This window comes from Colwellia sp. D2M02 (assembly GCF_018860755.1).
Lineage (GTDB): Bacteria > Pseudomonadota > Gammaproteobacteria > Enterobacterales > Alteromonadaceae > Colwellia > Colwellia asteriadis.
Genome location: NZ_JAHKPW010000032.1, coordinates 1 through 115,343, shown reverse-complemented (window position 1 = coordinate 115,343; position 115,343 = coordinate 1). Strand labels below are relative to the sequence as shown.

Here is a 115,343-nt window from a genome sequence, read left to right as displayed (position 1 = left end):
TGAAGGGGTTGCTCGATTAGTACATAAACGCTCTAAATCCATATTTACCGCTAATGTATTAACTTCACTGGTTGGATTTTTCTTTAAATCTAGCTTTAAAAAGCTGTTTAAGTCGATGAACCCCGACCAGTATAATGGCGCAAGTTTGATAGGATTACGGGGAATTGTGGTTAAAAGCCATGGTAATGCCAATTCAGCTGCTTTTTTAGCCGCGATTAGAGAAGCCATGAAAGAAGTTGAACGACAAGTTCCTGATAAAATTAAAGCGACTTTAGAGCAAGGTTTATCTGTTAACGAACAGTAAGAAACAAGTCATGCCTAAAGCGTTATCTACACGTTAATTAGATAATAAATAAGAGAATAACTTAATATGCAAAATACATTAGCATTCGTGTTTCCAGGTCAAGGCTCTCAAACTGTAGCTATGCTCAGTGATTTTGCTGAGCATGATATTGTACAAGCAACATTTCAAGAAGCATCACAAGCACTTGGTTACGACTTATGGCAGTTAGTGTCACAAGGTCCAGTAGAGAAACTTAATCAAACGAATTTTACACAACCTGCTTTATTAACAGCGAGTGTTGCTTTATGGCGCGTATGGCAAGCAGAAACTGCTATTCAACCTGATATTATGGCTGGACATAGTTTAGGCGAATATTCAGCACTGGTTTGTGCAGGAGTGCTTTCTTTAACTGATGCAGTTGTATTGGTTGAAAAACGTGGCGAATTTATGCAAACAAGTGTGCCAGAAGGTGTTGGCGCTATGGCAGCTGTCATTGGGTTAGAAGATGACGTTATTATTAATGCATGTCAGCAAGCACAAGAAAGTGAAGTGGTATCAGCCGTAAACTTTAACTCTCCGGGTCAAGTGGTGATTGCAGGTCATAAAGCTGCTGTAGAAAGAGCTGGTGTTTTATGTAAGGCAGCGGGTGCTAAACGCGTTTTACCTTTACCTGTGAGCGTACCATCACATTGCGCATTAATGAAAGATGCCGCCGATAAACTTGCATTAGAGTTAGAAAAAGTGACGTTCAATGCACCTGCTATTGCAGTGGTTAACAATGTTGATGTTGCCACTGAAACCTCAGCACAAGCGATTAAAGCAGCCTTAGTTAAACAGTTATATTCACCAGTACGTTGGAGCGAAACAATTACATTGCTTGCAAACAACGGGGTAACAAAAGTCGCAGAGATTGGTCCAGGTAAAGTATTACAAGGATTAAATAAACGAATTGTTAAGTCAATTAGCTCAGTAAGCTTTAATGATAATGCGTCATTAGCACAGCTAAAAGAGTTAGCGGACAGTTAATTAGTAAAACCATTAAATTGAGAAAACTCAATTTATTTTAGAATAAATACAATAGGTATAATTTATGTTTTCATTAACAGGTAAAGTTGCATTAGTTACAGGTGCTAGTCGTGGTATTGGTAAAGCTATTGCTATGCAATTACAAGCATTAGGTGCAACCGTTGTAGGTACAGCAACATCAGAAAATGGCGCTGAAAAAATTTCAGAATATTTAGCGCAAGGTACAGTGCCGGGTACAGGCTTAGTACTTAATGTAACAAGTGATGAATCAATAAGCGCTATGTTTGATGCGATAAAAACAGCACATGGTAGCATCGATATTCTTGTTAACAATGCCGGTATTACTCGCGATAATTTGTTTATGCGAATGAAAGATGAAGAGTGGAGTGATATTATCGAAACCAACTTAACGTCAGTATACAAAGTCAGTAAAGCGGCTATTCGCCCTATGATGAAAAAACGTACTGGCCGTATCATTAATATTGGTTCAGTTGTTGGTACTATGGGTAATGCGGGACAAGTTAACTACGCTACTGCAAAAGCAGGCTTATTAGGCTTTACTAAAGCATTAGCCCGTGAAGTGGCTTCTCGTGGTATTACCGTTAATACAGTCGCACCAGGTTTTATTGATACCGACATGACACAAACACTCACAGATGAGCAAAAAGAAGGCATATTTTCACAAGTTCCAGCTAATAGACTAGGAAAACCTGATGAAATTGCGAGCACTGTTGCCTTTTTAGCGTCAGATGCTGCTGCTTATATTACTGGCGAAACTATTCATGTGAACGGTGGTATGTATATGGTTTAACCCTTTAAAAATAAAGGGTTGAAAGATGGTCTGACAGGTTGGTTTTATCTTTATTTAATACCTCAACAGGTTAGACCAGAGAAAAAATTAATATTAGATGCTTGCATGGCAAGCTTTTGACGAATACACTACACGCAATTTGAAAAAATGCACTTTCAGTAAAGGAAAAAAAATGAGTACTATCGAAGAACGCGTTAAAAAAATTACTATCGAACAATTAGGTGTTAGCGAAGCAGAAGTTAAAACTGAATCATCATTCGTTGACGATTTAGGTGCTGATTCACTAGACACTGTTGAATTAGTTATGGCGTTAGAAGAAGAATTTGATACTGAAATTCCTGACGAAGAAGCTGAAAAAATTACTACAGTTCAAGCAGCTATCGATTACGTTACTGCAAACCAGTAATAGCTGAGTTAGTTCATTTTATTGAACTTAACTAAAATAAAAAGCGGTATACTTATTTTAAAGTGACCGCTTTTTTTGTATCTACTCATATATTTCGGAGGCACCAACGATGAGACGCGTTGTAGTTACCGGTATTGGTGCACTTAGCCCGCTAGCCAATACAGCAGAAGAAACCTTTCAAAAATTGCTATTGGGGCAAAGTGGTATTAGCAATATTGAACATTTTGATACGACTAATTACACCACTAAATTTGCAGGTTTAGTTAAAGGCTTTGATGTTCAACAGTATATGGAGAAAAAAGAAGCCAAAAAAATGGATCTTTTTATTCAGTATGGTGTTGCTGCAGGTGTACAGGCTTTTAATGATTCAGGTCTAGCGATCACAGAACAAAATGCGCCACGTGTTGGTGTTGCTGTTGGTTCGGGTATTGGTGGTTTAGGTTTAATTGAAGACAATCATACTAAATTGATTAAAGCTGAAGGTAACCCTCGTAAGCTTTCGCCATTTTTTGTGCCATCTACCATTATCAATATGATTTCAGGTCACTTATCGATTATGTTCGGTTTGCAAGGTCCTAATATCTCTATTACTACAGCTTGTACTAGTGGTGTTCATAATATTGGCCATGCAGCACGAATGATTGCTTATGGTGATGCAGATGCTATGGTTGCTGGTGGCGCAGAAAAAGCGTCTACTACATTAGGTATGGGCGGCTTTGGCGCTGCTCGAGCGTTATCTCGTCGTAATGATGATCCACAAGCAGCATCTCGCCCTTGGGATAAAGACCGTGACGGTTTTGTTTTAGGTGATGGTGCAGGTGTTATTGTACTTGAAGAGTATGAACACGCTAAAGCTCGCGGTGCTAAAATATACGCTGAATTAGCTGGTTTTGGCATGAGCGGTGATGCTTACCACATGACTTCACCTCCTGAAAATGGCGATGGTGCGGCGCGTGCTATGCAAAATGCCATTAATGATGCCAAAGTAGATATTACTAAAATTGGCTATATTAATGCTCATGGTACCTCAACACCAGCGGGTGATATTGCAGAAACTAATGCAGTTAAAACTATTTTTGGATCGCAAGCTAAGCAAGTTATGATGGGATCGACTAAATCGATGACAGGTCATTTACTTGGTGCGGCTGGTTCAATTGAAGCGATTTTTAGTATTCAAGCATTGATGCAAAATAAAGTACCAGCAACGATTAATTTAGATAACCCAGGTGAAGGTTGTGATCTAGATTATATTGCGGGCAGTGCGCGTGATGTGAACCTTGAGTATGTTTTATGTAACTCATTTGGATTTGGTGGCACAAACGGATCACTTGTTTTCAAAAAAATATAATCTTAATATAAAGTTAAGATAATTATCTTGAACTCTTATCTAAAAGCCTGAATACTTCTTTATGCGTTATCATAAAAGTCTTCAGGCTTTTTTATTTCCGACTTTACAGTAAAAGGTGTTATGAAATACTGCTCAATTAACGGTGAAAAAATTAATCATATTGCGATTACTGATCGTGGCTTAGCCTATGGCGATGGTATTTTTACAACGGCTAAAATAGTTGCAGGACAAGTGTTATTGTTGTCAGAACATATTGAGCGGCTAATTTTAGGCTGTAAGCACCTTAATATTTCTTCTCCAATTAAAACTGAGCTAGAACATGAATTAGTAAGTGCTGCTAGCGGGTTTTCATCAGGAGTACTTAAAGTCATTATTAGTGCTGGTAGTGGGGGAAGAGGCTATTCTAGACAAGGTTTAATTGCCGGTTCAACACAATTTATTGTGATGGTATTTGATTTCCCTTCACATTACCCTCAACAAGCTCAAGAAGGGTTATCCTTAGGCATTAGCCAACAACAAATATCTATTAGTCCTATGCTTGGCGGCATTAAACATTTAAACCGTTTAGAGCAAGTGCTTTTACGTACAGAGCTAGACCAGCGTGTAGAAGATGATTTAGTCGTACTTAATACGCTTAGCGAGGTTGTTGAAGCGACAAGTGCTAATCTTTTCTATTGGCTTGATAATAAATTACACACACCGGCTTTAGGTTATTCAGGAGTTAATGGTTTAATACGTCAGACATTATTGAAGCATAATACTGATGTTGTGATCAAAAAAACCTCTTTGGATGATCTTAAAAAAGCAGAAGCAATGTTCATTTGTAATTGTGTTATGGGTATTATGCCAATTAACCAATTTAATAATAGAGCACTACCATTAAACCCGGTACAAGCTTTTATATCAACAACAAATGATTTGAATATTTACTAACTTAGTTTAACTCAGCCAGTTTACTAACCTGGCATATATAAAGGTAATAGTGTGCTTAGAAAAATAATTTTGGTGGTATTGTTACTTGGTTTAAGTGCGTTAGTCATTGTTAGTTTTAATATCAAGCAAGCGATGCAACAATCACTACCTTTATCGACGCCGCAACTATTAACGGTTGTTAAAGGCAGCTCGGTTAATAGCTTTAGCAAACAGTTAATATCACTAGGTTGGTTAAATAACAGCTTTTATTTGAAAAGCTACGTTAAAATCTTTCCGCAATATGCTCATATCAAAGCGGGTACTTACCAAGTTACGCCACAAACCAATTTACAAGAGTTATTGGCTTTATTAGTCTCGGGTAAAGAGCATCAGTTTACTATTACGTTTATTGAAGGCAGTACATTTAAAGAGAATTTAGCATTGTTAAAAGCTGATGCGCATATCACTCAAACATTAAATGGACAAGCTATAACCGATATAGCACAACTACTCAATATAGAACATGAAAACCCTGAAGGCTGGATATTTCCAGATACTTATGCTTTTACCTCAGGTACAACTGATGTTGCATTGTTAACCCGCGCTTATAAAAAAATGGTAAAGCAATTAAACCGATTATGGCAAACGCGTGCTCAAGGGTTACCATATCAATCAGCTTATGAAGTGCTTATTATGGCCTCCATCATTGAAAAAGAGACCAGCCATATACCAGAGCAGCCGATTATATCGGGGGTGTTTCTGAATCGCTTGCGTAAAAATATGCGTTTACAAACAGACCCTACAGTCATTTATGGTTTAGGGGATCGTTATCAAGGCGATATTACCTATGCTCACCTTCGTGAAAAAACCGCCTATAATACCTATAGAATAAATGGCTTGCCGCCAACACCAATAGCTCTGCCTGGCTTGACTGCATTACAAGCAACAGTAAACCCAGCAGCAACAGATTATTATTATTTTGTTAGTCAAGGTAATGGACAGCATACTTTTAGTCGTACGTTAAGTGAGCACAATAAGGCGGTGAAACGTTATATTGAACAACAAGCGTTAAAAAATAAAAATTAATATTAAAATATAGTATGCTGTTATTTAAATAAAAAAATACGCTTTTTGTTATTTATGCCTCCAAGCTATTAATTATTGCCTATTTATAATTGTATTGTTATTTAGTTGGAATATAATTGCGCACACCTTGATTTTGCTCACATTAAAATAAAGTGCCTGCTTTACTTATCGTTAAAGTGTATTTATTACCTCAAATACAACTCTCGGGTAAGGTTAATACTGAGCAATGAAATAGAGTTATTAAGACACTCGCCCCAAATTAGAGAATAATTTTGAAAAAATTTATATTAACCATAATGCTTTTAATGGTTTCAATGCCATCATGGGCCTCAGCTGCAGGTGAGCTAAATTTAACTACCAGCTTAGCTGGGTTTACTGCACTTTCTTTATTTTTCATCGCTTACTTATTAGTTATTGGTGAAGAGTTTATTCACTTACGCAAGTCAAAACCCGTGTTGGTCGCCGCAGGTATTATTTGGCTTATTATTGGCTGGGTTTATACACAGCATGGCATTCCAACTCACGCAGAAGAAGCATTCAATGAAAATCTTCTTGAATATGCACAGCTATTACTCTTCTTATTGGTGGCAATGACTTATATCAATGCCATGGAGGAGCGTGGTGTTTTTGATAGTCTACGTGTTTGGATGACCTCTAAAGGGTTGAGTTTACGCAGCTTATTTTGGGTAACGGGTATCTTAGCTTTTTCTATTTCATCTTTTGCGAACAACTTAACTACCGCGATGTTGATGTGCGCTATAGTGCTTAAAGTTGCGCCTAATGATAATAAGTTTATTAACATTGCATGTATTAATATTGTTATCGCCTCAAATGCCGGTGGGGTATTTAGTCCTTTTGGTGACATTACAACGCTAATGATTTGGCAGGCAGGTTTAGTTAAATTTGAGCAGTTCTTTGTGCTATTCATTCCCTCATTAGTAAACTTCTTAATTCCTGCTTTGATTATGAGTTTCTTTATTTCTAATGAAAAATCTGCCCCTATCCTTGATGAAGAGTTCATCATTAAGCGTGGGGCTAAACGTATCATCTTTTTGTTTGTTTTAACCATAGCTACAGCGGTTATGTGTCATAGCTTTGTTAACATGCCACCAGTATTAGGCATGATGATGGGGTTAGGTTATTTGAAATTTTTAGGCTTTTATTTACGTCGCAGTTTACCGCGCTCATTAAATAAAAAGCGTACCTTAGCTGAAATAAATAACGATGAAAAAGCGTTAAAAAGACTAGGTAATATTGTTCCATTTGATATCTTTGACAAAATAGCGCGTGCTGAGTGGGATACGCTACTATTTTTCTATGGTGTGGTCATGTGTGTCGGTGGGTTAGGTTTTATGGGCTATTTAAGCTTAGTCTCTGAGCTACTTTACAGTAATTGGAGTCCAACCTATGCAAACATTGCAGTAGGCGTATTATCAGCGATTGTTGATAACATACCGGTAGTCTTTGCGGTATTAACAATGAACCCAGCGATGGATTTACAACAATGGCTACTGGTTACTATGACCGCAGGTGTTGGTGGGAGTTTATTATCGGTTGGCTCAGCTTCAGGTGTTGCACTAATGGGACAAACTAAAGGCAAATATTCTTTTATTGGTCACTTAAAGTGGAGCTGGGTTATTGCTCTGGGCTATGCCGCGAGTATTTATGTTCACTTTTTAATAAATGGCTAAGGGACATTGTTCATTAAGCCTTTAGCTTATTGAACAGGCTACCCACTAAAGCTCCGTTGAGGTATATTCAGCGGAGCTTTTTTATTGGCTATTTAGCCCCGTTATCAAAATTATATAGATATTTGGTTTGTTAGACTTATTTATATGAATAATAAACTAAATAACGGTAATATATAGCTCGCTAATATATATAGCGAATTAGCCGCTTAAATATGCAATAAAAAATACCCAGTTCACACAAAAAAGAAGACGTTATGAAAAAAGGTTTTATGTTAGTTTGCGACGGAAGTAACGGCGCAGGTAAAACAACAGTAATTAAAAAAATTGAAACGTATTTAACTAATAAAGGTTTTGACGTTCTCCTAACGCGTGAGCCTGGTGGAACTCCTATTGGAGAAAGAATTAGAAGTATTATTCTTGACCCCGACTCATCTGAAATGCTTGATATAACCGAACTGATGTTATTTGGTGCTGCTAGAGCACAGCATATACAAGAAAAAATTGTTCCAGCGTTAAACCAAGGTAAAGTGGTTGTTTGTGATAGATTTGATGCTGCTACTATTAGCTTTCAACATTACGCACGGGGGATTGATATCAATATTATTAACCAAGTTAATAATTTAGCTTTAGCGGGCTTTTCTCCTGATATGAATATTATTTTAGACTTAGACCCTATCATTGGGCTTGAGCGAGTAAAGTCACGTGGTGATGGTTTAGATAGAATGGAAGATGAAAAACTCGACTTTTTAAATAGAGCGCGAGATGGCTACTTGCAACAAGCTAAGGCTTGTCCTGAAAAATTTACTGTTATTGACGCTTCACAAAGCCAAGAATCTGTAGCGAACGAGGTGATTTCGGTACTTGAACAATTAATCAAGCAGCATTCAAGGTAACGTTGAAAGTTACTGATAATTTTTAGTCGTGTTTCTACAAGGTTTAGCTATGATCTCGAATAAAGTAATTCTAACTCAGCAGTTCATTCAGCAGCGGTTACCTCACGCAATATTAATTACAGGGGCGCAAGGAGCAGGTAAAAAAGAGTTAGGGGAATGGTTGAGTCAGCTATTATTATGTCAGTCTCCTCAAAAAGTGTTTGTAAATGATGATCAGGATTATTATTTACAAGCGTGTCGTACATGCAAACATTGTCAGCTGAAACACAGCCATAGTTATCCTGATCACTTAATGTTAACGGCGCAAAATACCAGTATCGGTGTGGATGATGTCCGTCAAGCCAATTATTTTTTAGAAAAAACGGCACATATAGGTCATTATAAAACCTTATTAATCCCTCATGCTGAAATTATGACGGTGGCAGCGGCTAATGCTTTGTTAAAAACGTTAGAGGAGCCAACCAAACATAGTATTATTATGCTGTTAACACATGACAGTGATATGTTACTACCTACTATTATTAGTCGTTGTCGCTTAGTACATATTCAGCCGTTAGTTGGCGATAAGCTGCTCAGTAAAGTTAATTATCCTCTTAATGACGAAAATGCTAACTTTGTAAACCTAACGCACCTTCCTGAATTATCTAATGAAAGTACTCATCAGGCATATAAATTGTTTAAGCATGAATACTTAGCGCTACTTAATCACGAAAAAAGCGAGTCGACATTATTGACACTATTACAAGATAATAGTGAAGCATTACGATGGTTAGAAAAAATTACAACCAACTTACAACGTGACCTCTCAGTAAATGCAGATACATTGTTTTTAACAAATAAAGGTATTTCAATACAGTCACTGTATGATATTTATCAGTTAACCATTAAAGCGAGTAAAACTATAAAGTTATACCCTCAAGGGAATAAAGCCTTTATACTTGAGGAACTATTAATGTCGATTACGCAAATTGTTACTTCGTCACTTATAACTGAACAAGCGAAAGACTAGGGGGTCTTTGTGGTACCATTATCTATTGAGTTTCACTCGGAACGTGACTTATATTTAGCTTTTATGCCATTTTTAAAAGAAGGTGGTATCTTTGTGAGAACACCACGACAGTACGAGTTAGGTGCTGAAGTTGAACTACATGTTTTATTACCAGATGCTTTAGAGCCTTCTACCGTTAAAGGGGAAGTTTGCTGGTTAACGCCTATTGGCGCACAAAATGGCACACCTCCAGGTGTTGGCGTTAGCTTTCTCGATGATCCTGAAAAAGTGCGTCATCAAATCGAACAAATAATTGCACGACAACTAAATTCATCTGAAGCGACGTTAACCATGTAACGGCCCTTCCATTAAAAATTTTTACTAGCACTATTTTTGTTTAATCATTTACGATTAAATTTAAACCGACCATATACAGGGTACTTCGTTGTTTATTGATTCTCACTGTCACTTAGATCGCCTTGATCTTTCGCTTTATAATAATAATCTTGATAATGTGTTACTTAATGCAACTCAAGCAGGTGTTTCTAAACTGCTTTGTGTAAGCGTTACTTTAAGTAGCTTTTCCGATATGGCTGAAAAAACAGCACATTATGACAATGTATTGTTAACCTGTGGGGCACACCCTTTAAATCAAGAAGATGCAATAGATACCGAGCAACTACTTTCCTTATCAACCAATGACAGAGTAATTGCCATTGGTGAAACTGGTTTAGATTATCACTATGCACCTGAAACCAAAGCATTGCAGATTGACTCATTTAGAAAACATATTCAAGTTGCTAAAAAGTTAGGTAAACCCTTAATTATTCATACCCGTGCAGCCCAAGAAGATACACTTGCTATTATGCGAGAAGAGGGCGCTGATGAAGTTGGCGGAATTCTACATTGCTTTACTGAAAGTTGGGATATGGCAGAGCAAGCTTTAGCATTAGGGTTTTATATTTCGTTCTCCGGTATCGTTACTTTCAAAAATGCAACCGAGTTACGTGAAGTTGCCGCTTTAGTACCCGATGATAAATTTCTTATTGAAACAGATTCTCCTTATCTTGCGCCAGTGCCTTATCGGGGGAAAGAGAATCAGCCAGCTTTTGTTGTTGAGGTGGCCAACCACCTTGCGAGTATTCGTGGTCAATCAGTTAAAACTATTGCTAAACTCTCGTCTGATAATTTTAATCGCTTGTTTTCCTTAACAGTTTCCAGTTAATTGCGCGCGTAGCGTTTATGCTACTTGACTGATGAAAATATAAAAAAAGCCCATAATCTTCATTATGGGCTAAACAATGGCTCAAGGGGTTCGAGCCGTGCGCTAATTAAGGTAACTTAGCAATAAAAACATGTGCGAGCATCCATCTATTGATAAGGCAAGTCTAACGTTACATAACTGTAACACTTCCTCACCTCATGTAGTTAAGTGTAGTGTAACTATGAGAGAACGCTAATTTTTTTACAATAAATACCCTAGTGTTTAACATGTTGATTTTATTTTAAAATATTTATTGTATTATCTGAGGGGGTAATGAAACTAGAATCTTGTACACAAGCTTGTATGAATATATAAACGGCTTATGTACAAGATATTCACAAGGGGTTCTCGTTAATCTTTCGTGGTAGTTAACAAAGATAAACTATCTAATAAAGCTAAGCTTTCTTCGGCAAAACCAACACCAGCTTCAGTGTAAAAATTGAATACTTTATCAATACCGTACTCTTGTAGTTCAATACGCTCATCTTCATAACGCGCAACCGCTGCAATTTTTCCTTGGTACTTAGCCCCTTTGAGCTGGGTGGTGATGTTCATTGCATCTTGTACGGCAGGTAATGCTAACAATACTAATTCAATTTGTGATAAGTCGATACTCTCCCAAAAATGTATATCTTCAGCATCGCCATAATAAGCTTCTATGTTTTGCTCATTCAACCAAGTGATTTTTTCTTTGTCAGCATCTAGACCCCAAGCGTGGCTTTCGCTATGGTTATTAATAGCGCGATAAGCCCCCATGCCGACTCGACCCATGCCTATAATTACGATGGGCCTTTTACAAGGTTGGGTGAAAATATCTTCTTCAAGTTTAGTGTCTCTTTCAAACTGAGCAAGCAAAGGACGGTACTTTGAAAATATCACGTGTGAGAAGCTGTAAATAACGGTTGTAAGAATAAATGACAATGATACAGCTAGTGCTAATATAACTAACCAATCATTACTTAACCAGCCAGCGCTAACACTTAGCGCACCAACAATTAAGCCAAATTCACTAAAGTTACTTAATGATAGCGCACTTAAAAATGCACTTCTGCATCGCATTTTTAATAATGTAAAAATGCCATAAAACAAGGCAAATTTTATTGGAATTAATAGCATTAGCATACTGGCTAAGCCTAGCATTTCAAGTGTTGGTACCGCAGTGAAACCAATAGATAGGAAGAAACCAATTAAAAATAAATCTTTAAAACTCATTAATGCTTTGTTAATTTCAGTGGCTTTTTGATGAGAAGCGAGAAACATGCCGATAATGAGCGCACCTAAGTCGCCTTTAATATTAACCAATTCAAATAACTCATAGCTGCCTAGCGCAATGAAAAAACCCGCTAATGGAATTAATTCACCATGACCGACATAGTTAATCATTCTATTAATGAGCGGCTTAATTAAAAATAAGCCAAGTAGTGAAAATGCCCATATAGAAGGGGTTTTACCTGTAGCTACTACTAAAAATGCAACAGCAACAATGTCTTGTATAACAAGAATACTAACGGCTAGCTTGCCATGGCGAGTACGCATTTCACCATTTTCTTCTAATAACTTAATAACACATACTGTACTACTAAAGCTTAGGGCAAAGGCGATTAAGGTCGCAGTAATAATATCTAATTCACTAAAGTAACTAATTGAAAATAATGCAAAGAGTTTAAAAATACTAATACAAGCGATGATCCACGTAAGCGTGTGTAGTGAGCTGCCTAACCATACTTCGGTTTTAAATAGGTTTTTAACATCAAGCTTTAAACCAATAGTAAACAGCATTAAGGTAATACCTAAGTCACTGAGTAAGGTTAGGCTGTCATCAGATTGGTAGCCCATCATGTTTAATGCAAAGCCAGCAGCAAGATAACCTATTGATGGAGGTAAAGAGGTGCCTTTGGCAATTAAACCGCAAATGAAAGCAAAAGAGATCCAAATAAAATCCATAAAACCTGTATATCCTCAAATAGAGTTAGTGAAAAGATGCGTTAAAGCATGATAGATATAGTAGCCGTTTAACAAGTCACTATGATGTTATTACATTATATAAATTTAATGATTTTCAACTCATAAATAATTACTTGTAATGAATGAATTGTACCTTAAAAAAGTGCTTTTAGGGTAATTAAAAATGAATAACAACAAGGTGATAGCGATACCTGACACCATAGTGAACTTAGTGGGGTGAGCGGGATTATTACTACTTTAAGTAAATAATCGATATAGTTAACTACCTGTTTTTCATGTATATTGACAGTATAGTATTTTAAGGAAAATAACCTCATGGTTTTACTCTCAAATAACAATTCGCTGGTAAAAGGCTTTGTTACCGTCGCTGCTATTTTTATTATTTTTGCGGGTATTAAAACCGCCGCTAATATTTTAGTTCCTTTTCTTTTATCAATTTTTATTGCCATTATTTGCAATCCCCTGATTAAAAAAGCAAGTGACTATAATATCCCTAAGGCGATTTCAGTCATTACCGTTATTGCTATTTTTGTTGTGTTAGCACTATCACTCACGGGGCTTGTCGGGCAATCATTGAATGAGTTGTCGCAGCATATTCCACATTATCGAGAGCAGCTAAAACAGCAGTTTGTTTGGCTAACCGAGTTTTTTAGCCGTTATGATATTCATCTATCTATTGATATTTTTACTGAATATTTTGATCCCGCTGCAGCAATGGGGTTAGCAGCAGATATGTTGAGTGGTTTTGGCTCAGTTATGGCTAATTTATTTCTCATTATTTTAACGGTGGTGTTTATGTTGTTTGAGGCCTCATCGTTTCCTAATAAAATTCATTTTGCGTTAGATGACCCGCAAATGCGTTTAAAGCAAATAGAGCGTTTTTTATCTTCAGTGAATAATTATATTGCGATAAAAACCTTAGTAAGTATTGCTACGGGTTGTATCGTTTCCTCAATGTTATGGGCGTTTGGTTTAGATTTCTTCTTGCTTTGGGGGGTGCTAGCTTTTTTATTAAACTACATACCTAATATTGGCTCAATCATTGCTGCGGTGCCCGCGGTAACATTAGCTATATTACAACTTGGCATTCCTGAAGCTGGTTTAATTGGCCTTGGCTACATTATGATAAATATGGTGATGGGCAATATTATAGAGCCACGTTATTTAGGTAAAGGGTTAGGTTTATCAACATTAGTGGTTTTTCTTTCGTTAATATTCTGGGGCTGGTTACTGGGAACTGTGGGTATGTTATTGAGTGTACCATTGACTATGATCTTAAAAATAGGGTTAGAAAACTCACCTGAAGGGCGTTGGTTAGCGGTATTATTAAGTGATGAGCAAGAAGTTGATGAAAAGGCTAAACAAGCAGAAGCATTACTTATTGGCTCTGAGAGTAGTTAAGATAGTGTGATGCTAAATGTTCACATAGAGCTTGATTTTTAGCTACTTTGAGTGAACAACGCAGTAGCGAAAAGCTTTATATTGCGTTGTTCAGAACATTCGGACTTTACAGTATTTAGTTGACGAGGCTATTACGTTAATTAATACTTATTGTACGGTTGTTGAGTCGGCAAGGCGCGATAATTCGTTAATACGTTGCTGACTGAGCAAAATATAACATTCTTTATATGCTAACCCAGCGCTGATATCCGGTGAAATAGCTAAATACTGCCAACGACAATTGTTTTCTCGATAGGTGGTAAAGTTATTTTGCGAGCGTTTAAACATGTTTAGCGCAGAGTTTCTACCTTGAACTAACGCTTGCTCTTCTAAGTTAAATTGATGCAAATTTAGCCATGTTTGCATCTCTTTATCAATAACGTGAGTGGCTTTATCTAAACACTGTGATATTGCTTTTGTTGTAGCGTTTTCTTTGAGGTTGTTACGGCACTCTTCTACAGGGCTGGCGGCATAAATCAACGGACTTGCTAATAGGCTTAACAGCAAACTACTTGTGGTTAATGCTTTCATAGTAGCGTTATTAAAAAACATGGTTATTTTACCTAAAATTAATAAGAATAAAAACGACGTAACCTAGATAGGTGCTCGTATGGAAAGTACTACCGAATACTTAAGCAGGTAATACTTTCTTATAAGGTTTTACGGTAACTTTTTCATATACCCCAGCTGCAATATAAGGATCTTCATCTGCCCATATTTGTGCAGCTTGTAGATTGTCAAACTCTGCAACAATTAATGATCCTGTAAACCCTGCGCTGCCTGGATCTTCACTATCAATAGCAGGGCATGGGCCAGCTATTAACAATTTACCTTGAGATTGTAGCGCACTTAACCTCGCTAAATGCTGTTCTCTTACTGATAATCGTAATGGCAGTGAGTTTTTAACGTCTTCACTATATATTAAATAAAACATGGTAGCTCCTAAAGGGATTATTGTTCTTTGTTAAAGCGTTCTGGCTATTTCTGGTGATTCTTCTGACATATATTTATTAAATAAATAGTATTGAAACTATGGCAGACCTAAATATCATAGCGGTTAATCCTAGCCTCTAAATCATAGCTATAAGCAATATAAAGGGTTAAATCGGCAAAAAGTAGACCTGACTCAGTAAATTTGTTCCAAATATAGTCAGATAACCTCATTGATTCATTGGGTAATAGTTTAATGATATTATGCTTGAAAATAAAGTTACTGATAATTTACGCTAGAGAAAAATAAATTAACAATAATTATCCTCGGTTTAATCAAAGTATCGTCTTGTAAATAAATGGTTAAACAGCCAAAAAACGACCAAGCTAAATACAATCTAATGTTGAGTAGGTATTTGCTCTTTTCTTTATACGATAATAAATCATTTTCAGGGCCTTTACGCCAATAAGAAAGGTTGTTGCCCAGTAAAGATCATCAGTGGAAACACTCAAAAAAAATAAGTGCATATAATGTCATGGTTACAGTGTTTTTTCGCTAATTTTAACGAATGACGTCTTAATAACCAAGAGTATAGTTTTTAACTTTATAGTTAATAAAAAGTAGAGGGGGTTATTTAATTTAAAACTTTTAAATCCGGACAACTTGCATTCAAAAAAATCTGTCATATGCTTAAAACTAATAGATAAAATAACAAATATATGGATATACCCTGCAAATGATAAAACTCCCTAGTGATTTAACGATTGCTCAAGTCAATGAGTATCAAGCTCAAATATTGCCCATAATTGAAAAAGAAAACGCTATTACTATTGATGATAGTGATCTTACGCGTATTGATACCATAGGAGTGCAATTTATCTTAGCGGTGGTCACTTACATTATTGCTCAAGGTAAAGAAATTATTTGGCAATCTAAATCACCTATATTACGCGACAGTATCAAACAGTTAGGTATTAGTGATGCTATTTTATTGCAATACATAATGGATTAAATAGCAACATTAAAAGTTAGCATGATGTTTATTTATAGTAATAATAATGAGGAAGACTAAATGACTACAGTTTTAGTTGTCGACGACTCTAATTCAATTAGAGATATGGTAAGTTTTACCTTAAAAAGCGCAGGGTACCAAACTGTAGAAGCTAAAGATGGCCGAGATGGCTTAACTAAGGCTCAAACAGGACGTTTTGATTTGGTTATTTCAGATGTCAATATGCCTAATATGGACGGTATATCTCTTTGCGGAGAATTACGCAAGCTGCCTAACTTTCAATTTACACCAATATTAATGCTTACAACGGAAAGCTCTACCGATATGAAAATGCGTGGTAAATCTGCAGGTGCTACCGGTTGGTTGGTAAAACCATTTAATCCGGAAAAGTTATTAGCGACCATTAAACGTGTCGTTAGATAAATAAACTGAGCAAGCACCTGATGAGGAATTTGTTATGAGCGTTGATTTATCACAATTTATCCCTAGCTTTTTAGAAGAAAGCTTTGAGGGGTTAGCGTTAATGGAAGCAGGTTTGTTAAACCTTCATCCAGGTGATAATGAAACCATTCACTCTATTTTTAGAGCCGCACACTCAATTAAAGGCGGAGCAGGTACTTTTGGTTTTAATAATGTTACCGAGTTTACTCATTTAGTTGAAACCTTACTTGATGAAATGCGAGACGGACGCCGAGAAGTTAGTTCAAGCGATATTGAAATACTCTTAGAGTCAGTAGATTGTATACGCTTGTTAATTGAAGCTGCTCGAGATGAGCAAAGCTATGATAAAGAAAAAGTAGCTAAAACATCAACTCGGTTAAGTGAAACTCTGGCAAATCATCCAAGTACCTCAAATGCTACCTTAAGAAATGATGAGTCAGTAAACAACCATTCACCTGGAGTTGACTCAACCATAAGTGATGCTCCTAAAGATGAAGGTGCTTTGAGCGAAGCTCCTGTGAAGAACCAATATAATATTAACTTTATTCCTGAATTAAGCTTAGCTAAAACAGGTAACGACCCACTATTTTTATTTAGTGCCCTTGCAGAGTTAGGTGAGTTAACCGTTTTTGCATCTACGGCTGAATTACCAGCCTTAACCGATATTGATGCACAAGAGCTTTATCTTCATTGGAATATTTTGCTTAACTCTACCGCTAGTATTGCAGATATTGCTGAAATATTTGAGTGGGTGGAAGATGAATGTGTTTTAGACATTACATTGATCGAAGAAGCGCAAATTAAGACTGAAAGCCATCAAGACCTAATATTAGGCAATAACCCTGAAGTTAGTTTATCTAATAACGAGAGCCCAGCAGAAAAAATAGTAGAAGTATCTTCTGAAACTACGTTATCCCTCGCCAGTGAAAACCAAATAGAAGTACCAGCGGTAAATAATAGCACTATAGAAAAAGAAGCCATAACGAGCAAACCTAAGAGTAAAGCAGATGCTGGCTCTATACGTGTAGGAGTTGATAAAGTTGATAGCTTAATCAACCTCGTTGGTGAGCTTGTTATTACGCAATCAATGCTTTCTGAGTTGGGTAATGATTTTGATATCAGTAAAGTTGAGCGTCTTACTAATGGCTTAGAACAGCTACTACAAAATACGAAAGAGCTACAAGAAAGCGTAATGCGTATTCGTATGTTACCTATCAGCTTTGCTTTTAATCGTTTTCCTCGTTTAGTTCATGATTTAGCGATTAAAACAGGCAAAGAAATTGAGTTAATAATCAAGGGAGAGCAAACGGAGCTAGACAAAACGGTCATGGAGCAAATAGGCGATCCGTTAACTCACTTAGTACGCAACGCTGCTGATCATGGTATTGAATCTCAAGAAGTCAGACTTGAAAACGGAAAGGCAGTCAAAGGAGTCATTAGTTTAGATGCTTATCATCAAGGTGGAAATATTGTTATTGAGATAAGCGATGATGGCGCGGGCATTAATCCTGAAGTTATTTTCAAAAAAGCCGTTGAAAAAGGGTTAATTGATAGCTCAGTTACGTTAACTGACGCACAAACTTATGACTTGCTCTTTGAGCCCGGCTTTTCAACAGCGGCAGCTATTACCGATATTTCTGGTCGCGGAGTAGGTATGGATGTTGTTAAGCGCAATATTCAAGCACTTGGCGGTCGTATTCAAGTTGACTCTGTGATTGGAAAAGGAAGTACATTTAAAGTTAATTTACCGCTAACTTTAGCCATTCTAGATGGGCAGCTAGTGAGGGTTGGTACCGAGGTTTATATTATTCCTCTCATTGCCATTGTTGAATCTTTACAGATCGATGACAAGCTTATCAATAGGGTTTCAGGCGACATGGTTCTTTATCGACTAAGAGAAGATAATGTTCCAATAATTCCTTTATATCAAATATTTAACCTAAAAGCAGAGAAAAAAGATTTGCATAACGCGTTACTTGTGGTGGTGGAAGCTGATGGGCAAAAAGTAGGCTTGCTAGTTGATGATTTATTAGCACAACAGCAAGTGGTTATTAAAAGTTTAAAAGATAATTACCAGCAAGTTGATGGTGTGTCTGGCGCTACTATTTTAGGCGATGGCTCTGTGGCAATGATATTAGATATCTCAGGTATTATCCATATGGCACTGGAGCGTGCGCAACAAACACAAACCCTTTCTAGTTATAGCGTTGCATAGGAGCGTTACTGTGAATATTCAAGCAATGGCTCAAGAAATTCCTCCTGAAGGAGAACATAGCCTTGAAGGAATTGATTTTATTATTAGCGGTGATCAATACCTAACTTTTTTACTAGCAGACGAACAATATGCAGTTGATATTTTATGTGTAGAAGAAATTCGTAGCTGGGAAAAGCCAACAATCATTCCTAATGCCCCTTTATGCATTAAAGGTGTTATTAACATGCGTGGCGTTATTGTTCCTATTGTTGACTTACGTATTAAGTTTCATGTTGGTGAAGCAGTGTATTTAGATACAACAGTAGTAATCGTACTAACATATCAGTCGGAAGATAAATCACGCACCATAGGGTTTGTTGTTGATGCAGTTTCCGATGTGCTTAATGTAGAAGAACAAGAGATTAAACCCGCACCTGCCTTTGGTGGTAGTGTAGCACAACAATTTATTGAAGGGTTAATTAATAACGATACTAATATTGTTACGTTATTAAATGTTGCGCAATTACAACAAATAGAGCGACATGCTTCGTAGTACTCATGGATATTAAACTTTTTATTTAACGCATTGAATAGGACTGACCATGGTTGATCAAGAGCAAGAGTATTTAACTTTTATGCTTCAAGGTGAAGAGTATGGAGTTGATATTCTGTGTGTTCAAGAAATCAGAGTATGGAGCTCAGTAACACAACTTCCTAATAAGCCAGATTATATTAAAGGTGTCATTAATTTACGTGGCGTAATCATCCCCATTCTTGATTTGAGATTACGCTTTGGGCAACCCCCGTTAGATTACAACGAACAAACTGTCACTATTATCCTTAGACAACACAGTCATCAAAAAACAAGTGTTGTTGGTATTGTGGTTGATGCTGTTTCAGAAGTATATAAATTTTCTAATTCAACAATCCGTAATGCACCCGACTTTGGTAATAACATTGATCGTTGTTTCTTAAAAGGGCTAGCGGCAGTCGACGATAAACTAATTATTTTACTCGATAGTGAAACGCTACTCAATGAAGACGATTTATACTGCATAGAACATCAAAAGCCAGAAAGTCTAGAAGAGGTTACATTACTGCTTGATAGTAATGACTGTACCGATAAGCAAATAATAAAAGTATAACGATCACTAAGTAAACAAGACTAATTTAATAAAGAGAGCACAGTGTAGAGTGGAGAAGTATCTACACCTTAATGATGACATCATAGCCCCGAGGAACGTAGCTTATGACACCCAAGCAAATCAATTTAATACAGCAAAGTTGGCAAAAAGTATTACCCATTTCGGAGCAGGCAGCAGATATATTCTACAATACACTATTTAAAATGGATCCGTCATTAAAAGCGCTATTTCCAGACGATATAACAGAGCAAGGGAAAAAACTCATTACCATGCTCGACAGCGCAGTTAAGTTACTTAATAACCCAGAAAAACTCATTCCAACAGTACAAAAACTTGGTGTAAGACACCTTAATTATGGTACTAAACGTGAGCATTACGACACCGTAGGTGCAGCTTTATTAAAAACCCTAGCTGAAGGGCTAGGGAATGAGTTTACACCATCAGTTAAAAAAGCATGGTCAGAAGTTTATAACCTGTTGTCTTCTACTATGGTAGAAGCGGCAGAAAAAACAAAAGTAAGTAATAGCGTAAAAGGGGTTACTATGAATATGGCTACTGAAAAAAGTGACTTATCGATACAAATGCAAGGTGCATTAGATCAATCAGCGACAGCCTTTATGATGATTGATAGAGACTTTGTTGTCACTTATGCCAATCTTGCTACGCTTAATTTACTTAAAAAGCATGAAAGTACTTTTGCTGAAAATTGGCCTGGTTTTGTCGCGGATCCTGAGGTTATTATTGGTACCAATATAGATAGTTTTCATAAAAAACCAAGCCATCAGCGCAAGCTATTAGATGATCCAGACAACCTACCTTATAAAACTGATATTAAAATTAAACACTTAACTTTTGAGCTTAATGTCAGTGCTATTCGTGACTCAGCAGGTGAGTACATAGGTAATGCACTTGAATGGCAAGATGTTACCGAAGCGAGAGTTCAAGAAAATAAAGCGGCACAATTGCAAGGTGCTATTGATCAATCCGCTACGGCGAACATTATGATCGATAGAGACTTTACTATTACCTATGCTAATGAGGCAACCTTAGCATTATTAAAACAGCATGAAAGTGTTTTTGCGGATAACTGGCCCGGATTTAAAGCAGACCCTGATATTATTATTGGAACCAATATAGATAGTTTTCATAAAAATCCCGCCCGCCAACGTAAGTTACTTGAAGACCCTAGTAACTTACCTTACAAAACTGATATTCAGATTAAACACCTTACTTTTGAACTTAATGTTACCGCAATTATGGATGCTAACGGTGAATACATAGGCAACTCACTGGAATGGCAAGATGTTACTACGGCAAGAGAAAAATCAATTGAAGTGGGACGTTTAACTTCCGCAGTTGAGGGTATGACCACTAACTTAATGATGGCTGATTGTGATGGAAATATTGTTTATGCCAACCCTGCAGTTATTACTATGCTGCGCCGTCGTGAAGCACAACTTAAAACAGTATTACCATCATTTAATATAGATACTATGATTGGTACTAATTTTGACTCGTTTCATCAAAACCCATCCCATCAACAGAACTTATTAGGCAATCCCGCTAATTTACCTTATACCGCTGAAATATCAGTAGCGGGTCTATCGTTTCAATTAATTGCAATGGCGTTACGTGATGAAGAAGAAAATCATGTTGGTACTGCTGTTCAGTGGGTTGATTTAACAGAGGAAAAGGATGCGCAAAATCAAATAGACAGTCTTATTAATGATGCAATTTCCGGTAAGTTAGATAGCCGTATAGATACACAAGAATATCAAGGTTTTATGAAAGTACTAGGTAGTAATATCAACAACCTAATGGATGCTATTGTTGAGCCTATTAATGATGCTATTAACATTGCGCAATCGCTAGCAGATGGCGATCTAACGCAAACAATGAGTAATAATTATGGTGGTGAATTTTTAGCCCTAGCCAATGCGATGAATGGCTCTATCGATAATTTAAGTAACATGGTTGAGGAAATACGCAGTGCATCAACGAATGTCTTTGATTCTGCAAGAGAGATAGCAGAAGGCAATAATGAACTTAGTCACAGAACAGAGTCACAAGCATCAAGTTTAGAAGAAACAGCATCTGCTATGGAGGAGTTAACCAGTACCGTACAACAAAATGCAGAGAACTCAACTGAAGCAAGTAAGTTAGCTAACTCCGTAATGGATAAAGCCAGTAATGGTGGAGAAGTCGTTCGTAACGCCATTACTGCAATGAGTGATATTAATAAATCGAGTAAAAAAATAGCCGATATTATTAGTGTTATTGATGAGATAGCATTTCAAACAAACCTATTAGCGTTAAATGCTGCCGTAGAAGCGGCAAGAGCTGGTGAGCAAGGTCGCGGCTTTGCCGTTGTAGCCGCAGAGGTGAGAAACTTAGCGCAACGTTCTGCTGGCGCAGCCAAAGAAATTAAAGGGTTAATTAATGACAGTGTTGAAGCTGTTGGGCAAGGAACTAAGTTGGTTGATGAAACGGGGCAAACCTTTACAGAGTTAGTTTCCTCAATAGAAGAAGTCAGTAAAATGATCAGTGATATTGATAGTGCAGGTAAAGAACAATCAGCGGGAATAGGGGAAGTCAGTGCAGCAGTAAGTCAAATGGATGAAATGACACAACAAAATGCTGCCTTAGTTGAAGAAGCTGCAGCATCGAGTAAGTCAATGGAAGAGCAATCTCAGGCGCTGCTGGAGCAAGTCGCATTCTTTAATAATGGTAATCAAGAAGAAGACGTTGAACCAGCACCTCGAACTATAAGAAATAACCGAAATAATAGACCCGCACCTAGCAGTAACCAAAGACCTGTATCAAGAGGTAATCGTGTCAATAAAGTTGAGCGCAATCGAGCTAAAACAGTGAATGATCAAGAATGGGAAGAGTTTTAACATTTCTTTTGTCTCAACAGTAAATTAGATGCCTTGCAACGAGCAAGGCGAAATTATAACTACATTGAGAGCAATGTATGAGCGATCGACAAACTGATAATACAAGTAATGTTAACCGCAATATGGCGTGCCAATTATCAGACAAAGATTTTGCGTTTATTTGTCAGTTTGTTTATCAATCAACAGGTATTGTACTCAACGAGAGTAAACGAGAAATGCTGTATCGTCGCCTTACTCGTATTATTAGAGAGAGAAAAATAAATAGCTTCACCGATTACTGTCAACGCTTAAAAGATAGCCCAGCTCAAGAGAAAGACTACTTTATTAATGCGATAACGACAAATTTAACGAGTTTTTTTCGAGAAAAGCATCATTTTGATTTTATTACTGAACACGAGCTACCCTTGTGGCTTAGTAATAAAGTTGCACAAGCGAATGGGAAAAAACGCTTAAGAATATGGTCATCAGCGAGCTCTACGGGTGAGGAGCCTTACAGTATCGCCATGACATTAATGGAGGCAATGAAACCTCAACTATCACAATGGGATGTAAAGATACTTGCAACAGATATTGATAGTAATGTCGTAGCTACAGGAAAGCAGGGAATATATGACATTAAGCGTATAGAAGATATCGATGAAAACCTGAAAAAAAAGTATTTTTATCAGGGCTGCGGTCAGAGTAAAAACAGTGTAAAAGTGCATGAAAGCTTAAAGAACTTAATAACCTTTAAACAGCTTAATTTATTGGATGACTGGCCAATGAAGGGGCCGTTTGATGCTATATTTTGTCGAAATGTCATTATTTATTTTGACAAAAAAACACAGCTAGAACTCTTTTCTCGTTATTACGAAATGTTAGCACCAGGAGGCGTTTTCTTTTTAGGGCACAGTGAAAACCTAGGAAACTATCAACAATATTTTGAGAATGTCGGTAGAACTATTTTTAGAAAGTCACTGTGAGTTTTACTCATGGTTAAATTAAGGAGGCATAAATGCGGCGTTGTGATTACCCCGAAGTTAGCCAATGCATAGCGCAGTGTTTACCTGAGTTCTCCCAAATAAATCATTACTGGGATAAAGAAAGATCTCGGGTGGTCGCTAAAATATTGCCAGGAGAATTTTATATGACCTCTGACAATGTCGCTATAGCAACAACGTTAGGCTCATGCATTTCTGCCTGTATATGGGATGATAGAGCGCATATTGGTGGAATGAACCACTTTATGTTGCCGTTAACAAGTAAACAAGCGCATGAAGTAAACTGGGGGCAGAGAGATAAAAACGCTGATGCCACCCGTTATGGTAATTTTGCAATGGAGCATTTAATTAATACGATTTTAAAAGCTGGCGGTAGAAAAGTTAACCTTAGAGCTAAGATTTTTGGTGGCGCTAGAGTCATCAACCAATTATCAGACGTGGGTCAAAAAAATATTAACTTTGCTTATGAATACCTTGAACAAGAAGGCATAGATATTGACGGGGTTGATGTAGGTGATATTTACCCTCGTAAAGTGGTATTTGAACCTTATAGTGGGCGGGCTTTTGTAAAGAGACTGAATACGCTGCACAACGATACTATTATTCAGCGTGAAAACGATTATAGCAGTCAAATTGACCATGATGATGTTAGTGGTGATGTTGAGTTATTTTAAATGAAGCTGGAGAATGGTCATATGGAAATGATAAAAGTGTTAATTATCGATGATTCATCAGTTATTAGACAAATTATAAAAGCTTCATTAGCTGATTGTTCGCAAATAAAAGTCGTTGGCGAGGCTGAAAACCCTTTTGTGGCTAGAGATCTTATTAAGAAGCTTAATCCAGATGTATTAACCCTAGATGTAGAAATGCCCAAAATGGATGGGATCACCTTCTTGACTAACTTGATGCGTTTACGACCTATGCCGGTGATAATGTTATCAACATTAACAACTAAAGGAGCCGATATAACCTTACAAGCTCTTGAGTTAGGGGCAATAGATTTTATTGCAAAGCCTAGTGTTGAAGAATTGATAGCAACCCGGTCAAGCTTTGGCGAAGTATTGATTAATAAGATAATCCAAGCGGCGCAAATTGATCAAAAAAATTTCAAACTATCTGATGCTATCCATAATAGCGCAGATATGCAAAGTAGTGATATTCATCGTGAGAGCTCTTCAACTGGCAACTTTCAAGAGCAAAGTATGTCATCTCCTATTTTACCTTTTTCAGGTGTCAAAGAGTCAAAACATATTGTTGCTATTGGCGCCTCTACGGGAGGGACCGATGCGATAAAGAAAATACTTATAACGTTACCTAAAAACGCCCCTGCGGTTGTTATTGCCCTTCATATCCCTAAAACATTCAGTTTACGTTTTGCTGAACGTCTTAATCGCTGTTGCCAAGTTGAAGTACATGAGGCAATGCATGGGCAAAAAATTAAACAGGGGCATGTGTATATTGCCCCAGGTGATAGGCACTTAGAAATAGTCACTAAAGGTGATGCATTATTTTGTACCTTAACAGACACCCCAGAGGTGAATAGGCATAAACCTGCTGTGGATGTTTTATTTAACTCTCTTGAAAGGAATGCTAAAAATACTCAGGCTATTCTTTTAACGGGGATGGGGCAAGATGGCGCTCAAGGAATGCTGCATTTAAAAAAATTGGGTGCCCGTACCATAATACAAGATAAGGCAAGTAGTTTAATTTGGGGGATGCCAGGCAAAGCTTATGCAATATCAGCGCATAGTCAGCAGGCTCCCTTATTAAACATAGCCCACGAAATTCTCAGCTATGCAAGCTTGAGTCAGTTAGCTATGCAACAGACATTAGCCAAATATATAATGGAGAAAGAGGTATGAGAGAAAACAAGTTACTGTTACCTATCGCGATTTCTATTTCAGCCATGATATTAGCTAACCATGTCTTTTTAAGTAGCGCTAGTTTTTTTTATTTACTTTTGTTCGCACTTCTATCGTTACTTATTTTTTTAACTTACAAAGAATATACTGCCATTGCATTAACTAGCCCCTCAAATGAGTCAAAACACTCAGCGGTAGAAAGTAAACTTATTCATAATGTTATTTTTGAGTTACAGCAGTTTCTCCATCAAGAAGTTAACATTATTGAAAATGAACTCTTAAGAACGAATACCCTTGTTAATGATGCAGTGGTAGGGATTTCTAATAGCTTTAAATCGTTACAAACGCTAAACGAAGAACAACAACAGATGATTAAGGTGTTGTTATCCTACTCAACGAATAAAGATAACGATAATGGTATTAATTTAGAAAAATTTGCTTCTGATTCAAATAATACGCTAGAAGATTTCGTAAATACTATTATTAATACGAGTAAGCAAAGCCTTAAAACGATGAATTATACTGATGATATGATTCAACAATTCGACGGTATCTTTCAATTGTTAGCCCAAGTCGAGGGTATAGCAAGTCAAACAAATCTTTTAGCCTTAAATGCAGCCATAGAAGCAGCACGGGCTGGTGATGCAGGACGCGGTTTTGCTGTGGTAGCAAATGAGGTACGTGCATTGTCCGTTGGCTCTACAGAGCTTAATGAGGATATTCGAAATAAAATTAATGAAGCTAAAGATATTATCGAAAAACTGCGAATGTCTGTTGAAGTAATGGCATCTGCAGATATGACACCCACGCTTGAAGCAAAAGATAAAATGAGTGTCATGATGGAACATGTTGAAACCGCTAATAAAAAAACAAATGAGCGAGTTGATGAGCTTAGTGCTATTTCACCTCAAATTGTCGAGGCCGTTGGTTTAGGTATTCGTTCTTTACAATTTGAAGACTTAACACGCCAGTCATTAGAATCATTACAAATGAATGTATCAAGCATTCATTCTATTAGTGATGTACTTGAGGGGTTTAATCGTGATTCTAATAACGATATTCAATTGCAATTAATGAAGCTAAAAGAAAAATGTCAGCAAGTGTATCAGGAGACAAAAGAGGCAGAAGATAGTCGTAGCGTAAAGCAGTTATGTATGGATGAAGGGGACGTTGATCTTTTTTAAAAGCATGTAATAAGGAATATATATGACAGTTTATAGTAAAATCTCAGAAGATGGCAAGCAGCTAACAATTTCAATCGAAGAACGTTTTGATTTTTCGTTACATCAACAATTTAGGGCGGCATATCACGATAATGTTACACCAGACTTAACCTATATATTAGATTTAAGTAAAACAGATTATATGGATAGTTCGGCACTTGGCATGATCTTGCTATTAAAAGATCATGTGCAATTACATACAGGTACACTAATTATTGATAAGCCTAATGATACGGTTAATAAAATTTTAGAAATAGCACAGTTTCATCGACTAATGACAATCACATAGCAGTATATAAAACACGAAAATATAGAGGAAAGTGTTTATGCCAAGCAGTAAAAACCTTGTGTTAATTGTTGATGATTCAAAAGTCCAGTGTAAAGTGTTATCAGCTTTACTAGAAGAAGATAACTATCGTGTTATTGTTGCAAATGATGGTGCAACAGGTGTAGAGATGTTTATCACGCATCAACCTGATTTGGTGTTAATGGATGTTAATATGCCAATAATGAATGGTTATGAAGCAACTCGGCGCATAAAAGCAATGTCGGGGGTCGGTAATTTGGCTCCTTTAATGTTTATTACTAGTATGGGTAGTGATGAAAGCTTTATTAATTGTGTTGAGGCAGGTGGTGATAGTATTTTAGTTCGACCCTTTTCGTCGGCAGTATTTAAAGCCAAAATAAAGGCGCTGCAACGTATTAGTGACTTAGTTGAACAAGTAAAAAGTTTACAGCATGAACAAAAAAATGATGCTGAACTCGCAGAAAAAATGATGTCAGAAGTCATTGAATCTAGAAATTATGGTCTCGATAGAATAGGAATTATCAAAAAGCCCGCAGCACTATTTAGTGGTGACATACAATTAAGTGCTTTATGTCCTAATGGCAATATTCATGTATTACTAGGTGACTTTACCGGACATGGTTTACGTTCATCTATCGGCGCAATTCCAATCACAGAAACCTTTAGAGTGATGACTAAAAAAGGATTTTCAATTTCAGATATTATTATGCAAATCAATAGCCAGTTATATACCTTATTGCCTGGCGACCTTTTTTTTGCTGCAGGTTTTGCGTGTATCTCAGAGCATGAGAAATCAGCCTATGTACTCAATGCAGGCCTTCCTGATGCATACTTGTTTAATGAACAAGCTGATATTAAGCATCAATTTAGCTCTAAACACCCCCCGTTAGGAATATTACCCGAAATATTGTCAGATGTTCAGCTGGATATTATTAATATTCACCCACATGATCGACTTGTTTTTCTAACAGATGGCATTATTGAAGCACGTAACCAAGAAGGGGAATATTTTGGCTCACAGCGTTTTGAAACGGCTGTAAAAGAGGGGGTTATAGAAGGCGATATAGCAAAAAACATACAAAAAAAATTAGCTGATTTTTGTAAGAATACAGAACAAGAAGATGATATATCACTTGTCGATATTCCTTGTTGTAGTTGGGTAAATAATAACGATATTACGGTTATATCATCAAATTTATCTGACGAATTGAGTGAACTCGATAATAGCTTATCGATACCATTAGCATGGTCTTATCATTTACACCTTACAGGTAAGCTACTCAAAAATACTAACCCGATCCCACTTGTGATGAATCAGATTAATGATCTAGAGGGGGCTGGTGAACATTGGCAAAGTTTATACACCATTTTGACAGAACTATTCGTTAATGCATTGGATCATGGTGTATTAAAGTTAGACTCAGCATTAAAAAACTCTCCCGAAGGGTTTAGTTCTTATTTTAATGAGCGTACACAACGGTTAAATTTATTACAAGAGAATAAGCAAGGTAACGCGCATGAAGACTTTGTAAGAATCAGTTTGCAATATTACCCGTTATTTCAAGGGGGAAAAATGCTCATTAAAATTAAAGATAGTGGGGTGGGTTTTAATGTTTTAAAGGTGATTAAAACCAATAGCCAACTATTAAATACAGGCATGAGCTTAAGTGGGCGAGGAATAAATATCGTTGATCAGCTTTGTGACACTTTAGAGTATCAAGAAGATGGCACCTTAGTGATAGCAAGTTATATTTGGCGTAATAAACAAGTATTAGATTAAACAATGATTTATTTTAAGAGTTCTATACTCAATTACAGGAATTAAGTGATAAGGATATAACTATGCACAGTGTATTAATTATTGATGATGATATCGAGTACTTAAGGACGTTAACGCAACGGTTATCGAGTAGTTTCGATGTGAAGTATGCCAATAGTCTTGACGTTGCGGATGATTTATTAAAAGAAAACATTCAATTTGATGTGGCAGTTGTTAATGAAAATGTTGGAGGGCAACATGGCTCCGATTGGATTGCAAGAACGAAAATAAATGGAATGCTCTTAATGTCATTTGTTTTATATTCAAACAGTGCTTCAGAAGAGGTTATATTAAAAGGTTTAGAATGCGGTGCGGATGATTTTTTATCGCAGCCTTTTTCATTGTTAGCATTGCACTCGAAATTAGAAAAACTAGTCAATTATCAAGATAAAATTCATCATTTTGAAGACGAAATAAAATCAAAAGATAGTATTATCCATATTTCAATGGCCCAAGCCTCTAAATACGGCAGCTGTATGCAGTTAACCTCTAAGTTGAATCATTGCTTTACCTTAGAGCAGATTCGCGATGAAGTTTTTACGTATTTTCATAATATGGGGTTACATGGCTGTATAGCGTTTTACCCTTTAAACGAAAAACCTAGCTTTTATAGTGCTCAAAAAGCACTGTGTTCCCCGGTTGAAATAGATGTTATGAAGCTTTTAAAGGTCAAGCCACGATTATACCAATTTGGCTCCCGTACTATCTTCAACCACCAGTTGGTGTCGCTGTTAATTTTAAACTTAGAGGAGGGGACTGTTGATACTGATATTTATATTGATGCGTTGGCATCAGTTATTGAGTGTATTGGTGCAAGAATGGCCTTTATTACTTATAAAAACTCGCTTATTGAAGTACAAGAGCAAATTAAACAAGCGGTGAAATCAACTAAAAAAATGGTTGGGGTTTCTAAACACCATCAACAAGAGGTTATGAACGATATTGTTCAAAGAATGGGAACAAGTTTTCATATTTTAGATATGACACAAGTTCAAGAAGACTATTTAACAGACTTAGTGCACGGCGCTTTAAAAAAGCATAGCCAAGATGATATGAATTTTTTAGAGGTCTCAGCATTACTTGACCAAGCATTAGTGAGTGTAGATCAATTACAGCAATTAAATGTTGAACAAACGGCAACGGCTTGTGACAGTGAAATAGATGATGAAGATGAATTATTTTGATTACTTGAGTACTGCTCAGATGAACGTCTTTGTACAAATTGATATTGTTCATTAACTTATATGCTAAAAAAGTCCATCTATTTTATAATAAAGACTGATTTTTTTACTCGTAGAACGCCATTTATATGGTACCTTTAATTATAAAATATGATAAATAGGAAAGTTAGCGTGAGTAATATTGAGCACACTATTCTCGTTGTCGATGATGCTAAAGATACTCAACTTATTTTAGAGTTTGATTTAGCTGCTGCCGGTTATCAAGTTATTGCTTGTGATAACGGTCAAGCGGCTATCGATATGTTAGAAAGTGAGGAAGTTGATTTAGTTCTATTGGATATGTATATGCCAGGTTTATCTGGTTTAGAAACACTTAAAAAAATTAAGCAACAAGATAAATATATAAACCTTTCTATCATTATGCTATCAGCATCAAACGATGAAGATGAGGTTGTTGCAGCATTAGAATTAGGCGCTGCTGATTATGTTGTAAAGCCTTATGTCACTAAAATACTGTTAGCACGCATAAGAACAGCTATCAAACTAAAAGAAAAAACAGAACAACTTGAGTATTTAGCTAAAACAGACTTTTTGACAGGTATTCATAATCGAGGGAGTTTCTTTGAGTTAAGTACAAATGCACTGAGTGCTACCGACCGAGCTACACAGCCTTTAGTGATAGTTATGTTAGATATTGATCACTTTAAGCGGGTTAATGATAACTATGGGCATGATGTGGGTGATAAAGTCTTAGTGAGCTTTGTGGAGTGTTTAACAAAGCACTTTCGTGACTATGATATTTTAGGGCGTATTGGTGGAGAAGAGTTTGCTGTTTGTTTAACAAATATAACAACAGAGAAAGCACATCTTGTGTGTGAACGATTACGCAAAGCTGTAGAAAAACTTACAATAATTGCTGATGATATAACAATTAATATTACCGTGAGTATAGGCATAACGGCTGCGCAAGGGAAAATTTTATCAATTGATGCGCTATTAAAACAAGCTGACGATGCCTTATACTCTGCAAAAGAGAGTGGCAGAAACCAAGTTATAGACTTCACTGAGCTTGATGAAAAGGTGATTAATAAACTGAATAGCGATGAAGGTGAGGTGAACATCAATGCAAGCCACACGATAGAGTTAGCTCAACATCACTTAGACTCTCATGAAGAAGGCGAAATTATGTCACAAGAATCTATCACCATCGATGGAGTAGATAGCCAGGTTGGATTAAGTAATGTGCTCGAAGATGAAGCACTATTTAAAGAAATACTGGTAATGTTTTATCAAGATCATGTAGATGACGTGAATAAGTTACAAAGTGCTATTGATAACCAAGACAAGAATACGCAAAAGCTACTTGCTCATACGCTCAAAGGTGTATCGAGTTCGGTAGGAGCAATGGTGCTATTTGAGAAAGCAAAAGCGTTAGACTCAGCAGTCGATAACAATAATAATGATGATATATTAGCTACTTTACTCCATGAATTATCATTAGAATTTACAAAGGTTATGACAAGTATTAAAAAGAGTTTAATATGAGAAGGTTAAGTTAAACGAATACTTATTAACCCGAACTCGGGTTAAGAGATTTAATAACGTACTAATATTAAAATAATAATTCAGATATTCTACTTTAGCTATAAATTTCAGCACTAGCGAGGTGGGTGGGTTTGTGCATCAATAGCGAGCCTATTGCAAGTGAACCTATTATCCTGAGCTTAGGTTTATTCGTTACTCATCAATAGTAATACTAATATTCGTGATAGGAATACAACAACAAGGCAATATTTCATTTTCCCCAATAAAGGCGAGAGGCTCACCTTGGGGATAACATATTTCACCTGAGTTAAGCTTTACTCGACATGCTCCACAAAAGCCATCTCGACAATGAAAATGTACTTCCACATTGGCTTGCTCGAGTGATTCAAGTAAGGTTTGCTCTTGTTGATAGCAAACCTTTTTTTCTTGAACCGATATTTCAAGTGGTGAATTAGGAGCAGATGTACTTACAGTCTTTGAGGAAGCTTCGCTCATTATTGACATAGAAAAAAGTGATTACAAATCAAAATTGTTAAAGTCATCAGCATGTACAGAGGAGTCAACCTGACCAACCAAATAACTTGATATTTCAGTCTCTTGAGGAGCAACTTGTACATTATCACTGACCAGGTACGAGTTCATCCATGGTAACGGGTTACTTTTTATATTGAATTGAGTCTCAAAACCTATCGCCATTAAGCGCTGATTAGAAATGTACTCAATGTATTGATTAAGTATTTCTGCATTTAGGCCAATCATTGAGCCATCTTTAAATAAGTATTGCGCCCATTCTTTTTCTTGTTCAACCACATCCAAGAATATTTGCAAACCTTCACTACGTAGCTCTTGACTAATGACTTGCATTTCAGGGTCATCTTTACCTGACAGCCAGTTATTTAATATATGTTGCGTACCGGTTAAATGTAAGGCTTCATCGCGTGCAATTAGCTTTATTATTTTAGCATTGCCTTCGAGTAACTCTCTTTCTGCAAAAGCAAACGAGCAAGCAAAACTTACGTAAAAACGAATTGCTTCAAGCGCATTCACAGAACATACCGCTAAATATAAACGCTCTTTTAACTTACGTGTGTTTACTTCAATAGTTCTACCTTCAACCTCGTAACTACCTTCACCTTGTGACTGAAGTAATTGTGTTGTGAGGATCACATCATCAAAGTATTTAGCAATACTACTTGCACGCTTTAAAATAGCTGGATTGACAATAATATCGTCAAAAACTTCACCCGGGTTAGTAAATAAGTTACGCAGTATGTGCGTATAAGAGCGAGAGTGAATAGTTTCACTAAATGCCCATGTTTCAACCCAAGTTTCTATTTCAGGTAAAGAAACTAGTGGCAATAATACCGCATTTACTGAGCGTGCAGCCATAGAGTCGAGTAAGGTTTGATACTTAAGATTAGAGATGAAAATGTGCTTTTCAGACTCTGTTAAGCTCTGCCAATCAGCTCTATCTTTAGAAACATCAACTTCTTCTGGACGCCAAAAAAATGAAAGTTGTTTCTCTATTAACTTTTCAAAAGCACTATAACGTTGTTGATCATAGCGAGATACATTGACACTATTACCAAGAAACATTGGCTCAAGTAGGGCGTTATTGGGTGTTTGATTAAACGTTGTATACGTCATTTTTCATTCCTTGCGGTACTACAGTTGTAGTCACTAAGGCCTAACGATTAGGTTAGGCCTTATTTTTATTAGTATAAAGTAATTAGCTTGCTATATCTTACAAGCGCCGCCAGCACAGTCATCATCTTCAGCTTCTACGTCATCATTAGCACCGTCTCGAGTGTTATGATAATACATGGTTTTTACACCAAATTTATAAGCGGTTAAAATGTCTTGTAGTATTTGTTTAACAGGGACTTTTCCTCCTTCAAATTTTGAAGGATCGTAATTAGTGTTAGCAGAAATAGTTTGATCGACAAACTTTTGCATAATACCAATAAGTTCAATGTAACCTTGATTATTTGGAATGTTCCACAGTAATTCGTAGTTATCTTTTAACTTTTCGTATTCAGGAACAACTTGTTTCAGGACACCATCTTTACTTGCTTTAATGCTAATAAGCCCGCGTGGTGGCTCAATACCATTGGTAGCATTAGATATTTGTGATGAGGTTTCTGATGGCATTAATGCCGATACTGTTGAGTTACGTACACCGTATTTTTTAATGCTCTCTCGCAGCGTTTCCCAATCAAGATGAAGTGGCTCACCAGTAATAGTGTCAATGCTACGTTTATAAGTATCAATAGGTAAAATACCTTGAGATAAACGTGTTTCATCAAACTTAGGGCAAGGACCTTGCTCTTTAGCTAATTCATTACTTGCTTTAAGTAAGTAATATTGAATCGCTTCAAAAGTTCGGTGAGTTAAGTTGTTGGCACTACCATTTGAGTAATAAAGACCATTTTTAGCTAAGTAATAGGCGTAGTTAATAACACCTATACCTAAAGTTCTACGTGCCATGCTCGCGCTTTGTGCTGCTGCAATAGGGTAGTCTTGATAGTCAAGTAAACAATCAAGTGCTCTAACAGCTAAGTCAGCTAAATCTTCTAGCTCATCAAGAGAGTCAATAGCGCCTAAATTAAAGGCTGACAATGTACATAGGGCGATTTCACCTTCTGCATCATTAATGTCATTCATTGGCTTAGTCGGCAGAGCAATTTCTAAACATAAATTACTTTGACGAATAGCGGCTTTAGTTGGCTCAAATGGGCTATGCGTATTACAGTGATCTACGTTTTGTAAATAAATACGGCCTGTACTTGCACGTTCTTGTGCAAAAAGAGTGAATAGCTCTATGGCTTTAATACGCTTTTTACGAATAGAGTCGTCATTTTCATATTGAACATATAATGCTTCAAACTTATCTTGATCTTCGAAAAACGCGTCATATAAACCAGGTACATCACTTGGGCTGAAAAGGGTAATCGAGCCGCCTTGAATTAAACGTTGATACATCAGTTTGTTAAACTGAACACCATAATCTAAATGGCGAACACGGTTTTCTTCAACTCCGCGGTTGTTTTTAAGTACCAGTAAACTTTCAACTTCTAAATGCCATAACGGGTAAAATAACGTTGCTGCTCCACCACGAACACCACCTTGAGAGCAACTTTTCACGGCAGTTTGGAATAATTTGTAAAATGGAATACAGCCAGTATGGAAAGCTTCACCATTACGAATAGAACTACCCAACGCGCGAATTCTACCTGCGTTTACACCAATACCAGCACGTTGAGAAACATACTTAACAATAGCGCTTGATGTGGCATTAATTGAATCTAAGCTATCACCACATTCAATAAGCACACAAGATGAAAATTGACGAGTAGGGGTTCTTACACCCGCCATAATTGGCGTAGGTAATGATATTTTAAATTGTGATATTGCGTGATAAAAGTTTTCAACGTAAGTTAATCTTTTTTCTGCTGGGTACTTTGCAAATAAACAAGCAGAAACCAGTAGATATAAAAACTGTGCGCTTTCATATATTTTGCCATTTACACGGTTTTGTACTAAATACTTACCTTCTAGCTGTTTTACGGCAGCATAACTAAAAGTCAGATCACGACTATGATCTAAAAAGGCTTCCATTTTTTCAAAGTCAGCTTGGTTATAATCATTCAGTAAGTGCGCATCATATTTCCCTAGTTCAACCAAGTTCACCACATGGTCGTAAAGCTTTGGCGGCTCAAACTGACCGTAGGCTTTTTTACGAAGGTGGAAAACGGCCAATCGGGCAGATAAATATTGGTAATCTGGAGACTCTTCAGAAATTAAATCAGCAGCAGCTTTAATAATAGTTTCATGAATATCTTCGGTTTTTATACCGTCGTAAAACTGAATGTGTGATTTTAATTCAACTTGTGATACTGAAACTTGTTCAAGCCCTTCAGCTGCCCAAGCAATAACACGGTGAATTTTTTCTAGGTCAATAGGCTCTTTTTCGCCATTGCGTTTGGTTACAAAAATTTTATTTGTCATGAAGTACCTGTAAAGCGATTATTGTTATTATCTGCCAAGTTGTTTTAGCTAGTAAGATGAATGTTGAAGTGAACAACTTATCGTTAGCAGCTCCCGAATAAAAAAACCTACGCGTTGTCCTTATAAATCATGCTTGAAAAATCATGCATGAGAAGAGGAGTACAAAATAACAGCTGAGCAGAGAATGCACAATATCTAGGGTTTTTTATAATTACAAACACAAGATAATGAGGTTTGGCTGTTTTTGCAAGAGATAAAAACTGTTGATTTTGACATAGGTTTTTGCTGTTAAAAACCGTGTTAGTGTTAACTAACCTAGTACCGCAATTTGATTTAGTTATTTAGTAAAAGCAACGATTATTTTTAAAAAAATTATTACTTTTATTTGCAAAAAAATATTTTTATCTTGAATTGCAATTATTCAATTGAAAAATAAAATAGTCTTATAATTCAATCTAATATAATTTATTGCGATAGGCGGTTATTGTTTAGACAAGTTGCCTGTAAATAGAACATTTATATAATTTCACTGTCTATCGCATTTTATTTTTATGTAGTAAGCGATTAAAGCTTTTTACAACACAATATATAGTTCACATCTAAAGACGGTATTAGCTTATGGTTTTGAGTTATGGGATTGTAATGAATACCTGCGGCATCTATACATTGTAATTCAAATGACTCTGCCCAAGTTATTAATTGAGAAGGTCGAATAAACTTATCGTGGTCATGGGTACCATCAGGCACTAATTTGAATAGCTTTTCTGCGGCCACAATAGCAAGTAGGTAAGCTTTAATGCTTTTATTAAGCGTCGAGAAAAAAACTAAACCACCAGGTTTAACTAAAGCAGCACAAGCATTTATGATCGAGGCTGGGTCTGGAACATGTTCAAGCATCTCCATACAGGTGACAACATCATAACTTTGTGGGCTTTGTTGTGCTTTTTCTTCGGCTGTTATTTTTTGGTAGTCAATTGATAAGCCTGCTTCTAACGCATGAAGTTTTGCAACATTAAGAGGCTCGGCCCCCATATCTATTCCCATTACATTAGCGCCAAGTTTAGCAAGAGACTCTGTTAAGATCCCGCCACCGCAACCGACATCGATGGCTGTTTTATCAAATAAGCCGTTAGTAGATACTTCAGCGATATGTTGATTAATAAATTGCACTCTTAACGGGTTAATTTGATGTAAGGGCTTAAAGTCGCCATTTACATCCCACCATTGGCTGGCGACTTTTTCAAATTTTGCTATTTCTTCGTGATTTACATTTAAGTGCGGAGTAGTTTCAGTCATGATGGAAAAAGTATTAAGATAATTTATCTTAAGTCTAAACGAAACTACTTTTTAAACAAAGCAAATAGATCAAGATAACTCATAGATTGATGCTTTTATATTCACTTTAAAAAAGGTTTACAACAGCGATAAAAACCATAGAATAAAAGCAGTATGGCATTAACCAATTCTATGCTAACATGCCGCGTTGATTACTTTTTTAATCTGTTTATATAGCAATAATTAATATAACAATAAAAAATATTTAAAATATTGTTTAAATAACGCTTTATTAATAATAAAGATACTTTTAAACGAAAGAATTTAGTTAAGGGATACCATCGATTTATGACCGATCTGGCCAAACAAATAGTTCCAGTTAATATTGAAGATGAACTGAAAACCTCTTATTTAGACTATGCGATGAGCGTAATTGTTGGGCGTGCTTTGCCTGATGTTCGTGATGGGCTAAAGCCTGTACATCGTCGTGTACTTTTTGCCATGGATGTTTTAGGCAACGACTGGAATAAAGCTTATAAAAAATCAGCACGTGTTGTTGGTGATGTTATTGGTAAATACCATCCTCATGGCGATACCGCTGTTTATGATACCATTGTTCGCATGGCTCAACCTTTCTCCTTAAGATATATGTTGGTTGATGGCCAAGGTAACTTTGGCTCTGTCGATGGTGATAGCGCTGCGGCAATGCGTTATACCGAAATTAGAATGGCTAAAATTGCTCACTCAATTTTAGCTGATTTAGATAAAGAAACGGTGGATTTTGTGCCTAACTATGACGGCACAGAATTTATTCCCGCGGTTATGCCTACACGTATACCTAACTTATTGGTTAATGGTACGTCAGGTATTGCTGTTGGTATGGCGACTAATATTCCCCCGCACAACTTAACCGAAGTCATTAATGGCTGTTTAGCGTTAATTGAAAATAGTGATATCACTTTCGAAGAATTATTAGAGCACATTCCAGGTCCTGATTTTCCAACCTCAGGTATTATCAGTGGTCGTGCTGGTATCGAAGAAGCTTACCGTACGGGTCGTGGTAAAATAAAAATTCGTGCCCGCGCAGAAATTGAAGTTAATGAAACTTCAGGTAAAGAAACCATTATAGTTCATGAATTACCTTATCAAGTAAACAAAGCTCGCCTAATTGAAAAAATGGCTGATCTTGTTAAAGAAAAACGCCTTGAAGGTATTTCAGCATTACGTGACGAGTCTGATAAAGACGGTATGCGTATGGTTATTGAAGTGAAACGCGGTGAAGTAGGAGAGGTTGTTTTAAATAACCTGTACAAACTTACACAAATGCAAGTTTCATTTGGCTTAAATATGGTGGCCTTAACTAATGGCCAGCCAAAAATATTTAATCTAAAAGAAATGTTAGAGGCGTTTGTTTTACACCGTCGTGAAGTGGTTACTCGTCGTACTATCTTCGAATTAAGAAAAGCACGTGAGCGTGCTCATATCTTAGAAGGTTTATCGATTGCTTTAGCGAATATTGATCCAATTATTGAATTAATTAAGAGCTCAAGTAACCGTAAAGAATCAGAAGAAAAGCTTATTGCGCAAGGTTGGCAATTAGGCAATGTTGCTGAAATGTTAAGTGCCGCTGGTAATGATGCAGCTCGTCCTGAATGGTTAGAGCCAGAATATGGTATTAGAGACGGCTTATATTACTTAACAGCTGAGCAAGCCAAGGCAATTGTAGACTTACAGTTATACAAATTGTCAGGCATGGAACATGAAAAGATTCTTAGCGAATATAAAGCGTTATTAGATCTTATTGCTGAATTAATGCATATATTGGCAACACCAGCACGCTTAATGGAAGTTATTTGTGAAGAGCTTATTGCCATTCGTGATGAGTTTGGCGATGAACGTCGTACAGAAATTACCAATGCTTCACATGATTTATCGTTAGAAGATTTAATTTGTGAAGAAGATGTTGTAGTAACTTTATCCCATGAAGGTTATGTAAAATATCAAGTGTTAAGTGATTATCAAGCGCAGCGTCGCGGTGGTAAAGGTAAAGCAGCAACTAAGATGAAAGAAGAAGACTTCATCGAGCGTTTATTAATTGCCAATACTCACGACACAATTTTATGTTTCTCAGATCGCGGTAAATTATACTGGTTGAAGGTTTTCCAATTACCGTTAGCAAGTAGAACAGCTCGTGGTCGACCGATTGTAAATATTTTACCATTAGAAGCTGACGAACGTATTACTGCTATTCTGCCGGTGCGTGAATATGCTGAAGATAAATATATTGTGATGGCAACGGCTTCAGGTACAGTGAAGAAAACACGTTTAGATGCGTACTCTAATCAACGTGCTAACGGCATTATTGCGCTTAACTTACGTGATGACGATACGTTAATTGGTGTCGATATTACCGACGGTAATAACGACATTATGTTGTTCTCTGATGAGGGTAAAGTGGTTCGCTTTAACGAAAAAGTACGTGATAGCGAAACAGGTGAAATTAAGATTGACCCTGAAACAGGTGAGCAGCGCTGGGCATTAAAACCTATTGGTCGTACTGGTACTGGTGTTCGCGGTATGAAGCTTGAAGGCAACCAAAAAGTTGTTTCATTAATTGTACCTAAAAATGACGGTGCAATTTTAACCATTACTGAAAATGGTTTTGGTAAGCGTACAGATTTAGCTGAGTATCCAGCGAAGAGTCGTGCAACAAAAGGTGTGGTATCAATTAAGGTAAGCGAGCGTAACGGTAAAGTTGTTGGCGCGGTTCAAGTTGAAGATCTTGATGAAATAATGCTTATTACTGATAACGGAACATTAGTTCGTACTCGTGTTAATGAAGTAAGTGTTATCGGTCGTAATACCCAAGGTGTTCGCATGATACGCACTGCTGACGATGAACATGTTGTTGCCTTACAACGTATTGATGAAATTGAAGCGCCTGATGATATTGACGAGGCTTTAGATGCTGAGGTTACTGACGGTGAACAAGCTGATGTTCCTGTAGAAAGAAACTCTGCTGAGCATAATGCACAGCAGGATACAGAAACAAAAGCAGAAGACAACAATAACGAATAGTTGTCGCAGAACATTAACAAGGGCGGCTAATAACCGCCTTTTTTAATGTGCATTTTTAGGGGATTTAGCGTTGAGGTATTACCTCACGCCGTTGTTTAAATTTTTAATTAGGAAATTGAAATGTCAAAGGTTTTTAATTTTTGTGCGGGACCTGCCATGTTGCCCGCAGAAGTTATGGCAACAGCACAACAAGAATTTATTAATTGGCAAAATACGGGTAGTTCGGTGATGGAGTTAAGTCATCGTAGCAGCATTTATATCAAAATGGCTGAAACGGCTGAAGCCGATTTACGCGCGTTAATGTCAATTCCTGATAATTATAAAGTACTTTTTTGCCATGGTGGCGGTCGAGGTCAATTTTCTGCTGTACCTTTAAATTTATTACCTGTAGGTAAAGTGGCAGACTATATTGTTTCAGGATCATGGTCAAAATCAGCAGCGGCGGAAGCTAAAAATTTTGGTAAGATCAATACGGTTGATATAACTAAAGAAGTTGATGGCAATACTACTGTTTTACCCGTAAAAGAGTGGCCATTAACGCCAGATGCTGCGTATGTACACTACTGTCCTAATGAAACCGTTAATGGCATTGAAATTAACGAACTACCTAACACTAATGGTGTACCAATTGTTGCTGATATGTCATCAACAATTTTATCGCATGAAATAGATGTTAGTAAATTTGGTCTTATCTATGCTGGTGCGCAGAAAAATATAGGCCCTTCGGGCTTAACTATCGTGATTGTTCGAGACGACTTATTGGGTAATGCACAACATGCAACGCCTTGTATTATGAATTATAAAACGACGGCTGATAATGATTCTATGTATAACACGCCACCTACATATGCATGGTACCTGGCTGGTTTAGTCTTTAAGTGGCTTAAAGCCTACGGCGGTGTAAAAACGATAGAAAAAGTGAATAAAGCTAAAGCTGAATTGTTATATAAGGCGATAGATGGTAGTGATTTTTATACCAATAACATTGCTGAGCAATATCGCAGTAAAATGAATGTACCATTTTGGTTAACTGATGAATCGCTGAATGAGCAATTTTTACAAGAAGCTGAGCAAGCAGGGTTAACCGCACTAAAAGGTCACAGAATCGTCGGAGGCATGCGTGCCAGTATTTATAATGCAATGCCAATTGAAGGCGTACAAGCATTAGTCGAATTTATGCAACAGTTTGAAAAGAGGAATAGATAAGGTGGAGCAACTAACATTAAACCCAATCAATAAAATTAACGGTGATGTTTTTTTACCGGGCTCTAAAAGTTTATCTAATCGTGCATTGTTAATTGCATCGCTTGCAAAAGGGGTTACTAAAATCACTAATTTATTAGTGAGCGATGATATTAATCATATGCTAAATGCGCTCACAAGCCTTGGTATTGACTATAAACTTAGTGATTGCGGTACAGAGTGTACGGTTGTCGGAAATAACGGTTTTTTTAACAGCCAAGCACCATTAGAGTTATTTCTAGGTAACGCAGGTACCGCAATGCGCCCATTATGTGCAGCACTTGCTGCAAGCCAAGGTGAATATATCTTAACAGGTGAGCCTCGCATGAAAGAGCGCCCCATTGGGCATTTAGGCGATGCTTTAGTACAGTTAGGTGCTGATATTGAATATTTAGAAAACCCTGGTTATCCGCCGGTAAAAATTAAAGGCAAAGCATTAACAGGCAATGCTGTAAGTATTGACGGTTCAATATCTAGCCAATTTTTAACCGCAGTACTAATGATTGCTCCGTTGTTATCAACAGATACTGTGATTAATATTGAAGGTGAGTTGGTTTCTAAACCTTACATTGATATTACTCTTGATATTATGCAACGTTTTGGTGTTAGCGTACAAAACAATGATTATAAATCTTTTACTATTATTGGTAATCAAACATATCAAGCTTTAGATAAGTATATGGTTGAAGGTGATGCCTCATCAGCGTCTTACTTCTTAGCTGCTGGAGCGATAAAAGGTGGTGAAGTTACAGTGCATGGTGTTGGTAAATTGAGTGTTCAAGGTGACAAGCATTTCGCCGATGTTCTGGAAAAAATGGGCGCAGAAATTCATTGGAATGATGAATCAATTACCGTTATTGGTAAGCCGTTAACTGCGGTTGATATGGATATGAATCATATTCCTGATGCCGCAATGACAATTGCAACGACCGCGCTTTTTGCGAAGGGCACAACAAGTATTCGCAATATTTATAACTGGCGAGTAAAAGAAACCGATCGATTAAACGCCATGGCTACCGAATTAAGAAAAGTTGGCGCCGAGGTAGTTGAAGGTGATGACTATATTTCTATCACACCACCAACCTCTCTGAAACATGCAGAAATTGATACTTATGACGATCATCGAGTAGCGATGTGCTTCTCTCTTGTTGCCTTAAGTGATACTGCAGTTACGATCAATGATCCTAAATGTACGGCAAAAACATTCCCTGACTATTTTGACAAGTTAGCTCAAGTTTCTTGTTAATTATTTTACAGAAAAGCATTTATACGCGATTTTACTAAATAAATCCCGTATAATGCCGCCGATTTTCGATGTTAGGAGAAAGAAGTATGCAGGAAAGCATTCCAGTTATTGCCATTGATGGCCCTAGTGGCGCAGGTAAGGGTACCGTTGCGAGACTGGTTGCTGAGCAACTAGGCTGGCATTTATTAGACAGTGGTGCAATCTATCGTGTATTAGCAGTAGCAACGCAACATCATCAAGTGAGCCTTGACGATGAAGAGCCTCTAATTCCTATGGCAGCACATTTAGATGTGCAATTTAAAATTAGTAGCCAAGGCGAAAGTAAAGTTATTTTAGAGGGCGAAGATGTTACTCACACTATTCGCACTGAAGAAATTGGTATTTTGGCCTCTAAGGTTGCCGCGTTTCCACGTGTCAGAGAAGCATTACTCCGCCGCCAACGTGCCTTCAAAGTATCACCAGGCTTAGTTGCCGATGGTCGAGATATGGGAACAGTTGTTTTTACAAGTGCTCCCGTTAAAATCTTTTTAACCGCTAGCGCAGAAGAACGTGCGCAGCGAAGATTTAATCAGTTGAAAGAAAAGGGCTTAGATGTTAAAATCGGCCGCCTTCTGGATGATATACGTCAAAGGGATGAACGAGATAGTAACCGAAAGGTTGCCCCGTTAGTACCTGCAGAAGGTGCGTTAACTATAGATTCTACTGACCTTTCCATTGAGGAAGTGGTTAATAAAATACTTTCATTCTCGGATGGAAAGTTAACATAAATAACCTATTCTTAATTAGCTAACTTTGTACTGCTATTTAAGTAATTTAACAAATGTCTACTGTAAGGATGCACTGGACACTTTTAACAACCCCATGAAACAATGACGTTGAGTGGATTAATAACTGAGTTTATAAGTAAGTTATGACTGAAAATTTTGCGCAACTTTTTGAAGAAAGTTTAAAAGAAATCGAAACACGTCCAGGTTCAATTATCCGTGGTACTATCGTTAAAGTAACTAAAGATAACGTAATCGTTGATGCTGGCCTTAAATCTGAGAGTGTTATCTCAATTGATCAATTCAAAAACACTGCTGGTGAAGTAGAAGTAGTTGTTGGTGATGAGATTGATGTTGCATTAGATGCAACTGATGACGGTTTTGGTGAAACAATCCTTTCTCGTGAAAAAGCAAAACGTCACGAAGCTTGGCAAGTGCTTGAAAAAGCATATGAAGAAAAAGAAACTGTTATCGGTGTTATCAACGGTAAAGTTAAAGGTGGTTTCACTGTTGAAGTTAGCAACATTCGTGCTTTCTTACCAGGTTCATTAGTTGATGTTCGTCCAGTACGTGACACAGCTCACCTTGAAGGTAAAGATTTAGAATTCAAAGTTATTAAGCTTGATCAAAAGCGTAATAACGTCGTTGTTTCACGTCGTGCTGTTATCGAAGCTGAAGGCAGTGCAGAACGTGATGAATTACTTGAGTCATTAGCGGAAGGCCAAGAAGTTAAAGGTATCGTTAAGAACCTTACTGATTACGGTGCATTCGTAGACTTAGGTGGTATTGATGGTTTACTTCACATTACAGATATGGCTTGGAAACGCGTTAAGCACCCAAGTGAAATCGTAAATGTTGGTGACGAGATCCAAGTTAAAGTATTGAAATTCGACCGTGAGCGCACTCGTGTATCTCTAGGTATGAAGCAATTAGGCGAAGATCCATGGGTAGCAATTGCTAACCGTTACCCAGAAGGTTCTAAACTTTCTGGTCGTATCACTAACCTAACTGATTACGGTTGTTTCGTAGAGATCCAAGAAGGCGTTGAAGGTTTAGTTCACGTTTCTGAAATGGATTGGACTAACAAAAACATCCACCCATCTAAAGTTGTTAACTTAGGTGACACAGTTGAAGTACTAGTATTAGAAATTGACGAAGAACGTCGTCGTATTTCTTTAGGCCTTAAGCAGTGTATTGCTAACCCTTGGGAAGAGTTTGCTAAGAACTTCAACAAAGGTGATAAAGTTTCAGGTAAGATCAAGTCAATCACTGACTTCGGTATCTTTATCGGTCTTGACGGCGGCATTGATGGTTTAGTTCACTTATCTGATATTTCTTGGAATGGCGGTGAAGAAGCTGTTCGTGAATATAAGAAAGGCGACGAAATCACAGCTATCGTTCTTCAAGTTGACCCAGAGCGTGAACGTATCTCTCTAGGTGTTAAGCAAGCTGAAGACGATCCGTTCAATATGTACCTTGCAGATAAGAAAAAAGGTGCTATTGTTACAGGTAAGATCACAGAAGTTGATGCTAAAGGCGCTACAATTGAGTTAGCAGAAAGTGTTGAAGGTTACTTACGTGTAAGTGACATTTCTGTTGACCGCATTGAAGACGCATCTACAGTATTAACTGTTGGTGACGATGTTGAAGCTAAGTTTATGGGTGTGGATCGTAAGAACCGTACTATTAGCTTATCTATCAAAGCGAAAGACCAAGCTGAAGAACGCGATGCAATGGAAAACTTAAACCAAGTTGAAGAAACTGGTTTAAGCGCTATGGCAGCAGCATTCAAAAACGCTAAAAACTAATTTATCCTGATAAAGGATAACTAGCTTTGCAAAAGAGTTGTAGTAAATACAACTGGTGAGAAGAGTGTTATTTATTTTATAGATATGGCTCTTCTCTTATTTTAAACTCCATTGGCCGGAGCTAACTTTTACTCTAGAGTAAAGCTGTACGGTGCTAGGTAACTACTGAGAGGTCTTATGACTAAGTCAGAACTTATTGAAAAATTAGCCGATAGATTAAGTCATTTATCAGCTAAAGATGTGGAAAAATCTATAAAAGAAATCTTGGAATTAATGGCTTCATCTTTATCTAAAGGTGAACGCATAGAAATTAGAGGTTTTGGTAGTTTTTCATTACATTATCGTGCACCTCGTGTTGGCAGAAATCCAAAAACAGGTGAATCAGTTGAGTTAAGTGGTAAATACGTACCTCACTTTAAGCCTGGTAAAGAGTTACGCGAAAGAGTTAATCTTTCCGCGGCATAAATTGCAAACTAAGATAAAAAATTAGATAATAAACGGCATGTTAACCCATGCCGTTTTTTTTGGTCTTTACACTTATAAGGCGAACCTACGTGCGAGTTTATCTAACACTATTTATTATTTTTATACTATTGGCTATTGCTTTTGTCTTCGGTAGTCAAAATAGTCAATTAATAACCCTTAATTATTTAATTGCCCGTACTGAAATGACAGTTGCTGCAGCTGTTAGTATATTTACAGGTATCGGCTTTGTACTTGGCTTATTAGTTACACTATGCTGGCGACTAATCCGTCGTAGTAAAAAAGCGTTCACTAAAAATAAATCTCAAGAGACCTAATGATAGAATTACTTTTCTTATTACTGCCTGTTGCTATGGCTTATGGCTGGTTTATGGGCCGAAATAGCATTAAACAAAATCAGCAAACAGCCAAGCAAGACCTATCAATAAAATATTCTACAGGGTTAAATTACCTTTTATCAAATCAACAAGATAAAGCGATAGATTCATTATTAGACGCGTTAAAAGTTGAAGACGATAGTGTGGAAGCCCACTTTGCTATGGCTAATTTGTTTAGAAAGCGTGGTGAATTAGACCGAGCGTTAAAGGTGCATGAGCACCTTGTCAGGTTGAACCATTTACCAACTAAAGATAAACAACAAGCGGTATTTGAGCTAGGTAAAGATTTTTTAAGTGCAGGACTCTATGATCGCGCTGAAAAAATGTTTTCAAAGCTACTTAAATCAAAAGATTACGGCGTTAAGTCACTAAGTTATTTATTACAAATTTATCAATCTACTAAAGATTGGCAACAGGGGCTTAATCATAAAAAAACGATCATTAAGCTAAATGATAAAAGACAATTACATACTTTAGCTAATTTTTATTGTGAACTGGCAACGAGTGCTTTTGCTGAAGATAAATTTATTGAGGTGATCGAGTTATTAGAGCAAGCGCTGAGCTTAGATCCTAACTCTTGTCGCGCCAACTTCTTAATGGCAAAAATTTATGAAAATCATGAGCAATGCCAATTAGCTTGTCAATGTTACCAAGCTATTTATCATCAAGATAAGGATTTTTTCCCAGACGTTATTGATTCCATGAAAGCTTGTTACACTCGTTTAGATGCACTGGATGAGTTTTATGCTTTTATTAAAAAGGTTTATGATGAAACTGCGGGGTCAAGTGCATTGATTTGCTACTTAGAGCATGTGGAAGCAAAACACAGTAATAAAAAAGCTATTGAGTTTATTCTTTCTGCATTAAAAAGAAGACCAACAATTAGAGGTTTTCAACATTTTGTTAACATGCAAAAGAATCAAGAAAACGAAGCAGAAAATAGCACTAGTTTAGGTTTGATTAAAGAGTTAATTAGCGAGTATTTAAAAGTTAAACACAGGTATAATTGTCACAGTTGTGGTTTTAATAGTGCAACCCATTATTGGTCATGTCCATCATGTCATGAGTGGGAACAATTGAAACCAGTGCGGGGCCTTGAAGGCGAATAAACAGTATCTTCGTTGTTAATTAAATTACGTTATTATTTGAAAAATAAAATTAAATCTTTGATATGTATTGAAGATATTAAGTACAGAATACAAAGGAAAAAACATGAACGATCCAAAAGTAGTAGTTGCGTTAGACTTTGATAAAAAGGCTGATGCTTTATCATTTGTTGACCGAATTGAACCAAGTGATGCTCGTCTGAAAGTTGGCAAAGAAATGTTTACTTACTTTGGTCCTGAGTTTGTTAAGCAATTAACAGGGAAGGGCTTTGATGTTTTCTTAGATTTAAAGTTTCATGATATTCCAAATACTGTCGCCAAGGCAGTAACGGCGGCGGCAGACTTAGGGGTCTGGATGGTAAATGTACACGCTAGCGGTGGTAGTCAAATGATGACCAAAGCAAAGCAAGCGTTAGATCTATATGGTAATGATGCTCCATTGCTGATTGCGGTAACGGTACTTACAAGTATGAGTGAAAATGATCTTCGTGGTTTAGGTATTACTAAATCTCCTGCTGAGCAAGTTAACTTTTTAGCAAATTTGACCAAAGAAAGTGGTTTAGATGGTGTGGTTTGTTCAGCAATGGAAGCGGAACAATTAAAATTATCATTAGGTAAAGAGTTTAAATTAATCACACCAGGGATCAGACCTGTAGGCTCTGCTCAAGATGACCAACAGCGTATCATGACGCCGAAGCAAGCAATTGATGTTGGCGTTGATTATCTAGTGATAGGCCGCCCGATTACTAAAGCACAAGAGCCACAGTTAGTACTTCAACAAATTAATGCTTCAATTAAATAAGTATTTAGCTAATGATGTAAGAAAGTGATTAAGACTGAATTGCTAATTCGTGTTTAATTTTTTTCATAAATGAGCGTTATTTTCAAATTTTAGGCATAAAAAAGCTAGGATAAACCTAGCTTTTTTATATTATTTTTTCGAGTAATTACTTTTCGTAATTACTGATAAAGGCAACTAAATCTAATACCTTATTAGAGTAACCAATTTCATTATCGTACCAAGATACTACTTTAACAAACGTATCTGTTAATGAAATACCTGCATTTGCATCAAATACTGAAGTACAAGTTTCACCAATAAAGTCATTCGAAACAACTTGATCTTCGGTGTAACCTAAGATACCACTTAATTCACCTTCTGCTGCTGCACTCATCGCTTGACAAATTTCAGCATAAGTTGCTGGCTTTTTAAGGTTAACGGTTAAGTCAACTACTGAAACATCTGGCGTTGGTACGCGAAATGCCATACCGGTTAGTTTGCCGTTTAATTCAGGGATAACTTTACCAACCGCTTTAGCAGCACCTGTTGATGAAGGAATAATGTTTTGACCAGCACCACGGCCACCACGCCAGTCTTTAGCTGATGGGCTATCTACTGTTTTCTGTGTAGCAGTTGTTGCATGAACTGTAGTCATTAAGCCATCTTGAATGCCCCAGTTATCATTTAACACTTTAGCGATAGGCGCTAAACAGTTAGTAGTACAAGAAGCATTTGATACAATATCTTGGCCAGCGTAATCATTTAAGTTAACACCACAAACAAACATTGGTGTATCGTCTTTAGATGGCGCACTTAATACAACTTGTTTGGCACCAGCAGTAATATGTTTACGTGCGCTCTCATCTGTTAAGAATAAACCGGTTGACTCTACTACAACGTCAACATCGATTTCATTCCATTTTAAGTCTTCAGGGTTACGCTCTGCGGTAACACGAACAGCATTACCATTGACAATTAACTGACCGTCAACAACATCAACAGTACCTTTAAAACGACCGTGTGTTGAGTCATACTTCAGCATGTAAGCCATGTATTCGATGTCCATTAAGTCGTTGATACCAACAACTTCAATATCGTTACGCTCTACAGCTGCTCTAAATACAAAACGACCGATACGGCCAAAACCATTAATACCAACTTTAATTTTCATCTGGGGAACCTCATATAATCATTATGTAGTAAAATTACATCATTTTGAGAATATTACAAGCTAAACATGGTAAATATGACTAAAAATTTCACGATTATTGAAATAATTAGTACAATACTGGTTTAATGGGTCATCCTAGATTAATAAATTTTAATATTATTATGCTTAATCCATGATCTACACTTTGTTGAGTGGCTCGTGCATGATAGAATGCGCGAAATTTTCGAGGATACTTAGCTTTTCTAGCTAAATAATTGACTCCTGCCTTATTAAAAACAAGGAACATACTTTATGACACAAGATAAAATTCTGTGTGACATTGGCTTTATTGGCTTAGGTGTAATGGGTAAAAACCTAGTACTTAACTTAGCTGATAATGGCTTTAACATAGCGGCTTTCGACTTAAGTGATGAGAAAGTTCAAGCAGTTAAGGCTCAAGACGAAGCTGAAAATACAACAGGTACACCACGAGTGTATGGCTGTTCGTCTTATACTGAATTATTATCGCAATTAAAAGCACCGCATTTAATTGTATTGAGTGTTCCAGCGGGGGCACCAGTTGATCAAGTATGTGAAAACCTTATTGGTGCTGGCATTCAGCCAGACGATATCATTATTGATACTGGTAACAGCCTTTGGGTTGATACCGTTGCTCGCGAACAAAAATATAAAAGTAACTTTTTACTCTTTTCATCAGCTGTTTCAGGCGGTGAAGTTGGCGCTCGTTTTGGTCCAGCCCTAATGCCAAGTGGCTCTCCTTATGCGTGGGCTCGTGTTAGACCAATTTGGGAAGCTATTGCCGCTAAAGTTGACCCTGCAACAGGTAAGCCTTTAGAGCGTACTCAACCTGGTCAGGTTATTAGTGAGGGCGAACCCTGTGCGGCTTACATTGGGCCAGCAGGAGCTGGGCATTACGTTAAAATGGTTCATAACGGTATTGAATATGCTGATATGCAAATCATCTGTGAAGCTTACCACGTTCTAAAATCTGGCTTAGGTTTAAGTTGTGATGAAATTGCTGATATTTTTGAAGAGTGGAATAATGGTCCGCTTGATAGCTATTTAATGGAAATATCAGTTGAAGTATTACGTCATAAGTCGTCAGATACTAATACACCCATTGTTGAGTTAATACTTGATAAAGCTGGCCAAAAAGGTACAGGGCTGTGGACGGCTATGAGTAGTTTAGAAGTAGGTTGCCCAGCACCTACTATTGCACAAGCGGTATATGCTCGTTCAATCTCTTCTTTTAAAGATTTACGTACGCAAGCTTCAACACAATTGCAAGGTATTGAGGTATCGCCAGTTTCTGATGCAGAAAAAGCACAGCTTATTGAACAACTCCATGATGCTATTTACTGTGCAAAAATGTGTGCCTATGCACAAGGCTTTCAGTTAATGAAATTGGCAGCGAAAGAGCACGGTTGGACGCTGGACTTTGGTAGTATTGCTAAAATTTGGCGTGCTGGTTGTATCATTCGTGCAGCATTTTTACAGTCAATTACAGAAGCATTTGACCGTAATGAGAATTTAGAAAACTTATTACTTGATGACTTTTTCACACAGCAGTTAGGTGAAAGACAATTAAACTGGCGTAAAGGTATTTGTTTTGCAACGATGCAAGGTATTCCTACAGGTGCACTTTCGTCGGCGTTAGCTTATTATGACTCAGTAAGGTGTGAAACATTACCTGCGAATTTATTGCAAGGTCAGCGTGATTTTTTTGGTGCACATACTTTTGAAAGAACAGATAAGCCTGCAGGTAAAAAATATCATGTTGAATGGTCAACAAAAGATAGAGCAACAATTGCAATAGATAGCTAAACTATAAGTTAACTTTATTAGCGGCTGTTATTAACAGGGGTTGCATATGTCAAATGATGAAAAATACCGTGATAAGCTTTCAGTAGATGCTTTTAAGGTGTGTCGTTTAGCCGCTACAGAGCAGCCATTTACGGGTAAATATAATGATCATTGGCGAGTAGGAACATATGTTTGTGCTTGCTGTGAACAGCCTTTATTTATCAGTGAAACTAAGTTTAATGCTGGCTGCGGCTGGCCAAGTTTTTTTCAAGCTCTTGAGCATAAAGTTGCCTATATTGAAGATAATAGCCACGGTATGCAGCGTACAGAAATTCAATGCCAAAACTGTCAATCTCATTTAGGTCATGTATTTAATGACGGACCAGAGCCTACAGGCCAACGCTATTGTGTTAACTCATTAAGTTTAGATTTTATTGAAAATTAATGATTGATATTGAGTATCAAAAAAGCCTAATAAATAATTATTTATTAGGCTTTTTTGTTTCTAAAGTTAAAAGTTCAGCTATCGCTAATATCTAGGAGTAGTAAAGCTACCAGCTAAGATATTATCAAGTGTATTCATTGCGACTTCATCTAAAAATTCATGATCTAATTGATAAGCTTGTTGGTATTGCTGTAATGTTTCGACCACCCATTTATCAGGGGTTTCTTGTGCCAATTCATAGGCTTTAAGCCATATATAAGCTTGTTTGTACTCTTTTTTATTGGTGAAAATAGTGGCTAGTGTTTGCAAAGTTTCCACCTCAAGCTCTGTTTGTGGTTGGTGCAATTCTAAAGAACGATAAAGTAATCGCAGGGTTTTTTTAGGCTCTCGTTTCACATAATAAGTTGCTAAATGATACTGATCTATTGCGTTTTCTAAGATAGGTGATCCCTCAAGCGCTAAAAATTTTTCTAATGCTGTACGATTTGCTGTTCTTGACCAATGATAATACAACAGGTGAGGGTGTTCAGAGCTTGCCGTTTCATCAGTAAGGGCTACTAAATGTGCTTTCGCTTTTAGTAAGTGATTTTTTCTCATTGTCGTTTTTTCTTTCAGCTTTATGTGCTGAATTTGAGAAGCTAAAGCCATACATTTAATATAACTTTCATAAGCGAGTAGTAGCGTAAACTTTTCAATATCAGCACTGGGTTTGTTTTTTAAGGCGATACGAGATAAAGAAACATTATTACGTTCTACTTTACACCAATTATCTTTACCAAAATCGTTACATATTTCAGTGTTCTCTTGGCATAATTGCGCCAAGTTAGGGCTATTGTCACAACCAGCTATGGTTAATGGTAAAAAGATAATAAAAAATCTTAATTTCATTTTAATCTCTGTGTTCAGTGTTTATAAAAGTAAATAAACCATAAAATTATTTTTGTAACCTATGGAGAAATGTTTCATAGTGAATTACAATGCGCGTGTGATTTAGTACTACCCCATTTATCCGCTATTATTTAACAGGTAGTAGGTATTATCTGCTAATAATAGACTATTGTTCAATTGACTGTAATAAAAGGTTTAATCAATGACTTCTCATCTTGAGGAAATTTACCAAGCAAGCTGGCAAGAGCGTCAAACGTTCGCTGAAAATATGCAACCGATTATCGGGCAACTCTTTAGAAATAAAGGCATTGAAATTTCAGTATACGGTCGTCCATTACTGAATGCATCGCCAATTGATATCATTAAAGCACACAAGTCGGTGGCTTTACATGAAGAGAGTAAATTACGTTTACGTGAAAGTTTTCCATTTGTTAATGCTATTAATAACATGGATTTGGCGCCTGCGCGTATTGATGTGGGTAAGCTTGCTTATCGTTACCTGTATTTAGGCGAAGCAAACGATTTATCAATTGAACAATACCTAGAGAAAGAGCTGACTGCGGTTAGCCGTGATAATACCGGCCAGCAAAGCCAAGATATTGTTTTATATGGCTTTGGCCGCATTGGTCGCTTGTTAGCGCGCTTATTAATAGAGCAAACTGGTCCTAATGCCAAATTAAACCTTCGTGCTATTGTTTTACGCCCAAGTAAAGGTGAAGATGATTTAGCTAAGCGTGCAAGTTTGTTACGCCGTGATTCTGTTCACGGTGCATTTAATGGCAGTATTACTATTGATAATGAGAACAATGTTATCAAAGCGAATGGCGCATTTATTAAAGTTATTTATGCTAAATCACCAGCCGAAGTTGATTATACTGAACATGGTATTAATAATGCGTTAGTTGTTGATAATACAGGTATCTGGAGTGATGAAGAAGGCCTAGGACAACACCTTAAATCTAAAGGTGTTGCTAAAGTTTTACTAACCGCTCCTGCTAAAGGTGATATTAAAAATATTGTCTACGGTGTTAACCATGACATGATTTTAGCTTCAGATAAAATTGTTTCAGCCGCAAGTTGTACAACAAATGCGATTACACCTGTGCTTAAAGCACTAAATGATGAGTACGGTATTAAAAATGGCCATGTTGAAACTATTCACTCGTACACTAATGATCAAAACTTAATTGATAATTATCACCCAGCGCCACGTCGTGGTCGTAGTGCACCACTAAATATGGTTATTAGCACAACAGGTGCAGCTAAGGCGGTAGCTAAAGCATTACCTGAGCTAAAAGGTTTATTAACAGGCAATGCTATTCGTGTTCCTACGCCTAATGTTTCAATGGCAATTATGAATTTAAACCTTAATAAAGCGACAGACAAAGAAGCGCTAAATGATTATTTACGCAATATTTCTTTAAAGTCAGACTTACAAAACCAAGTAGATTATACCGCTTCAAGTGAGATTGTTTCTACTGACTTAGTAGGCTCTCGTTATGCTGGTGTTGTTGACTCGCAAGCAACAATTGTTGATGGCGATCGTGCCGTATTATATGTTTGGTATGACAATGAGTTTGGTTATAGTTGTCAGGTAGTTAGAGTAATGCTTGCAATGGCGGGTATTACCGTACCAACATTGCCATCAATATAAAACAATAAATTAATTGTTACTCTTTAAGCCCATCAGCTTTGTTGATGGGCTTTTGATATTTTTAAAGGCATAAAATTTGTGTTATTAAGCCTAATTATAAAATTTATTAAAAATCGCTTAAGTTTACATTTTTCCGGCCGATAGAGAATAACAGTTTACTTTAACGAGGGTGTTTTTATGTCAATAACTATTGGTGGCTCTGCAAGTTCAGTACAAACAAATACAGATACAGGGTTTGCGCTTAAAACTGCCAACTTAGCGAAAAAACAACAAGAGCTAGAAGGGCAGATGGCAATTCAAATGATACAATCTGCTAGTATTGATAACGTTGCCCCTGCGTCTGGCAGTGTAGGTAGTAACATTAATATTAAAGTGTAACTACTATTAGCATGAGCTAAATGCATCGCGCAGGTTTTGGTAAACCTGCGTATTTTGTTGCTTGTTTTGCGGGCCCATCAGGAAATAAACGGTATAAATATCGGCTACTTGCTTTTTCTTCGCCAAACTCACTTTTCATTGCTTTTGTGAGCGCTCTAATTGCGGGTGAGGTGTTGTACGTTAAATAAAAGGTACGAACAAAGTTAATAACCTCCCAATGCTCATCACTTAGCGTGAACTTATCATTTGTTGCCATAACCTCTGCTAACGCTTCAGACCACTGTAAATGATCAAGTAAATAGCCTTGTTTATCGGTGGCGATTTCTTGTTTGTTAAATATTAATGTTATTGCCATGTTATTACTTTATCGTGGGTAAAAGTTAAAGAAACTAAATCTTCCATCGTTATCCCTTCAATTGTTTGAGGGGCTATTATTGCTCTAGCTTGTGCGTGATCTTGCAGTACCTTTATCGTTAACTTATTTTCTTGAGCGAGTAAATTTGTCGTTAACGGGTGGCTAAGGTTGTAACAACCGTCATCACAAAAAATAATAGTGTCATTGCTTTGCGCAATAGAAAGGCATTGTTCAAAGTCAGAGCGGTGAAATGCAGAGCTACGAATAAGGTGTAAAATACTCACGAATTAAAACCTCAGTATTTGTTGGTGCATTGCTAAATGTTTAGCAAAGGTTTCAGGCGGTAAGACTTGTACATTATCAATATGAAAGCTTTCACTTAAATTACGTACCGTTAATGACTCTTGGCAAATATAAATGTCTTCAATATCGTAGAATTCAAACGCAGAGAATGTTTTCAAATAATCTTTAGCAGATATCTTCTGTGGGTTTTGCTGATCAATTAATTGATAAACGCCATCACCTTGAAAAAATAGAGAAACGCCTTGTTCAAACGATGCAAAAATTAATGCTACATCGAGTGATTCTTTACCTAAATTACGATTATAAGGTGCGCTACTATTAATTATAGCTAATAGGTTAGTTGTCATTGCTACTCATATTACCTTGTAAATTTGTATTAGAATTGAACCAAACGTGTACTGTTTGTTGTTAGGGAGACTAATTCACCTAAACCTGAAACGGTGAATATTGGATTAATATTAATTGCACTGCCTTCACTTAATGCATCGCAGGCAATACCGCGTTTTTCTGCTGCGGTAATACATAAATGTAGTGCTAGCCCAAACTCCTGATGTAATTGCGTTAATTTTGCAACCGCTTGATACTCATCGCTCGCAATGTGTATATTGCTATTGGCGTGCAAAGCACCGTCTTGATAGAAAAAAACACCCACTATATTAACATTTAAGCGTAATGCTGCTTCTATGTAATCAATAGCCGTTACTGTTAAATTGCTATAGGGTGGAGTGGTTATCAGTACAGCCAATTTATCCACAAAAATTCCTAATAAAAAGTAGCTAAAAAAAAACCTCGCAAAAGCGAGGTTTATTATTATAAAGCACTAGCGTACAGATGAAAGTAGCTTAGTACATTATTTTATTAGTCATCACTACCTAATACGCCTAGCAGGCTTAATAGGTGAACGAAGATATTATAAATGTTCAAGTATAATGAAATAGTTGCACGAATGTAGTTACGCTCACCACCATTAATGATTCGGCTTGTATCAAACAAAATCAAACCAGACATAATCATAATTACCGCTGCACTCACGGCAAGTGATAATGCTGGGATTTGGAAGAACATATTAGCAATACTGGCAACCACTACTACGATTAGGCCAACCATTAAAAAACCACCCATAAATGAGAAGTCTTTTTTGCTTGTTAGTGCATAACCCGATAGGACGAAAAAGATCAATGCGGTACCACCAAGGGCTTGCATGATTAATGCACCACCATTTGGCATAGCAGCATAAACATTTAACATTGGCCCTAAAGAGGCGCCCATTAAACCAGTAAATGCGAAAATCCAGTATATACCGCTAGCAGAGTCAGCTTTCTTGTTAACAACAAACATTAAGCCAAAAGCGACTAATGTCATAACAAGTGCAGCGATATGTGATAGGTTCATCGCCATAGAAATGCCAGCAGTAACAGCACTGAAGGCGAGAGTCATTGATAACAACATGTAAGTATTTTTCAATACTTTATTAATTTCTACAGCAGAGCTTTGACTCGCTGTTTGAAAATTCATATTAGATTGCATAAAACTTCCTTAGGTATTTAATTCTAATTATGTAAATAAGGTCATTTTAGTTAAGTTCAAGGTTTCTCGCTTTTATTAACATAACGCCTTATGACATATTATGGCACGGTGTTTTTTAAAATACTATGATTACTATAACTTACTGAGCCTTATAAATTGTTTTCTTTTGTAACAAAGCGCTTATTCAATTTTATTACTTTATCGTGTTGTAATTTATAGAATAAATTAACAATAACAACCTTGAGTTTAGGTTTGAGTTATAAAGGTTGAATTAAAGCTGATACCGCCTCCTTTCTATAGCAACTGTTTAAATGGTCGTTAATTAACCCAGTTGCTTGTAAATGAGAGTAAAGCGTCGTTGAACCTAAAAACTTAAAACCTCGTTTTTTTAACTCCTTAGCCAAAGCATTACTAATCTGGGAGGTTGCAACGTAGTCCTCAGCGCTTTCAATGTTATTAACAATAGGGGCGTTATTAACATATGACCAAATAAAGTGCGTAAAGCTGCCAAACTCTGTTTGAATTTCTATAAAGCGTTTTGCGTTATTTATCGCTGCTTCTATTTTTAAGCGGTTTCGAATAATTGCAGCATCTTGCATTAAGCGCTCAACATCTTCTTGGTTAAACTTAGCAACAGCTGTTACGTCAAAATCAGCAAACAAGCGGCGATAGCCTGCTCGCTTTTTGAGTATGGTATACCAACTTAATCCAGCTTGAGCAGACTCAAGTACCATAAACTCAAACATTGTTTTATCGTCATAAACGGGAACGCCCCATTCTTCATCATGGTATTGGACGTAATCAGGTTTCGATAAGTCGACCCAAGGGCAGCGACAGAGGGGTTCATTTTTCATCTGGACTTCCATATTCTTTTACGCAATGACTTGCATTTGTTTTTATTAAGGCGGCGTGTTGCTAATTACTTAAATAAATACCTTACGCTAAACATGCTAGAGAGTGAACCTTTTAACGCGTTAAATGCCGTACTCAATGAACGGTTCCGCAAATAATTACGCTAGCGTTAAGTGACAGGTAACAACCTATTACAAATTACCTTTTTGTATAGCTTGTTTTTACTCCTCTTGTCGATTGAATTTTAATCACTAGATGAGCGCGAAATAAAAAGGATATTTATAATGAAAAGTATATATAGAGGAATAATTATGTTAACGCTATTAGTGTTAGCAATGTTTTCGTATGGTTTGGGTTTTGCTGAAGGGGCGGTAATATTTGTTGTTATCGGTGCTTTATTTGAAATCGTTTTTTGGTTGGGCGTTTTTCGTTATAGTCCTGCAAAAATGAATAGTAAGCCTAAACATAGTTAAAAGAGTTACTTTATATTTAAGTTACATACCCTGCAGGCTAATATAACGCCAGCCTGCGAGTATATAACAATATAACTATGCTTTTTCGGGTAGAGAAAAAGCAATATGTTGATGTAATCTTACTAATAACTCTTCTTGTTCAACAATCATGTTGAGCTTCTCAGAAAAATCTCGTAATGCTTGCTCAATTTTATTCACAAACTTACCATAGCCATGAGCGTTTTTATCGAGTTCACTCGCAACGAAAATCAATTGTGCGGTATCAACTAGTTTAGCTGAATCCCATTTGCATGTATAACCACCACTAGTATGAGTGGGGTTATAACCGAGCATTAAGAGTTCGCCATTGGTGATCACATTTTCATCTTCGCCTTTACGTACAATTGGCACTAAGCCATTAGCTATAATCGCTCCATTGTGTAAATTATGCTGTTTAGCACTTTGGATAAAAGCATCAGCGATCAAGTTATATAATGGGTTGTAACGTTCATACTCATTTTCATCTGGTGTTGCTAGTGAACGAACTCGATGATTAATAGGGAAGTCAACAACGGCATAAGTGAGGGCGTCAGTATTTTGCGGTAATGTATATTCATCTGCCATATATCTTTCAGAGATAGCACGAAACTTATGAGCTTGACTCCCTTCAACCCCTTTACTTTTAGCAAATAAATCATAAGTTAAGTGTTGATGGTCACTAACGCGACATAAACTTGTATCGAGTGCTATTTCTGTAGTGAATTCGCTAATGGCTTGGGCGACTAAACGATGAAATTTTGCTGATTGCACACGAATATCTTCGCCACTAGATAAAAAAACTAACGTGATTTTTTTCGCTTTATTCTGGCCATTATAAAATGAATTCTGGCTAGTATGATATTTAGGGTTATAGAGAAATAATACTTGCTGCTTAGTTTGTGATACCACTTTTTCAGGGCTAAACCGTACCCGTGCAAACTTATCATTAGCAATAAATTGTGCATTCTCAATAGCAAGATGGCTGGTTATATTAAAAAATATCTCGGAGAGCTTTTGGTATAGCTTTTCATAGGGGGCATTGTTATTTTCATCAATAAGGTTGCTATATTTTGCGAGTAACTCATCAGTTAATGGAATTTTTGCCATTAAATATTGGTTTTCTCTTGCTGATGTTGGGATATAAACTTTGTGTTGTGTGTTTCGCATACGAGATAAGGGCATTAGGTCACCTGTAAATATTGTGTTGATTTTATTGTGTTAGCTTTGCGTGCAGTATACTGTGCGCGTAAACAATGAAATATGATGTAAATCAATATTAAAGCTGGCATTATGTTAAAAAATGTAACGCTATAGAGTATGCCAAATAGGCAAGTAGTGTATGACTAACGTGTTTGGAGAAGTGGCAATGAAAAAAATTAAAAATGAAGCAGAGTTATTGAAAAAAGCACTGATTATTGGTGAAAAGTATGCCATCAACCGAGGATACGAGTCATTCAAACCAACCAATTCTGCGAAAGATAAAATAGAAAGCCTGTATCGTTTATTAGTTAATGACAAACTTATTCATCCGTTACCTGTTGAAAATGAAAATCAATTAAATATGCGACATAAATTGGCTTTATGGATTGCTAAGCAGTTACCTGAAGGGCATGCGTTATTAAAATAGACTTACCTCAATATTATGGATTAAAAGGGGGAGGTTTAGCCTTTTTTATAACGAGTATTGCTCTACTTAGAATAAATATTCTAAAAACGTAAATAAAGAGGCATTTTTTCATAGTATTCGGCTGTTAAGGCTGCTAGATTAATCGTGGGATTACTTTGGAGAGTTACCTATGACATACATGCGATATTGCTAATGGCATGTATACACACTTATTAATAAAGCAGTAAAGAGAGCAGAACATGTACCAAACTGACGATGTGCGCATCAACAAAATCAAAGACTTATTACCCCCTATCGCATTACTGGAACGATTTCCAGCGTCAGAAAAAGCCACTCAGTCGGTTGTTGCTGGTCGTGCGGGTATTCATAATATATTAAATGGTAAAGACGATAGACTACTGGTTGTAATTGGTCCTTGTTCTATTCATGACCCTAAAGCAGCACTTGAATACGGACAACGTTTAGTCGCTCTACGTGAAAAATATAAAGACACGCTTGAAGTCGTTATGCGTGTTTATTTTGAAAAACCACGTACAACAGTCGGCTGGAAAGGCTTAATTAATGACCCGTTCATGGATAATAGCTTTAAACTTAATGAAGGTTTACGCTTAGGGCGTAAATTGCTCCTTGATTTAAATGAACTTGGTTTGCCTACCGCAGGTGAGTTTTTAGATATGATCACACCACAATATATGGCTGATTTTATGTGTTGGGGCGCTATTGGCGCACGCACAACTGAATCACAAGTGCATCGTGAGCTTGCTTCTGGTTTATCATGTCCTGTTGGTTTTAAAAATGGTACCGATGGCACTATCAAAATAGCAATCGATGCAATTGGCTCTGCCGCCGCATCGCACCACTTTTTGTCTGTGACTAAGTTTGGTCATGCAGCCATTGTTGAAACAACAGGTAATACCGATTGTCACATTATTTTACGTGGTGGTAAAACACCTAACTTTGACGCGAAAAGCGTGCAAGCAGTTACTGAGCAATTAGCATCAAGCGAGCAAAATACTAAAGTGATGATTGACTTTAGTCATGCTAACTCGAGCAAGAAATTTGAAAATCAAATGCTCGTGTCAACAGATGTTAGTGAGCAAATTAGCCAAGGTAATCAAAATATCTTTGGTGTTATGGTTGAAAGTCATTTAGTTGAGGGCAATCAAAGTTTGGTCAATGGTAAAGCTGAAGTTTATGGACAAAGTATTACCGATGCTTGTATTGGCTGGGCTGACACTGAAACTTTATTAGCGCAATTAAGTGCTGCTGTAACAAACCGCAGAGAAATTACTGAATAAATAACACTAATGTAAAATAAAGGCATTGCAAATAAATAATGACTTAGCACAATAACTCAGTATTTTTTTATGTTTTGAATAATATCATTACGTTGTAATTCATGGTAAAAAACCTAATTAGTTTATTATTAATTAGGTTTTTTTGTTTATGTCGCCAGTTTTATCTCCTTCAGAAAATCAACAAGTTATCCAAGACATTTTAGCGACAATCGAATCAGTCGTTTTAGGTAAACCTCAAGAATGTAAACTTGCGCTAGCCTGCTTGTTAGCACAAGGGCATTTACTTATTGAAGATTTACCTGGCATGGGTAAAACAACACTTGCTCATATGTTAGCGACTACTTTAGGGTTAAGTTACCAACGTATTCAATTTACTAGTGACTTATTACCGGCTGATGTAGTGGGTTTTTCAATGTTAAATCATACGGATAATAGCTTTGAATTACACAAAGGTGCTATTTTTAATCAAGTGGTTTTAGCTGACGAGATAAACCGTGCTAGCCCTAAAACACAGTCAGCTTTACTTGAGGCTATGGCTGAAGAACAAGTCAGTATTGATGGTGCTACCTATGAGCTACCGAGTCCATTTTTTGTCATTGCAACGCAAAACCCACTATCACACTCGGGCACTTACCCATTGCCAGAGTCACAACTTGATCGCTTTATGATGCGCTTATCACTAGGGTTTCCTGACTTAGCAGCAGAAAAGAAAATTTTACTCAGTCATAACGGGAAAAACAAAACGCTCACCAAAGCGCCAACCGTAAATCATACCGCAATTATTGATCAAGCGGGGTTATTAGCCATGCAGCAAGCAGTACAAGAAGTGACAGTTGCCAATGATGTGCTTGAATATATTATTGCCTTAAGCCATATAAGTCGCAGTGCTTATGTTGATAAACCTTTAACCGCTCAGCAATCAAATAAAACAGGTAGTTTAGGTGACTTACATTGTAATCCGTTATCACCACGCGCATCTAAAGCCTTGTTAAGCGCCGCTAAAGCTGTCGCTTTTATTGATAACCGTGACTATGTACTACCAGATGACGTACAAGCGGTTTTTTATGTGGTGTGTCAACATAGGTTGGAGCAAACCCCAACGCAAATACTGAGTCAACATGCTCAAAAAAATAGTATTGCGCAGCGTATCTTAGAGCAAGTTGATGTCTTGAATCCTTTGGCTTACTAACAAATGACACTTAAAGAAAATGCACTAACATGGTTTACACAACGAGCAAACTCTTGGCTTACTAAACGTATCCCTGCAGCAAACTCTCATACGCTTAGTAATCGTAATATTTTTATTTTACCTACGCCTTTTGGTATTGCTTACTTAAGTTTTGTCTTGTTGTTGTTTTTACTTGGCACTAATTATCAAAATAACATTATTTTGTTACTGAGTTATTTATTAGCGAGCTTTTTTATTACCGTCATGATGCATAGCTTTTTAAATTTCTCAAAGCTCAAAATTACAGTACCAGTAAATCAGCAACATCAATTGGGTTATGCTGGGCAACCCCTTTATTTTCCGTTAATAATTAGCGCGGTTAAAAAACATTACCACGTAAATTTTCAACTTAAATCGTTGCCACCCCAATTAAACTTTGATGATCGCAAAGCTTCATTAGCGTGTTGTGAAAAAGGCGATAATAGTCGACAGTTGCTAATTATCGGGCAGCAGCGTGGGGAGTATTCACTAGGCCGAGTTACTATTTATAGTGAATACTCGTTTGGCTTGTTTAAAAGCTGGAGCCAACTCGACTTTGCCCAGCATGTAACCCTGTACCCTAAACCTAAGCGCATAGTTAGTAAGCAATATGCTTTATTAAATGATAAAACTGAGCAAGGAGAGTCTATCTCACTTCGAGGTAACCGTGGTATTGATGACTTTTCAGAGCTAAAACATTTTGTGCGTGGTGAGTCTAAGGCACGTACTGCCTGGAAGCAGTTAGCGAAAGGTCAAGGTCACTTTACTAAGCATTATCAAGAAAACCATGGTGGATTACTGTGGCTTAAACTAAGTGATATGCCAGCAGAAAATATAGAAACACAATTGAGTTATTTAACTTTTTTAGTAAACGAGTTAACCCGAACAGAGCAAGTTTTTGGTTTACAATTAAATAGCTCACATAGTGAAATTTTACCTAATAGTGGTAGCAGCCATCAACAACGTTGCCTACAAGCCTTGGCGCGTTTTTAGTTATGTCATTATTCTCATTTTCAACCAACAAAAAAGTAATCGCAACCAAACCTAAAATAGCGCATTTTAGCTTATCAACTCAAAATTCTTGGTTATTGTGGTGTTGCCAATGCATTAACATTGCTTTGATTAGCGCAGAGCTTAGCTCATGGATGTTGGCGATAATTGCCTTATCGTTTGTTTGGCAAGCGCTGTTACTCAATAAAAATGCCACGAGCCATAAACTATCGAGCGATAAAAAGAATAGTCAATCTAAAAAGAAACCCGATCACCATATTTCACCAGTCTTTTTAGGTTTTTTTGCCATTGCAGGTTGTTTAGCTATTACGCTAAGCGCGCAAGGTTTAGGTGTGCTACTGAGTATGGTGCATTTACTTAGCTTTGCTTATGCATTAAAAGCATTTGAGTTAAAAAGTCGTCGAGATTTTTATCAGCTGTTTTTACTGGGATTATTTTTGGTTGCTGCGGCACTTATCTTTAAACAAGACTTAAGTTTTGCATTAATTGCGATGGTCGCGCTGGTGGTAAATTTAGCTGTTTTATTGCAGTTTTTTTCTAGGGCGCAAGCGGTGAGTAATACATTGAAAACGGTATTATTATTACTTGGGCAAAGTATGTTCTTAGCGGCAGTATTATTTATAGTATTCCCACGTTTATCACCATTTTGGCAAGTACCGCAGGCAAATTCAGCGACAACTGGTTTATCTGATACGGTGCAGCCGGGCGATATTGCTAAGCTTGCTCAGTCAAGTGAGTTAGCATTTCGGGTTAACTTCAGCCAAGGAAATATTCCTACCTATTCACAACTTTATTGGCGAGCGATGGTGTTAGAGGATTATGATGGTAGGGCATGGTCTCGAACGGCACCTGATCCTGCAACAGTCAGTCATGATAACTATCAGCTTGAGGCGATAAACAAACGTTTATTTATGCCCAATACATTCAAAGAAAGTGAAAAACTGAACTATCAAATTATTACAGAGCCAAGTTTTCAGCACTGGTTGTTTGCCTTAGCGCCAGCAACCAGTAAAGATAACAGCTTACTATTATTACCTGATTACACCATTCAAAGCCGAAAGCTGCTCAGCCAAGCGAAAGGTTATCACCTTGACAGTTATCTTAATTCGCCTCTGGAAGTCAATATTGCGCAAGAGAGAAAAGCACAAAATTTAGCCCTACCAGCAAGGAGCAACCCTAGGTTAGTTCAATTAGCGCAACAACTAGCCCAACAATACCCTGATAGTGAACAGAGGGCGCAAGCCGTATTAACGCAAATACGAGAACAGCAATATTTTTATACATTAGAGCCACCACGTTTATTAAATAACAGTCTTGATCAATTCTTCTTTGACACGAAAGCTGGCTTTTGTGAGCATTATGCTAGTGCCTTTACGTTTATTATGCGCGCTTCTGGAGTGCCAGCTCGGCTTGTTACTGGCTATTTAGGTGGTGAATATAATAATTTAAGTAGTGATGGCACTACTAACAGAAGTAATGAAGCACAAGGTGCTCAGCAAGGGCATTTAAGTATTTATCAATCAGACGCACATGCTTGGTCTGAAATTTGGGTCGAAGGAAAAGGGTGGTTAAGAGTCGATCCTACCGCTGCGGTTGATCCTATGCGCGTTAATTCTGGATTTTCAACACAATTACAACAACAGCAATTGGCATTAAATAACAACTTATTGAGCTTTAATCACCTCAAAAAATTTGCTTGGTTAAATGAATTACGTTTGCGTTTTGATGCACTCGATTATCAATGGACACGCTGGGTTTTAGGTTATTCAAATGATAAACAGCGTGATTTATTACAGCAACTTTTAGGAAAAGTTCAAGCATGGAAAGTTGCCTTAATTATTATTGGCGCAATGGCGATATCTATTGCGCTTGTTTTTGGTGTTATGCTTTTAATTAACCACCAAAAGAAGCAAAAACGTGCATTGTCGCCGTGGCTAGTACTGTATCAAAAAGCATTATTAATCTTAGCCAATAACGGTTTGGAAAAACCAGTGAATGTTACACCTCAAAAATTTTTACTGATATTAAAAATAAAATATCCTGAATTATCATTAGCTTTCGCTCGTGTTAACGCTAGCTTCACACGTTTGAATTATCAAGAACTAACAAGAGAAGAGCAAAAGAAGGAGTTTAAAAAGCTGCAACAACACTACAAAAACTTTATTAAAGCAACCAAAAAAATATAAATTTTTTTTATTCATATATTTGAAACAATTACTTGATAATTTCAAGTTCACGGTAAAAACGGACTTGTTTCGAGGGATAATTTTTACTAGGTTTAAGCTATGGATTCTAGAAAAAGATAGGAAAGTAACAGCCCGTAATATTCTTAACGTAGTTAACGATGGAGTGTTTTGTTATGCCGAATGTACCCAGTGATTATGACAATGTATTTGAGAAAAAACTCAGCTTACCAGAGCAACAAAAAATGGCGGTGCTTGTTGCCGTTATTAGTTATTTCACCTTAATTGGTTGGATTGTCGCTCTTGTTATTTATGACAAACATCAATCATCCTTAGCAAGCTTTCACTTGCGACAATCACTAGGGTTGATCATTACCGGGGCTTTATTATCCTTGGTACCATTAATTGGTTGGGCACTTGGTATTGGCGTATTATGTGCTTGGTTTATGGGGATTTATAGTGCAATAAAAGGTACTAAGTATGAAGTTCCCCTACTGGGTAGCTTTTATCAACACAGTATCGACTTTATTCGTTAAAGTTAATTCAATAGTATAATTGAAAGGTATAACTCAAAAGTATAATTCAAAGGTATAATCGAAAGGGGAGTAAGGAATACTCCCCTTTTTTAGATCTGTAATTATGTCGTGTGTTTACTCATGATATAAGTTCAGGTGATGCGTCGTCATGATAAAGATTATAATAATGTCCTTTTTTTAAGAGCAATGCATGATGCGAGCCTTGTTCAACTAATCTCCCTTGGTGCATCACCAATATATCATCGACTTCACTAATACTTGATAAACGATGCGCAATAATAATCATGGTTTTATTTTTACCTAATTGCGCCAACGCTTGCTTAACAAACTTTTCGGCGGTGTTATCAAGTGCTGAAGTTGCCTCATCAAGTATAATAATTGGACTATCTCTTAATATCGCGCGCGCAATAGCAATGCGTTGACGTTGACCACCCGAAAGGTTTCTGCCATTTTCCCCGACAGGAGTTGCTAACCCTAACGGCATGTTATCTGCGAAGGTAAGTACATTCGCCTTTTCAGCCGCCATTTTAATATCTTCATCAGTAATAGCGTGATGACAGCCAAAGCGAATGTTGTTTTCAAGGGTATCATCAATAAGCACAATGTTTTGTGATACTAATACGCAGTGTGCTCGTAAAGAGCTTAGCGTATATTCTTCAATAGCAATGTTATTAATAAAAATACTTTGTTTAGGTGCTTGGTATAAACGTAGTAGTAATGAGGTTAAGGTACTTTTACCGCTACCAGATTCACCGACTATGGCAATGCTTTTACCAGCAGCAATAGTACAAGATAAATTGTTGATAGCTGCCTTCACTTTACTTTCAGTGCGTGTTTCAGCATTTTTAGCAGTATTATAAAGATTATTCGGGTAAGTAAACGAGAGTTGATTAAAGCGAATAGTAAATTGCTCACCACGTAAGGTTAAAGTACCGTTATCTTGCTCTACCGGTTCATCTAGTAAAGTAAATAAGCTTTGTGCGGCAGCCAAGCCTTTTTGTAATTGCTGATTAACATTAGTGAGCTGCTTTAGGGGCTTTAATAATGATGCCATTGCTACGAGCACTAAGGTAAATGTTCCTGGTGTTAAGCTGTTGAGTACCTGCTCAATACTTGCTAATAGTAAGACGCCAGCTATTGCAAAAGAGGCTATGAGTTGAATGATTGGGTTGTTTTGGGCGCTCGTTGCAGCAAGTTTACAGTGTTGTAGACGATTTTTATTATTAACCTTAGCAAACTGTGTGCATATTTGTGTTGCGGTATTGAGCAGTAGTATTTCTTGTTGATTTACTATGGCTTGTTCTGTAGCGCAGCTTACTTCACCCATACTTACTTGTAGTTGGCTACTAATACGTTTGAAACGTTTGGCAACTCGGTTAATCAGTAAAGTAATAACAGGACCTATTATTAAAAAAATAGCGCTGAGTTGCCAGCTGTTATAAATCATCATGCCAATGAGTACTAAAATGATAATGCTTTCTCTGACGATGATGACACCGCTTTTAGAAATGGCATGTGATATTTGTTCAGTGTCATAAATGAGTTTTGAAATGATACTACCGCGACTGTGACTTTCATAAAAGCTACGAGGTAAAACCAGTAGTTTTTCAAAGGTTTGTTGTCTTATACAGTAAGTAATTTTACTGCTCATATAGGCGATGGTGTAATTAGATATAAAGCTGGCTATACCGCGAAATAAAAATATCAAAACGACTAAAATAGCGCCAATTTTTAAGGTGTCACTATTAGCATTACTTAACCCGTTATCAATTAAAGGTTTAATAAAGTAAATCATGCCTGCATCAATGGTGCTGAATAGGCATAGCCCTAAAAATGCAATCGCAATAAGTTTTGTATGAGCGCGGTAATAGCTGAGTAACCGTAATAATTGACGACGATTACTATGTTCATGAGAGGTTGTACTTTGTTTATTGGTAGAATTCATTGTTATTACTTTTGTGATTTAGCTTCTAATACGCCAACGGTTATAAGACCAATACCATTGGCTTGGATATTGTTGAATGATTTGTTCAAAGCGTTGATAAATAATGTCCATAAGATCTTCGACGGATTTATCTTGGTTTAGCTGAATTTCACTATTGTTGCTGCTTACAATTGTTTCAAAAAATACACTAATACTGCCATCGGCTTGATAAACAGAATAAGCAAGTAATAAAGGCTTTTTGCTCAACTTAGCTAACATTACTACGCCAGACGGTGCTTTAGTCGTTTGTTTGAAAAAGTTAACCGGAGTTTGATTTGCATATAAATCACAGTGTAATGAAATATAAGCATTACTAGTTGTATGCTTTAACAGCTGCGCAAAGGCGTTGTTGTCATTTTTATTAATCGCTGTAATTTTTGCTTTAGCGTAAAATTGTAGGCCTTGCTCAAGAAAATCTGGCACATTAGTTAACGTTACAGACTGCCCTGAGAACTTATTTATAGCTAAGGGGACGGCTTCATAACAGCCTAAATGCATTGTGGCAATACAAGCACCTTCTCCTGATTGTAAAATTTCAAGTGTTGCTTCATCACAATAGATTTCAGGGTCTAGTTGATCAAGCCATAAAGACTCCGCTACGCCAAATGCACAGTTAGCATAGGCATCAAAGGCAATTTGTTTCATTTCATTAAAACATAAGTCAGGTAAAGCCCGTTGAATATTATTAATAGCGCGAGAACGTGTTTTTTTAGCGCAATGTAAAATGAACCTACCTAGTTGCTTAATGCTTGATTTTCGCACTTTAGCGGGCAATATACGTAATATGGTAATTAACATTTTTGCCAAAACACTGAGCAAAGCATGCTTTAGGTTTACCGTTTTTTGTTTTTGCTGGGTCGATGCTTTAATTGGCATGTTTCTCAACCCAAGTAATAAATTGGCAAATATTGTGGGTACTTAGCTCAAAAGCTTCTTCTAACGGTAACGCTATATTGAATTTCTGCTCTAAATCGAGCATCAACATCATAAAGTCAAAAGACTTTATCGAAGCAAATAAGCTCATTTCTAAGTCAATGTCGTTACTATGAGTTTTCTCTTGAATAAAGTTGATAATGGTTTGTTTTACCAGCATATATACTCCAATTTCTTTTGATATTTTTGTGATTAATTATTTTTTAAGCTAAATTCAGGTGTTTAACGAACAACTGCTCTTTAGAGATACTTTAGTGAGGTAGCTCAGGCATCAGTTAGTAGCGTTTTTAATTGCTTTACATCAACTTTTCCGCTGAGATTTCGAGGAAGATGCTCCGTGAGAATAAATTGGTCAGGTACCATGTATAGCGGTAACTTTTCGACGCAGTACTTTCGAAGAGATTTGCTGTTTAACTGTGAATGGTCTATTACGTGCTTTGCGACTTCAATAAACGCAACAATATGGTTACTTTTAGCGCTTGAGCTTTTTGACATCAATTTTACTGTTGCCCAACTGATGTCTTGATGAAAACTCAATAGGGCTGCCTCAATTTCTGCCGATTCTACGCGGTGACCCGAGACTTTAAACTGGTGATCATTACGGCCATGAAAAACAATATTATGCTGCTCATCTAAATAAACCATATCGCCGGTTTTATAAAAGCGTGTTAACGCTTGTTTTGACAAATTGTCTCGTTGTAAATATGTGTTAGACAATGAGCAGGTAATGAATGATTGTGCGGTTTTTATATCATCAGCCCAATAACCTGAAACCAGCTGTTCTCCAGCTAAATATAGCTCCGCTAGTGTATTTTTTTGACTTACTATTTGGTTATCTTTCACTAGCACTGCGATGACATTATTAAGTGGCTTACCAATAGGCACTGAAGCTGATAATGGTATATCGTCAAGGTTTAATTCATAACTCGTCGCGGTTATCGTGCACTCGGTAGGGCCATACAGGTTTATTACTCGACTGTTATGTGCGCAGTGCTGCCATTTTAAAGCTTGGCTAGTTAATAGTTTTTCGCCGCCAAAACAACTAATGCGCAGGTCAGGTAATTGCTCAGGTGTTAACTGACGCAATTTATCCATAAAAGATAACGTAGAAGCAACCGCTGAAAATACCGTTAATTGGTGCTGTTTAATGTAGGTAATAGGGCATAACAAATATTGGTTAGGTACTACATACAATGCCGCGCCTGTTGACCAACAACTGAACATATCGTGAACGGATAAATCAAAAGACAATTCAAAAAATTGACTGACTCTGTCATTAGCATTTAACTGCAATAATTTATGTAAATTAAATAAATGCCCTGTAATATTATTATGACTAACCGCAATGCCCTTAGGCACTCCTGTACTACCTGAAGTAAACAAAATATACGCAGGATGTGAGCCACAAAATGCAGCTTTGTTAGTCAGGGGCGGTTCTATTTTACAAGGCACAATTGGGTTTTCTTGCGTAATATTAACAGTGCGGTGGTGCGAGCTTTGTTCAATACTATGTAACCACTGCGGCGTATCACGACCTAAATACACTACCGTCATTGGTTGAGAGTGCAATAATAATTGGCTCGGATCTTCTCCAGCAGCAACCAGTAAAATTTTACAGTTTATTTGCTTTAATATTGAACAGTTTCTTTCAGCAGGCTGCTTATTATTCAATGGCACGTAAGCGGCGGTAGTTTGTAAAATGGCGAGAATACCTGCGTACATTTGCCACTGTTTACCACCATAAATAGCAATGGGGTTATAGTGCGTATTTAAAGGTAATAAATATTGTGACCAGTGTGTGGTAATGTTTAAGAGTTCTTGATAGCTAAATTGTAACTCTTGACCGTATTCTGTCGTACAAAGCGCGATATTATGTGGATATTGTTGTGCTGATTTATAAAAAGTGTCATGAAATAAGTCCATTTTTTTACCTAAGATTGTCAGTAGCGCAATAATTGAATAGCGCTACTATAGGTAAAAGCTTGTTGAGCGACCGTTGTAATTGTGTCGTTACCCTGTAAGAAATCTATAGCCAACTGTGAGTAATTGTAATATGTGCTGTTTGCTATCAATGCAATATTCCTTATAAATAGCGCACTGATTTTACTAGTGTTCATGGTATCGATGTGATTAAATTTACTTTCTTTGTTATGTATTATTCTGCGCGTAAGGCTTGCTCTTGATTTACCTCTATCCTGCAAACAAAATGGAAAATTTGTTGCTTTTATTGAACAAGATTTCTGAAATTTCTCCCCTCGGTGTTTTTAATCAAGATGTTATTGTGGTGCAAAATGCAGGTATGCAACATTGGCTGAACTTAGCATTAGCGAATGAGCGCGGAATTAGCATGAATATCCGTTACGCGTTACCTGCTCAGTTTCTCTGGAAGTTAATGCGTTCGCTGGCTAGCGAAGAAAAGGTTCCAGACCAATCTCCCTATTCTAGAGAGGTGTTAGCGTGGCGAATTTACCACCTGTTAGGTCTTGAAACTGTGATAAAAGATGATGATTTTATGCCAGCAACACGTTATTGGTTAGCGGATGTAGATCATATAGCTGAGCAACACAACGTTGATAAACAAGCCGCATTAAAACGTTATCAATTAGCCCGACAAATGGCTGACTTGTATGAGCAATATTTAATTTTTAGACCACAGTGGTTAAGTGCATGGCAACAAGGTGATTTTTCACCGACATCACCTTTTGCATTAGCATTAAATAACGAAAACCAAAGTAGTGAACAGCAACACAACCCACTTCAAGAGCATAAATGGCAGGGACGGTTGTGGCAATTATTAACCCAAGAATTACCTTATGATCCTGTAGCGTTAATGCGTGATGCCATTGCTAATATGGCAGATAAAAAAGCAATTATCCCAAAGCGAATTAGTTTTTTTGGTTTAAATACCATGGCGCCGATGTGGTTAGACTTTATTAATGCGCTGAGTGAACATGTTGAAGTACACTTTTTTCACCTTAATCCGTGTTTCTCTTATTGGGGTGACATTCAAAGAGAAAAACAAGCACTGGCTAAGCTAAGTCATTGGTCGGCCGATGCAGAAAACGAGCAATGCTTTATTGGTAATCCTTTGTTGGCAAACTTAGGTCAACAAGGTCGCGAATTTTTGTCGATGATTCAAGGCTACAGCACCGTAGATATCGAGTTATTTGAAGAGGCTCATGCTATCACTCATGCAGTAGAGCCAGCGGCAGGCTCCCCATCGCTTAACATTCTCCAACAACTACAAAATGATATTTTAACCTTAAGTGATGCCCGCGAAAATAGTGCGAATAGCATAGGCAATAGCACAGAGGGTAACAATAACCTGAATACCCACGATAACTCTATTGTTATCAGTAGTGCTCACAGTGCGCTGCGTGAGGTACAAGGTTTACATGATTATTTACTGCATCAGTTTAATGAAGACCCGAGTTTAACCCCAAAAGATATACTAGTGATGTGTCCGCAAATAGAGCAGTATGCACCCTATGTAAACGCGGTATTTACGCGGGGTTGGCAAGATGTTGGTGACGATGTGCCACCGCTACCGTGTTCAATTGCCGATAGAAGCGCTAAAGACAGCGACCCACTGGTTGCCGCTTTTACTGAATTACTGGCATTACCTGACAGCCGCTTTGGCGTATCACAGTTACTAAGCTTCATTCGTTTACCTGCCATCAGTCATAAGTTTTCTATCAGCGCTGATGACTTAGATAAAATTACCTTATGGCTTGATGATGCCAGTGTACACTGGGGTTTAGATACACGGCATAAACAGCAGTTTATTGGTGAGCAAGCAAGCAATAGCTTTACTTGGCAACAAGGTTTATCGCGATTATTACGCGGGTTTGCTTTTAACGATAGCGAGCAAGTCTATCAACAACAATTATTACTAACACATGTTGAAGGTGATGATGCCATTCTGTTAGGGCAGCTCATGCTCTTTATTGAACAACTGCAACATTTTAGCTTACAGTTAAATACACCACGTAGCGCCGTGCAATGGCAAAGTTTCCTGTTAGGGCAGCTTGACACGCTCTTTAGCCGTGTTGATGATAAATTACTTAATAGTGAAGCGAGCATTGCTATAATTGAGCAGGCGATTGCTGGCTTAGTGGAGCATTGCCAGCATGCACACTTTGAAGAAGCTTTGCCATTAACAATTATTGTTGACTACCTGAATAATCACTTTAGTGAAGGCGATGCCAGTAAACAGTTTATGGTAGGGCAAGTGACCTTTTGTTCAATGTTACCAATGCGTAGCATTCCATTTAAAGTGATTGCGGTATTAGGCTTAAATGACGGTGAATTTCCAAGGCAGCGACAACCGCTTGGCTTTGATTTAATGTCGTTAACCCCAGTGGCATTAGGCGATAGGTCTCGTCGAGGCGATGATAGATACCTCTTTCTTGAAGCCATTATTTCTGCTCGTAAGGCACTGTATTTAAGCTTTCAAGGACGCAATATAAAAAATAACAACGAGCGTCAACCGTCTATTGTACTTAAAGAGTTAATGGACTATTTAACGCAGGGGTATGGTTATCAGTTTTCAGACCATGATAAGCGAGACCTCAATCAATTACCGATGCAAGCGTTCAGTCTTGATAATTATCGCAGTAATATCAACCCTTGGCCGAGCTTTGATAGCCGCTGGTTAGCCTTAGGTCTAAATGAACAGCAAAGTAGCCTTGTTACTGAGCAAAGTAATGCGCAACTGTTGAGCAGCATTGAGATACAAGATCTTAATAATCACCTAGTGCTCTCAACAGAACAGTTGATACGTTTTTTTCAACACCCAGCACGCCTTTTTGCACAGCAAAACTTGAACCTTTATTTTGATAATGACAGCGTAATGCTAAACGACGTTGAGCCATTTGAATTTGATCGTTTGCAAAGTTACCTTGTACGCCAAGCATTGCTTGAGGGCTGTTTATCTACGCAAGAAACTACACGTGCTGATAACACTGCCGCGGTATTACAACATGCACAGTTAACCGGTAAATTTCCTGATTTACCGACAACACCTGGCGTGTTAGATGAATATGTACAAGACACTTTGATTTTTAGCGAAGAAATCCGCAATCATGGCGTTGATAACCCTAAATTAATCGATGTGAGTTTACCGTTAGCACTGTTATCGCCCTTAGCGATTGAGCTAACCCTAAACACTAAATTACCTATTAAAAATAATAAATTAGTGCATTACCGCAGTTCAACAGCTAAAGCCAAAGACCTTTTTACCTTGTACCTTAATCAATTGATATTACAAGTTTTGCAAGAGCAATCGGTCGGGATAAATGAAACACTGTTAGCGGTTGATGAAAATCTCGGTATTTATTTTAATACGAAAACTCAAAGTGTTGAAAAATATCAGGTGAGTGCAATTGAGAGTCCAGTCGCTAAACTCAAACAATTAGTCAGCTTTTTTATCCAAGGACAACAGCAGCCATTGTTGCTTAACGGCGAATTAGCGGCAGCTGTTTATGCTAAAAAATGGGGTAAAGTAGAAGAGTTTACCCAAGAGCGATTTGAAAGCTTTTGGCATGGTGATATCAATATGCGAGGCTTTGCTGAAGACCCTTATATCAGTTACTTTTGGCCAACATGCCCCGAATATAGTCAGTATGAACGTGATTTAGTGGCGGTTTATGACGATATTTATAACGTGGTTGAAAAAGTTAAATCAACTACAAAAAAAGCCAGTGCTAAAGGAGCTAAATCATGAGCTTAGCGACATCTCCTGTACTTAATTTGAAAAATTTAAATGCCGCAACCCTTGAACTGAGTGGTAAGCATTTAATTGAAGCGAGCGCAGGCACAGGCAAAACTTACAATATTACCCGTATTTATTTACGCTTATTGCTTGAGCGAGAGCTGAAAGTTGAACAGATTTTGCTGATGACTTTCACCAAAGATGCTACTGAAGAATTACGTGGCCGTATTGACAGCTTTTTACGTGAAGCATTAAGTAATTGGCAGGGGTTATGTGAGTCACAAGGGAGTGATGGTGAATTTTTTACCCGTTTGAATACTACTATTGATGCCGATAAACGGGAGTTTTTATTAAAACGTGCGCTATTATTTTTAGATGAAGCGGCCATTTTTACAATACACGGTTTTTGTCAGCGGGTCCTTAATCAATATGCTTTTTCAAGTGGCTTGCCGTTTAATGCCAACATGGCTGCAGATACGAAAGAGATCATTTTACAAGCTTGCCAAGATTGGTATCGCCAACTCGCAAAAAATAACAGTGAGCAATTTAGATTACTTGCCAATTTTTGGGCAACCCCAAGTAGTTTTTTGTCGAGTTTTAATAAAGCCATCGGTCACAGTGGTGAAATTGCCTTAATTGATGTTAACGAGATTAAACAACAATTCTCTGAGCTGGCGCGGCAAGCTAAAACTGACTTAGCTAGTCATAATGCTCTATTAGAAACCGCACTTATCTTAGTGAAAAAAGGGACGGAGCAAGAAACAAGGCGTAGTGAGTTGGCGCAGTTAATTTTATGGCTTGAGTCGGTCGTTGAAACAATGGAGCAAGAGGTGACCGATGAGCCAATTGCACTGGGTAAAATGCCAGATGCTTTTTTTGATGGCAAGCGCTACGGACGATCTAAGTTTAAAGAAGAGCTGCTTGTTGCTTTTGACAGTGTAAAAGCGGTTAAAGAGCAGTGTAAAACCATTCACAATAAAATAGATAAAGCGAAAGCATATCAGTTAGTGCGCTCGGGTATTTATCAAATGCGAGCAACAATTATTGAACAAAAACAACTGTTCAATATGCTCGACTTTGACGATCTGATTAATACACTCGCACAATGTTTAGCCAATGACGAGCAGGGCGTATTAGCCGCACAATTGTTAGCGCAGTACCCCGTGGCGTTAGTCGATGAATTTCAAGATACCGATCCTAAACAATTTGGTATTTTACAAGCACTGTACTACGGAAAAAAAGCAACTCAAGCCAATGCAGGGTTGTTTTTAATTGGCGATCCTAAACAGGCTATTTATGGCTTTCGTGGTGGGGATGTTTTTGCCTATTTAAGTGCTCGTGCTGGTTGCGATTATCATTGGTTAATGGATACCAATTGGCGTTCAACCCCTGAAATGATTGCGGGTTATAATCAAGTTTTTGTGAGTAAACATAGCTCGATTGCAGCAGGTGAAGATAATAGCGAGCAAGCATTAGCTCAAGATCAAGTGTTTGGTTACGGTATCCCTTATTTACCGGTGCTGGCGGGTAAAAAGTCGTCAATCAAACCGCAAGAGTCAACAGTACTTGATAGCAATAAAGCGCTGCAGTTTATTCATTTTTATGACGAAGAAAACGACAATGACAAAGTAGGGCAAAGCTCGCGTACTTATTTGGCCAGTTGGTGCGCAGCAGAAATAAGTAAACTCCTTAGCGTGAATAATCAAGATAATAACTCCGCTGAGAAAATAAGACCTAAAGATATTGCGCTATTAGTGCGAGATGGCGCTGAAGCGCGTGAAATTAAGCAAGCATTACAACATGCCGGGCTTGATAGCGTTTTTATGTCTGATCGCGCTAATTTATTTTACAGCGCTCAAGCAGGGCAGTTATTAAGCTTGCTTAAAGGCATTTTGCTTGTTGAAAATGAACGTTTGTTTATTGCTGCGCTTGGCTCGGGCTTACTTGGCTTTAGTGCCGATAAACTTGCAGCACTACAACAAGATGAGCAAGCTTATCAACATTTAAAATTTGCTTTTGTTGATTATCGTCAGCAATGGCAGCGTCAAGGTTTTATTACCATGGCCATTAATTTAATGCATCAGCACTTTATGGTTTTTGATGATGATAAAGATCGGGCATTAACTAATTTACTGCATTTATTTGAGGTGCTGCAAGCGGCAAGTCAACGTCATCACCAAGGACAAGAGCTGTTGTTCTGGTTTGAGCAACAATGCCGTTTAGATAATCCTGAAACTGAAGCCGAATTACGCTTAGAAAGTGACGGTGATTTAATTCGTATTATTACTCAACATGGCTCAAAAGGCCTAGAGTATCCTTATGTCTTTATTCCGTTTGCAACTCGTCATAAAGACCCGATGAAATTTGGGCCTAAATCGGTGAGTTATATTGAATATCATGATAGTAACGGGCAATTAATTTTAAGCTTAGATGGCTCAAAAGCAGCGAAACAGGCAATGGCTGAAGAGGCCTATGCTGAAAGTATTCGTTTATTGTATGTGGCGATAACTCGCGCAGAAAAACGCTGTTATGTGCTAACTACGGGGTTTGAAAAGTTTCACTTATCCCCATTAGGCAATACTTTAAAGTGGCGTGAAGATGACAATATCATTACCAATTTACAATCACTTAAAGCGCTTTGTCCCGATGCTATTGGCATTACCGAATTAAGTTTTTCAGCGCTAGCGGCGAATAACCTTATTAATAAAGACAATGCTTGCCTTAACAAGACTAGTTATGACGAGCAAAATCCACTACAAGCTAGCCGTTTTACTGGAAATATTGAACGAGATTGGTGGTTAAGTTCGTTTTCAGCATTAACCCGTAACATCAGACACAGCGGTGTTTCAACTCCTGACAGAGATGCCGATCTTTATGTCAGCAGTGAAACAACCGCAGTATCACAGTCTATTCGCTTTAAGTTAAGTAAAGGCGCACATAGTGGTAATTTATTGCATGATATTTTTGAGTTAACTGATTTTAGCCACGCTAATTGGCAAGAAAGTATTAAGTGGCCTTTAGTTAAATATGGTGATTTAAATCAACAAGCTAATACACAATTTAGCGAAGATGACTTAATCACTTGGCTTGATGATGTGATCGCTGCGCCGTTTATTGGCGAAAATGAAGATATTGAAAATAAGGGGAGCTTGTCGAGCTTAAGCTTAATACAAACTATGCGAGAGAGTGAGTTTTACTTTCCAATGCAAGGGGAAGACAGTAATGCGTTAGCTAAAATACTCACCGAGCATAGAAAAATAAAAACAGCCACGACTTCAGCTAACTCAGGTGACATTAATATTGCCAGAGCTGTGCAATTACCGAGTTATAAAAAACTCTCAGGTATGATGCATGGATTTATTGATTTAGTGTTTGAACATCAAGGTAAATATTACCTTTGTGATTATAAATCGAGCCATTTAGGAGACAGGTATAGTGATTATCAACCTGCGGCGTTATTAGATAATGTGCAAGGTAATTACTACGATTTACAGTATTTAATTTATGCCTTGGCATTGCATCGTCATTTACAGCAATCGTTACCCGATTACCAACCTGAAGCACACTTTGGTGGAGTCTATTATTTATATCTTCGTGGTATGACCGCAAACCCGCAGCATGCCGGCGCAGGTATTTATTATAGTGCGGTAACACCACAGGAGTTAACATTGCTTGATCAATTATTTTCAGGTGAAAAAGCTCAGCATAGCGGCACGCCAGTAAACAAAACAGACAAAACAGACAAAAATATAGCAAAGGCCGAGGAAAGCACTGATGAATAATGTTTATAGCAGCTTTGCACAAGCCAAACAGAAAATTCACGGCCTTGAAGCTATCGATTACTTTTTTGCCAAAGAAATGGTACAAGCACTAGCGAGTAATGACAGTGTTCATCGCAAAGAACAAGTGAATACGGGTGACAACCATAGCGACAATGACCGTTTAATTACTCATATCTTGTTGGCATTAAGTGAGAGTTTGCGCGCAGGGCATACCTGCTTGCCATTAAGTGAGCTCGCTAATAAACACTGGGGTTGTGCCTATGATAATTACGGAGAGGTTAGTCATTCAGGTGTTATTTTTCCTGAGTTAACGATATTAACAACAACTATTACGGCATTAGCGCTATCACCTGAGCAACAACAACCCATTGTTTTTCATCATGGTAATTTATATTTGCGTCGATATTTTCAGTTTGAGTGTGAATTAGCGCAAGATATTTCAATGCGTATTGCTACGCGCTCAACCTTTAGTTTTGATGAGATTACTGAGTGTATTAGTGGTTTATTTCCAGAGGATAATTTAAGCGAAACTAGCAATGATGTTAATGATATTGATTGGCAAAAAGTTGCAGTGGCCAATGCTATTAACAAAAACTTCAGTGTGATTGCAGGCGGACCTGGCACAGGAAAAACCTATACGGTAACTAAATTACTGGCGGCGCTGGTTATGTTGCAGCCAAGTAATGCGTTATCATCAAGCGAGTTAAGTATTGCGCTAGTTGCGCCAACAGGTAAAGCCGCACAGCGTTTATCAGAGTCTATTGTTAAAGCAGTCACAGGGTTTAGTGAATTAATTGCTAGCGATGTATTAGCAAAAATTCCTAGTAGTGCACAAACTATTCATCGCTTATTAGGGGTTATTCCTAATAGTCCTAATTTCAGACATGGCATTGATAACAAATTGGCTTATGACGTAGTACTAATTGATGAAGTATCTATGGTTGATTTACCTTTAATGACACGTGTGTTTCGTGCTTTAAAGCCCAACACTAAAGTTATATTGTTAGGAGATGCCGATCAGTTACCGTCAGTGGCAACAGGAAGTGTTTTAGCTGATATAGCGCCAAGACCTCATGGTGGGTTTTCAACACAAAATTGTGATTACTTAGCGCAAGTTTGTCAGTTAAAGGGAGCTGTATTAAGACAAGCTTTTTCTCAGTTCAATACTGAGCACTCAACAAACCCTAATGACTATTTGACTTATTTACTTAAATCTCGACGTTTTGACGGCAAAGGCGGTATTGGTTTATTAGCCAGTGCAGTGATAAAAGGTGACTCTCAAGAGAGCTGGGGTTTATTAACGGAGGCTAAAGCTAACAATTCTTCACAATTAGCATTAGCCACAACCGAGTTGTCAGCTTGGTTAGCACCGTTAATTAAGCAGTATTTCCAGCCTATAGAGCATTGCGAAAATGTGAGTGAAGCCTTTAAGTTACTCGCGCAATTTCGAGTGTTATGCGCGACGCGTCAAGGTAGCTATGGCGTTGAAGCGATTAACGACTATATAAAACGCTACTTAGGTAAAGCTTTTGTCAGCCAACATAGTGAGCAGCAAGGCTTATATCACGGGCAACCGATAATGATCAGTGAAAACAATTACCGTTTGGGACTTTATAATGGTGATATTGGCATTATATGGCGAGTTGATGATGAAAATAATAGTAATAGCCATTTAATGGCATGCTTTGAAAGTAGTGACCAAGCACAGCCTATTCGGCGTATTCTGCCGTCACGTTTACCGAAATATGAAACAGTTTATGCAATGACAATTCATAAAACCCAAGGGAGTGAATTTACCCATGTTGCGATGTTATTAAGTGAAACTGGTGTTAGTCATGGCTCTGATAAGGCAAGAGAGAGTAAATTACTGTCGCGCGAGTTATTGTACACTGCCATTACACGCGCTAAACAGCAGATCACCGTGGCAAGTAACCAAAGTACTTGGCAGCAAGGGGTTAATGCTCAGGTTAAAAGACACTCAGGACTATCGCTTAGTTGCAGTGACTTTGACTAAGATCAGTCTAATAACAATTTAGTCATGATTTATTGTGCGTTAATTACCTAAATGCCTGATATAATTGCGGCTTGCGATAAAGCGATAGTTAAAATAACTCGCGTTTTATTTTTGAAGAGTTCAGGTTAGTCACTAGCGTTTAAGGTTTAAGGTTATGCAATTAAAAGATATTGATAAAGCACGTTATAAAAAACATTTAAATATTGTCATTGTTGGTTTTATCAGTAGTTTATTAATACTATCTCTGATTTTTGGTCAGCTGCTGATTGCACTTTTTTCAACCGTAGAGCAAAACGTGATTGACCTTGCAAAAATTACCGCAGAGCAAGCACCAGAGGGGAGTAATTTTAAGTTTAATTTAATTGGCGTTGTGCTAGCGTTATTTGTGAACGCAGCTATTTTACACCGCGTGAAAAATAGTGATTTTTTCAACGAAGTTTATTATGTGTGGCAAATTAAACAGGTACAAAACCTTATTTATCGTAAGCTAAAAAAGATCAAAGCCGCGGCGAAAGAGAGTGATGAACAAGCATTACGTATTTTGTTTTACTATTACAACAGCATCAAGCAGTTATATATTTTAGATGACAATACCATTACTTTATCAAGTGTTGAGAAAAATTTACAAGATATCACTGAATCAATTAATGAGAAAAATATTGATATTGACGCGCTGCCTTTCGATAAAGCAATGCTGGCGGATTATAAGTAATAGCCCTGAGCTTTTAATGACAATAATTTATACTGAGTAGCTGAGGAAATACGGTTGTGGAATCCATTTTAATTTTTTTGATTGTTTTTTATTTAGTCGCATTTGTTTATGATAAAACTATTGATAATGAAATTAAAAACAATCCGACTTTAGCTAGTACGTTAACTGAATTTAAATATTTTCATTCATTTCAGTCACGACCTAAAGCGCTGAGTGCGGCATTAAGTTTTCAATTCAGGGGAATTTCAACGATGTTGACACTCGTTGGTAGTGTATTTTCACTGATGATGTATTTGGGGTTAGCGTTTGGTATATATTTCATTACGCAAGCATAGCGCTATATTTGGTTTTACAGTTATTGAGTCTACAGAATAAAAGGAATTCACCGATGAAAATTCTCGTTTTTTTAGGGACGGTTCGTGAAAGCACACCACCTAAACCAGCACGTCTTGGTGTTAGAGTTGCTAAAGCGAGTCTTAACTGTTTACACGCTCGCTTTGCGGAACATGAGATTGAGCTAATTGACGCGTTAGATTACCCTTTAGAGGCTATTTTTAAGCCGCACTTTGCGTATGGAAGTAATCAAGCGCCTGCAGCCCTTAGTCGCTTAGCTGAAAAAATAGCCGCAGCAGATGCTTTTATTATGATCAGCCCAGAATATAATCATTCAATGAGTCCTGCGTTGGCTAACTTACTTAATCATTTTGGCAGCTCTTTGTTTGCTTATAAGCCTAGCGCTATTGTTACTTATTCAGCTGGGCAATGGGGTGGTATGCGAGCGGCGGTTGGCATGCGCACCTTTTTGGGTGAATTAGGCTGTCTGCCGGTCTCTGCTATGATTCATGTTCCTAAAGCGCAAGATGTCTTTACACAAGAAGGCACATTACAACCAGGTGAAGAGCAATCTTCGTGGTTTGATTATTTCTCTCGAACATTCGGTCAACTTGTATGGTGGGCACAGGCGGCCCAAAAGCATAAGAGTGAAGTTAACCCGAACACTATGGTGAAAGACTTTAAAACATCGCCTGCTGAGCGCAACGCACCTTAGCATACCGAGCAGCAAAGGGATTTTCTAACTTTGCTGCTTTATGTTAACTACCTTGTATTAAACACCTTGCATTAATAGGTCAGCTCATTTACTGCTCATGCCCAGTAATATTCTAGACCACCATTTTGATATTTATTTGAGATAACATGCCTGATTTTCTTCTTTCGCAGGTGCTTGCATCAATTACCTTAATTATTGAATGCTATGCAATGCAGCACAAAAATAAAAATACCATTTTAGCGTTGCTGTCAGTGAGTTGTTTTTTTAATGGTATTCATTATTTTTTATTAGCTCAGCCGACTGCGGCTTTCATTTTCTGGTTTTCGAGTATTCGATTTTTAATTTCTATTAAATGGAAGTTTCAATGGATTTCAGCATTATCCATTGGGGTTAGTTTATTAATTGCGTGTTATACCTATATTGGCTTTTTAAGTGTGATTGGCTTTATGGCGACGGTTTTTATTACCATTGGCTCATTTACTAAAAATGATAAATTACTACGTATTATGATGATGGTAGGCGGCTCGTTATGGCTTCTACACAATATTATTTTATGGACACCGGTTGGTATATTAGTAGAAGCAATTTTCGTGGGAAGTACAGCGATTGGCTTTTATCGTTATTATATTAAAGATAATGAAAGCAATGCTACTGAGCCAAAAATAAAGAACTAACTTAGCCCAAGTTTAGGTTAAATAAGTGATTTTACCGTATTGTGGTTGGCGTATTTGCCGGGAGCTACAGTGTTTACCCCTTTGAAAAATAAGAGTACATTTAATTGAAAGATATCGATTTATTTATAGAAAATTGGGCAGGTAAGAGTGCTATGGTGCCGATAAGTCACCAAGATATTATTGAGCTTGAAGCGCAACTACAAGTTGCTTTACCTCAGGCATATAAATATTTACTGACTACTTATGGTTTAGTACGTACGCCCAATGTACTGACAAAAACTTGTGACTTAAATGTTGAAGTAGCAAACGTGCAAGACTTTTTAAGTGTTGAAGATGTTTTATCTCTTTCAAAGCTTTATGAGATGACAGGCATGCCAACCGGGCATATAGTTTTTGCTTCTGATAGTGAAGGTAATATGTTTTGCTTTAAAAAAAGTGAGTGTGATCTTCAGCTTAATGATGTACCAGTATGGTTTTATAATCAGGCGTTATGCACTGTTACTCAAGTCGCGCAAGGATTTGTACCTTGGCTAATACGTTTTAACACTGCTCATTTATAAGTATTATTTTTTATACGTATTATTAACTTTATCGTTGTTTAATGGGGTATTCACACCCCATTAAACTTTCATAGCTGTTGTTAACTGTATAAGTCATTAACTGTGTAAGTCGTTAAGCTTCTAATCCAAAAGGGTCGTCAACTGAATGTGATGGCGTGGTAAACCACACAGGACCGTTTTCATCCATATAAAAATGATCTTCTAAGCGAACACCAAATTGATCAGGAATAACTAACATCGGCTCATTGCTAAATACCATGCCGGTTTGTAATTTTGTTTCAGTCCCTTTAACTAAATATGGCCATTCGTGAATATCAAGCCCACAACCATGCCCCGTTCTGTGTGGTAAACCCGGTAGTTGGTAGTCAGGTCCATAACCGTGTTTTTCTAATACTATACGTGCGCCATCATCGACATTTCCACAAGGAGCATTAAGTTTAGCTTCATTAAACGCATTAATTTGTGCATCTTTTTCAACTTGCCATGCTTTGCGTTGCTCAGGGGTTGCCTCGCCGTAAGCATAAGTGCGAGTAATGTCAGAATTATAACCTTGCACTAAACAACCCGTGTCAATTAAAACCCAGTCATTTTCTTGTAAAATTTGCGGATCTTTTACGCCATGTGGGAATGAGGTGGCTAAACCAAAAAGTACAATACAAAACGAAGAGCCTGTGGCGCCAACCCGTTTATGGGCTTCGTTAATAAACTGTGTAACCTCTACTGTACTGATACCAGGCCTTAAAATACGGGCTGCTGCTTTGTGTACGGCAATTGTCATATCTTTCGCTCGTTGCATTAAAGCAATCTCTGCGCTCGACTTTATTTGACGACACAATGCGGTTATATCTGAAGCGTTGGTGTAAGTTATATGTGGTGCTGCTTTTCTAAAACCATCAAACACAAAAAAAGGAGCTGATTCATCAATGGCAATATTACCTGTGCTAATGTTCATCTCTGTTAGCACATGAGCAAATAGCGCATAAGGGCTCTCATGCTCATGCCAGCCGTGAAAGTTACCTTGTATCAACATGTGATCACGTAAAGAGCCTTCTTCAAAGTGCGGTGCAATAAATGCTAGCTCACCTTTTGCAGGTAAAATGGCGCCAACTAAACGCTCACTCTTATACCACTTTAACCCGGTAAAGTAAGTTAAGTTAGTTCCTGCATCTAAGTACATCGCCTGAATATTTTGCTCGAGCATATAAGTTTGTGCTTGCGCGATACGGGCTTTAAATTCATCGAGAGAAATTGCGCTAATATCTGTGGTCATGTCAGATAATTTATTGAGTTCAATTTCAGGGGTAGAGCCGCCAACACCAAGTGTCATAATTAATTCCTTATTGTATACAATATGTAGAATGTATCATTTAGGGTTAGTGAAATGAAAGCTTGTTAAGGTAACAACAAGGGAATATGCGATGAATTGCTAGATTCTTAAAAATAAGAAATAAAAAAACCAGCAAAAGCTGGTTTTTTAAATTTATCAACCTCGAGATAACTCAAGGTAATTATAATATATTATCTAGCGCGGAAAATAATGCGGCCTTTTGATAGATCGTATGGTGTTAATTCAACCGTTACTTTATCACCAGTTAAAATACGAATGTAATTTTTACGCATTTTACCTGAAATATGAGCAGTGACCACGTGGCCGTTTTCTAGTTCAACTCGGAACATAGTGTTTGGTAAGGTATCTAATACCGTACCTTGCATTTCAATATTTTCTTCTTTCGCCATGGGGCGCTAAACCTCTAATGTTGTGCAAATTAGCCAAAACATAATAACGAGATTGCTAAAAGTCATGACCGATAAAAAAAGCTGCGCGAATGATGCCTAATTGCTTGGCTAATGTAAAGCATTGTGACCATTTATTTGTCAATTTACTGGTTATATGTCGTTAATTCTCGTTATATTGCCATCGGTCGTTAATAAATCGCTCATGAGGGTGGTAACGATTTTTATAATTCATTTTTTGGCACTCATCAATTTGATATCCCAAATATAAATAGGGAAGTGCGCGCTGCTGACATATTTCTATTTGAGTTAAAATAGAAAATACGCCTAAACCGTGTGCTTTAAATTCTGGATGATAAAAGGTATATACCGCTGATAGTGCATTACTTAAAACATCGGTAACCGCCACGCAAATGAGTTGCTCTAAGTCATCTTCAATGAGCCAGGTTTCAATAAAGAGTTGTTGGGTTAGCTGGCAACTTAAAAAACTTCTAAATTGCTCAATATTGGCTGGAAACATTGAACCGTCGCTATGGCAGGTATTAATGTAGTTTTCATAAAGAGGGTAATAGCTGTCTTTTAAAGTGTTCGACTCTTTAATGATAAAATGACTATTACGCTTTTTACTGCGCCTTTGGCTTTTAGATGGTGTAAATTGGTTGACTAAAACGCGAATAGACTGACAAGCGTTGCACTGTAAACAATGGGGGCGATAACTTTGCTCACCACTGCGTCTAAAGCCTTGCTCCATTAACCATGAATAGCTTTTGTTATTCTGTAGTCGTTCATCAACGGCAATTAATAATCGCTCGTTTTGCTCGGGTAAATAGTTACAAGGAAACTCTTGGGTTACCCCTAACTTAAAACTGGTGTTATTCATTGATAATAGGCCAATTCTCTACTGCTTTATTAAAAAATCCGCTTTGTATATAGGCTTTTTTTATAATGCCCTCTGCTCTAAGTATGGTTAAGCCTTTAGTTAAAGCAAGGTATATATTTTTGGCATCGGGATGTTGTTTACTTATGACAAAGTGACGGCTACCCGGTAATTTTACGCGCACATTAGGAATCGGTTTAAAAGTGAAGCCGTCTTGCGTAAAGGATAAATCTGGCGTGTTATAAAATGGTGCCAGCATAAAGTCGGCTCGACCTTTTACCAGCATTTTTGTCATTAGTGGGAATTGCCCCACATGAATCAGACCTGCTAGGTTCATATCGCAAAGTGCTGCCCAATCAGTTTTCCAATTACGGTTAGATACGGCAAAAAGGCTTTGAATGTTGGGGGGGGATGATTTTAATAAATGTTCATTTTTTTCATAGACATATAAACCCGCGGTAAACTCGCCTTCTTGAGTTAATGGCGGGCTGATAAAAAGGTTTTCTTTATTTTTAATGTCAGCGTACCAAGAAGGGGTTGCACTAAGGTGAACTTTACCCTGGTTGATGAGTTTTATTCGGCGTTGATAAAAATCAACAGAGACGAGTTGAATAGGAGCGTTATAACCGCCGCGATGCAGTGCTTGTAATAATAAAACCTGTTCAACAATATCCCGATAAGCGTATTTTCCTGTAAAATCGGTAATTGTTAATGGGTCACGGCCATTAACAAAAATGTCAAAACTTTTTTGCCCACCATGATGTATGCCAATTAATAATGGTGAAGAAGAAAACGCCTTATTGGGTATGAATACGATAAGAGAAGCGATAAGTATCAAATAAGCTTTTTGTATAATGATAATGTCATACTCCTTTAGCACAACCCTCTAGCATAGTGATAACGTTTTAGGATCCCAGAAGTTATTAGGCACTATAACAGACAGGGCTGTATCTTTCATCAGGGTAAATTCATCTCTACTTACTTCTATAGCGCCCATATCGGCTAAAAAGGGGTTGAGTAATTGACAGTCAATAAAGTCAATATTAATTTCGCTTAATAATTTTGCCAAGGCTACTAACGCACATTTAGAGGCGTTGGGCTGCGTATAAAACATTGATTCACCGGAGAAAAAACCATTAATAGCAACGCCGTATAAGCCGCCAACAAGTTTGCTGTGGTGATTGTTATTTTCATCTTGATGGTCTTGCCAAACTTCAATTGAATGGGCTAACCCTCGTTGATGAAGTGCAATATAAGCGGTTTGCATTTCATCGACAATCCAAGTGCCATCTTTGCGAAAGGGCGCGTCTGCACAAAGATCAATAACCTCAGCAAATTGCTGGTTTAAGGTAATACGATAAGGAGACTTTTTTATAAACTTACGTAAAGTACGATTTATTTTTAACGTATCAATAGGAATAATCGCTCTGGGGTTAGGCGACCACCACATCAAAGGATCTTGTGATGAATACCACGGGAAAATACCTTGCTGATAAGCATTTTTTAACCGCTCTATGGATAAATCACCACCAAAAGCTAATAAACCATTGGGCTCTGTTAGGGCTAATTTAATAGGAGGGAAGCTTAGATCATTATCATCTAATTGATATAACATACGGCACTCTTCATACTGATATTGTTGATAATATTATGATTAACTTATTTTTATTGAGGTTAAGATACATGAAAACAATAAGGGTGAATTAAAAGTAAAACACCTTTAGATAATACACGGTAAAGCAATAAACGATAAACATAAAAAAAGAGCACGAAATGCTCTTTTTATTGAGTGAGGCTTACCAATATAGATATATAAGCCGCTAGTATTTGTTTTTTTTACGTGTAACAAGCACTAACATTCAATGCTTATCAACCTGAAATCAGGTTTATTAGCCTTTAGCGTCTAAATAGCGCTCAGCATCTAATGCTGCCATACAACCTGCACCCGCAGAGGTAATTGCTTGACGGTAAATATGGTCAGCGACATCACCTGCAGCAAACACACCTTCAACACTGGTTTGTGTCGCATTGCCTTGCGTACCACTTTGAATGGTTAAGTAGCCATTTTCCATCGCTAATTGATCTTTAAAAATATCTGTATTTGGTTTGTGACCAATTGCAATAAATACGCCTGCTACATCAATTTCTTCAGTAACTTCTGAATTAGTTTCTTTTAAGCGTAAACCAGTAACACCCATGTTATCGCCTAGTACTTCATCAAGGGTACGATCGGTGTGAAGAATAATGTTACCGTTTTTAACTTTTTCGTATAAACGATCAGTTAAGATTTTTTCACTGCGGAAAGTATCACGACGGTGAATTAAATGAACTTCACTGGCAATATTTGATAAGTAAAGTGCTTCTTCAACGGCAGTATTACCACCACCAACAACAGCAACCTTTTGGTTTTTATAGAAAAAACCATCGCAAGTGGCACAAGCTGATACACCACGACCCATAAAGGCTTCTTCTGAAGGTAAACCTAAGTATTGTGCTGATGCACCAGTACAAATAATGAGAGCATCACAAGTGTAGCTGCCGTTATCACCCGTTAATTTAAATGGACGTTCACTGAAGTCAACATTGTTAATGTGATCAAAAACAATTTCAGTATCAAATTTTTCAGCATGCTTTTGCATACGATCCATCAAAGCTGGGCCGGTTAAGTCGTCAGCGTCGCCAGGCCAGTTTTCTACGTCAGTTGTCGTTGTTAATTGACCACCTTGTTGCATACCGGTGATCATTACTGGATTTAAGTTAGCGCGGGCTGCATATACTGCGGCTGTATAACCAGCAGGGCCTGAGCCTAAAATAAGTAGTGGACAATGTCTAACGTCGCTCATGATTACTCCAAAATTTTTATAATGATTAATTTTTAAATTTGTTCTTAAGTAACATCAAGTAACCCAGAAACTGACTATATTTAAAGCCAACAGGGTATTTTGATGAATAAAGTTACTTTAATTGATTGGGATGATAAGGAAATAAAGCAAGGGGGTAAATAGCCAGTTTGTTATATGCTAAACAAAAAAAAACGCACTTTTGCTCAAGTGTAAGCAAAAGTGCGCTATTTAGCGTGATAATTATTCAACTGAAAAATTTAGCGGTGAAGGGTTATCACTTATTTTACATATTTATTAAGCATTTAATGCTGTTGCAGGAGCAACGTATTCAAAGCCTAAGTTTTCAGCAACTTCTCTAACCGTTACTTGGCCATTAATAACGTTTAAGCCATTTAATAAATGAGCATTATCATTAAGTGCTTGCTTGTAGCCTTTATTCGCTAACTGAATAATGTATGGTAATGTCGCATTGTTTAATGCAAAAGTAGAGGTACGAGGCACAGCACCTGGCATATTTGCTACACAGTAATGTACAACATCATCAACAATAAAAGTTGGCTCAGCGTGAGTTGTTGCGTAAGAGGTTTCAATACAACCACCTTGATCAATCGCTACATCAACAATAGCAGAGCCAGGCTTCATGTTTTTAATATGCTCTTTAGTAACCAATTTAGGCGCTGCTGCACCTGGAATTAATACACCGCCAATGACTAAGTCAGCTTCTAATACGTGCTTTTCAAGTGCGTCAGCTGTTGAGTAGATTGCTTTAATTTTGTTACCAAATTGTGCATCAAGTTTACGTAAAACATTTACATTACGATCAAGAATAACTACTTCAGCACCCATGCCTACTGCCATTTGTGCCGCGTTATTACCAACCATACCACCGCCAATAATAACTACTTTAGCTGGCTCAACACCGGGTACGCCACCTAATAACATGCCACAACCGGCATTTGATTTTTCTAAAGCTTGTGCGCCTGCTTGAATTGACATACGACCAGCCACTTCAGACATTGGTGCTAATAATGGTAAACCACCGTTAGCATCGGTTACTGTTTCATAGGCAATACAAATTGATTTGCTTTTCACTAAATCTTGAGTTTGTGGTAAATCAGGTGCTAAATGTAAGTAAGTGAATAAAATTTGACCTTCACGTAACATAGCACGTTCTACTGCTTGAGGTTCTTTAACCTTTACAATCATCTCTGCTTGGGCAAAAACGTCACTTGCCGTTGCTAAAATTGAAGCACCAGCTTCAATGTAATCTGTGTCTGTAAAACCAATACCACTACCAGCATTCGTTTCAATAATAACACTATGACCGTGATTAACTAATTCACGAACGCTCGCAGGTACCATACCAACACGGTATTCGTGGTTTTTAATTTCTTTAGGTACACCAATAATCATACTAATCTCTCTTAAGCAAAGTTTGTTGTAGCATATTATGCTAAGCACATGAGAGTGCCTGTAATATTTGCGACTAGTATAGTGATATATTTGTAGAATAACCTGTCGTTATTTAATTTGCTTCGATATATAATGCTGCAACAGTCCATTATTTTAGAGTTATATAAAAATGAGTATCACTATAGGTAAAAATATCGATCGTATTGATAAAAACATTCTTATTGAATTACAAAAGGATGGCAGGTTGACCAATGTTGAATTATCTAAACGTGTCGGTTTAAGCCCAACGCCTTGCTTAGAAAGAGTTAAGCGTCTTGAAAAAGAAAAATACATCACCGGTTATCGCGCCACTCTTAATCCTATGAAGCTTGATGCTGCTTTATTAGTGTTAGTTGAAATAACCTTAACTAAAACCAGCCCCGATGTTTTTGATGAGTTTGCCGCAGCGGTACATAAACTTGATGTTATTCAAGAATGTCACTTAGTTTCAGGTAATTTCGATTTTCTTTTAAAAACAAGAGTTAAAGATATGTTAGCCTATAGAGAGTTACTAGGTGATACCTTATTACGGTTGCCCGCAGTAAGTGCAAGTAGAACTTATGTGGTGATGGATGAAATTAAATCATCGAATATGCTGCCAATTAACCGTTAATTTGTTATTTTATTCCTTTCTTCTTATTAATTTTCCCGATGGTACGAATAATTGTCTTCTGAACTTGTAGAAAATAGTGATAACAGTGTTGCCGATATCAGCAACAAACAACTTTCTGGTGTACAGCGCTTGCTTGAGGCTGGCTTGTTATGTTTTAGCGCCTTTGCTTTATTTATGGTGTTGGCATTATTAAGTTTTGATCCCGCCGATCCCGGCTGGGCGCAAACTGGTTATCAAACCCCTGTACGCAATTTAGGCGGGGCAGTAGGGGCTTATTTATCAGATTTATTACTAAACTTATTTGGCTTAATTGCTTACACCTTACCTTTTGTTACTGCAATTGTTGGCTGGTTATTGTTTCAACGCTTTCATCAAGTTATGGCGCTGGATTATTTAACCTTAGGCTTAAAGCTTGTTGGTTTTTTCATGCTCTATCTTGGTATTACGTCTTTAGCGAGCATGAATTTTGATGATATATTCTATTTTTCTGCCGGTGGTATTTTAGGGGATGTAATCAGTAAAGCAGTACTTCCTTATCTTTCTTTTGTTGGTAGTACCTTATTATTTCTACTATTTACCTGCTCTGGTTTTGTGCTTTTAACGGGTTTTTCGTGGTTAAAGTTTGTTGATAGCGTTGGTCAATATACTATTGCCTCATTTAATTGGCTGTTAACGCTACCTGCTTTAATTAAAGAGCATTTTGGTACACAATATGACCATAGTAAAAACCCTACCGCCGACAGTGCTGAAGATGATGATTTCACATCAGATAGTAACAGCTTAAATAAATCGCCGCTTATTACACAAACTGACTCAAGTACAGCGGATAATAATGATGATTCAACTATACTGAGCGCAGATGATTATCGCTCACATGAAAAAAGTGAACCCTTTATTGATATTAATGAGTTGCTAACTGAGCCATTGGCGATGAATGTACAAGAGCATGTTAGTGAAGATGAAATTGCCGCGGCATTTACCGACGTAGAACAGTTACATATTGCTGATGATGAGGCTGAGCCTAAAACGAGAACCGCTACTAAAACTCCAGCCACAGCCAATAAAACATCAACATTTGAACAACAGTTAGACAACAGCAATGGTCAAGTTAATTTAGTGGTCGAAGAAGATAAATTCCAAGGGATGCCTTCCATTGACTTGTTAGATAGACCCGATAAAGCAAAAAATCCAATTAACCAAGAAGAGCTTGATCAAGTGAGCCGCCTAGTTGAAGCCAAGTTACTTGATTTTAATATTGTCGCTGAGGTCGTTTCAGTTTATCCAGGCCCAGTTATTACTCGCTTTGAACTTGATTTAGCTCCTGGTGTTAAAGTCAGTAAAATTACCAGTTTATCAAAAGATTTAGCACGAGCATTATCTGCGATTAGTGTCCGCGTTGTTGAAGTTATTCCAGGAAAGTCGGTTATCGGCTTAGAATTACCAAATAAACACCGTGAAATTGTTCGCCTAAGCGAAGTAATTTCATGTCCTGCTTTTGAAGAGGCAACCTCGCCATTAACTATGGTGTTAGGTAAAGATATTGCTGGTGAACCCGTGGTTGTTGATTTGGGTAAAATGCCACATTTATTGGTAGCAGGTACTACAGGCTCAGGTAAATCAGTGGGTGTTAACACCATGATTGTCAGCTTGTTATATAAATCTACGCCTGAAGACGTCCGTTTAATTATGATCGACCCTAAAATGCTTGAGTTAAGTGTTTATGAAGGTATTCCTCATTTATTAGCTGAAGTGGTAACTGACATGAAAGATGCAGCTAACGCGCTGCGTTGGTGTGTCGGTGAAATGGAACGTCGCTATAAAGTGATGTCTGCTTTAGGGGTGAGAAACCTGAAAGGTTACAACAAAAAAATTCGTGACGCTGAAGCAAGTGGACAACCTATTATTGATCCTACATGGCAACCAAATGACGGTTTAGACCAAACCGCACCGTTATTAGAGAAACTGCCAAGTATTGTGGTTATTGTTGATGAATTTGCCGACATGATGATGATTGTTGGTAAAAAAGTAGAAGAGTTAATTGCACGTATCGCACAAAAAGCACGTGCTGCAGGTATTCATTTGGTGTTAGCAACACAGCGCCCATCAGTTGATGTTATCACGGGTTTAATTAAAGCAAATATTCCAACGCGTATGGCGTTTCAAGTTTCTTCTGGTTTAAACTCCCGTACCATATTAGATCAACAAGGTGCTGAGCAGTTACTCGGAATGGGTGATATGCTTTACTTACCGCCGGGCACAGGTGTTCCTACGCGTGTACATGGCGCATTTATTGACGATCATGAAGTGCATGCGGTTGTAAAAGACTGGCAGTCTCGCGGCGAGCCTAATTACATAGATGAAATTCTTTCTGGTGAGAATGAGCAAGATATTTTATTACCTGGCGAGCAAGCTGAAGGTGGTGGAGAAGAAGAGCTTGACGCGCTTTATGATGAAGCGATTCAGTTTGTGACTGAAAAACGCCGCGTATCAATTTCAAGTGTGCAACGTCAATTTAGAATTGGCTATAACCGCGCAGCACGTATTGTTGAGCAAATGGAAATACAAGGCGTAGTCTCAACACCTGGACATAACGGTGCCCGTGAAGTATTAGCGCCGCCACCTGTGCGTGACTTTTAACTAACACAATTGAAATAATAGTTTGTACTACTTAGGTTTATTGAAGAAGGTTTATTAATTAGATGTCCCCAACACTTTTAAAAAAAATTCGTTTAGCAACGTTATTGAGCATTCCCGTATTAAGTCATTTTAGTGTACATGCTGAGGTAAGTGTTACACCGGCAACTAAAGACACAGCTATTGAGTCAGTGGCAACGCAAGTGTTAAATACTACGGACGAACGTAGTGCGCAAGATAAAGCAAGATTAATGGCAACCTTATCTGAATTAACGTATTTTAGCGCAGACTTTACTCAAAAAATATTTAGCGAAAGTGAAGAGTTATTACAACAAGGTGCTGGCACTTTAGCGATTAGTAAGCCTAATTTAGTCAATTGGCAAACGACTGAGCCCGATGAAACTATTATTGTTAGTGATGGTGAAACACTGTGGTTTTATGACCCATTTATCGAGCAGGCTAGTGCTTATAGTTTAGCAAAAGCTATTGATAATACTCCAATATTATTACTTACCAGTGATGAAAAAACGCTATGGGATAATTATCAAGTTGAACAAAAAAATGAACAATTTGTGATTACGCCATTAAATCAAGAAAGCCAGATTAAAAGCTTATCGTTACGCTTTAGCCGCAATGAGTCTAGCACAACGCAATTAAGTGAATTTTCATTTAAAGATGCAACAGGGCAGGTAAGCCAAATACTTCTAAGTAACTTTAATAGTACCGATGCGCCTAACGCACAATTATTCTCTTTTAGCTTGCCACAAGGTGTTAGACTTGAAGACAAGCGATAATCAGGGCGCTATTAATAAGCAACAGCAAAGTCAAAGTGGCTTATTTGAAGATGACTTATTCGATACATCTGAAAGAGACATGTTGCATGGACTTGAGGGCGTAGAGAGTAATCAAGCCAAGAAAATTAATGGTATTGAGCCTTCGCTAGATGAGCCCCAGGGGTTTATGCCATTAGCGGCTAAAATGCGCCCCAAAACACTCAAAGACTATGTTGGACAGCAACATATTTTAGCGCCAGAGTCACCTTTAGCTCAAGCTATAGCGCAAGGTCATTGCCATTCATTAATTTTTTGGGGGCCACCAGGCAGCGGCAAAACGACTTTAGCTGAGATAATTGCTCAGCATAGCGATGCCGATATTGAACGTGTCTCAGCAGTCACTTCTGGTGTTAAAGAAATACGTGCAGCGATTGACCGTGCAAAAATGCGTGCTAATGCTCAACAACGCCGTACGGTATTATTTGTTGACGAAGTGCACCGTTTTAATAAATCTCAACAAGATGCATTTTTACCGCATATTGAAGACGGCACCATTATTTTTATTGGCGCGACCACTGAAAATCCAGCTTTTGAATTAAATAAAGCACTCCTTTCACGGGCGCGTTTATATATTTTAAAAAAACTTACCAGTGACGATTTACGTTTAGTCTTAAGTCGTGCCATAGCGCTTTATCAACACGAGCAAAACTTAATGGTTTCGCTCAGTGACGATGCAGCTCAAAGCTTACTCAATCGTAGTGACGGTGATGCTAGGCGACTACTTAATTTGCTTGAAAACTGTGTTGATAGTCTTGATACAAGCGAGGGTAAGTGTCTTATTTCTGAAGGGCTAATAGCACAAGTTTCAGGCAGTAAAATAGCACTTTATGATAAAGGCGGTGATGCTTTTTATGATTTGATTAGCGCTTTTCATAAATCGGTTCGTGGCTCTAGTCCAGATGCTGCGCTTTATTGGTATGCACGTATACTCACTGCCGGTGGTGATGCACTTTATGTTGCCCGTCGCTTATTAGCCATTGCCAGTGAAGATATTGGTAATGCTGATCCAAGAGCTTTACAAATTGGCGTTAATGCCTGGGATACTTATCATCGTGTTGGTCCCAGTGAAGGTGAAAGAGCAATTGCGCAAGCTGCAGTTTATATGGCTCTAGCACCTAAAAGCAATGCCGTTTATGATGCCTTTAAAAAAGCAAAACGATTAGCGCAAGATACCTCACAACTTGATGTACCTAACCATTTAAAAAATGCAACCAGCGATATTACCAAAGGTTTAGGTCATGGCAGTGAGTATCGCTATGCTCACAATGAACCCAATGCTTTTGCCGCTGGTGAGAATTATTTTCCTGAAGCGTTAGCGCAAGGTGATAAATCATACACACAGCTTTACCAACCCAGTGAACGTGGCCTTGAAAAGCAGCTCAAAGAGAAACTGGAATATTTAGAACAACTTAATAGGAACAGTCATGAGCGGCGCTATTAGTAACTTTACTTTATACGCCTTTGTAGCCATTGGCGGAGCTTGTGGCGCTAGTTTGCGCTTTTATATTTCCCAATTAGTGTTAAATTGGCTAGGAAAAGGTTTCCCTTTTGCGACATTGATGGTTAATATCACCGGATCGCTCGTTATGGGCTTACTTTATCAACTGATAGAGAATGAAATTTTAGATATCAGTGTTCACCGAACACTCATCGGAATAGGTTTTTTAGGTGCTTTTACCACCTTTTCTACATTTTCATTAGACTCCTTGTTATTATTGCAACAAGGCGAGGTCGTTAAAGCAACATTAAATATATTTTTAAATGTTGTTTTATGTATTGGCGCAGCTGCACTCGGTATGTTTATTGTATCGTCACTGGCCAAATAGAGAAGTTAAGTTATATGTATTATTACTTAACTTGTCAGCAATTAACCCATTATTATAACTTTTCAACGATTAATGTGAACAATTATGCTTGATGCAAAACTGCTTAGAACAGACTTAGATAATATTGCCAGCGAACTGGCTAAACGTGGATTTGAACTTGATACCGCCACGTTAAGTGCGCTTGAAGAACAGCGCAAAGGTATTCAGGTTAAAACCCAAGAATTACAAAGTGAGCGTAACACTCGTTCTAAATCGATTGGCCAAGCGAAAGCGCGTGGTGAAGATATTGAGCCATTATTAGCACAAGTGAGCCAGCTGGGTAACGATTTAGATGCTGCAAAGACAGAGCAAGATGAAGTGCTTGCTAAAATCGATGCGATTGCTAGCGCTATTCCTAACTTACTTGATGAGTCAGTACCTTTTGGTAAAGATGAAGATGATAACGTTGAAATAAAGCGTTGGGGTACACCACGTGAATTTGACTTTGAAGTTAAAGATCACGTTGACTTAGGTTTTGGTGTTGCTAAAGGCTTAGACTTTGAAAGCGGCGCTAAACTTGCCGGTACTCGCTTTGCCGTAATGCGTGGCAATATTGCTAAATTGCACCGCGCTATTGCGCAGTTTATGTTAAATACTCATACCGAAGAGCACGGTTATCAAGAAATGTATGTGCCTTATTTAGTGAACGAAGACTCATTATACGGTACAGGGCAGTTACCTAAGTTTGGCGAAGACTTATTTCATACTGATTTATCAAATAAGAAATTATCACTTATTCCAACCTCAGAAGTACCATTAACTAATTTAGTACGTGATGAGATTGTTGAAGAAGCTGATTTACCTATTAAAATGACAGCGCACACACCATGTTTTAGAAGTGAAGCCGGCTCAGGTGGTCGTGACATTCGTGGTCTTATTCGTCAACATCAGTTTGATAAAGTTGAAATGGTACAAATTGTTAAGCCTGAAACATCAATGGCGGCATTAGACGAGTTAACACGTCACGCTGAAATTATTTTAGAAAAACTAGAACTGCCATACCGCACCGTACAATTATGTAGTGGCGATGTTGGTTTTAGTGCCGCTAAAACCTTTGATTTAGAAGTATGGTTACCTGCACAAAATACTTACCGTGAAATTTCGTCTTGCTCAAATATGGGAGCTTTTCAGGCTCGTCGTATGCAAGCACGTTATCGTAGCAGTGAAACGAAAAAAACAGAGTTATTACATACATTAAATGGCTCAGGCCTAGCAGTAGGGCGTACGTTAGTCGCAATTCTTGAAAACTACCAACAAGCTGATGGCAGTATTAATATTCCGACGGTATTGCAGCCTTACATGGGCGGCTTAACTTCGATTAAGTAGCTGCTAGTTAGCTGTAAAGCTTGAACAAGAAAGCGAATGCATTTTTATGTATTCGCTTTTTTATAGCTAAAATCGAGGTTTGTTAACTCGTTTATATTGCTCGTTAATAATGACGACAACAACAAAAATAATTGCTAACAGCATAAAACCATAAGGGAATCTCTGGTAGATACTGTGTATATCAACTAAATCAACATGTGTTATCACGCTATCCGCTGTAAATGACTTTATTTGAGAGTCTTTAATAATTTCGCCTTTGTGATTAATAATACCACTGGCACCATTATTGGTGACTCTAACAAGTGGCTTTCTATATTCAACACTACGATATAAAGCAAGAGCTAAATGCACATCACGACCTGCCGTGTTACCAAACCAGGCATCATTAACGGTATTGACAAGTACGCTAAAATTAGGGGGAGCTGCCGTATTATTCGGCTCAAGAGTTTCTTTGTTGAGATCATTCTTTTTAAGGCTATTGGCAACTAATTCAGTAAAAACCGCTTCATAACAAATTAACGGCACAATATTAATGGTTTTCTGCTCTAAGGCTAGCGTTAAAGTATATGTTTGTTTACCCGCGATATAGTTGGGAGCATTAGGAAATAAAGTTCTTAATATTGGTAGCTGTGCTTCAAAGGGTAAATATTCTCCAATGGGCAAAAGTTTTTGTTTTTTATATTGCTGTAAAAGCGCTTGCTCACTAATAAGCTCAACAGTATTGAAATAGCCTTGAACTTCATTGGTTATAGGGTTGAACATAGGCTCAATCGCTGTAATTAACAGGTTGTTATTTTTGATTACAGCATCAAAAGCGTGCTTATCTTGTGGATAATTTTTATAAGAAAGTGGGACAGGCATTTCAGGTAAAATAATTAAGTCGGTTGGCTCAGCGCTTACTACCCCAGCCAGTAGCTCTTGAATTTTAGGTAATGTTTGTCGCCAGTCATCGCGAGTACGCAGCGAAATATCAACATTTGGCTGCACCATTGCTATTGAAAGCGTAGGGGGTTGCTCTGTACTCGGCTCAAGTAAGTCATTTATTTTTACATAACCATAACCAACATTTATTAACCAACAACTTAATGCTACAGCGATACACTTAACACTAAGGTCGATTTTTTTACGCCAATTAATAATCGCAGTCGCCAAGAGAAAATTAACAAAATGCAAAAGAAAAAACACCAATGGCACACCACCAATATCAAGGAGTTGAATGTGTAATGGTGCTAAGTACAGTGCATGTGCAAGGTTACCAGGCAGTACATTAGGTATGTAGTTAACAATGACGGTAAAAGTTAATGCTGACTTTAATGCGCCACTGATTGAGTTTCCCCAATAAAACCGTGCGTGTAACCAGCAAGCGAGGGCATAAGGCAGCGCAAATAATACACAAAACCCAAAGATAAAAGGGATAACAATATTACTTTGACTGAAAGTGACTTGAGCTAAGCCATCAACTACCCACCAAATGCTGCACATCCAGCCAAGTGTCGCGGCAACTAAGCCGAGCATAAAAGCGTACTTACCTTGGGTATTATGAAGTGCGATCATTAAAGGGATCATAATAAACCAGGCTAAATGTCCATAACCCCCACTGGGAAACGCTAAATAAAATAGAGCGACGGTGACTAAAACAAGTAACAAATCTTTTCGTTGTTTACTCGGGCTAATGTTATTCTTTGATGTATTCGCTGATAATTGCTCAGACGTTTTATCTTCCACAATATGACTATTTGATAAGGAGGTAATGGCGGTAGGTTTATCGGTATGGCTCATTTACGTTTTTTATAAATGAAATAAATAACGAGAACAGCAAGTAAGTTTAGGCTAGGTGTTAAAAAAGGTACGCTAGCACTTGAGCCTGTTCCGCCGCCACCGCCACCTCCGGTAGCTAAAGCATTAAAGGTATACAGTAAGCAAAAGAGTAGACAAAACCAAGAGATCTTATTCAAGTGTTAATTTCCTTTTAACATATTGATGAATTAGATAAAAAATGCATATGACGGTAACGAAGTTAATACCTTGCCAAACATATAAATGATAAAATTCAAAGTTATTAATAGGGTGCTTTATTTCAAAAAATAAATGACTAATACGTATAATATTGAGCACTTGAATAAAACCAGCGCTGATGAAAAATATTAATCCCTTTATACGTACAATTTGTGAAAATGTCACAGAGGAAGCTGACGCAGATATTGATTTTATTGGTAAAGCGATAATCGCAGCTAATAAAGTGCCTATTAATGAGAGAGCAGTACATTGTGAGTCAACGACTATATAGCGCTGCGATAGTGAATGGATAATTTCATTTTCATTCAGTAAGACATCTCTTGAAAATAGCTGAGATAAATTTGCAGCGGCATAGGCAAGTGCTGTTTGAATACTATCGGCTAACCATGGTGTTTGATGTATTTGCCAAACTGTTAATTGAATAAGTACGGAACATAAGACGAAAACAACAAAGAAAGTTAGGTTGTTATCTTTTAATTTACGAACAAGGGGTGATGAACCCAAATATATTAAGAAGTGTTTGAATAGACTTAATTGTGGAACTTTGTTCGATAAGACCATTATATTCCTTGTCTATCAAAAGCAGGTTAGCGCATCGTTTCAGTTTATCTCAGTATAGTGGCGGAACCCTTTTTATGGCAAGTAATTACTTAATCAGCATCTTGTTTTTTAACCTTTATTTTTAAGTTAGTTTATAAATAGGGTTAAACAGCTGTAATTATAATGAGATGAGTTACATTAAATTATAGCAAGAGGCTTGTAATAAATTTTATTCATTTCAGGTCTATTTATTCGTCATTTCATTTTTTATAAAAGGTTTATACGTGCTACGTAGTTTTGCGATTCAATTAGTGATTTTTATTCTGGCATTTCAGTTACTTTCTTTATTAAGAGAAAGAAGTATGCTCGACACCGACTTACCCGTAACATCACTTAATACACCAGCACAGCATCATAATGAAAGTGGTGCGATTATGTTATCTACCTTAAACGGTGAACCTGTGGCTTTACAAGCACAAGGTAACACTACCGTACTTTATTTCTTTGCTCCTTGGTGTCAAGTTTGTCATGCCAGTATTGGTAATTTACAAAACTTATTTCAGCATAACGAGGACGTTGATGTGATTGCTATAGCGCTTGATTACACAAGTAATGAAGAAGTGTTGAAGTTTACACAACGACATCAACTTACTTTTCCTATTGCGTTAGGTGATGAGAAAACCAAGCAAGCTTTTGCTATTACCGGCTACCCAAGCTATTACATTGTAGATAAAGATAACGTTATAACAGCAAAGTCAATGGGCTATTCATCAGAGCTAGGGCTTTATTTACGATCTTTATAAGGTTCGATATAGTGATCTAAGTATTGTTTGTGTACACTATGACTTTCATTAATACTCTCGCAAGAAAACGAAAGAAGAGCCCTTATGCAAATTACTGATAATTTTGACAGCGGTAATATCCGCGTTATTGATGCAACTAATGCTAATAATATTCAATTAGAAATAAAACATGATCACCAATCAGAGTTTTATCAATGGTTCCATTTTAAGTTGCAAACCGATGCGCCAATTAATGGCGAACGTCAAGAGCATGTTCTTCATTTAAATAACGCTGGTAAAGCAGCTTACACCGATGGTTGGGTTGATTATCAAGCCGTTGCTTCTTATGATCGTGAGCATTGGTTTCGCGTGCCGACAGAATATGATGGTGAAAAGTTAACAATAACTTTAACGCCAGAATACGACTCAGTATATTTCGCTTACTTTGCACCTTATAGTTATGAGCGTCATCAAGACTTAATTCATAACGCACAAATGCACCTTGATTGCCAAGTTCAAGTTTTAGGTCAAACACTTGATGGTCGTGACATGACCTTATTAAAAGTAGGTGAAGAGGGCGAAGGTAAACGTAAAATCTGGATCACTGCGCGTCAACACCCAGGTGAAACTATGGCTGAGTGGTTTGTTGAAGGTTTATTAGACCGTTTACTTGACGAAGATGACGGTGTTGCTCGTGCTTTATTAAATAAAGCCGTATTTTATATCGTACCTAACATGAATCCAGACGGCAGTGTTCGTGGTCATTTACGTACTAATGCTTGTGGCGCAAACTTAAACCGTGAGTGGTTAGAGCCAACAATGGAGCGTAGCCCAGAAGTTTTCTTGGTACGTGAACAAATGTTAGCGATTGGCGTTGATATGTTCCTTGACGTGCATGGCGATGAAGCTTTACCAGTGAACTTTGTTGCTGGCTGTGAAGGTGTTGTAAATTACGATGCTCGTCATAAGGCACTTGAAGACAAGTTCAAAGAAATTATGGTCGCCATTACCCCTGAGTTTCAAGATGAGCGTGGTTATGCTAAAGATGAGCCAGGTAAAGCGAACCCAACGGTTGGCACCAACTGGGTTGGTAATCAATTTAAATGTTTAGCGTATACCATTGAAATGCCATTTAAAGATAATGATTTACTCCCAGATTACAGCGTAGGTTGGTCAGATGAACGTAGTAGCTTATTAGGCCGAGACTTCTTAACAGGGGTTTATCATATGTTGGATGACTTAAGGTAGTCAGCTAATATTATAAATGAAATAGGCGAATTCATAGTGAATTCGCCTTTTGCGTATTTATCTATATAACAATAAATAAAATAAGATGAGGAATTAACTTTGCAAGATTTTGTCAATAGTCTCAATGGAATTATATGGAGCCCAGCATTAATTTATTTATGTTTGGGAGCGGGGTTGTTTTTTACTATACTCACGCGTTTTGTACAAGTACGTCATTTTAGTGAAATGTGGCGACTGTTATTGTCTGGAAAAAGCTCTGAAAAAGGTTTGTCATCATTTCAAGCACTGTCAGTTTCGTTATCAGGTCGCGTTGGTACGGGTAATATTGCAGGTGTTGCAACTGCCATTGGTTTTGGTGGCCCTGGCGCTGTATTTTGGATGTGGGTTGTTGCTTTTTTTGGTGCTGCTACCGCTTATATTGAATCAACTAGTGCGCAAATATACAAAGAAGAGAAAGACGGTTTTTACCGTGGTGGTCCCGCTTACTATATTGAAAAAGCGATGGGACAAAAATGGTACGCATGGATATTCGCGTTAGCAACGATCCTTGCTTGTGGTGTTTTATTACCTATGGTGCAATCAAATGGCATTGGTGAAGCTATCACCATGGTATTTGGCCAAGGTAACTCTATTGATACCGCGCTTGGCGAGCTAAGTATGGTAAAAGTTTATACTGCTACAGCGATTGTTCTACTGTTAGGTTTTATTATTTTTGGTGGGGTAAAGCGCATTGCTCACTTTACTCAAGTGGTTGTGCCATTTATGGCACTTGCTTATATTTTAGTTTCTTTGGTGATCATTGGTTTAAGTATCGACCGTTTACCTGCGGTATTTATGCTTATTATTAATGATGCGTTTAACCCGATGGCAGGTTTTGGTGCTGCAATAGGTTGGGGCGTAAAGCGTGGTGTTTACTCTAACGAAGCGGGTCAAGGTACAGGCCCTCACGCAGCAGCCTCAGCAGAAGTTGATCACCCAGCACAACAAGGTTTAGTACAAGCATTTTCGGTGTACATTGATACTTTATTTGTTTGCTCAGCAACGGCCTTTATGATTTTAATTACTGGCGCATATAACGTTCATGGCATAGATGATGTGTTTTTAGTGCAAAATGTTGCAGCGACAGTTGCGGCTAATAGCCCTGCATATACTCAGCTTGCCGTTGAAAGTGTTTTTACAGGAGTGGGTAAACCTTTTGTTGCTGTTGCATTATTCTTCTTCGCCTTTACGACCATTTTGGCGTATTACTTTATTGCAGAAAATAATGTTTATTACATTCGAAGAACATTCAAAATTCCAGTACTTAACACCATTTTAAAAGTAGCGTTAATTTCAGCCACTTTCTACGGTACAGTTAAAGCTGCCGATTTAGCTTGGGGTATGGGCGATATTGGTGTTGGTATGATGGCTTGGCTTAATATTATTGGTATTTTAATTATTTTCTTTATGTCTAAGCCAGCACTGAAAGCGCTAAAAGATTATGAAGAACAACAAAAGCGTGGTGTAACAACCTTTACTTTTGATCCTAAAAAACTTGGTATCACTAATGCTGACTTTTGGGAAAAACGTATAGCTAAAAATAATAGTGATAGCGAGTCTAAACAAAAATAGTTAAAAAATATCGTTAAATTACATTGATATTAATCAAATGCCGCGCAGTAATATGCGCGGCATTTTTAATGGGGATTACTTTATATCTGTTTTAACAAATTGACTTTTTTATTACTTTTATCAATAGCATTAATTTAGTCTATATCGCTAGTGAAATAGCGTATGAGGTCAGGTATACTTAGTCGAATTTTTGTTATGTGCTTTAGCACTAATAACGTTATCACTACGACTAATATCTATTTTATGAGTAATTAAATGGCCGTAATAAATTGTCCAAGCTGTAAGAAAAAAATATCTGATAAAGCAAAAACATGCTCGCACTGTAATATATCGCTGAACGAGCTTGACTCAGAAAAAATGCAAACCATTGAAAAAATAAATCGCATTAATAAAAAGCAGCGATTAATGAATTACTCATTTATTGCTATGTTGCTTTTTTGTGGTGGCTTTCTTTTTATGTATTGGGACAACGTTGAGCCGGGTACATGGCAACATACCAGTGCTATGGTTTGTGCTGTTATCGGATTTATTCTTTATATTGTTATACGTGCTATGTTGCTTTTCACCAAACATAAAAAATAGTAGTCAGATTTGGAAAACTTATGAACTTATTAAATACAATCGACACTATGTCTGCAGATATGTATACACGTTTAAAGTGTGCTGCTGAAACCGGTAAATGGCCTGAAGGTACTGTTGTCGAAGAGAGCCAGCGAGCAATGGCATTACAATTAACCATGGCTTACCAAGCACGCCACCTTGATAATGACCAAATGCTAACTATTGGCGCTGATGGTAAAATTGTTGAAAAAAATAAGCGTGAACTAAAAGCAGAGTTTAGTAGCGCTAAAAGCGATGAAGAAATCGTTCCTTGTACCAAGCCAACTAAGGCTGATATTGCTTATTTTAGCAATAATGAATTATAGCGTTTTAGCGATGTAATAACTTTTCCCTTTTATATGTGAATACAATTCGATGATTTTCTCCTCTTTATTTAAAAGTAAACCTACTTGGCAGCACAAAGACAGTAATGTTCGAATTGCGGCCATTAATAACGATTTACACGTTCAAGATCCTACACACCACGATATTTTAATCAATTTAATCAATGAAGATAGCAATGAGTTAGTTCGCAGAGCAGCGCTAATTAAACTGAATAACTTTGATTATTTTTTACAAGCAAGCAAATATAACTCAAACGAAAAAGTTAAACTATTTTCACTTAAACAACTAACCGATATGCTGCTTGAACAGCAATCAGTACAAACAACGAGCGAGCCAAAACAGCAATTATCGACCGAGCAGAAAATTGCTTTTATTGAAAGTGATAACGCTCATAGCACATTATTAGAACAGTGGCTAAACCAAGAACAGCGAAGTGAGCTTGTTATTCCATTATTTGAGCAACTCAATAGCAAAAAACAAAGTAGCTTACTGCTAACGCAAACCTTTATTAAAAAGCAAAATGTGCAAGTACAGCAGCACTTATTGCACCAAATAGACGACAGCAAGCTATTAGAGAAGCTATTAAAAAAGGCGTGTGATGAAACTATTGCTAAAATAATCACTGATAAATTACAACAGCTTCATGAGGTTGCAGAAAAACCTAATAAATTGAAAAAACAGTTACAACTCGTTTTATCAAAGCTGTTAGCGTTAAAAGATAACCTGGATTATGGAACCTACCTCACTAAAAAATCAGCTTTAGAGCAAGAGTGGCAACAGCTAAGCACAGAAATGTCATGCTTAACTGCTGATGATAACACCGAGCTTACCGAAAAATATCAACTTATTTCTGCGCAACTTACAACAATTTATGCCGCTAAAGTAGAAGCGTTTGAACAACAAAAAATTGCTGATAAACTCGCGTTTGATAAACAACAAGCAAAAGCAAATTTTAGCAAACAAATAAATAACGCCAACCAAGCATTAACTACGGCAATATTTGAAAGCGATAGCTTTGATAGTGACAGCTTTTATAGCGATAAGTTAGATGAAACGAGCTTTTTAGCAACGCTTAAGCAGCTATCAACCGATATTAAACACTCCGTTTTGAATGAACAAGAGCAAGAGGTTTTCAGCAAACAGGTTACTCAGTTAAGAGAAAAACTAGGGCAATTACCTGATATTGCACAGTCGGTTAGTCAAGCAACAGCGTTAATTTCTCGTATTTCTCAATTAACTTTACCTGATAACCTACAGCAATTAAATGATCGCCAAGAAACCTATAATAACTGGTTAAACGACTGGAAAGTTATTGAGTCAAAAACAAAAGGGGTATTGCCGCAATCAATAAAAGACTCACAATTACAAATTGTTAGTTTATGGCAAGGCGGTTTAAAGCCTTTACAAGCAACCCAAAAAGATCTTTTCTTTCAAAACAAGAAAAAGCTTACCGACATTAAGCGCTTATTATTAGCGGGTAAATATAAAGTGTGTTTTGGTTTATTTAAAGGGCTAAAAAGTGATTTTACCTTATTGTCAGCTAAGCAACAGCAACAGCTACAACGCGATTATGACAATGTACACACACAGCTTGCTGAGTTAAGTGACTGGGAACATTACATTGCTACTCCTCGTAAGCAAGAGTTGTTAGCTGATATACAAAGTTTAGTGACAACACCATTAGATAACCCAAATGAACAAGCTGAAAAAGTAAAACAGTTCCGTAAAATATGGAATACGCTAGGCCACGCCGATGAAGCGGTAGATAATGAGCTAAACGAGCACTTTAACAAAGCTTGTGAAGAAGCTTTTGCGCCGTGTCGTTTATTTTACGCAGAGCAGGATAAGTTACGAGAGCAACATTTAGTGACTCGGCATAAAATTTTAGCTGATGCGCAATTATTGGCTGCTGAATTAACTGCAACCGATAATGCTAATCACGAGAGTGGTGAGCTCAGTCCGTCGCTTGATTTTAAAAAGCTGGATGCACAATTAAATAAATTACAACATAACTGGCAACACGCTGGAGAAATAGATCGTAACGAATATAAAAAACTGCAAGGTCAATTCAAAACGATTATTAAACCGATAAAAGCAGCAATTAGCGCCTTTCACCAACGCAACGTTAATGAAAAAGAAGCGCTTATCACTAAAGCAGAAGCCCTGTTAAATAGTGATAATGTTTTTACGGTTATTGAAGAAATTAAGCAGTTACAACAAAACTGGCGTAATGTTGGTTTTGCCGGTAATGCTAAAGAAAGCAAATTATGGCAACGTTTTCGTACTATCAATGATGAAGTTTTTGCCAAACGCGCACAAGAAAAGTCGACACAACAAGCGATGGTATCACAGCAAGAGCAAGCATTTTCAGAGCAATTGCAGCAACTATCCAGTGCGTTAGCAAATGGCACAGAGACAACGCTAACTGCTTTAAAGCAAACACAGCAACAAGCTCGTGATTTATTACAGCAAATTACCTCGCAGCGACCAGTGATCAAAAGCGTAGCTAATAGTGTTGAGCAGTTTATTAACGACTTAAAAGCAAAAATAAACACGGCTAATGAGAAAGAGCAACAGCGACAGTGGTCATCGGTATTTAGTTTATTAAACTCATTATGTGGTCAGTCAATGACTACCGACGAATTAGCGTTAACCGAACACTATCAAAGTATTTCAAGCTTCTGGCAAAAACGTTTACGTGAGCAAGTTACACTTAATGGTGTTGCTGATGCAACCGAGCGTTTTGAGCAAACTTTAGCCATTGAAATTTTAGCTAAAAAGCCATCACCTGCTGAATATAGTGAACAACGTATGGCAGTTCAGGTAAAACTAATGCAAGAACAAATGGTATCAGGCAGTGACGTTAACCTAACCGATTGTCTTGTTGAATGGTTACACTTAGGACAACTGAGTGAAAAAGATAGCGCATTATTAGCTCGTCTAAAAGCGGTTTACTGTGTTAGTTAAAACCTTAATATATTAACCTGAACTCAGGTTAATGTATTAAGTTACGTGAAAAGGTTAAGCGGAAAATAAGCGCAGCTAAAATTAAAAGCCCGAGTTAAAATCAGTATTTAATCTAAGCTCGGGTTAAGAGGTTTAATAACATACTAGCAAGACCGATTTACTTTTAAGCTAACGTGATAAAAATCTCAATTAGCAACGGCGGATAACTCACCCCGTAAATTCTTTGGCATTAATGCGCATATTTCATCGTAACTGTAATTTTTACTTAGTAAGTAGTGCAGTTTAGTAAGTGTTGCCTCTAAGGTCATATCAGCGCCACTGATCACGCCAGCTTCACTAAGAGCATTGCCTGTTGCATAACCCGACATATTTACGGTGCCTCTAATGCACTGGCTACAATTAACAACAATAATATTTTGCTGCTTTGCCTTAGCTAAACAATTGAGTAATGCTTCATCTTGCGGAGCATTACCAACTCCATAACTGCGTAAAATCAATGCTTTTACTGGTTGTTTAATAACATTTTCTACAACAGCACTACTAATACCCGGATATAAATGCACTACACCTATAGGTTGAGGTGTCATATAAGTCAGTTGTAGTGGCTCAATAGTCGTGGCGGGTGGAGCAACTTTACCAGCAACTAGTTTAATATTTATTCCTGCTTCTAATAGTACCGGCATGTTTGGTGAATCAAAGGCATTAAAGCCATCGGCATAAGCTTTAATGCAACGGTTACCACGGTATAAGTTATTGTTAAAGAATAAGCCAACTTCATTGATCGGGTAATTTGCTGCAATATAAATAGCATTGAGAACATTTACTTGTCCGTCTGAGCGTAACTGGCTTAACGGGATTTGTGAGCCGGTAACAATAACGGGCTTACTTAAATTTTCAAACATAAATGATAAGGCAGAAGTGGTATAAGCCATGGTATCTGTACCATGCAATACGACAAAACCATCATAGTCGTCATAATGGGCTTTGATATCTTCAGCAATACGCTGCCAGTCAGTTGGCGTCATATTAGAAGAATCAATCAATGGTTGATATTCATTAATGGTAAAGTCAGGCATTTCACTACGATGAAACTCAGGTAAACCGTTAATTGAGTCGGTCAAATGCCCTTTAATAGGCACAAACCCTTGAGTACTTTGCATCATACCAATAGTACCGCCAGTATAAGCGACATAAATTTTCTTTTTCATTGTTGTTATCGTATTTGAGCCCTACATACCTGTCATTATATCGTAGCTGCGTTAGCTATGGCTAATAAATGTAAAAAACGCGCTAAAATAAAAAGGCAGCTATGGGTTACATAACTGCCTTTAAATATTTTTAAATTTTGATGTTTGTTAGTGGTTTATAAGCTAGTACAAGCTAAACATAAGGTATATTTACCTTGTGGATCATTAAACTCATTAACTTGCTCTACTTGGGTTTTCAACATGTTAACGAGCACACCAAGACCTTGTTCGTTACTTGCTGTATGTGTTGCTAGCTCAACAACACTATTTGCTTGAGTGCCATTTAGCATCGCAGTAATGTTAGCTGCATTGCCCATTAACGCCTCCATAAATTTACCACGGGTAGAAGGTGTTTTTTCTATCAGTAAAGTGTCATAAGTGGTTAATTTGGCTAACGTCGCTGCAGCTACTACTGCATCATCTAAGGTACCTAACTCATCAACTAAACCTAAAGATTTTGCTTTTTTACCTGTCCAAACACGACCTTGAGCTACAGCATCAACTTGCGCTAAAGTCATATTGCGGTTATTAGCCACTAAGGTAATAAAGTCTTGGTAACCTTTATTAATTGATAATTGAAACAATTGCTTCATGCCATCGGTTAATGGGCGAGTAGGGCTGAAACCTGAAATGTCAGTAGTACCAACACCGTCGGTGTAAATTCCCATTTTGCTTAATGAATCTTCAAATGTCATCATCATCCCAAAAATGCCGATAGAGCCTGTAATGGTTGATGGAGCCGCATAAATTTTATCTGCTGGTGCAGAAATCCAATAGCCGCCAGACGCTGCATAGGTTCCCATTGATGCCACAACAGGTTTACCCGATTTTTTGAGTAACTCAACTTCTTGGCGAATAATTTCAGAAGCGTAAGCGCTACCACCTGGGCTATCTACACGTAACACAACCGCTTTAACGTTTTCATCGTTACGGGCTTTACGTAATAATTTAGCGGTACTGTCGCCGCCAATAGTGCCAGGCTTTTGCGTACCATCTAAAATAGTGCCTTTGGCAACAATAATGGCAACTTTATCCGCTGTTGTTGTTTTTGCTAAAGCAGCCTCAGTCGCTAGTGGCGAGCTGGTTACTTTATGGTAATCTTTATAAGCAATATGGCTGTAGCTATCGCCTTTTTTATTTTTGCCAACCAGTTCGGTTAACTCGCTACGCATTTCCTGACGAGTTTTTAAATGATCAACCCAGTTATTTGCTAAAGCATAATCAGCAAAGCTACTATTGGCTTTAGAAAACTTTGCAACTAAGTCGTCAACATTTTCATCAAAGTTATCAATAGCAAAACCACGTCGATTGGCAACATCCGTTTTATACTGCTGCCATAAATCGTTTAACCATAATTTATTGGCTTCTTTAGCGGCATCAGACATATCATCACGCATGAATGGCTCTACTGCTGATTTAAATGTGCCTACGCGAAAGATATGTTGATTAATTGCTAACTTATCTAATGCAGATTTAAAATACATGTTATAACGACCATAGCCTTCAATAAGCATAAAGCCTTTAGGGTTTAACCATATTTCATCGGCGGTGCTGGCTAGGTAATATTGATCTTGTGTGTATTGATCGCCTAACGCGATAATTTTTTTACCATCGCTCTTAAAATCGTTCAATGCCGCTGCAACATCTTGTAGCTTGGTTAAGCCAGTACGGTTTAGGCCTTGTAGTTGTAAAACTAATAATTGTACCCGATCATCTTTTTTCGCTTTTTCAAGAATTTTGACTAAATCGGCCAGTAATACTTCTGGATTTTCTTCTTGTTGCTCAAGCGCTTCATTAATGAATGTTTCCATTGGATCCACTTCACGCTTTTGCTCGACAATATCACCAACAAGGTTCAGAACTAGGGCGGTTTTTTCTGGCACAATTATTTGGTCTTCACTGCTGGCGATAACTGCAATAAAGGAAAATAGTAAGACAAAAAAGATTAAATTTAATATTAAGTTACGTGTAAAAGTAATACTGCGCCAAAGTGCTGAGAAAATCCGTTTAATGATGTTGGGTTTCTTATTCATAAGATCTCTTATTTTAAAATTATACCTAACCTTATAGTAACTTAATATTTATCAAAAGATAACAATCACTCACGTAAGTTTGTAAGTAATAATGATCTTATATTAATGAAATGAACTACCCTTTAGCGAGGTCTTAATCTATACGCTACTATTTAACTGTATATAAGAAGCTCCAATGATGAAATCTATTGCCACTTGTTATCAAAGCTTTATAGCAAAACTAAAAAATTTTGATGGTATACCTGCCTTAATGTTAAGGGCTTATTTAGCCCCTGTTTTTATTATGGCGGGCTTTAGTAAAACACAACTGCTCAACGATGAGGTGCATGGCGTTACCGCGCTAATGGCTGATCCTACAATTATTGCTTGGTTTGGTAATAGTGAATGGGGCTTAGGTCTGCCTTTTCCGGCATTACTGGCAAACTTAGTTATTATTGTTGAGCTGCTTGGTGGTTGGCTACTACTTTTTGGCGTGTTAACTCGACTCGTCACAATTCCTTTGATGTTTACTATGTTTGTGGCAGCTACAACGGTTCACCTTGATCATGGCTGGTTTGCTATTACTCCAACGAATAGTGCAATAAGTCCTGCAAAAGTATTAACTTGGGTTGGTATTGATAGCGCCAAGGCGAGTTTAGATAATAGTGATGAAGCCGCTAAGCGTTTAACGGCAATGAAAAATTTACTTGACGAAAATGGCAATACTGATTGGTTATATGAAAAAGGCAATATTGTGATACTCAATAATGGTGTTGAGTTTTCTACCACGTATTTCATTATGTTACTTGCGTTGTTTTTTATTGGTGCAGGGCGCTACACCAGTGTTGATTATTTTATTGTAAAGCGCCACTTCACCTCCGGTCAGGCTGATAACCCGAGCTCGGGTAGATAATTTAATGTGATTATGATGGGGTAATGTTGATAAACCAAAGACTCATGATGAATCTTTGGTTTATTCACTATTGTATTGATCATTAAGCGTTAACAAGTGCTCGTCTTTTTTTTATATAGCTGACAAACACATCACCCCAGTGATAAATGGCTAGGCCAAATAACACAAAGAATGCACCTAATACTAACTTATAGTGTAATGCTTCATCATTTAATAAGGCGCCTAATGACAGTGCTATTACCGGTGTTATTAAGGTAATAAGCGTTACGGTACTTGCTGATAACTTTTGTAGTACCGTAAAGTAAGCATAAAAGCCCAGTAGGGAGCCAAACACCCCTAAATATATAGTGGCCCAAATAGATTTGGCTTGCCAAAGCTCTGTATTAATACTGCCATCTAATACTAGCCAGCTGATAAAAAATAACGGTGTTGCTACACTTAACGCCCCGACAGTGGTTGCTAAAGGGTGTATCGCTAAAGAAACACTTTTTACTAAAACTCCACTTAAACTAAAAAAGAATACGGCTAAAAAAACAAAAACTAATCCTAAAATGCCATTTTCAGCTAAGGTAAAATTATCAGCGCAAACAACGCCTAAACCAGCTAGAGCAATAAACATAGCACTTTTGCGAATACTACTAATTTTAGGCTCAGCTAATATTTTACGCGCTAAAATAGCCGAAATCACAGGTGATAAACCGAAAACCAGTGATAACACGCCTGAAGATAAGTAACCCGCTGCTAGATAAGAAAACATCATACCGCCAAAAATGCCCAAAGCAGAGTAGCTATATAATGTGATGGCTTGTTTGTGCCAAGGTAAATTAATTTTTTTACTTTTAATCACCATAAAGCCGAGCACTAAGGCTATAAGCATTCGCAGTAACACTGCCATACTTGGTGGAATAGACTCACTGCTCCAAACAATCCCTAATGGTGTTGTAGACCAAATTAATAATACCGCTAAATAGGCTATTGGCACCGACATGGTTTTTCTCCTTGTTATAATGCTCAGCATGAACATTTAGTTAATAAATACGTATAACCTGACATCAACTTAGTACCTTTATTTAGCCGCCATATGTTGAGTCAAATTAAGTATTATTTTTTAACCGTAGGTTTCAAACAGGGTAGAGATGTTAGCGGTTTTATATTGTTTTTATTAGCTCCTCAATTAAGGTAAACAATCAAGGTAAAAAATGAAGAAAATAAAAAAGCCGCAACGTTTTAGTTTTGCGGCTTAAAAAATAATATAAATTTTATTCTTTTATATTTTCAATACTCCGCACTACAAGGCCAGCTTAATCGCCATTTATTGCTAGGTACACAGACACAATTAGCTAAGCGATCAGAGACGCTGAGCAGCATAAGTCGGTTAAGCATAGGTATTGTTGGCAATAAAGTTGTTAGCATTGGGCTATATCTTGATTGTTGATTGTTTGTATATCAGTGATTTTATACTGGCGATATGCACATACTAAGTCAAGCATTAAATAGCGGTTTTATGAGGATTTTTAATGCAGTTAATTATCTGACACGATACACTTTAGCTATTCTTTTCTTTCATTGTCATATGAAAGATAAACAGACTCTATATTTTATATTAAAGGCTCTTAAATGAACGCTATTGAAATGTTATTGCACCGTCAGTCGACACAAATGTTATGTCACCCAGCCCCTAAAGATAATGATCTTGATGCCATTTTATCTGCGGGAATGCGCGCCCCAGATCATGGTGCCTTAAAGCCGTGGCACTTCACTGTCATTACAGGGCAAGGTTTGCAACGTTTAAGTGAAGTATTTGTTCAAGCTACCCATGAAGAGTTAGCGGATGAAGATGAAGAAAAGCTGGCGCTTAAAATTGAAAAAGTCTCAAAAAAACCATTTCGCGCGCCAATGATTATTGTGATCAGCACCAAGTTTGTTGAGCATAAAGTACCAAAACAAGAGCAATTAGTTACTGCGGGTTGCTGCGCTCATGCTATGCAAATGGCGGCATATTCATTAGGCTATGGCGCTATGTGGCGTACTGGGGGTTTTGCTTATAACCCAACAGTAAAGAAAGCGTTAGGTATTAGTAATGATAATGAAATTGTTGGCTATTTATATATTGGTAGTCCAACTAAAGAAGCGGTAGTAAAACCCGCAAAACCTTATGAGGAATTCGTGACGTATTGGGATTAGTACTGACAATATGTTGAAGCGCGTTATTACATAGTGCGTTATAACCAATAAGCATACAAACAACAATCATAAAAAAGGCGACCAATGGTCGCCTTTATATAAGAAGCAAAGCTAATGCTTATTTTCTTAGAACGCTGCGTTGTTAGGCGTTCTTGGGAAAGGTATCACGTCACGCACGTTTTGCATGCCAGTAGCATAAGCGACTAAACGCTCGAAACCTAAACCAAAACCTGAATGTGGTACGGTGCCGTAACGACGTAAATCACGATACCAGCTGTAATCGGCTACATCTAAGCCCATTTCACCTAAACGGCTATCAAGTACATCAAGACGTTCTTCACGTTGGCTACCACCAATAATCTCACCAATGCCTGGTGCTAAAATATCCATTGCAGCAACGGTTTTACCATCATCATTTAAACGCATGTAGAAAGACTTAATATCTTTCGGGTAGTTTTGTAAAACAACAGGACCATTAAAATGCTCTTCTGCTAAATAGCGCTCATGCTCAGAGTTTAAATCTACACCCCAAGAAACGGCATTTTCAAATTGCTTATCACAGTTCTCTAAAATAGTAATAGCATCAGTGTAATCTAAGCGAACAAATTCTGTATTAATAACAGAGTTCAAACGGTCGATAACGGTTTTATCAACACGCTGTTGGAAGAAGGCCATATCATCTGGACGCTCATCTAAAACTGCTTTTAATACGTATTTAAGCATTTCTTCGGCTAAGTCAGCAGCGTCAGATAAGTTAGCGAAAGCGATTTCTGGTTCAACCATCCAAAACTCAGCTAAGTGACGGCTGGTATTAGAGTTTTCTGCCCTAAATGTAGGGCCAAATGTATATACTTTTGATAACGCGTTACAATAAGTTTCAACGTTTAACTGACCTGAAACGGTTAAAAAAGTTTCTTTGCCAAAAAAGTCTTTGTTGTAATCAACTTGACCATTTTCACTACGTGGTAAGTTTTCCATATCTAAGGTACTTACGCGGAACATCTCACCAGCACCTTCACAGTCACTACCAGTAATTAACGGTGTGCTGATCCAAAAATAGCCTTTACTGTGTAAGAAACGGTGCACGGCTTGTGCTAAACAGTTACGTACGCGTGTTACTGCGCCGCCAATATTCGTACGTGGACGTAAATGTGCTTGTTCACGTAAAAACTCAATGCTGTGACGTTTAGCGGCCATTGGGTAAGTATCTGGGTCTTCAACAAAACCTAATACTTCTACTGCGGTTGCTTGAATTTCAAATGATTGGCCTTGGCCTGGAGATTCTACCAAAATACCGGTAACTTTAACTGAACAACCTGTTGTTAATTTAAGTATATCGTCTTGATAATTATCTAGATCACTAGGCACTATAGCTTGAATAGCATCGAAACATGAACCGTCATGAACGGCTAAAAATGAAATACCGGCTTTTGAGTCGCGGCGGGTTCTGATCCAACCATGCACGGTAATACTTTCATTAACAGGGAATTTGCCTGCTAATACATCAGTAATTGCTATAACTGACATTTAATGACCTCTTATATTGTTATATCAAATAGTAATCAAATTTTTACAAATTTGCTTTTACTCTGAAAATGGAGTGATATGTTACCGTGACGTTGTGTAAATGCAACGCTTAATTGCCATGTTAGGGAAAAACTTAGTTTAATTGTTATATTAAACTAAGGGCTGTTGATTTTTCGCGGTTAAACTTTGTTCGAGATAAAAGCG

At 37.5% G+C, this 115,343-nt stretch carries 103 protein-coding genes (1 of these 103 running past the window's edge); 69 read left to right on the top strand and 34 right to left on the bottom strand.

What is annotated here, in order from left to right; all coding sequences use genetic code 11:
• From plsX to KO495_RS04520, 12 genes are all read left to right on the top strand, one after another.
• Positions 1 to 304, top strand: partial view of a phosphate acyltransferase PlsX gene (plsX, locus tag KO495_RS04575; RefSeq protein WP_215979212.1) — the 3' end only. 758 nt of this gene lie to the left of the window's left edge; 304 of the gene's 1,062 nt are visible here — the last part of the coding sequence; its start codon lies beyond the left edge, outside the window; it ends in the stop codon at positions 302 to 304.
• A 66-nt stretch (positions 305 to 370) separates the two neighbouring features.
• Complete coding sequence (gene fabD, locus KO495_RS04570; protein WP_215979211.1) at positions 371 to 1,309, top strand: ACP S-malonyltransferase; 939 nt, start codon at positions 371 to 373, stop codon at positions 1,307 to 1,309.
• A 64-nt stretch (positions 1,310 to 1,373) separates the two neighbouring features.
• Complete coding sequence (gene fabG, locus KO495_RS04565; RefSeq protein WP_215979210.1) at positions 1,374 to 2,120, top strand: 3-oxoacyl-ACP reductase FabG; 747 nt, start codon at positions 1,374 to 1,376, stop codon at positions 2,118 to 2,120.
• A gap of 172 nt (positions 2,121 to 2,292) precedes the next feature.
• On the top strand, positions 2,293 to 2,526 hold the full coding sequence (gene acpP / locus KO495_RS04560; RefSeq protein ID WP_118958804.1) for an acyl carrier protein: 234 nt from the start codon (positions 2,293 to 2,295) through the stop codon (positions 2,524 to 2,526).
• 109 nt (positions 2,527 to 2,635) lie between these two features.
• On the top strand, positions 2,636 to 3,874 hold the full coding sequence (gene fabF / locus KO495_RS04555) for a beta-ketoacyl-ACP synthase II (protein WP_215979209.1): 1,239 nt from the start codon (positions 2,636 to 2,638) through the stop codon (positions 3,872 to 3,874).
• 120 nt (positions 3,875 to 3,994) lie between these two features.
• A complete protein-coding gene (gene pabC, locus KO495_RS04550; protein ID WP_215979208.1) occupies positions 3,995 to 4,807 on the top strand; it encodes an aminodeoxychorismate lyase in 813 nt (270 codons plus the stop codon).
• 51 nt (positions 4,808 to 4,858) lie between these two features.
• Complete coding sequence (gene mltG, locus KO495_RS04545) at positions 4,859 to 5,872, top strand: endolytic transglycosylase MltG (protein WP_215979207.1); 1,014 nt, start codon at positions 4,859 to 4,861, stop codon at positions 5,870 to 5,872.
• Between the two features lie 296 nt (positions 5,873 to 6,168).
• Entirely contained in the window at positions 6,169 to 7,563 is a 1,395-nt protein-coding gene (gene nhaD, locus KO495_RS04540; protein ID WP_215979306.1) for a sodium:proton antiporter NhaD, read from the top strand.
• Between the two features lie 254 nt (positions 7,564 to 7,817).
• Positions 7,818 to 8,456: a dTMP kinase gene (gene tmk / locus KO495_RS04535; protein WP_215979206.1), complete on the top strand. Its 639-nt coding sequence runs from the start codon at positions 7,818 to 7,820 to the stop codon at positions 8,454 to 8,456.
• Between the two features lie 49 nt (positions 8,457 to 8,505).
• Positions 8,506 to 9,465 (top strand): DNA polymerase III subunit delta', encoded by a 960-nt coding sequence (locus KO495_RS04530; RefSeq protein ID WP_215979205.1) that lies wholly within the window; start codon positions 8,506 to 8,508, stop codon positions 9,463 to 9,465.
• 9 nt (positions 9,466 to 9,474) lie between these two features.
• Positions 9,475 to 9,801 (top strand): PilZ domain-containing protein, encoded by a 327-nt coding sequence (locus tag KO495_RS04525; protein WP_215979204.1) that lies wholly within the window; start codon positions 9,475 to 9,477, stop codon positions 9,799 to 9,801.
• 88 nt (positions 9,802 to 9,889) lie between these two features.
• The gene (locus KO495_RS04520; RefSeq protein ID WP_215979203.1) at positions 9,890 to 10,669 is read left to right on the top strand and encodes a YchF/TatD family DNA exonuclease; all 780 of its coding nucleotides are present in this window, start codon (positions 9,890 to 9,892) and stop codon (positions 10,667 to 10,669) included.
• A gap of 390 nt (positions 10,670 to 11,059) precedes the next feature.
• On the opposite strand, the gene KO495_RS04515 is transcribed toward KO495_RS04520, so the two are convergent.
• Positions 11,060 to 12,652, bottom strand: coding sequence for a cation:proton antiporter family protein (locus tag KO495_RS04515; protein WP_215979202.1), 1,593 nt, complete (start codon positions 12,650 to 12,652; stop codon positions 11,060 to 11,062).
• A 336-nt stretch (positions 12,653 to 12,988) separates the two neighbouring features.
• Between KO495_RS04515 and KO495_RS04510 the strand changes: the two genes are divergently transcribed.
• Positions 12,989 to 14,074: an AI-2E family transporter gene (locus tag KO495_RS04510; protein WP_215979201.1), complete on the top strand. Its 1,086-nt coding sequence runs from the start codon at positions 12,989 to 12,991 to the stop codon at positions 14,072 to 14,074.
• A 147-nt stretch (positions 14,075 to 14,221) separates the two neighbouring features.
• Here KO495_RS04510 and KO495_RS04505 read toward each other — a convergent pair whose 3' ends face one another.
• On the bottom strand, positions 14,222 to 14,665 hold the full coding sequence (locus KO495_RS04505) for a lysozyme inhibitor LprI family protein (protein WP_252738797.1): 444 nt from the start codon (positions 14,663 to 14,665) through the stop codon (positions 14,222 to 14,224).
• Between the two features lie 79 nt (positions 14,666 to 14,744).
• Complete coding sequence (locus tag KO495_RS04500; protein ID WP_215979200.1) at positions 14,745 to 15,047, bottom strand: YciI family protein; 303 nt, start codon at positions 15,045 to 15,047, stop codon at positions 14,745 to 14,747.
• A 733-nt stretch (positions 15,048 to 15,780) separates the two neighbouring features.
• Here KO495_RS04500 and KO495_RS04495 point away from each other — a divergent pair.
• The 14 genes from KO495_RS04495 to KO495_RS04430 all read left to right on the top strand — a co-directional run bounded on the left by KO495_RS04495 (position 15,781) and on the right by KO495_RS04430 (position 31,653).
• Positions 15,781 to 16,056, top strand: a complete 276-nt coding sequence (locus tag KO495_RS04495; RefSeq protein ID WP_215979199.1) for an STAS domain-containing protein — start codon at positions 15,781 to 15,783, stop codon at positions 16,054 to 16,056.
• A gap of 60 nt (positions 16,057 to 16,116) precedes the next feature.
• The gene (locus KO495_RS04490) at positions 16,117 to 16,479 is read left to right on the top strand and encodes a response regulator (RefSeq protein ID WP_215979198.1); all 363 of its coding nucleotides are present in this window, start codon (positions 16,117 to 16,119) and stop codon (positions 16,477 to 16,479) included.
• A gap of 34 nt (positions 16,480 to 16,513) precedes the next feature.
• Positions 16,514 to 18,712, top strand: coding sequence for a chemotaxis protein CheA (locus KO495_RS04485; protein WP_215979197.1), 2,199 nt, complete (start codon positions 16,514 to 16,516; stop codon positions 18,710 to 18,712).
• A 10-nt stretch (positions 18,713 to 18,722) separates the two neighbouring features.
• The gene (locus tag KO495_RS04480; RefSeq protein ID WP_215979196.1) at positions 18,723 to 19,244 is read left to right on the top strand and encodes a chemotaxis protein CheW; all 522 of its coding nucleotides are present in this window, start codon (positions 18,723 to 18,725) and stop codon (positions 19,242 to 19,244) included.
• Between the two features lie 49 nt (positions 19,245 to 19,293).
• Complete coding sequence (locus KO495_RS04475; RefSeq protein ID WP_215979195.1) at positions 19,294 to 19,836, top strand: chemotaxis protein CheW; 543 nt, start codon at positions 19,294 to 19,296, stop codon at positions 19,834 to 19,836.
• Between the two features lie 104 nt (positions 19,837 to 19,940).
• On the top strand, positions 19,941 to 22,733 hold the full coding sequence (locus KO495_RS04470; protein ID WP_215979194.1) for a methyl-accepting chemotaxis protein: 2,793 nt from the start codon (positions 19,941 to 19,943) through the stop codon (positions 22,731 to 22,733).
• 77 nt (positions 22,734 to 22,810) lie between these two features.
• Positions 22,811 to 23,695 carry a protein-glutamate O-methyltransferase CheR gene (locus KO495_RS04465; RefSeq protein WP_252738796.1) on the top strand — a complete coding sequence of 295 codons (885 nt, stop codon included), beginning with the start codon at positions 22,811 to 22,813 and terminating at the stop codon, positions 23,693 to 23,695.
• Between the two features lie 32 nt (positions 23,696 to 23,727).
• Positions 23,728 to 24,387: a chemoreceptor glutamine deamidase CheD gene (gene cheD / locus KO495_RS04460; RefSeq protein WP_215979193.1), complete on the top strand. Its 660-nt coding sequence runs from the start codon at positions 23,728 to 23,730 to the stop codon at positions 24,385 to 24,387.
• 21 nt (positions 24,388 to 24,408) lie between these two features.
• A complete protein-coding gene (locus KO495_RS04455; protein WP_252738795.1) occupies positions 24,409 to 25,578 on the top strand; it encodes a chemotaxis response regulator protein-glutamate methylesterase in 1,170 nt (389 codons plus the stop codon).
• Complete coding sequence (locus KO495_RS17655) at positions 25,575 to 26,762, top strand: methyl-accepting chemotaxis protein (protein WP_215979192.1); 1,188 nt, start codon at positions 25,575 to 25,577, stop codon at positions 26,760 to 26,762. The genes KO495_RS04455 and KO495_RS17655 overlap by 4 nt, the downstream gene beginning before the upstream one ends.
• 22 nt (positions 26,763 to 26,784) lie before the next feature.
• Complete coding sequence (locus KO495_RS04445) at positions 26,785 to 27,090, top strand: STAS domain-containing protein (RefSeq protein WP_215979191.1); 306 nt, start codon at positions 26,785 to 26,787, stop codon at positions 27,088 to 27,090.
• Positions 27,091 to 27,127: 37 nt separating this feature from the next.
• On the top strand, positions 27,128 to 28,888 hold the full coding sequence (locus KO495_RS04440) for a SpoIIE family protein phosphatase (protein ID WP_215979190.1): 1,761 nt from the start codon (positions 27,128 to 27,130) through the stop codon (positions 28,886 to 28,888).
• 62 nt (positions 28,889 to 28,950) lie between these two features.
• Positions 28,951 to 30,111 (top strand): response regulator, encoded by a 1,161-nt coding sequence (locus KO495_RS04435; protein ID WP_215979189.1) that lies wholly within the window; start codon positions 28,951 to 28,953, stop codon positions 30,109 to 30,111.
• Between the two features lie 168 nt (positions 30,112 to 30,279).
• Complete coding sequence (locus tag KO495_RS04430) at positions 30,280 to 31,653, top strand: diguanylate cyclase (protein ID WP_215979188.1); 1,374 nt, start codon at positions 30,280 to 30,282, stop codon at positions 31,651 to 31,653.
• A gap of 192 nt (positions 31,654 to 31,845) precedes the next feature.
• Here the strand turns inward: KO495_RS04430 and yfaE are convergent, their stop codons facing one another.
• The 4 genes from yfaE to ubiG all read right to left on the bottom strand — a co-directional run bounded on the left by yfaE (position 31,846) and on the right by ubiG (position 36,957).
• A complete protein-coding gene (gene yfaE / locus KO495_RS04425) occupies positions 31,846 to 32,148 on the bottom strand; it encodes a class I ribonucleotide reductase maintenance protein YfaE (RefSeq protein ID WP_252738793.1) in 303 nt (100 codons plus the stop codon).
• Positions 32,149 to 32,169: 21 nt separating this feature from the next.
• Positions 32,170 to 33,300, bottom strand: a complete 1,131-nt coding sequence (gene nrdB, locus KO495_RS04420) for a class Ia ribonucleoside-diphosphate reductase subunit beta (RefSeq protein WP_215979186.1) — start codon at positions 33,298 to 33,300, stop codon at positions 32,170 to 32,172.
• A gap of 90 nt (positions 33,301 to 33,390) precedes the next feature.
• Positions 33,391 to 35,661, bottom strand: coding sequence for a class 1a ribonucleoside-diphosphate reductase subunit alpha (gene nrdA, locus KO495_RS04415; RefSeq protein ID WP_215979185.1), 2,271 nt, complete (start codon positions 35,659 to 35,661; stop codon positions 33,391 to 33,393).
• A gap of 564 nt (positions 35,662 to 36,225) precedes the next feature.
• Positions 36,226 to 36,957 (bottom strand): bifunctional 2-polyprenyl-6-hydroxyphenol methylase/3-demethylubiquinol 3-O-methyltransferase UbiG, encoded by a 732-nt coding sequence (ubiG, locus tag KO495_RS04410; protein WP_215979184.1) that lies wholly within the window; start codon positions 36,955 to 36,957, stop codon positions 36,226 to 36,228.
• A gap of 327 nt (positions 36,958 to 37,284) precedes the next feature.
• On the opposite strand from ubiG, the gene gyrA reads away from it, so the two are divergent.
• From gyrA to pyrF, 9 genes are all read left to right on the top strand, one after another.
• Entirely contained in the window at positions 37,285 to 40,014 is a 2,730-nt protein-coding gene (gene gyrA, locus KO495_RS04405) for a DNA topoisomerase (ATP-hydrolyzing) subunit A (RefSeq protein ID WP_215979183.1), read from the top strand.
• Between the two features lie 120 nt (positions 40,015 to 40,134).
• A complete protein-coding gene (gene serC / locus KO495_RS04400) occupies positions 40,135 to 41,220 on the top strand; it encodes a 3-phosphoserine/phosphohydroxythreonine transaminase (RefSeq protein ID WP_215979182.1) in 1,086 nt (361 codons plus the stop codon).
• A 1-nt stretch (position 41,221) separates the two neighbouring features.
• Positions 41,222 to 42,502: a 3-phosphoshikimate 1-carboxyvinyltransferase gene (aroA, locus tag KO495_RS04395; protein ID WP_215979181.1), complete on the top strand. Its 1,281-nt coding sequence runs from the start codon at positions 41,222 to 41,224 to the stop codon at positions 42,500 to 42,502.
• Positions 42,503 to 42,588: 86 nt separating this feature from the next.
• Positions 42,589 to 43,269 (top strand): (d)CMP kinase, encoded by a 681-nt coding sequence (gene cmk / locus KO495_RS04390; protein WP_215979180.1) that lies wholly within the window; start codon positions 42,589 to 42,591, stop codon positions 43,267 to 43,269.
• Between the two features lie 143 nt (positions 43,270 to 43,412).
• Complete coding sequence (gene rpsA, locus KO495_RS04385; RefSeq protein WP_215979179.1) at positions 43,413 to 45,074, top strand: 30S ribosomal protein S1; 1,662 nt, start codon at positions 43,413 to 43,415, stop codon at positions 45,072 to 45,074.
• A gap of 177 nt (positions 45,075 to 45,251) precedes the next feature.
• Complete coding sequence (gene ihfB, locus KO495_RS04380) at positions 45,252 to 45,539, top strand: integration host factor subunit beta (RefSeq protein WP_215979178.1); 288 nt, start codon at positions 45,252 to 45,254, stop codon at positions 45,537 to 45,539.
• Between the two features lie 89 nt (positions 45,540 to 45,628).
• Positions 45,629 to 45,874 carry a LapA family protein gene (locus KO495_RS04375; RefSeq protein ID WP_343817467.1) on the top strand — a complete coding sequence of 82 codons (246 nt, stop codon included), beginning with the start codon at positions 45,629 to 45,631 and terminating at the stop codon, positions 45,872 to 45,874.
• Positions 45,874 to 47,043 carry a lipopolysaccharide assembly protein LapB gene (gene lapB / locus KO495_RS04370; protein WP_215979176.1) on the top strand — a complete coding sequence of 390 codons (1,170 nt, stop codon included), beginning with the start codon at positions 45,874 to 45,876 and terminating at the stop codon, positions 47,041 to 47,043. The genes KO495_RS04375 and lapB overlap by 1 nt, the downstream gene beginning before the upstream one ends.
• 103 nt (positions 47,044 to 47,146) lie before the next feature.
• On the top strand, positions 47,147 to 47,842 hold the full coding sequence (gene pyrF, locus KO495_RS04365; RefSeq protein WP_215979175.1) for an orotidine-5'-phosphate decarboxylase: 696 nt from the start codon (positions 47,147 to 47,149) through the stop codon (positions 47,840 to 47,842).
• Between the two features lie 145 nt (positions 47,843 to 47,987).
• On the opposite strand, the gene gap is transcribed toward pyrF, so the two are convergent.
• Positions 47,988 to 48,992, bottom strand: a complete 1,005-nt coding sequence (gene gap, locus KO495_RS04360) for a type I glyceraldehyde-3-phosphate dehydrogenase (RefSeq protein WP_215979174.1) — start codon at positions 48,990 to 48,992, stop codon at positions 47,988 to 47,990.
• A gap of 291 nt (positions 48,993 to 49,283) precedes the next feature.
• Here gap and gndA point away from each other — a divergent pair, with 291 nt between their 5' ends.
• Positions 49,284 to 50,816, top strand: coding sequence for an NADP-dependent phosphogluconate dehydrogenase (gene gndA / locus KO495_RS04355; protein WP_215979173.1), 1,533 nt, complete (start codon positions 49,284 to 49,286; stop codon positions 50,814 to 50,816).
• A gap of 46 nt (positions 50,817 to 50,862) precedes the next feature.
• A complete protein-coding gene (gene msrB, locus KO495_RS04350; RefSeq protein ID WP_215979172.1) occupies positions 50,863 to 51,240 on the top strand; it encodes a peptide-methionine (R)-S-oxide reductase MsrB in 378 nt (125 codons plus the stop codon).
• Positions 51,241 to 51,324: 84 nt separating this feature from the next.
• On the opposite strand, the gene KO495_RS04345 is transcribed toward msrB, so the two are convergent.
• A complete protein-coding gene (locus KO495_RS04345) occupies positions 51,325 to 52,128 on the bottom strand; it encodes a DUF2989 domain-containing protein (protein WP_215979171.1) in 804 nt (267 codons plus the stop codon).
• Between the two features lie 202 nt (positions 52,129 to 52,330).
• On the opposite strand from KO495_RS04345, the gene KO495_RS04340 reads away from it, so the two are divergent.
• Complete coding sequence (locus tag KO495_RS04340; RefSeq protein ID WP_215979170.1) at positions 52,331 to 53,782, top strand: glyceraldehyde-3-phosphate dehydrogenase; 1,452 nt, start codon at positions 52,331 to 52,333, stop codon at positions 53,780 to 53,782.
• A gap of 177 nt (positions 53,783 to 53,959) precedes the next feature.
• The gene (locus KO495_RS04335) at positions 53,960 to 54,160 is read left to right on the top strand and encodes a hypothetical protein (protein ID WP_215979169.1); all 201 of its coding nucleotides are present in this window, start codon (positions 53,960 to 53,962) and stop codon (positions 54,158 to 54,160) included.
• 16 nt (positions 54,161 to 54,176) lie between these two features.
• On the opposite strand, the gene KO495_RS04330 is transcribed toward KO495_RS04335, so the two are convergent.
• The 6 genes from KO495_RS04330 to KO495_RS04305 form a co-directional block, all read right to left on the bottom strand.
• Complete coding sequence (locus KO495_RS04330) at positions 54,177 to 54,515, bottom strand: TusE/DsrC/DsvC family sulfur relay protein (protein WP_215979168.1); 339 nt, start codon at positions 54,513 to 54,515, stop codon at positions 54,177 to 54,179.
• The gene (gene tusB, locus KO495_RS04325) at positions 54,506 to 54,799 is read right to left on the bottom strand and encodes a sulfurtransferase complex subunit TusB (RefSeq protein ID WP_215979167.1); all 294 of its coding nucleotides are present in this window, start codon (positions 54,797 to 54,799) and stop codon (positions 54,506 to 54,508) included. Before tusB ends, KO495_RS04330 begins: the two co-directional genes overlap by 10 nt.
• Positions 54,800 to 54,802: 3 nt before the next feature.
• On the bottom strand, positions 54,803 to 55,165 hold the full coding sequence (gene tusC, locus KO495_RS04320; RefSeq protein ID WP_215979166.1) for a sulfurtransferase complex subunit TusC: 363 nt from the start codon (positions 55,163 to 55,165) through the stop codon (positions 54,803 to 54,805).
• A gap of 29 nt (positions 55,166 to 55,194) precedes the next feature.
• Positions 55,195 to 55,572, bottom strand: coding sequence for a sulfurtransferase complex subunit TusD (tusD, locus tag KO495_RS04315; RefSeq protein ID WP_215979165.1), 378 nt, complete (start codon positions 55,570 to 55,572; stop codon positions 55,195 to 55,197).
• 104 nt (positions 55,573 to 55,676) lie between these two features.
• A complete protein-coding gene (locus KO495_RS04310; protein ID WP_215979164.1) occupies positions 55,677 to 56,345 on the bottom strand; it encodes a Bax inhibitor-1/YccA family protein in 669 nt (222 codons plus the stop codon).
• A gap of 257 nt (positions 56,346 to 56,602) precedes the next feature.
• Complete coding sequence (locus KO495_RS04305) at positions 56,603 to 57,199, bottom strand: DNA-3-methyladenine glycosylase I (protein WP_215979163.1); 597 nt, start codon at positions 57,197 to 57,199, stop codon at positions 56,603 to 56,605.
• 309 nt (positions 57,200 to 57,508) lie between these two features.
• On the opposite strand from KO495_RS04305, the gene KO495_RS04300 reads away from it, so the two are divergent.
• On the top strand, positions 57,509 to 57,670 hold the full coding sequence (locus KO495_RS04300) for a hypothetical protein (RefSeq protein WP_252738792.1): 162 nt from the start codon (positions 57,509 to 57,511) through the stop codon (positions 57,668 to 57,670).
• A gap of 75 nt (positions 57,671 to 57,745) precedes the next feature.
• Here KO495_RS04300 and KO495_RS04295 read toward each other — a convergent pair whose 3' ends face one another.
• Positions 57,746 to 58,870 (bottom strand): DUF3083 family protein, encoded by a 1,125-nt coding sequence (locus KO495_RS04295; protein WP_215979161.1) that lies wholly within the window; start codon positions 58,868 to 58,870, stop codon positions 57,746 to 57,748.
• A gap of 184 nt (positions 58,871 to 59,054) precedes the next feature.
• On the opposite strand from KO495_RS04295, the gene KO495_RS04290 reads away from it, so the two are divergent.
• The 6 genes from KO495_RS04290 (at position 59,055) to KO495_RS04265 (ending at position 65,550) form a co-directional block, all read left to right on the top strand.
• Positions 59,055 to 59,315: a DUF5062 family protein gene (locus KO495_RS04290; protein WP_215979302.1), complete on the top strand. Its 261-nt coding sequence runs from the start codon at positions 59,055 to 59,057 to the stop codon at positions 59,313 to 59,315.
• A 239-nt stretch (positions 59,316 to 59,554) separates the two neighbouring features.
• Positions 59,555 to 60,613 carry a 3-deoxy-7-phosphoheptulonate synthase AroG gene (gene aroG, locus KO495_RS04285; RefSeq protein ID WP_215979160.1) on the top strand — a complete coding sequence of 353 codons (1,059 nt, stop codon included), beginning with the start codon at positions 59,555 to 59,557 and terminating at the stop codon, positions 60,611 to 60,613.
• Between the two features lie 148 nt (positions 60,614 to 60,761).
• Entirely contained in the window at positions 60,762 to 61,802 is a 1,041-nt protein-coding gene (locus tag KO495_RS04280; protein ID WP_215979159.1) for a MoxR family ATPase, read from the top strand.
• 3 nt (positions 61,803 to 61,805) lie between these two features.
• Positions 61,806 to 62,813: a DUF58 domain-containing protein gene (locus KO495_RS04275; protein WP_215979158.1), complete on the top strand. Its 1,008-nt coding sequence runs from the start codon at positions 61,806 to 61,808 to the stop codon at positions 62,811 to 62,813.
• Positions 62,814 to 62,815: 2 nt separating this feature from the next.
• A complete protein-coding gene (locus KO495_RS04270) occupies positions 62,816 to 65,017 on the top strand; it encodes a DUF3488 and transglutaminase-like domain-containing protein (protein WP_215979157.1) in 2,202 nt (733 codons plus the stop codon).
• Positions 65,018 to 65,190: 173 nt separating this feature from the next.
• Positions 65,191 to 65,550, top strand: coding sequence for a hypothetical protein (locus KO495_RS04265; protein ID WP_215979156.1), 360 nt, complete (start codon positions 65,191 to 65,193; stop codon positions 65,548 to 65,550).
• A 118-nt stretch (positions 65,551 to 65,668) separates the two neighbouring features.
• Here KO495_RS04265 and KO495_RS04260 read toward each other — a convergent pair whose 3' ends face one another.
• The 4 genes from KO495_RS04260 to KO495_RS04245 all read right to left on the bottom strand — a co-directional run bounded on the left by KO495_RS04260 (position 65,669) and on the right by KO495_RS04245 (position 70,390).
• Positions 65,669 to 67,495 carry an ABC transporter transmembrane domain-containing protein gene (locus KO495_RS04260; RefSeq protein ID WP_215979155.1) on the bottom strand — a complete coding sequence of 609 codons (1,827 nt, stop codon included), beginning with the start codon at positions 67,493 to 67,495 and terminating at the stop codon, positions 65,669 to 65,671.
• An 18-nt stretch (positions 67,496 to 67,513) separates the two neighbouring features.
• A complete protein-coding gene (locus KO495_RS04255; RefSeq protein ID WP_215979154.1) occupies positions 67,514 to 68,410 on the bottom strand; it encodes a hypothetical protein in 897 nt (298 codons plus the stop codon).
• Entirely contained in the window at positions 68,400 to 68,627 is a 228-nt protein-coding gene (locus tag KO495_RS04250) for an acyl carrier protein (RefSeq protein ID WP_215979153.1), read from the bottom strand. Before KO495_RS04250 ends, KO495_RS04255 begins: the two co-directional genes overlap by 11 nt.
• A gap of 104 nt (positions 68,628 to 68,731) precedes the next feature.
• Positions 68,732 to 70,390 (bottom strand): AMP-binding protein, encoded by a 1,659-nt coding sequence (locus KO495_RS04245; protein WP_215979152.1) that lies wholly within the window; start codon positions 70,388 to 70,390, stop codon positions 68,732 to 68,734.
• A gap of 250 nt (positions 70,391 to 70,640) precedes the next feature.
• Here KO495_RS04245 and recC point away from each other — a divergent pair, with 250 nt between their 5' ends.
• The 8 genes from recC to KO495_RS04205 all read left to right on the top strand — a co-directional run bounded on the left by recC (position 70,641) and on the right by KO495_RS04205 (position 82,970).
• Complete coding sequence (recC, locus tag KO495_RS04240) at positions 70,641 to 74,192, top strand: exodeoxyribonuclease V subunit gamma (RefSeq protein WP_354668363.1); 3,552 nt, start codon at positions 70,641 to 70,643, stop codon at positions 74,190 to 74,192.
• Positions 74,189 to 77,962 (top strand): exodeoxyribonuclease V subunit beta, encoded by a 3,774-nt coding sequence (gene recB / locus KO495_RS04235; RefSeq protein ID WP_215979150.1) that lies wholly within the window; start codon positions 74,189 to 74,191, stop codon positions 77,960 to 77,962. The genes recC and recB overlap by 4 nt, the downstream gene beginning before the upstream one ends.
• Positions 77,955 to 79,976 carry an exodeoxyribonuclease V subunit alpha gene (gene recD / locus KO495_RS04230; protein WP_215979149.1) on the top strand — a complete coding sequence of 674 codons (2,022 nt, stop codon included), beginning with the start codon at positions 77,955 to 77,957 and terminating at the stop codon, positions 79,974 to 79,976. Before recB ends, recD begins: the two co-directional genes overlap by 8 nt.
• Positions 79,977 to 80,130: 154 nt before the next feature.
• Entirely contained in the window at positions 80,131 to 80,688 is a 558-nt protein-coding gene (locus KO495_RS04225) for a DUF3087 family protein (protein WP_215979148.1), read from the top strand.
• A gap of 56 nt (positions 80,689 to 80,744) precedes the next feature.
• Complete coding sequence (locus tag KO495_RS04220; RefSeq protein WP_215979147.1) at positions 80,745 to 81,023, top strand: hypothetical protein; 279 nt, start codon at positions 80,745 to 80,747, stop codon at positions 81,021 to 81,023.
• Positions 81,024 to 81,076: 53 nt separating this feature from the next.
• Complete coding sequence (locus tag KO495_RS04215; protein ID WP_215979146.1) at positions 81,077 to 81,736, top strand: NAD(P)H-dependent oxidoreductase; 660 nt, start codon at positions 81,077 to 81,079, stop codon at positions 81,734 to 81,736.
• Positions 81,737 to 81,882: 146 nt separating this feature from the next.
• Positions 81,883 to 82,410, top strand: a complete 528-nt coding sequence (locus tag KO495_RS04210) for a YgjV family protein (RefSeq protein ID WP_215979145.1) — start codon at positions 81,883 to 81,885, stop codon at positions 82,408 to 82,410.
• A 104-nt stretch (positions 82,411 to 82,514) separates the two neighbouring features.
• Positions 82,515 to 82,970: an SMI1/KNR4 family protein gene (locus KO495_RS04205; RefSeq protein WP_215979144.1), complete on the top strand. Its 456-nt coding sequence runs from the start codon at positions 82,515 to 82,517 to the stop codon at positions 82,968 to 82,970.
• Between the two features lie 112 nt (positions 82,971 to 83,082).
• On the opposite strand, the gene KO495_RS04200 is transcribed toward KO495_RS04205, so the two are convergent.
• The 7 genes from KO495_RS04200 to ald all read right to left on the bottom strand — a co-directional run bounded on the left by KO495_RS04200 (position 83,083) and on the right by ald (position 89,837).
• On the bottom strand, positions 83,083 to 84,297 hold the full coding sequence (locus tag KO495_RS04200; RefSeq protein WP_215979143.1) for a Xaa-Pro peptidase family protein: 1,215 nt from the start codon (positions 84,295 to 84,297) through the stop codon (positions 83,083 to 83,085).
• A 191-nt stretch (positions 84,298 to 84,488) separates the two neighbouring features.
• Entirely contained in the window at positions 84,489 to 84,707 is a 219-nt protein-coding gene (infA, locus tag KO495_RS04195) for a translation initiation factor IF-1 (RefSeq protein WP_011043571.1), read from the bottom strand.
• A gap of 160 nt (positions 84,708 to 84,867) precedes the next feature.
• Positions 84,868 to 85,584: an arginyltransferase gene (locus KO495_RS04190; protein ID WP_215979142.1), complete on the bottom strand. Its 717-nt coding sequence runs from the start codon at positions 85,582 to 85,584 to the stop codon at positions 84,868 to 84,870.
• Positions 85,577 to 86,419, bottom strand: a complete 843-nt coding sequence (locus tag KO495_RS04185) for a hypothetical protein (protein WP_215979141.1) — start codon at positions 86,417 to 86,419, stop codon at positions 85,577 to 85,579. The genes KO495_RS04190 and KO495_RS04185 overlap by 8 nt, the downstream gene beginning before the upstream one ends.
• A 48-nt stretch (positions 86,420 to 86,467) precedes the next feature.
• The gene (aat, locus tag KO495_RS04180) at positions 86,468 to 87,196 is read right to left on the bottom strand and encodes a leucyl/phenylalanyl-tRNA--protein transferase (protein ID WP_215979140.1); all 729 of its coding nucleotides are present in this window, start codon (positions 87,194 to 87,196) and stop codon (positions 86,468 to 86,470) included.
• 274 nt (positions 87,197 to 87,470) lie between these two features.
• Entirely contained in the window at positions 87,471 to 88,424 is a 954-nt protein-coding gene (trxB, locus tag KO495_RS04175) for a thioredoxin-disulfide reductase (protein ID WP_215979139.1), read from the bottom strand.
• Between the two features lie 294 nt (positions 88,425 to 88,718).
• On the bottom strand, positions 88,719 to 89,837 hold the full coding sequence (gene ald / locus KO495_RS04170) for an alanine dehydrogenase (protein ID WP_215979138.1): 1,119 nt from the start codon (positions 89,835 to 89,837) through the stop codon (positions 88,719 to 88,721).
• 169 nt (positions 89,838 to 90,006) lie between these two features.
• On the opposite strand from ald, the gene lrp reads away from it, so the two are divergent.
• The 6 genes from lrp to serS all read left to right on the top strand — a co-directional run bounded on the left by lrp (position 90,007) and on the right by serS (position 97,147).
• Entirely contained in the window at positions 90,007 to 90,489 is a 483-nt protein-coding gene (lrp, locus tag KO495_RS04165; RefSeq protein WP_215979137.1) for a leucine-responsive transcriptional regulator Lrp, read from the top strand.
• 51 nt (positions 90,490 to 90,540) lie between these two features.
• The gene (locus KO495_RS04160; protein WP_215979136.1) at positions 90,541 to 93,126 is read left to right on the top strand and encodes a DNA translocase FtsK 4TM domain-containing protein; all 2,586 of its coding nucleotides are present in this window, start codon (positions 90,541 to 90,543) and stop codon (positions 93,124 to 93,126) included.
• A 62-nt stretch (positions 93,127 to 93,188) separates the two neighbouring features.
• Complete coding sequence (gene lolA, locus KO495_RS04155) at positions 93,189 to 93,917, top strand: outer membrane lipoprotein chaperone LolA (protein WP_215979135.1); 729 nt, start codon at positions 93,189 to 93,191, stop codon at positions 93,915 to 93,917.
• Positions 93,918 to 94,083: 166 nt separating this feature from the next.
• On the top strand, positions 94,084 to 95,397 hold the full coding sequence (locus tag KO495_RS04150; protein WP_252738806.1) for a replication-associated recombination protein A: 1,314 nt from the start codon (positions 94,084 to 94,086) through the stop codon (positions 95,395 to 95,397).
• Positions 95,381 to 95,782 (top strand): fluoride efflux transporter CrcB, encoded by a 402-nt coding sequence (gene crcB, locus KO495_RS04145; protein WP_215979134.1) that lies wholly within the window; start codon positions 95,381 to 95,383, stop codon positions 95,780 to 95,782. The genes KO495_RS04150 and crcB overlap by 17 nt, the downstream gene beginning before the upstream one ends.
• An 84-nt stretch (positions 95,783 to 95,866) precedes the next feature.
• Positions 95,867 to 97,147: a serine--tRNA ligase gene (serS, locus tag KO495_RS04140; protein WP_215979133.1), complete on the top strand. Its 1,281-nt coding sequence runs from the start codon at positions 95,867 to 95,869 to the stop codon at positions 97,145 to 97,147.
• Between the two features lie 66 nt (positions 97,148 to 97,213).
• On the opposite strand, the gene KO495_RS04135 is transcribed toward serS, so the two are convergent.
• The 3 genes from KO495_RS04135 to KO495_RS04125 are packed head-to-tail and all read right to left on the bottom strand — an operon-like array spanning position 97,214 to position 99,724.
• Positions 97,214 to 98,926, bottom strand: coding sequence for a nitrilase-related carbon-nitrogen hydrolase (locus KO495_RS04135; protein WP_215979132.1), 1,713 nt, complete (start codon positions 98,924 to 98,926; stop codon positions 97,214 to 97,216).
• Positions 98,923 to 99,102, bottom strand: coding sequence for a hypothetical protein (locus KO495_RS04130; RefSeq protein WP_215979131.1), 180 nt, complete (start codon positions 99,100 to 99,102; stop codon positions 98,923 to 98,925). Before KO495_RS04130 ends, KO495_RS04135 begins: the two co-directional genes overlap by 4 nt.
• Positions 99,095 to 99,724: a hypothetical protein gene (locus KO495_RS04125; RefSeq protein WP_215979130.1), complete on the bottom strand. Its 630-nt coding sequence runs from the start codon at positions 99,722 to 99,724 to the stop codon at positions 99,095 to 99,097. Before KO495_RS04125 ends, KO495_RS04130 begins: the two co-directional genes overlap by 8 nt.
• Positions 99,725 to 99,987: 263 nt before the next feature.
• Between KO495_RS04125 and KO495_RS04120 the strand changes: the two genes are divergently transcribed.
• From KO495_RS04120 to KO495_RS04095, 6 genes are all read left to right on the top strand, one after another.
• Entirely contained in the window at positions 99,988 to 100,506 is a 519-nt protein-coding gene (locus KO495_RS04120; protein ID WP_343817436.1) for a TlpA disulfide reductase family protein, read from the top strand.
• Between the two features lie 84 nt (positions 100,507 to 100,590).
• Positions 100,591 to 101,733 (top strand): M14-type cytosolic carboxypeptidase, encoded by a 1,143-nt coding sequence (locus tag KO495_RS04115; protein ID WP_215979129.1) that lies wholly within the window; start codon positions 100,591 to 100,593, stop codon positions 101,731 to 101,733.
• Between the two features lie 99 nt (positions 101,734 to 101,832).
• Positions 101,833 to 103,344 carry an alanine/glycine:cation symporter family protein gene (locus KO495_RS04110; protein WP_215979128.1) on the top strand — a complete coding sequence of 504 codons (1,512 nt, stop codon included), beginning with the start codon at positions 101,833 to 101,835 and terminating at the stop codon, positions 103,342 to 103,344.
• Positions 103,345 to 103,599: 255 nt separating this feature from the next.
• Entirely contained in the window at positions 103,600 to 103,926 is a 327-nt protein-coding gene (locus tag KO495_RS04105; RefSeq protein ID WP_215979127.1) for a YrhK family protein, read from the top strand.
• A 20-nt stretch (positions 103,927 to 103,946) separates the two neighbouring features.
• A complete protein-coding gene (locus KO495_RS04100) occupies positions 103,947 to 104,270 on the top strand; it encodes a DUF1315 family protein (protein WP_215979126.1) in 324 nt (107 codons plus the stop codon).
• Positions 104,271 to 104,319: 49 nt separating this feature from the next.
• Entirely contained in the window at positions 104,320 to 107,256 is a 2,937-nt protein-coding gene (locus KO495_RS04095) for a DUF349 domain-containing protein (RefSeq protein ID WP_215979125.1), read from the top strand.
• Between the two features lie 185 nt (positions 107,257 to 107,441).
• Here the strand turns inward: KO495_RS04095 and ansA are convergent, their stop codons facing one another.
• Both ansA and sppA read right to left on the bottom strand, forming a co-directional pair.
• A complete protein-coding gene (ansA, locus tag KO495_RS04090; protein ID WP_215979124.1) occupies positions 107,442 to 108,464 on the bottom strand; it encodes an asparaginase in 1,023 nt (340 codons plus the stop codon).
• 155 nt (positions 108,465 to 108,619) lie between these two features.
• The gene (sppA, locus tag KO495_RS04085) at positions 108,620 to 110,536 is read right to left on the bottom strand and encodes a signal peptide peptidase SppA (protein WP_215979123.1); all 1,917 of its coding nucleotides are present in this window, start codon (positions 110,534 to 110,536) and stop codon (positions 108,620 to 108,622) included.
• Positions 110,537 to 110,714: 178 nt separating this feature from the next.
• On the opposite strand from sppA, the gene KO495_RS04080 reads away from it, so the two are divergent.
• Positions 110,715 to 111,428 (top strand): DoxX family protein, encoded by a 714-nt coding sequence (locus KO495_RS04080; RefSeq protein ID WP_215979299.1) that lies wholly within the window; start codon positions 110,715 to 110,717, stop codon positions 111,426 to 111,428.
• An 82-nt stretch (positions 111,429 to 111,510) separates the two neighbouring features.
• Here KO495_RS04080 and KO495_RS04075 read toward each other — a convergent pair whose 3' ends face one another.
• Positions 111,511 to 112,416, bottom strand: coding sequence for a DMT family transporter (locus KO495_RS04075; RefSeq protein WP_215979122.1), 906 nt, complete (start codon positions 112,414 to 112,416; stop codon positions 111,511 to 111,513).
• Between the two features lie 629 nt (positions 112,417 to 113,045).
• On the opposite strand from KO495_RS04075, the gene KO495_RS04070 reads away from it, so the two are divergent.
• Entirely contained in the window at positions 113,046 to 113,612 is a 567-nt protein-coding gene (locus tag KO495_RS04070; protein WP_215979121.1) for an NAD(P)H nitroreductase, read from the top strand.
• Between the two features lie 126 nt (positions 113,613 to 113,738).
• Here the strand turns inward: KO495_RS04070 and asnS are convergent, their stop codons facing one another.
• Positions 113,739 to 115,139, bottom strand: a complete 1,401-nt coding sequence (asnS, locus tag KO495_RS04065; protein WP_215979120.1) for an asparagine--tRNA ligase — start codon at positions 115,137 to 115,139, stop codon at positions 113,739 to 113,741.
• Positions 115,140 to 115,343: the final 204 nt, after the last annotated feature.

Coding starts and splice junctions, on each gene's coding strand:
- fabD (WP_215979211.1), top strand. CDS start 371: ATGCAAAATACATTAGCATTCGTGTTTCCAGGTCAAGGCTCTCAAACT.
- fabG (WP_215979210.1), top strand. CDS start 1,374: ATGTTTTCATTAACAGGTAAAGTTGCATTAGTTACAGGTGCTAGTCGT.
- acpP (WP_118958804.1), top strand. CDS start 2,293: ATGAGTACTATCGAAGAACGCGTTAAAAAAATTACTATCGAACAATTA.
- fabF (WP_215979209.1), top strand. CDS start 2,636: ATGAGACGCGTTGTAGTTACCGGTATTGGTGCACTTAGCCCGCTAGCC.
- pabC (WP_215979208.1), top strand. CDS start 3,995: ATGAAATACTGCTCAATTAACGGTGAAAAAATTAATCATATTGCGATT.
- nhaD (WP_215979306.1), top strand. CDS start 6,169: ATGCTTTTAATGGTTTCAATGCCATCATGGGCCTCAGCTGCAGGTGAG.
- tmk (WP_215979206.1), top strand. CDS start 7,818: ATGAAAAAAGGTTTTATGTTAGTTTGCGACGGAAGTAACGGCGCAGGT.
- KO495_RS04530 (WP_215979205.1), top strand. CDS start 8,506: ATGATCTCGAATAAAGTAATTCTAACTCAGCAGTTCATTCAGCAGCGG.
- KO495_RS04515 (WP_215979202.1), bottom strand. CDS start 12,652: ATGGATTTTATTTGGATCTCTTTTGCTTTCATTTGCGGTTTAATTGCC.
- KO495_RS04510 (WP_215979201.1), top strand. CDS start 12,989: ATGGTTTTACTCTCAAATAACAATTCGCTGGTAAAAGGCTTTGTTACC.
- KO495_RS04505 (WP_252738797.1), bottom strand. CDS start 14,665: ATGTTTTTTAATAACGCTACTATGAAAGCATTAACCACAAGTAGTTTG.
- KO495_RS04500 (WP_215979200.1), bottom strand. CDS start 15,047: ATGTTTTATTTAATATATAGTGAAGACGTTAAAAACTCACTGCCATTA.
- KO495_RS04495 (WP_215979199.1), top strand. CDS start 15,781: ATGATAAAACTCCCTAGTGATTTAACGATTGCTCAAGTCAATGAGTAT.
- KO495_RS04490 (WP_215979198.1), top strand. CDS start 16,117: ATGACTACAGTTTTAGTTGTCGACGACTCTAATTCAATTAGAGATATG.
- KO495_RS04485 (WP_215979197.1), top strand. CDS start 16,514: ATGAGCGTTGATTTATCACAATTTATCCCTAGCTTTTTAGAAGAAAGC.
- KO495_RS04475 (WP_215979195.1), top strand. CDS start 19,294: ATGGTTGATCAAGAGCAAGAGTATTTAACTTTTATGCTTCAAGGTGAA.
- KO495_RS04470 (WP_215979194.1), top strand. CDS start 19,941: ATGACACCCAAGCAAATCAATTTAATACAGCAAAGTTGGCAAAAAGTA.
- KO495_RS04465 (WP_252738796.1), top strand. CDS start 22,811: ATGAGCGATCGACAAACTGATAATACAAGTAATGTTAACCGCAATATG.
- cheD (WP_215979193.1), top strand. CDS start 23,728: ATGCGGCGTTGTGATTACCCCGAAGTTAGCCAATGCATAGCGCAGTGT.
- KO495_RS04455 (WP_252738795.1), top strand. CDS start 24,409: ATGGAAATGATAAAAGTGTTAATTATCGATGATTCATCAGTTATTAGA.
- KO495_RS17655 (WP_215979192.1), top strand. CDS start 25,575: ATGAGAGAAAACAAGTTACTGTTACCTATCGCGATTTCTATTTCAGCC.
- KO495_RS04445 (WP_215979191.1), top strand. CDS start 26,785: ATGACAGTTTATAGTAAAATCTCAGAAGATGGCAAGCAGCTAACAATT.
- KO495_RS04440 (WP_215979190.1), top strand. CDS start 27,128: ATGCCAAGCAGTAAAAACCTTGTGTTAATTGTTGATGATTCAAAAGTC.
- KO495_RS04435 (WP_215979189.1), top strand. CDS start 28,951: ATGCACAGTGTATTAATTATTGATGATGATATCGAGTACTTAAGGACG.
- yfaE (WP_252738793.1), bottom strand. CDS start 32,148: ATGAGCGAAGCTTCCTCAAAGACTGTAAGTACATCTGCTCCTAATTCA.
- nrdB (WP_215979186.1), bottom strand. CDS start 33,300: ATGACGTATACAACGTTTAATCAAACACCCAATAACGCCCTACTTGAG.
- nrdA (WP_215979185.1), bottom strand. CDS start 35,661: ATGACAAATAAAATTTTTGTAACCAAACGCAATGGCGAAAAAGAGCCT.
- ubiG (WP_215979184.1), bottom strand. CDS start 36,957: ATGACTGAAACTACTCCGCACTTAAATGTAAATCACGAAGAAATAGCA.
- gyrA (WP_215979183.1), top strand. CDS start 37,285: ATGACCGATCTGGCCAAACAAATAGTTCCAGTTAATATTGAAGATGAA.
- serC (WP_215979182.1), top strand. CDS start 40,135: ATGTCAAAGGTTTTTAATTTTTGTGCGGGACCTGCCATGTTGCCCGCA.
- cmk (WP_215979180.1), top strand. CDS start 42,589: ATGCAGGAAAGCATTCCAGTTATTGCCATTGATGGCCCTAGTGGCGCA.
- rpsA (WP_215979179.1), top strand. CDS start 43,413: ATGACTGAAAATTTTGCGCAACTTTTTGAAGAAAGTTTAAAAGAAATC.
- ihfB (WP_215979178.1), top strand. CDS start 45,252: ATGACTAAGTCAGAACTTATTGAAAAATTAGCCGATAGATTAAGTCAT.
- lapB (WP_215979176.1), top strand. CDS start 45,874: ATGATAGAATTACTTTTCTTATTACTGCCTGTTGCTATGGCTTATGGC.
- pyrF (WP_215979175.1), top strand. CDS start 47,147: ATGAACGATCCAAAAGTAGTAGTTGCGTTAGACTTTGATAAAAAGGCT.
- gap (WP_215979174.1), bottom strand. CDS start 48,992: ATGAAAATTAAAGTTGGTATTAATGGTTTTGGCCGTATCGGTCGTTTT.
- gndA (WP_215979173.1), top strand. CDS start 49,284: ATGACACAAGATAAAATTCTGTGTGACATTGGCTTTATTGGCTTAGGT.
- msrB (WP_215979172.1), top strand. CDS start 50,863: ATGTCAAATGATGAAAAATACCGTGATAAGCTTTCAGTAGATGCTTTT.
- KO495_RS04345 (WP_215979171.1), bottom strand. CDS start 52,128: ATGAAATTAAGATTTTTTATTATCTTTTTACCATTAACCATAGCTGGT.
- KO495_RS04340 (WP_215979170.1), top strand. CDS start 52,331: ATGACTTCTCATCTTGAGGAAATTTACCAAGCAAGCTGGCAAGAGCGT.
- KO495_RS04335 (WP_215979169.1), top strand. CDS start 53,960: ATGTCAATAACTATTGGTGGCTCTGCAAGTTCAGTACAAACAAATACA.
- KO495_RS04330 (WP_215979168.1), bottom strand. CDS start 54,515: ATGGCAATAACATTAATATTTAACAAACAAGAAATCGCCACCGATAAA.
- tusC (WP_215979166.1), bottom strand. CDS start 55,165: ATGACAACTAACCTATTAGCTATAATTAATAGTAGCGCACCTTATAAT.
- KO495_RS04310 (WP_215979164.1), bottom strand. CDS start 56,345: ATGCAATCTAATATGAATTTTCAAACAGCGAGTCAAAGCTCTGCTGTA.
- KO495_RS04305 (WP_215979163.1), bottom strand. CDS start 57,199: ATGAAAAATGAACCCCTCTGTCGCTGCCCTTGGGTCGACTTATCGAAA.
- KO495_RS04300 (WP_252738792.1), top strand. CDS start 57,509: ATGTTAACGCTATTAGTGTTAGCAATGTTTTCGTATGGTTTGGGTTTT.
- KO495_RS04295 (WP_215979161.1), bottom strand. CDS start 58,870: ATGCCCTTATCTCGTATGCGAAACACACAACACAAAGTTTATATCCCA.
- KO495_RS04290 (WP_215979302.1), top strand. CDS start 59,055: ATGAAAAAAATTAAAAATGAAGCAGAGTTATTGAAAAAAGCACTGATT.
- aroG (WP_215979160.1), top strand. CDS start 59,555: ATGTACCAAACTGACGATGTGCGCATCAACAAAATCAAAGACTTATTA.
- KO495_RS04280 (WP_215979159.1), top strand. CDS start 60,762: ATGTCGCCAGTTTTATCTCCTTCAGAAAATCAACAAGTTATCCAAGAC.
- KO495_RS04275 (WP_215979158.1), top strand. CDS start 61,806: ATGACACTTAAAGAAAATGCACTAACATGGTTTACACAACGAGCAAAC.
- KO495_RS04270 (WP_215979157.1), top strand. CDS start 62,816: ATGTCATTATTCTCATTTTCAACCAACAAAAAAGTAATCGCAACCAAA.
- KO495_RS04265 (WP_215979156.1), top strand. CDS start 65,191: ATGCCGAATGTACCCAGTGATTATGACAATGTATTTGAGAAAAAACTC.
- KO495_RS04260 (WP_215979155.1), bottom strand. CDS start 67,495: ATGAATTCTACCAATAAACAAAGTACAACCTCTCATGAACATAGTAAT.
- KO495_RS04255 (WP_215979154.1), bottom strand. CDS start 68,410: ATGCCAATTAAAGCATCGACCCAGCAAAAACAAAAAACGGTAAACCTA.
- KO495_RS04250 (WP_215979153.1), bottom strand. CDS start 68,627: ATGCTGGTAAAACAAACCATTATCAACTTTATTCAAGAGAAAACTCAT.
- KO495_RS04245 (WP_215979152.1), bottom strand. CDS start 70,390: ATGGACTTATTTCATGACACTTTTTATAAATCAGCACAACAATATCCA.
- recB (WP_215979150.1), top strand. CDS start 74,189: ATGAGCTTAGCGACATCTCCTGTACTTAATTTGAAAAATTTAAATGCC.
- recD (WP_215979149.1), top strand. CDS start 77,955: ATGAATAATGTTTATAGCAGCTTTGCACAAGCCAAACAGAAAATTCAC.
- KO495_RS04225 (WP_215979148.1), top strand. CDS start 80,131: ATGCAATTAAAAGATATTGATAAAGCACGTTATAAAAAACATTTAAAT.
- KO495_RS04215 (WP_215979146.1), top strand. CDS start 81,077: ATGAAAATTCTCGTTTTTTTAGGGACGGTTCGTGAAAGCACACCACCT.
- KO495_RS04210 (WP_215979145.1), top strand. CDS start 81,883: ATGCCTGATTTTCTTCTTTCGCAGGTGCTTGCATCAATTACCTTAATT.
- KO495_RS04200 (WP_215979143.1), bottom strand. CDS start 84,297: ATGACACTTGGTGTTGGCGGCTCTACCCCTGAAATTGAACTCAATAAA.
- infA (WP_011043571.1), bottom strand. CDS start 84,707: ATGGCGAAAGAAGAAAATATTGAAATGCAAGGTACGGTATTAGATACC.
- KO495_RS04190 (WP_215979142.1), bottom strand. CDS start 85,584: ATGAATAACACCAGTTTTAAGTTAGGGGTAACCCAAGAGTTTCCTTGT.
- aat (WP_215979140.1), bottom strand. CDS start 87,196: ATGTTATATCAATTAGATGATAATGATCTAAGCTTCCCTCCTATTAAA.
- trxB (WP_215979139.1), bottom strand. CDS start 88,424: ATGAGCGACGTTAGACATTGTCCACTACTTATTTTAGGCTCAGGCCCT.
- ald (WP_215979138.1), bottom strand. CDS start 89,837: ATGATTATTGGTGTACCTAAAGAAATTAAAAACCACGAATACCGTGTT.
- lrp (WP_215979137.1), top strand. CDS start 90,007: ATGAGTATCACTATAGGTAAAAATATCGATCGTATTGATAAAAACATT.
- lolA (WP_215979135.1), top strand. CDS start 93,189: ATGTCCCCAACACTTTTAAAAAAAATTCGTTTAGCAACGTTATTGAGC.
- KO495_RS04150 (WP_252738806.1), top strand. CDS start 94,084: ATGCCATTAGCGGCTAAAATGCGCCCCAAAACACTCAAAGACTATGTT.
- crcB (WP_215979134.1), top strand. CDS start 95,381: ATGAGCGGCGCTATTAGTAACTTTACTTTATACGCCTTTGTAGCCATT.
- serS (WP_215979133.1), top strand. CDS start 95,867: ATGCTTGATGCAAAACTGCTTAGAACAGACTTAGATAATATTGCCAGC.
- KO495_RS04135 (WP_215979132.1), bottom strand. CDS start 98,926: ATGAGCCATACCGATAAACCTACCGCCATTACCTCCTTATCAAATAGT.
- KO495_RS04125 (WP_215979130.1), bottom strand. CDS start 99,724: ATGGTCTTATCGAACAAAGTTCCACAATTAAGTCTATTCAAACACTTC.
- KO495_RS04115 (WP_215979129.1), top strand. CDS start 100,591: ATGCAAATTACTGATAATTTTGACAGCGGTAATATCCGCGTTATTGAT.
- KO495_RS04105 (WP_215979127.1), top strand. CDS start 103,600: ATGGCCGTAATAAATTGTCCAAGCTGTAAGAAAAAAATATCTGATAAA.
- KO495_RS04100 (WP_215979126.1), top strand. CDS start 103,947: ATGAACTTATTAAATACAATCGACACTATGTCTGCAGATATGTATACA.
- KO495_RS04095 (WP_215979125.1), top strand. CDS start 104,320: ATGATTTTCTCCTCTTTATTTAAAAGTAAACCTACTTGGCAGCACAAA.
- ansA (WP_215979124.1), bottom strand. CDS start 108,464: ATGAAAAAGAAAATTTATGTCGCTTATACTGGCGGTACTATTGGTATG.
- sppA (WP_215979123.1), bottom strand. CDS start 110,536: ATGAATAAGAAACCCAACATCATTAAACGGATTTTCTCAGCACTTTGG.
- KO495_RS04080 (WP_215979299.1), top strand. CDS start 110,715: ATGAAATCTATTGCCACTTGTTATCAAAGCTTTATAGCAAAACTAAAA.
- KO495_RS04075 (WP_215979122.1), bottom strand. CDS start 112,416: ATGTCGGTGCCAATAGCCTATTTAGCGGTATTATTAATTTGGTCTACA.
- KO495_RS04070 (WP_215979121.1), top strand. CDS start 113,046: ATGAACGCTATTGAAATGTTATTGCACCGTCAGTCGACACAAATGTTA.
- asnS (WP_215979120.1), bottom strand. CDS start 115,139: ATGTCAGTTATAGCAATTACTGATGTATTAGCAGGCAAATTCCCTGTT.